A 115,343-nucleotide genomic window follows, 5' to 3' on the forward strand; every position below is an offset into this window, starting at 1 on the left:
GCGGGCTGCTGCTGGGCGGCACGGCGGGCGTCGATGCACTGGTGTGGACACCTGGAAATATGACTTACGGCAACTCCATGGACAAGTCACCCACAGAGTGGCACAACAGTCAATGACCATACGAAAGCTATAAAAACGGGCAAAGTGGGCAAGGGGTTCGGCGGGCGCGGGCGTGGCATTCGGGTGGCCGACGGGCGCGCGACGCTCCGCACCGGTGTGCGGGTCGTGCGCCGACCGCGCGCGAGCTGGGCAAAAGTGCGGCGTGTGCACCGCGATGCGGCTGATCGGTAATGGGTTGGCCACGTACAGTGGTGGAGATGGCCCCGAAGGCCGTAACTCATTCGAGTGACGGTCGTTGGAAGTGCGGAGGCGGTTAGCGGGCGCCGGACGTCGGGAACGATCGCGCGGAAATTCGAGGCGATCAGCACGGAGTCCGTCGCCGATCGGCCGTGTCGGAGAGGTTCGTACCAGCCAGGAGGCTCAACGTGACGCGGATCAGCTGCGGAGGACGACGGTCATGACTTCCGTTCTCGTTTGCGACGATTCCCCGCTCGCCCGCGAGGCGCTTCGCCGCGCGGTCGCGACCGTACCCGGTGTGGACCGGGTCACCACCGCGACGAACGGGGAGGAGGTCCTCCGCCGCTGGGTGGCCGACCGCTCCGATCTCGTTCTGATGGACGTCCGGATGCCCGGCCTCGGCGGGGTCGAGACGGTCCGGCGGCTGCTGTCCGCCGATCCGGGCGCGCGGATCATCATGCTCACCGTCGCCGAGGACCTCGACGGGGTCGCGCTCGCGGTGGCCGCGGGCGCCCGCGGGTACCTGCACAAGGACGCCTCGCGCGCCGAACTGCGGGCCACCGTCACCCAGGCCCTCGCCGACCCGACCTGGCGGCTCGCCCCGCGCCGGCTGCGCAGCCCCGACATGGGCGCGGCGCCCACGTTGACGGCGCGTGAGATCCAGGTGCTGGAGGGCATGAGCCACGGTCGCAGCAACGCCGAGATCGGCCGCGAGCTGTTCCTGTCCGAGGACACCGTCAAGACCCACGCCCGACGGCTGTTCAAGAAGCTCGGGGCCTCCGACCGCGCGCACGCGGTGGCGCTGGGTTTCCGCTGGGGCCTGGTCCGCTGACCGCCGGTGGCGTCGCCGGCTGCGGCGCGCCGCCGGCGGTTCCCGGGACGGACGTCGTCCGGGCGTGTGACGTTACGGTCCCGAGGTTGCACCATGGAGGAGTGGAGCACCTCGGGGACCAGCGGACAGGCACTGCGGCGAACCACACGGCCGCGGGACATTCGGCGGACGGCGCGAAGGACGGGACCACCGACGGCGGCGGGGCGGGAGGCGGCACGGTGCAGGAGGGGCCGGTGGTGCGCGGCGGCACGCCGTACGGCGCCGCAGCGCATAACGTTCCGGTGCACAACTCCGGACGCGGTGCCGCGTTTTCCCGCGCGACCAGGCACCATGGACCGATGCGTGACGACGTCGCCGGTGCGGCCGGCCAGGCGGACCCGGTGGAGGCCGAGCCCTCCGGCCCGGGTGGCGATCCGTCGTACGCCGACCCCGGCGGCCCCGGTGCGGTGCCCGGCCCCGGTCGACCGCCGGTGCTCGGCGCGGGCGGCTCCCCGTTGGTGGGCGAGCTCGTCGCGGCCGCCGTCCGCGGTGAGGGCCCGGCCATCGACGCCCTGCTCGCCTACGTCCATCCGCTGGCGCTGCGCTACTGCCGCGGCCGGCTGGTCCGGCTGCCCGGCGGCGCCCGGCACCACGTGGACGACGTCGCGCAGGAGGTCTGCGTCGCGGTGCTGTGCGCGCTGCCCCGGTACAAGGACCAGGGGCGGCCGTTCGAGGCCTTCGTCTACGGCATCGCCGCGCACAAGATCGCCGATCTGCAGCGGGCCGCGATGCGCGGGCCCGGCTCGACGGTCGTCCCGCAGGACGACCTGCCGGAGGTGCCGGACGAGGCGCTCGGCCCGGAGGAGCAGGCGCTGCTGAGCAGCGACGCGGCCTGGGCCAAGGAACTGCTCTCCAACCTGCCGGCCCGTCAGCGCGAACTGGTGCTGCTGCGGGTGGCCGCCGGGCTCTCGGCGGAGGAGACCGGCGAGGTGCTGGGGATGTCCCCGGGTGCCGTCCGGGTGGCGCAGCACCGGGCGCTCAGCCGGCTGCGGGCACTGGCGGAGGAGTCCTCCTGAAGCCCTGACCGGCCGGAATGAGCCACGGGGGGCCGGTGTTGTCAAGGGCACACGAGGACACATTCGCGGTGCCAGTACCATGGGGTATCGGCGCCTGGGCGGGTTGCCAAAGTTTCGCGGGTGCGCGCGGGGTTCCCCTGGAGGTTCCTCCAAAACCACCCGGCTTCGGCGGTCTGCTGCGAGTGAGCGATGAACGCGCCCCACCCTCAGGGCGTGAGCGGAATAGGCCGGCCACGGAAGGTACCCCCCAAATGTCTTACAACGCCGCAGGCGTACCCGAGAAGTTCGCCATGCTCGGGCTCACGTTCGATGACGTCCTGCTGCTGCCCGGGGCCTCCGCGGTGCTGCCGAACCAGGTCGACACCTCCTCGCGGGTCTCCCGGAACGTGCGCGTCAACATCCCGCTGCTCTCCGCCGCGATGGACAAGGTCACCGAGGCGCGGATGGCGATCTCGATGGCCCGCCAGGGCGGCGTCGGCGTGCTGCACCGCAACCTGTCGGTCGAGGACCAGGCCAACCAGGTCGACCTGGTGAAGCGCTCCGAGTCCGGCATGGTCACCGACCCGATCACGGTCGGCCCGAACACCACGCTGGCCGAGGCCGACGCGCTGTGCGCCAAGTTCCGCATCTCCGGCGTGCCGATCGCGGACGAGGCCGGCAAGCTCCTCGGCATCGTCACCAACCGGGACATGGCCTTCGAGTCGGACCGCAGCCGCCAGGTCCGCGAGATCATGACCCCGATGCCGCTGATCACCGGCAAGGTCGGCATCTCCGGGGTGGACGCGATGGCGCTGCTGCGCCGCCACAAGATCGAGAAGCTGCCGCTGGTCGACGACGAGGGCCGGATCAAGGGCCTGATCACCGTCAAGGACTTCGTCAAGGCCGAGCAGTACCCGAACGCCGCCAAGGACGCCGAGGGCCGTCTGCTGGTCGGTGCCGCCGTCGGTGCCAGCGCCGAGGCGTTCGACCGGGCCCAGGCCCTGGTCGAGGCCGGCGCGGACTTCCTGGTCGTGGACACCTCGCACGGCCACAGCCACAACGCGCTGGCCTGGATCGGCAAGATCAAGTCGGCCGTCGGGATCGACGTGGTCGGCGGCAACGTGGCCACCCGTGACGGCGCCCAGGCGCTGATCGACGCCGGCGTGGACGGCGTCAAGGTCGGCGTCGGCCCCGGCTCCATCTGCACCACCCGCGTGGTCGCCGGCATCGGCGTCCCGCAGATCACCGCCATCTACGAGGCCGCGGTGGCCTGTCAGGCGGCCGGCGTGCCGGTCATCGGCGACGGCGGCCTGCAGTACTCCGGCGACATCGGCAAGGCGCTGGCCGCCGGCGCCGACACCGTGATGCTGGGCTCGCTGCTGGCCGGCTGCGAGGAGTCCCCGGGTGAGCTGATGTTCATCAACGGCAAGCAGTTCAAGTCCTACCGCGGCATGGGCTCGCTGGGCGCGATGCAGTCCCGCGGCCAGGGCCGCTCGTACTCCAAGGACCGCTACTTCCAGGCCGAGGTGGCCTCGGACGACAAGCTCGTCCCCGAGGGCATCGAGGGCCAGGTGCCCTACCGCGGCCCGCTCTCGGCCGTGCTGCACCAGCTGGTCGGCGGCCTGCGCCAGACCATGGGCTACGTCGGCGCCGCCACCATCGCCGAGATGGAGAGCAAGGGCCGCTTCGTCCGGATCACCTCGGCGGGCCTCAAGGAGAGCCACCCGCACGACATCCAGATGACCGTCGAGGCGCCGAACTACTCCAACCGCTGAGTCCGCGGACACCGAGGGCCCGTCGCCGCGGCGGCGGGCCCTTCGGCGCGCCCGGGAGCGGGGGCGGGCCTCCGGAGCGGACCCCGCGCCCCGGAGGCGAGCGCGCGAGGCAACCGGGGTGCGGGATACTGGGGGCGGCCGGGGTGACCCGGCGGGCATGAGCAACAAACCAGAAGGGCTCGAAGTGACTGAGATCGAGATCGGGCGAGGCAAGCGCGGCCGACGGGCGTACTCCTTCGACGACATCGCCGTCGTCCCCAGCCGCCGTACCCGGGACCCGAAGGAGGTCTCGATCGCCTGGCAGATCGACGCCTACCGCTTCGAGCTGCCGTTCCTGGCCGCCCCGATGGACAGCGTGGTCTCGCCGCAGCAGGCCATCGCCATCGGCCGCCTCGGCGGCCTCGGCGTGCTGAACCTGGAAGGCCTCTGGACCCGCTACGAGGACCCGCAGCCGCTGCTCGACGAGATCGCCACGATCACCGACGAGGCCGCCGCGACCCGCCGCCTCCAGGAGATCTACGCCGCGCCGATCCGCGCCGAGCTGATCAAGCAGCGGATCCAGGAGGTCCGCGACTCCGGCGTGGTCACCGCCGCCGCGCTCTCGCCGCAGCGCACCGCCGAGTTCTCCAAGGCCGTCGTGGACGCCGGCGTCGACGTCTTCGTCATCCGCGGCACCACCGTCTCGGCCGAGCACGTGTCCAGCGGCGCCGAGCCGCTCAACCTCAAGCAGTTCATCTACGAGCTGGACGTCCCGGTGATCGTCGGCGGCTGCGCCACGTACACCGCGGCCCTGCACCTGATGCGCACCGGCGCGGCCGGCGTGCTGGTCGGCTTCGGCGGTGGCGCCGCCCACACCACCCGGGGCGTCCTCGGCATCCAGGTGCCGATGGCCACCGCCGTCGCCGACGTGGCCGCCGCCCGCCGGGACTACATGGACGAGTCCGGCGGCCGCTACGTGCACGTGATCGCGGACGGCGGCGTCGGCTACAGCGGCGACATCCCGAAGGCCGTCGCCTGCGGCGCCGACGCGGTGATGATCGGTGCCGCGCTGGCCCGCGCCACCGACGCGCCCGGCAAGGGCTTCCACTGGGGCATGGAGGCCGTCCACGAGGAGCTGCCGCGCGGCAAGCGGGTGGACCTCGGCACGGTCGGCACCACCGAGGAGATCCTGACCGGCCCCTCGCACACCCCCGACGGCACCATGAACCTGTTCGGTGCGCTGCGCCGCGCGATGGCCACCACCGGCTACACCGAGCTCAAGGAGTTCCAGCGGGTCGAGGTGACCGTCAACCCGGCTCTCAACCACCGCTGAGACGCGTCCTGGTGAAGGCCCCCGTCGGTTCCGCCGGCGGGGGCCTCGGGCTGTCCGGGCCGGAGTCAGCCGCGGTTGGCGGTGCGGCGGGTGAGGAGGAAGCCGCCGACCAGGGCGATGCCGTAGAAGGCGAGGTCGAGCGCGCGCAGCTCGGCGCGCCAGTGCGCCAGGGCGTCGTGCGGCAGGCCGCGCGGGCCGGGGCCGGCCGCGTGCACCCGGCGGAGCTGGCCGGTCAGCTGGCCGAGCAGCAGCGCGCAGGCCGCGAGCAGCGCGCCGAGCAGCGGTAGCACCCGGCTGCGGCCGCCGAGCCGGCCGAGCGGTAAGGCGACCAGTGCGGCGAGGGCGATGGCCATCCAGCCGAGGCTGTCCGCGGCCCGGGCCGGCGCGCAGCCGTAGGCCAGGCCGCCGAGCAGCATGGCGAGGACGGCGAGGACGACCGCCAGGGTGGTGCGGCGGCGCGGGCCCGTCCGGTGGGAGCGGACGGCGGGGACGTATCCGGCCACCGGGACACCGGGCATACCGGGCGCGACGTAGCCCTCGGGGGAATCCAGGGTGGGTGTGACCGAGTAGTGCTGGGCGGTGCGCGGCCGGCCCGACTGGCCGTCAGTGCCCGGTGCGGGTGCGGTCATGGGCGTCGGATCCCCCCGGAAAGACGATGAACTGCCGAACGGTAGCAGCGCCCCGGCCGGATCTTGGCGAGTTTTCGATCACAGATCGGGCACGGAGCGCCGAGCCCGATCCGGACCGCCCCGGATCGGGTGCGGGGGCCGGGTGGTCCCGGCCCCCGGGGACAGGGGATGATGGAGACTTGGGCGTTCGGGCCTGAGGCCGGGCCGACACGCCGTCACCACGACCGCCAGCAGCACATGGGGGAACGTTCCGAATGACCCAGGCGCAGGGTTCCACCGGCCGCCTCCTGGCCGGCCGCTACCGGCTGAACGGCGTGCTCGGGCGCGGCGGCATGGGCACCGTCTGGCGCGCCGAGGACGAGATGCTGGGGCGGACCGTCGCGGTCAAGGAACTGCGGATGAACGCCAGCGTCGAGGAGGAGGAGAAGCACCGGCTGATCGTCCGGACGCTGCGCGAGGCCAAGGCCACCGCACGGATCCGGCACAACTCGGCGGTCACCGTCTTCGACGTGGTCGACGAGGACGACCGGCCGTGGATCGTCATGGAGCTGGTCGAGTCCCGCTCGCTGGCCGACGTCGTCCGGGAGGACGGGCCGCTGGCCCCCGCCCGGGCCGCCGAGATCGCGCTCGACGTGCTCGGCGTGCTGAGCGCCGCGCACGCGCTGGGCATCCTGCACCGGGACGTCAAGCCGTCCAACGTGCTGATCGGCGACGACGGCCGGGTCGTGCTCACCGACTTCGGCATCGCCAGCGTGGAGGGCGACGCCTCGGTCACCTCCACCGGCATGCTGGTCGGCGCGCCCTCGTACATATCCCCGGAGCGGGCCCGCGGGCAGAAGCCCGGGCCGCCGGCCGACCTGTGGTCGCTGGGCGGCACGCTGTACGCGATGGTCGAGGGCCGGCCGCCGTACGACCGGGGCTCGGCGCTGGCCACCCTGACCGCGGTGATGACCGAGGAGCTGACCGCCCCGGTGAACGCCGGGGCGCTGCGGCCGGTGATCGAGGGGCTGCTCGCCAAGGACCCGGCCGAGCGGCTGGACGCCTCGCAGACCCGGTCGATGCTGAAGCGGGTCGTCGCGGAGGCCACCTCGAAGGCCGAGTCGACCACCGTGCACGCGCTGCCGGTCGAGCGGCCGGTCGCCGCCGCGGCGGAGCCGGAGGAGGCCCCGGCCGAGGCCGAGGAGGGCCGCAAGCGGTCCATCGGCGGGCTGCTGGGGACGGTCCGGGTGGGCAGCCGGGCCAAGGACGAGAAGCCCGCCGCCCCGGCGGAGCCCGTCGCGGAGCCGGCGTCCGAGCCCGCTTCGCCGTCCTCGGAGGCGGCGTCGGGCCCGACGCCGGGTTCGGCTCCGGCGGCCGATCCGATCCGGCCGGTGACCAGCGAGTGGACCCTGGGCGCCACGCAGGCGGCCGGTGCCGACCCGCGCAACGGACGGCGGCGGCTGGCCGTCGTCACCGTGGTGCTGGTCCTGCTGCTGATCGCCGGGGTGGTCGCGGTGCTCCAGGCCGTCGGCAACGGGGACGACGCCTCGGCGAACGGCGCGGGCACCACCTCGTCGGTCTCGACCGGCCCCGAGGCCGGGCCGAGCGGGACCCAGGCCGCGTCCGTTCCGCCCGCGGAGCCGGAGCCGGGCACCGACAAGCCCGCCCCGGAGAAGCCGGCCACCGACACGCCGGCCCCCGACAAGCCGGCCGACACGCCCGGCCCCTCGGCGGCGAACCCGCCGGCCGCGGGCTCGCCCGCCACCACCCCCGCGCCCTCGTCCCCGACCCCGCCGGCGGCCGCCGTGCCGGCCGGGTACCACGAGTACAAGGACCCGACCGGCTTCTCGGTCGTCCTGCCGGACTGGCTCCAGCCGGCCGGTTCGGAGGGCGTCCGCCGGATCTTCAAGGGCAACGGCAGCACCCTGACCATCGAGTGGACCACCACTCCCGGCCCCAGCGCCGTCGCCGACTGGCAGGAGTCCGAGCCGGGCCTGCGGTCGAAGGTCACCAACTACCAGCGGGTCAACCTGGCCGCGGTCAACTACCGGCAGTGGAGCAACGCGGCCGACTGGGAGTGGATCAGCGGCACGCCGCGCACGCACTCGCTCAACCGGGGCTTCGTGACCGGGAACCCGGCCAAGTACGGCTACGCGATCTACTGGATCACCCCGGACGCGGACTGGAGCGCCCCGGCCAACTCCCAGGCCAGGGACACGGCCTTCGCCACCTTCCAGCCCGCGCCGTAGGTCCTGACCTCGGCCGGAGACCTAGCCGATCAGGCGGGCCTTGGCCCGGGTGAACTCCTCGTCGGTGAGCGCGCCGGAGGTGTGCAGGGCGGCCAACCGCTCCAGCTGGCCGAGGAGTTGGTCGCCCGCGCTGAGGTCGGCGGGGGTGGTGTCGACCGCCGGGCCGGCGGCCGACGCGGCTTTGCGGGCGAGCCGGGCGGCCTCCCGGAGCTGCTCGGCGAAGACGTCGGCCTTGCCCACGTCCTCGAACCGGTGGGAGCCGGTCAGCGCGACGACGGTGAGCACGTCGCCGTTGAGTTTGGTCCGGGCCACGACCGCGTCCGTGATCGCCGTAAGCGGAACCGGGACCGGCGGTTTACCGTCCTTGAGGAAGAGCAGTCGGTGGGTGGTGAGGACGAGCACGCCCTTGCGGAAGTGGTCGGGATGGCGCCCGGCCGTCGAGGCGACCGGATTCTCGCCGTCGATGACGGCCGCCTCCACGGTGCGCACGGCCTCGGCCTGATGGGCTTGGCTGTTGTTTCCCGCCACCTTGAAGGCGGTGTCGATCAGATCGGTCCAGTCCATGGGACCGAGCGTAAAGGAGCCGCTCAGTAGGCTGCTCGGTGAGCGAGAGGAACTGGCATGCGAGGCGGCCCGGGGCAGTTGCTGGCGGGGCGGTACCGGCTGACGGACCGTCCCGAACTCCTGCGGGCCCTGGCGGTGGACGACCGCACCGGGGAGTCCGTGCTGCTGCGCGGCCTGGAGCTGCCGGCGCTGCTGACCACCGGTCAGGACCTGGGCGGCGAGGTGCCCGCGCACGCCGACCGGCTGGTCCGCCGGGTGGCGGCGGTCGGCTCGTCCGCGCCGACCGGGCACCCCCGGCTGCTGCGCGGGCTCGGCGCCTTCGTCGAGGGCGAACTGCTGTGGACGGTGGAGGAGCGGTCGGGCGCCATGACGCTGGCGGACCTGGTGGCGGCCGGACCGGTGCCGCCCTACCGGGCGGCCGAACTGGCGGCGGACCTGGCCGGCGCGCTGCGGGCGCTGCACGAGGACGGGCTCGTGCACGGGAACCTGACCCCCGAGTCCGTGCTGGTCTGCGAGGACGGCGCGGCGATGCTCGGCGGGCTGCTGTCCGGAGTGGCGCAGGAGGCGCTGGCCGAGGACCTCGGCGGCCCGGGCGGGCGCCACCGGTACGACGTGCGGGCCACCCTGGTCGGCCCGGTGGCGGAGCGCTGGCCGCTGGACGGCGGCCCGACGGGCGACTGCTGGGCGCTCGGGGTGCTGGTGCAGCGGCTGGTCACCGGCCGCTCGCCGTTCCCGGACGGCGGCGTGCCGGAGCTGGTGTCGGCGGTCCGGGAGGGGCGGCGGGAGCCCGCAGCGGTCTGCGGGCCGCTGGCGCCGTTGGTCGAGCGGCTGCTGCAGCCCGACCCCTCGCTGCGGCCGACCGCCGAGGAGGTCCGCCGGGAGCTGGCGGCGCTGCTGGCGGGCGCGCCGGAGCCGGTCGACGAGACGGCGCGGGCGCTGGTGCTGAGACCGGAGGCCCCGCTGGTGCGGCGCCGACGCGGGCGGGGTGGTGGACGGGGGCGGCCGGAGGCCGTCGTGGGCGCGAACGTCGAGGTGGGCGCCGGGGTGGGCGCCGGGCGGCCGGACGAGGCGAGGCCGCCGCGGATACCTCCGGCGCTGCTCGGCCCGCTGCTGGTCGGGGGCGTGTTCCTGCTGCTGGTGCTGGGAGTGACCGCGGTGGTGCTGTTCGCAGGCTGACGGCCCCGCAGCGCCCCGGGCCGTCGGTCCGACGGGTGAGCGTGATTACCGGGGCTGGCAAGGTGCGCCTAATGTGTGCGTGGGATTTGTTCGAACAGTGGTCTGCACCAGGCCCTCCGTCGCTGTGACGGCAGACGGATGTGAGGGGGAGTGGTCGCCGATGGGCGTGCAGGACCGGCCGGAGACGGCCGAGACGGAGCGGCTGCTGGCCGGGCGGTACGAGCTGGGCGACCGGCTCGGCCGCGGTGGGATGGGGACCGTCTGGCGGGCCTGGGACCGGATGCTGAACCGCGAGGTCGCGGTCAAGGAACTGACCGTCAACCACCTGCCCGAGGACGAGCTGCAGATCCTGCACGCCCGGATGAAGCGGGAGGCCAGCGCGGCCGCCCGGATCAAGCACCCCGGCGTGATCACGGTGCACGACGTGCTGGAGCAGGACGGCCGGCCGTGGATCGTCATGGAGCTGGTGGACGGCCGCTCGCTGGCCGACGTGATCAGCCAGGACGGCACCCTGCAGCCGCGCGCCGTCGCCGAGGTCGGCAGCCAGGTGCTCGCCGCACTGCACCGCGGCCACCAACTCGGCGTCCTGCACCGCGACGTGAAGCCGGCCAACGTGCTGCTGGAGCGCGGCACCGGGCGGGTGGTGCTGCTGGACTTCGGCATCGCGACGTACGAGGGTTCGGCCGAACTGACCCGGCCGGGCGACCTGGTCGGCTCGCCGGACTACCTGGCGCCGGAGCTCGCCCAGGGCGAGCGGCCCGGGCCGGCCTCCGACCTGTGGGGCCTCGGGGCGACGCTGTACGCCGCGGTGGAGGGCCAGTCGCCGTTCCGCCGGACCTCGCCGATCACCACGCTGGCCGCCGTGGTGGGCGAGCCGCTGCCGGAGCCGCTCCGGGCCGGGCCGCTGGGCCCGGTCCTGGCCGCGCTGATGGCCAAGGACCCGGCCGAGCGACCGAACGCGGACGAGGCCGCCCGGATGCTGGACGAGGTGAAGGCCGGGCACACCATCGGCCTGAAGTCGGTGGCGCCGCTGCGCTCGCCCACCCGGTCGGTGCCGCTGGTGGACCGCAGCGAGCGCCCGGCGACGGAGGAGGACCACGCGGAGGTGGCCGCGCCGGGGACGACGGTGGAGGAGGCCGAGGAGCCGACCGGGGTGCGCCCGGCGGCCGTTCCGGACACCACCGGGGGCGTGGCCGACGAGGCGGCGGCGCTCACCGCCGAGGTCGCGCCGGTGGCGCACCCCGTCACGCCCGCGCGCGGGCCGGCCAAGCGCCGCAGCACCCTGAAGATCGTCGTGATCGCGGTGGCCGTCGGCCTGCTGGCGGCCGGCGCGACCTTTCTCGCCACCCGGAACACCACCACCGGGCACGCCGCCGCCTCCACGGTCGACGAGCCCGTACCGACCGCCTCCACCAGCCCGGACCCCAGCGGTGACGCCAGCCCGGGGCCGGCGGCGCCCAGCGGCTACCACTGGGTCGACGACCCGGCCGGCTTCCGCTTCCCGCTTCCCTCGGGCAGCCCGGCCTGGCAGCGCAGCGCCACGCCCGACAACCAGGTCTACTACAGCCCCGACAACAAGGTGCACTACCTGCAGTTCGCGGTCACCGTCGGCCAGTCGGTCAAGCCGCTGGACCACCTGCGGCAGATGGAGGCCACCGTCTCCAAGAACCTGAAGGACTACAAGCAGCACAAGATGACCGGCGTCGCGGTGAACGGCCACGAGGCGGCCGTCTGGGAGTTCAGCTACCTCGCCAAGGAGGGCGGCCGGCGCCGGGCGGTCGAGGCCGAGTTCATCGACGACGACGGCACCAGCTACGCGATCTACTCGTCCAGCCCGGACCGGGGCAACGAGTGGAACGAGGCGGAGCAGCGCTTCAACGCGGTGCTGCACTACTTCGCGCCGACCCGCTGACCGGGGGGTGCCCGCTCCACCCGGCCGCGGCAGATTCTTGTTACCGACGGGTACCGGACCGGCCGCCGAGCGCCTAGGCTGCGCCGTATGTCGGACCTCACAGCAGGCGCAGCGGCCACCGAACACCCCGCGACCGGGAACCCGCCCGCCCCCGGCGGGGGCCGGACCGTCGCGGCGGCCGTCCCGCCGTCCCTGGTCGCCCGGCTGGCCGCCGGCGTCACCGCCACCGGCGAGCCCAGCCTGGTGGAGACCGTCGCCCCGCTGACCGGCGAGCGGCTGGCGAGCCTGCCGCAGTCCACCCCGGCCGACGTCGAGGTCGCCTTCGAGCTGGCCCGCCGCGCCCAGACGGCCTGGGCCGCGCTGCCGGTGCGCCGCCGCGCGGCCGTCCTGCTGCGCTTCCACGACCTGCTGCTCAAGCGGCAGGACGAGGTGCTGGACCTCGTCCAGGCCGAGACCGGCAAGGCCCGGCTGCACGCCTTCGAGGAGGTGCTGGCCGCCGCCATGGCCGCCCGGCACTACGGGCGGGCCGCGCACGGCTACCTCCGGGACAAGCGGCGCGGCGGGGCGCTGCCGGTGCTCACCCACGCGGTCGAGGCCCGTCGGCCCAAGGGCGTGATCGGCCACATCTCGCCCTGGAACTACCCGCTGGAGCTGTCCGTCGGCGACGTCCTGCCCGCCTTCGCGGCCGGCAACGCCGTGGTCAACAAGCCGGACACGCAGACCGCGCTGACCGCGCTGTGGGCCCGCGAGCTGCTGATCGAGGCCGGGCTGCCCGCCGACCTGTGGCAGGTCGTGATCGGCGACGGCCCGGTGATCGGCCCCGCCGTGGTGGAGCACGCCGACTACGTCTCGTTCACCGGCTCCACCCGCACCGGCCGGGAGGTCGCCCAGCGCGCCGCCGCCCGGCTGGTCGGCGCCTCGCTCGAACTCGGCGGCAAGAACGCCATGCTGGTCCTCTCCGACGCCGACCTCGACCGGGCCGCCGCGGGCGCCGTGCGGGCCTGCTTCTCCTCCGCCGGGCAGCTGTGCATCTCGATCGAGCGGCTGCTGGTGCACCGCTCGGTGGCCGACGACTTCCTGGAGCGCTTCGCCGCCCGCACCCGGGCGCTGCGCCTCGGCGGCGGCCTCGCCTACGGCGCCGACATGGGCTCGCTGGTCTCCGTCCGCCAGCTGGAGACCACCACCCGGCACGTGGAGGAGGCGGTCAAGGCGGGCGCCACCGTGCTGGCCGGCGGCCGGGCCCGGCCCGACCTCGGCCCGTACTTCTTCGAGCCGACCATCCTCGACGGGGTGACCCCGGACATGGCGGTCTGCGGCGAGGAGACCTTCGGCCCGGTCGTCTCCGTCTACCGCTTCGACACCGACGACGAGGCGGTGGCCGCCGCCAACTCCACGCCGTACGGCCTGAACTCCAGCGTCTGGACCAGGGACACCCGGCGCGGCCGGGCGGTCGGGGCCCGGCTGCGCACCGGCACGGTCAACGTCAACGAAGCCTACGCGGCCGCGTACGGCTCGATCGGCTCGCCGATGGGCGGCATGGGCGACTCCGGGCTCGGCCGCCGCCACGGCGCCGAGGGCATCCTGCGCTTCACCGAGGCGCAGACCGTCGCGACCCAGCGGCTGATGCCGATCGCGCCCTCGTTCGGGCTGGACGACCGGCAGTTCGCCGCGGTGATGACCGGCGGGCTGCGGGTGCTGAAGGCGCTGCGGTTCAAGTAGCCGTCCCGGCCCGTCCGATCCGGCTGTCCCGCGGTCGGGTTCCGTCCCGCGGTCGGGTTCCGTCCCGCAGTCAGGTTCGCCCGTCCCGCAGTCAGGTTCGCGTCCCGAAGGAGCAGTGGCAGATGGTGGAGTCCGACGGTGCGGCGGAGTTCGACTACGACGTGGTCGTGGTCGGCTCCGGCTTCGGCGGTTCGGTCGCCGCGCTGCGGCTGACCGAGAAGGGCTACCGGGTCGCCGTCCTGGAGGCCGGCCGGCGCTTCGAGCGGGACGAACTGCCCAGGAACTCCTGGGACCTGCCGAACTACCTGTGGGCGCCGAAGCTCGGCCTCTACGGCATCCAGCGGATCCACCTGCTGGCCAACGTGCTGATCCTGGCCGGCGCCGGGGTCGGCGGCGGCTCGCTGAACTACGCCAACACCCTGTACGTGCCGCCGAAGGCCTTCTTCGAGGACCGCCAGTGGCGCCACATCACCGACTGGCAGGAGGAGTTGGCGCCGTTCTACGACCAGGCGCAGCGGATGCTCGGGGTCCGGCTCAACCCGACCGTCACCCCCTCCGACGTGCACCTCAAGGCCGCCGCCGAGCAGATGGGGGTGGGCGACACCTTCCACATGGCGCCGGTCGGGGTCTTCTTCGGGGACGGCCAGGACGCCGGCGGCAGGGCCGAGGCGGCGCCCGGGGACGAGGTCGCCGACCCGTACTTCGGCGGTGCCGGGCCGGCCCGCAAGGCCTGCGTGGAGTGCGGTGAGTGCATGACCGGCTGCCGGCACGGGGCCAAGAACATGCTCACCGAGAACTACCTGCACCTGGCCGAGCGGGGCGGTGCCGAGATCCACCCGCTCACCACGGTGGCGCGGATTCGGGAGCTCCCCGGCGCCGACGGGAGCCGCGGCTACGCGGTGGACGTGCGCCGGACCGACTCCCGCTCCCGCACCGACCGGGTGAAGGCGGGCGCGCGGACCATCACCGCCGCCCGGGTGGTGGTCGCGGCCGGGACGTACGGCACCCAGTCGCTGCTGCACCGGATGCGTGACGGGGGGCACCTGCCCCGGATCTCCGCCCGGCTCGGCGAGCTGACCCGCACCAACTCCGAGGCGCTGGTGGGCGCGCAGACCACCGACCGGCGCTACGGTAGCCGGGTGGACTTCACCAAGGGCGTGGCGATCACCTCCTCGATCCACCCGGACGCCAGCACCCACATCGAGCCGGTCCGCTACGGCAAGGGCTCCAACGCGATGGGCGCGCTGTCGATAGCCCAGGTCAAGGGCGGCGGACGGGCTCCGCGCTGGCTGCGCTACCTGGGCGGGTCGGTGCGCCACCCGGTGACCTTCGCCCGCTCGATGAACCAGCACCGCTGGTCCGAGAAGACGATCATCGGCCTGGTGATGCAGTCGCTGGACAACTCGATCACCGTCTCGCTGAAGAAGGACCTGCTCGGCAAGAGCCGGCTCACCTCCGCCCAGGGCCACGGCGCCCCCAACCCGACCTGGATCCCGGCCGCCGAGCAGGGCGCCCAGGCGCTGGCCGAGCAGATCAACGGCTTCGCGGGCAGCAGCGCCGGCGAGATCTTCGACATCCCGATGACCGCCCACTTCCTCGGCGGCTGCCCGATCGGCGACGCCCCCGAGACCGGCGTGGTCGACCCCTACCACCGGCTGTACGGCCACCCGGGGATCAGCGTGGTCGACGGCGCGGCCGTCTCCGCCAACCTCGGGGTGAACCCCTCGCTGACCATCACCGCGCAGGCCGAGCGCGCCATGTCGATGTGGCCCAACAAGGGCGAGGCGGACCGCCGCCCGGCCCAGGACGAGGCCTACCGGCGGGTCGCCCCGGTGGCGCCGGCCCGGCCGGCCGTCCCGCAGGACGCGTTCGGCGCGCTCCGGCTTCCGCTGCTGCCCGTCCCGGAGGTCCCGAAGAAGCGGGGCTGAGCAGGCCTCGACGGGCCAACCCGCCCGGCTCGGTACCCGGTTGACATGCGTTCGGATCCGATGGGATAAACGGGCTTTCTGGGGGACCAGGAACTCGTCGAGCGGGGGGAAACCGGTCCATGGCCATCTGCGCATCGTGCGGCGCGGCATCGGTGGAAGGGGCGTCCGCGTGCGTCTCGTGCGGGCGGCCGCTGACGCCGCCCCCGCCGACGGCCGCCATGCCCGCGGTACCTCCCGTCGTACCGCCTGCTGTTCCGCCCGCCGTACCGCCTCCGCCGGCGTACGGTTCGCCGTCCGCCGCGCCCGGGTACCCGCCTCCGCCGCCCGGCTACGGTCCGCCGCCCGGGTACGGCCCGGGCCACCCGCAGCCCGCCGGGCCGCCCACGCTGGGCAGTTGGGGCGCCGGGCGGCCGCACGACCCGCGGGCCGGTCGGCCGTCCGTGCTGAGCCGGCTGCTCGGCGCGGACTGGCGCCCGGCGCTCCTGGTCGCCGCCGCCCCGACCGCCGTGCTGCTGCTGGCGGCGCTGATCGTGGCGGTCCCGAGCGACTACCGGTACGCCTACCTGGTCCGGGCGCCCGGGTTCGGCGAGCGCTTCGGCGCCGCCCTGTCGATGGCGCTGAGCGCGCTCGGCGCGCCGTTCAAGCTCGGGTACACCAGCGCGCTGCGACGCGGCGACGCGCAGGGCATGGACGCGCTGCTCCGGGCGGTGCCGCTGACGGTCACCGTGCTGTGGGCGCTGGCGCTCTGGCTCGGCCTGCGGACCGCGGCGCGCCGCCGCCGGGCCGCCGGCCTCCAGCTCACCCGGGCCCAGGCCGCGGGCGAGGCGCTGCGCACCGCGGTGGTCCTGGCGGCGGTGACCGCGCTGCTCGGGTTGGCCGGCGGGGCGTCCTGGGAGCCGCAGCGCACCGGCCTCGTCGGCCGCGCCCTCGGGGTGACGTACACCGTGGACTCCGGCTGGCCGGAGGCGGTCGGCTGGACCGCCCTGCTCGCCGCGCTGACGGCCTTCGCCGTCCACGGCACCGACGCGCTGCGCTGGGCCGCCTGGCGCAGCCGGGCGGTGCGCGGCTGGGCGGTCGCCGCGCTCACGGCCGGCCGGGCGCTGGCACTGTCACTGGGCCTGGCCTCGGTGACGGGCTTCGTGCTGGTCGCCGTCAACAGCGACGAGGGCTGGCAGACCCCGGTCTCGGCGGCCTTCCTGCCCAACCTCGGCCTGGGCCTGCTCGGCCTGGGCTCGGGGGCGACCTTGCAGGCGTTCAGCGGGGCGAGCGGCGGGGCGAGCGACGCCGCGGTCGCGATCGGCGGCGCCTGGCAGGACACCCCCGACAGCATGGAGCTCTCCTTCTTCGACCTGCACGGCCAGACCGCCGACTGGCGCTGGACCGGCCTGCTGGCCCTCGCCACGGCGGCCGTCCTCGGCTGGTCGGCGTACCGGCGGCGGCTGGACGCGGCCGACCGGCTCCGGCTGGCGGCCGTCCACGCCGTGGCGCTCACCGCGCTGATGGCGGTGGGCGGCGCGCTGATGACGACCTCGACGCCCTCGGCGGTCGCGGGGTGGGACACCTTCGCGAACCGGACCGCGCTGTCCCGGGACACCTCGATCGACCTGGGCTTCGCCAGCGTGCTGGTGGCCGACCTGGTCTGGGCGGCGATCGGCGCGCTGCTGGTGCCGCCGCTGCTGGCGGCCGTCCGCGGCCGGGGCGCGGTGGCCCGCGAGGACGCCTACGGCGCGCCCCCGTACGGTGCGGTGCCGTACGGTGCGGTGCCGTCGCCGGGGGCGCCGTACGAGGCCGGGCCGGAGCCGCAGCCGTACGCCTCCGGGGCGGGGGTGGGCGACGTGGTCGGCTCGGACGACGTGCCGCTGGTGCCTCCGCCCGGGGCGCCGGCCGAGGAGCCGGTCGATCCGAGCGTCTGGCGCAAGCAGCCCTGAGCCGGGCAGCCGTGAGCCGGGCAGCCGTGAGCGGCCCGGACAGGGCAAAGGGCCCCGCGGGGGAACGGGGCCCTTTGTCGCTCAGCACGCGGCGTCAGGGCTGCGCCGGTGCTGGGGGTGACGGCGCCGGGGGAGGGGCGCCGTCGGGTCGGTCGGCTCAGGGGCCGCGCCGTCGCGGGCCGGCGTGGGTGGCCGGTGGCGCGGGGCGCGCACGCTCGCGGTGCGGCGGGTCGGCGCGCAGGTCTGCGCCGGGCCTTCGCTCACGGAGCGTGAGGTGGCGTACGGGGCTGTCGCCCAGTGCAGCGGCAGCGGTCGGGGTCTCCGCGGTGAGCCTTCCGGCCGCCGGGAGAACCGCTTCCACGCAGCATCGTGCTGGACGAAGGGCTTGCTCTGCAACCGATTCGGCATAGTTCGGCCCAGCGCATTTGGTGCGGGTGCCGACTCCCCGGTGTGGGCCGGGCATGGGTGCGGGCCCCGTTCCGCCCCGTCGGGCGGTTGCGGGCAGGTGCCGACGCGAGGCGTCGATGATCACGGTGCGTAGCGGTGTGGGTGGCTGCGGCGCACGGGGACGCGCGTAGCGGCGCGGGACGGGAAAGGGTGTGCGCCCGGGTGTGCCCGGCTCGCGGCGGGGGGTGCGACGACCGGCCCGGGCGTCCCCGGGGACCGGCCGCCCCACCTCTCGGTCCAGTCGCGGCCGGGGTCGCTGTCCCCTGCTGTCCGGCCGCGGCACCCGCGCACGGTCCCACGGCACCGCGCTCCCGGCGGGGCCGGGGCGGCGGTGCCACATGCGCCGGTGGACTGGGATGAAGCTCCACGCGTGGTCCTGCAGTCCGTACGGCGGCGCCCCTGGCCGGGGCGAAGGCGGCGCGTCTGGCGGGCGCGGCGCGGTCGTACGGTCGTCTGAAGCAACGAAAGGCGGCCCCGTCCGGTCACGGTCGTTTGGACGGGCAGACGAGTGAAACCGGACAGCCCGGTAGAATCGGTGTCCAGACACCCCCACCCGTCGCCGCCGCGGCCCCCGCCGGGGAAGCGGTTCGGTGTGACACCTCTCGTACCGCTGCCGGAAGGCCGTCTGTGTCCTCTGCAATTCCCGTCCAGTCCGCGCCGGACAACGACACCGTCCTGGTGGTCGACTTCGGCGCCCAGTACGCCCAGCTCATCGCCCGTCGGGTGCGTGAGGCGCGGGTCTACAGCGAGATCGTGCCGAGCAGCATGCCGGTCGCCGAGATGCTCGCCAAGAACCCGAAGGCGATCATCCTCTCCGGCGGTCCGTCGTCGGTCTACGAAGAGGGTGCGCCGCAGCTCGACCGCGCGATCTTCGAGGCCGGGGTCCCGGTCTTCGGCATGTGCTACGGCTTCCAGCTGATGGCCAAGACCCTCGGTGGCACGGTCGACAACACCGGCGCCCGCGAGTACGGCCGCACCCCGCTGACCGTCAGCCGCACCGGCTCCACCCTGTTCGAGGGCGTTCCGGCGGAGCACTCGGTGTGGATGTCGCACGGCGACGCCTGCTCCGCCGCCCCGGAGGGCTTCACCGTCACCGCGTCCACCGCGGTGGTCCCGGTCGCGGCCTTCGAGAACGACGAGGCCCGCCTCTACGGCGTCCAGTACCACCCCGAGGTGCTGCACTCCGACCACGGCCAGCAGATCCTGGAGCACTTCCTCTACCGCGGCGCCGGCATCGCCCCGACCTGGACCACCGGCAGCGTGGTCGAGGAGCAGGTCGCGCTGATCCGCGCCCAGGTCGGCGAGAAGCGCGCGATCTGCGGCCTCTCCGGCGGCGTGGACTCCGCGGTCGCGGCGGCCCTGGTCAACAAGGCCATCGGCTCCAAGCTGACCTGCGTGTACGTCGACCACGGCCTGATGCGCAAGGGCGAGACCGAGCAGGTCGAGAAGGACTTCGTCGCGGCCACCGGCGTGCAGCTGAAGGTCGTCGACGCCGCGGAGCGCTTCCTGAACGCGCTGAAGGGGGTCACCGACCCCGAGGAGAAGCGCAAGATCATCGGCCGGGAGTTCATCCGGGTCTTCGAGCAGGCCCAGGCCGAGATCGTCGCCGAGGCCGGCGAGCACGGCGAGTCGGTCGACTTCCTGGTCCAGGGCACCCTGTACCCGGACGTGGTGGAGTCCGGCGGCGGCACCGGCACCGCCAACATCAAGTCCCACCACAACGTCGGCGGCCTGCCCGAGGACCTCCAGTTCCAGCTGGTCGAGCCGCTGCGCAAGCTGTTCAAGGACGAGGTCCGGATGGTCGGCCAGGAGCTCGGCCTGCCGGAGGAGATCGTCCAGCGCCAGCCGTTCCCGGGCCCGGGCCTGGGCATCCGGATCGTCGGCGAGGTCACCCAGGAGCGGCTGGACCTGCTCCGCGACGCCGACGCGATCGCCCGCGAGGAGCTGACCGCGGCCGGCCTGGACCGCGAGATCTGGCAGTGCCCGGTCGTGCTGCTCGCCGACGTGCGCAGCGTGGGCGTGCAGGGCGACGGCCGCACCTACGGTCACCCGATCGTGCTGCGCCCGGTCTCGTCCGAGGACGCCATGACCGCGGACTGGTCGCGCCTGCCGTACGACGTGCTGGCCAAGATCTCCACCCGGATCACCAACGAGGTCCGCGATGTGAACCGCGTCGTCGTCGACGTCACCAGCAAGCCGCCGGGCACCATCGAGTGGGAGTGACCCCTCCCGCCGGCCGCTGAGCCGCTGCTGAACGGCCGTGCCGTCGTTCCCGTACCAGGGAGCGGCGGCGCGGCCGTTCGCGGTGGGGCGGTCGCCGCCCGGGTGGGGACCTCCCACCGAAAGCGATCGGGAGCGGGCAGAATGCGGACCGGACCTGTCAGGGAGTGGCGGGCCGCGAGGGAAGGTGTGAGCGATGTCGGAGGCTGGCAACTCCGTGGCGGGTGACGGGGAAGCGGGCGAGGGGGGAGCGGCCGGCCTGGCCGACCGGGCGGCGCAGTGGAGGGCGTCCGCGTCCCGGTACGCGCTGCTGCCGCTGCGGCTCTTCCTCGGCGTCACCTTCGTGTACGCCGCCCTCGACAAACTGTCCGACGCGCACTACCTGGCCGGGGCGGCCGACCCGGCGTCGTTCGTCTCGCAGGCCCAGGCGGCCAGGGGCGGCAGCCCGATCTCCTTCCTGCTCGGCGCCGCCCTGGACGCGCCCACCCTGTTCGCGCTCGCCGTCGCCTTCGGTGAGCTGGCGGTCGGCCTCGGCACCCTGCTCGGCCTCTGGGGCCGGGTCGCGGCGCTCGGCGGCGCGCTGATCAACCTCAGCCTCTGGCTGTCCATCAGCTGGAGCGTCTCGCCCTACTACCTGGGCAACGACCTCGGCTACCTGATGGCCTGGACGCCGCTGCTGCTGGCCGGCACCCCGGACCTGTCGGTGGACGGCTACCTCGCCCGGCGGGCCGGCCGGGACCGGGGGCGCGGACTGGGCGAGGACCGCGTCAGGCGCCGGGCGCTGGTGGACGGCGGGATCGCCGCCGTCGCGATCGGCGGCGCCGGACTGCTCACCGGCTCGCTCACCCGCACCTTCGGCCGGGCCAAGCACTCCGCGCCCCAGCAGTCCGCGGCCCCGGCCACCACCCCGGCGCAGTCCGGACCGGCCCCCTCGGTGGCCGCCGCGAGCGTGCCGGTCGGCGGCTCGGCCCAGGTCAAGGACCCGGCCACCGGGGACGCCGTCTACATCGTGCAGCCCAAGGCGGGCCAGTACTGCGGCCTGTCCGCGGTGTGCACCCACTCCGGCTGCGCGGTCGACGCCCCGAAGAACGGCCAGCTGTACTGCCCCTGCCACGGTTCCCGGTTCGACGCCGCGACCGGCGCGGTGGTCAACGGGCCGGCGGTCAAGCCGCTGCCGAAGTACACCGTCACCCAGGACGGCGACAAGCTGAACCTCGGGCCGCTGCGGAGCTGAGCCCGGTCTCGGGCCAGGGCGGTTTCCGGGGGTCAGTCCCGGTGGTCGGTGCGGCCGCGCCGGGCGACCGCCGCGACCGCGCCGGCCAGGCCGCCGAGGCCGAGCACGATGAAGGTGACCGGGATGACGACCCGGCCGTTCACCGCCTGGTCGTTGAGCGCCGCGACCAGGTAGACCACCGCGATCGTGCTGAACAGCGCCCCCGCGATCAGCGAGAACAGGTCGAGCCGGTGCTTCCTCACTGCTGGACCACCTTGATGTTGCCGATCCCGACCGCGAGTTCGAGATCGAATGTGCCCTTGGACGGATGGCCGCTGCCGGGTGACAGCAGGTAGGTGTGGCGGCCGGTGCCGTTGTTGCGCTCACCGGGGGTGGAGACGTCGCCGAGGCCCACCTGGGCCACCAGGTTCACCGTCACGTCCGGCGGCAGGATGACGGTCAGCTCGCCGGCGCCGAGTTCGACCTTGCTGGTGAGGGTGCTCCCGGCCGGGTCGAGCCTGCTCAGGTCCAGCCGGAGCTGGCCGGCCCCCAGGGAGTACCGGGGGTGGAGCTCGGCCGAGGTGACGACGGTGAAGTCGCGCTGGCCGACGGCGTTGCGCATGGAGTTCGGGGAGTGGCCGACGAAGACCAGCGCCAGGGTGAGCAGCAGGCCCGTCACCGCGAGCTTGCGGGCCCGGCCGAACTTCGCGCCGAGCAGCAGCGTCAGGCCGATCACCAGCAGCGCGGTGGCCAGTACGGTCGCGCTCAGCACGGTGGCGTCGGTGTGGCCGGCCGAGACGGACCAGACCGCGGCACCCGCGCCGATCGCCAGCAGCAGGCCGAAGAAGCCGAGCGCGGACCGCTCCCGGGGGTGCCGGACGGCGGCGGGCCGGGGCCGGCCGGGCGGGCCGTCCTTGCGCAGCGGGTCGCCCGCGGGCAGGTCGGCGCGCTGCCACCAGGGCTGGGCCGGGCCGCCGGCCGGCGGCACCGGGGTGCCGAACGGCGGGGTGGGGCCGGCGCCGTACGGGTTGCGCTCGGGGTGGCGCGGGTCCCACAGGTAGCCGGTCGGGCCCGGGGCGGGGGAGTCGGCGGGCACCGTTCCGGCGGCGCGCTCGGCCGCGTGCCGGGCGCGGGCGGCCTCGTCGTCCTCCGGCCCGGACCACGGGTACGGGCCGTACTGGTCCCCGTCGGGGTAGTGGCGGTCGTACGGGCCGCCGCGGCGCCGGCGCCGCCGGCCGCGGCGGCGGTCCGGGTCGTAGCGCACCGCCAGGAAGACCAGGCCGGCGAGCAGCAGCAGCGGGAACAGCTGGTCGTCCTGGCCCATCGAGGAGAAGAACACCCCGGTGCCGATCACGGCCAGCAGCACCGCGCCGACCGACTGGCCGTCCACCCGGCCGGTGAGCACCCGCTGGAGTTCGGTGCGCCCGTGCCGGGTGCCGCCCCGGCCGTCCGGCACCGGCTCGGTGGGGACGATCAGCCAGGCCAGGCCGTACAGGAACAGCCCGAGGCCGCCGGAGAGGCAGAGCACCACGGTGACCACCCGGAAGACCACCGGGTCGATGTCCAGGTGCCGCCCGAGGCCGCCGCAGACGCCGGCCACCACGCGGTGGTGCTCGGTCCTGGTCAGCGGGGGGCGGTCCGGTTCCGGCGGGGCGGTGGGCCCGGTCTCCTGGATGCGGTGGTCGTCGGTCATGGGCACCATCCTCCCGGCTGCCCCGGGCCGGCCCAACCGGTGCGAGCCCTGCCCGGACCCTGACTTGTCCCTGAGAAGGGGTCAGGGGCACACCCTGATGCGTCCGCGTGCGCGGGCGTGGAACCATCGGTGGCGTGGCAGCACCCGGTTCCGACCCCCGATCCCTCGCCCCCGACGCCGTGCCGGCGGGCGGCACCGACCCGACCGCGCCCGACGGCGGACGGCCGCCGTACCGCCGGCTCTACCGCAGCCCGCAGCGGCGGATGCTCGGCGGCGTCGCGCAGGGGCTCTCGGTGCACCTCGGGCTCCCGGTGCGGTGGGTGCGGCTCGCGTTCGTGCTGCTGTTCTTCGCGCAGGGGATCGGCACCCTGCTGTACGCGGCGTTCTGGTTCGTGGTGCCGATCGGCATCGGCGAGCCCGCGCAGCGCGGCGCCGCCCACTGGGTGTACGTCAACGGCACCTTCGTCCCGACCGGGTCGGGGCAGCAGCCGGGCGGCGCGCTGAGCAAGGGCCGCGGCGGCTGGCTCGGCCGGCTGCGCGAACTGCTCCAGCACGCCCTCCAGGGCGAGCCGGCCGCGGCCCCCGCGGAGGGGGAGGACGACGCGGGCGGCAAGACCGGGCAGGGCGGCCTCGGCCAGCTCGCGGCCCTGGTGATGATGGTGATCGGCATCACCGCCCTGCTCAACGCGCTCGGCCTGCAGACCGCCAAGCCGTACACCTGGCCGCTGCTGGCGATCGGCGTCGGCGTCGCGCTGGTCTGGCGGCAGGCCGACGACTCGCGCTGGCAGCGCTGGTTCGGCCTGGAGGAGGGCGACAAGCGGCGCGGCGCCTACACCCGGGTCGGCGCCGGCGTGCTGCTCGTGGTGGCCGGCACCATCGCCTTCCTCGTCATGCAGGGCAGCGGCTCGACGCTCGGCTCGGTGGTCGAGGCGTCGCTCGCGGTGCTCGCCGGGGTGCTGGTGCTGCTCGGGCCGTACGGGCTGCGCCTGTGGCAGGACCTCGGTGCCGAGCGCACCGCGCGCATCCGCGCCCAGGAGCGGGCCGAGATCGCCGCGCACGTCCACGACTCGGTGCTGCACACCCTGACCCTGATCCAGCGTCGGGCCGAGGACCCCAAGGAGGTGCTGCGGCTGGCCCGGGCCCAGGAGCGCGAGCTGCGGCTGTGGCTGTACCGCCCGGAGGCCGCCGCCGAGGCCGCGCCCGACACCATGGCGGAGAGCCTGCGCGCCGTCGTCGCCGAGGTCGAGGACCGGCACGGCGTCCCGGTCGAGGTCGTGATCGTCGGCGACTGCCCGATGGACGAGCGGATCGCGGCCCAGATGCAGGCTGCGAGGGAGGCGACCGTCAACGCGGCCAAGTACGGTGGCGGGGGACCGGTCCAGGTCTACGCCGAGGTGGAGGGGAAGACGGTGTCGGTGTTCGTCCGCGACCACGGTCCCGGCTTCGACCCCGACACGGTGCCCGAGGACCGGATGGGCGTACGGGAGTCGATCATCGGCCGCATGAAGCGCAACGGCGGCACCGCACGGGTGCGGCCCGCGCCGGACGGCGGGACCGAGGTCGAGCTGGAGATGGAGAGAACGAATGACTGAGGCAGCGCCGGAGCGCACCGCGAGAGTCGTCCTGGTGGACGACCACCGGATGTTCCGCACCGGGGTCCGGGCCGAGATCGGCCGCACCGAGGCGACCGGCATCGACGTGGTCGGCGAGGCCGACGACGTCGAGTCGGCGGTCCGGGTCGTCGCCGAGACCCGGCCGGACGTGGTGCTGCTCGACGTCCACCTGCCCGGCGGCGGCGGTGTCGAGGTGCTGCGCCGCTCGGCCGGCGTGATGGGCGAGCAGGGCGGGGTCAAGTTCCTCGCCCTGTCGGTGTCGGACGCCGCCGACGACGTGATCGGCGTCATCCGCGGCGGCGCGCGCGGCTACGTCACCAAGACCATCACCGGCACCGACCTGGTCAACGCGATCTTCCGGATCGCCGACGGCGACGCGGTGTTCTCGCCCCGGCTGGCCGGCTTCGTCCTGGACGCCTTCGCCGCCACCGACACCCCGCCGGTCGACGAGGACCTGGACCGCCTCACCCAGCGCGAGCGCGAGGTGCTCCGGCTGATCGCGCGCGGCTACGCGTACAAGGAGATCGCCAAGCAGCTCTTCATCTCGGTGAAGACGGTCGAGAGCCACGTCTCCGCCGTCCTGCGCAAGCTCCAGCTGAGCAACCGGCACGAACTGACCCGCTGGGCCACCGCCCGCCGTCTGGTCTGAGCCCCGGTCGCGCGCCCTGGTCGTGCGCCCCGGTCGCGAGCCCGTCCGGTCCGGTTTCTCCGGGCCGGGCGGGCTTGTCGGTGGGTGGCCATAGACTCGGAGTGCCATGAGTAGCCTCTTTGACGACCTCCCGCTCCCCGGTTTCGAGGCACCCGCCGCCGGGTCGAAGCAGCCCGCCGTGCCCCTCGACGAGGAGCCCCCGCCGTACGAGGACGACGCCCCGTACGAGGCCTACGAGGAGGCCATCCCGGAGGGGCTGTTCCAGACCGACCATGCCGCCGAGACCGCGCGGGACGCCTGGTACCGCAACGGCGCCGCCCGCACGGTGGTGGATCCGGCGCAGTTGCTGGAGGGCATGAACGACCCGCAGCGCGAGGCGGTGCTGCACGCGGGCTCGCCGCTGCTCATCGTGGCCGGCGCCGGCTCCGGCAAGACCCGGGTGCTGACCCACCGGATCGCCCACCTGCTGGGCGCCCGCGGCGTGCAGCCGGGCGAGATCCTGGCGATCACCTTCACCAACAAGGCCGCCGGCGAGATGCGCGAGCGCGTCGAGGCGCTGGTCGGTCCGCGGGCCCGGGCGATGTGGGTGTCCACCTTCCACAGCGCGTGCGTGCGGATCCTGCGCCGCGAGTCCAAGGTGCTGGGCTTCACCTCCAGCTTCTCGATCTACGACTCGGCCGACTCGCAGCGGCTGATGTCGCTGGTCTGCCGCGACCTCGACCTGGACCCGAAGCAGTTCCCGCCGAAGTCCTTCACCGCGAAGATCAGCAACCTGAAGAACGAGCTGATCGACGAGGAGACCTTCGCCGACCAGGCCGCCAACCCGATGGAGAAGAAGCTCGCCGAGGCGTACACGCTCTACCAGCGGCGCCTGCGCGAGGCCAACGCGCTCGACTTCGACGACATCATCATGACGACGGTGAACCTGCTCCAGGCCTTCCCCGACGTCGCGGAGCACTACCGGCGCCGGTTCCGGCACATCCTGGTCGACGAGTACCAGGACACCAACCACGCCCAGTACATGCTCGTCCGCGAGCTGAGCGGCGGATCCGTCGCGGCCGCGCCGAAGCGCACCGTGGACGGGGAGTTCGTGAACCCGGCCGCCGGGCGCCTGTCCGAGGTGCCGCCGGCCGAGTTGTGCGTCGTCGGTGACGCGGACCAGTCGATCTACGCCTTCCGAGGCGCGACGATCCGCAACATCCTCCAGTTCGAGGAGGACTACCCGAACGCGACCACGATCCTGCTGGAGCAGAACTACCGCTCCACGCAGACCATCCTGAGCGCCGCCAACGCCGTCATCGAGCGCAACGCCAACCGGCGCGAGAAGAAGCTCTGGACGGCCGGCGAGCACGGCGAGAAGGTCGTCGGCTACGTCGCGGACGACGAGCACGGCGAGGCCCAGTTCATCGCCGACGAGATCGACCGGCTCACCGACGCGGGCGACGCCAAGCCCGGTGACGTCGCGATCTTCTACCGGACGAACGCCCAGTCCCGCGTGTTCGAGGAGGTGTTCATCCGGGTCGGCCTGCCGTACAAGGTGGTCGGCGGGGTGCGCTTCTACGAGCGCAAGGAGGTCCGGGACGTCCTGGCGTACCTGCGGGTGCTCTCCAACCCGGAGGACACCGTGCCGCTGCGCCGGATCCTCAACGTGCCCAAGCGCGGCATCGGCGAGCGGGCCGAGGCGATGGTCGACGCGCTGGCCGCGCGGGAGCGGATCTCCTTCGCCCAGGCGCTGCTGCGCGTCGACGAGGCGTACGGGATGGCCGCGCGCTCGGCCAACGCGGTGAAGAAGTTCAACGTCCTGATGGCCGGGCTGCGGCAGGTCGTCGAGTCGGGCGCGGGCCCGGCCGCGGTGCTGGAGGCCGTCCTGGAGGAGACCGGCTACCTGGCCGAACTCCAGGCCTCCACCGACCCGCAGGACGAGACCCGGGTGGAGAACCTCCAGGAACTCGCCTCCGTCGCCCTGGAGTACGAGCAGGACCCGGGCGAGCGGCCCGACGCCGACGAGGAGGGCACCCCGCCGGTCGGCTCGCTCCCCGACTTCCTGGAGCGGGTCGCGCTCGTCGCCGACTCCGACCAGATCCCGGACGACGAGGAGGGCCGGGGCGTCATCACGATGATGACCCTGCACACCGCCAAGGGCCTGGAGTTCCCGGTGGTCTTCCTGACCGGCATGGAGGACGGGATCTTCCCGCACATGCGGGCGCTCAACCAGGTCAAGGAGCTGGAGGAGGAGCGGCGGCTCGCCTACGTGGGGCTCACCCGGGCGCGGCAGCGGCTCTACCTGACCCGCTCGGTGCTGCGCAGCGCCTGGGGGCAGCCCGCGTACAACCCGGCCTCGCGGTTCCTGGAGGAGATCCCGGAGGACCTGGTGGAGTGGAAGCGGACGGGGGCGGCGCAGGCGCCGGCCGCGCGCGGCTTCTCCTCGGGGTCGTCCTGGGGCAAGTCCTCGTCCGGGGGCGGCGGTTCGCGCTCCTCGTCGGGTTCCTCGGGCTCCTCGGCCTCGTCGAAGCCCAAGGCGGGCTGGGGTCAGTCGGCGCGGCGCGGGGGCCAGGTCGTGGAGCGGGACGCCGTCTCGCTCGCGGTCGGGGACCGGGTCACCCACGACACCTTCGGGCTGGGCACGGTGGTGGGCGTCACCGGCGTCGGCGACCGGGCGCAGGCCACGGTCGACTTCGGTTCGGAGGGCCGCAAGCAACTGCTGCTGCGCTACGCGCCGGTGGAGAAGCTCTAGCGCGCCCTAGCGGGGGTCGAGCCCGTTCGAGAGGAACCACGGCAGCGGGTCGACCGGCCCGCTGCCGGCCGGGCGGATCTCGAAGTGCAGGTGCGGCCCGGTGCTGTTGCCGCTGCTGCCGACGAAGGCGATGACGTCGCCCTGCTTCACCGGCCCCTTGCGGACCTTGTACGCCCGCAGGTGGCAGTACCAGGCCTCGGTGCCGTCGGACATCTTCAGCACCGTCATGTAGCCGTACGACGGGTTCCACTGCGTGCGGATCGTGCCGTCGGTGACGGCCATCACCTCGGAACCGCCGTCCACCGGGAAGTCGATGCCGGTGTGGCGGTTGGCCCAGTGGGTGCCGGCCTCGCCGAACAGCTCGCCGAGGCCGTGCCGGGCGACCGGCATGACCACCTTGGGCTTGACGGGCTCGGCGCTCGGCTGCGCGTCCGGGGTGCCCTGGGCGTCGGCGGGCTGGGCGCCGGCCAGCGGCCGGCGGGCGTCACCGCGGGAGGCCTGGGCCGGGTCGCCGGCCGCGACCGCCTGCCGGGCGGCCGCCTTGGCGGCCTCGGCGCCGCCGTCGGCCGGGTTGTCCGGGCCGTTCGGGCTGTTCTGGGTGCCCGGGGCGTCGACCGCCGACCGTGCCGTCCGGCCGGCCGCCTGGGCGTGCTGATCGGCCTCGCCCTGTACGGTGACGGCCGCCGCGGCGGCGACCCCGAGCGCGGCCACCGACGGCAGCGCGACCCGCAGCAGCGCGGTTCTGGTGGCGGCCTTGGCGGCGCCGCGGCGCTGGGCGCGGGACTGCTCGCGGGCGGCGAGGCGCAGCTCCGCACGGGTCGGGCGGGCGGCTGCGTCGGGAGCCATCGGGGGCTGCCTCCTCGGTGGGCCTGGGGCGCGTCGTCGGGCAGGGGGAGCGGCAGGGGGAGCGGCGGGGAAAGCGGCGGGGAGAAGCGGTACCGGGGAAGCGGGGAGAAAACAGCCGAGACTGTATCCGCAAGGCCGACGCCCCGGAAAAACCTCCGGTTGTCAAGAGGTCGGCCGGGGGTCTGTGCGGTGGACGGGTGGACGGGTATACCCACTGGTAGCAAGGCCGGGGGCTGTGACTTTGCCCTCCTCTTGGGAGGTGGCGCGGCCAACCGGGCCGGGTGGCGCTAACCTCCCCTCAGGTTGGTTATTGACCGTTAACCGCACCCGTGGCCCGCGAGGTCCGGTCGGATGGTGGACGACGAGGTCCAGGAGGCAGTCATGAGTGTGTCGGGGCCGATCCGTGTGGTGGTCGCCAAGCCGGGGCTCGACGGTCACGACCGTGGCGCCAAGGTCATTGCGCGCGCCCTGCGCGACGCCGGTATGGAGGTCATCTACACCGGGCTGCACCAGACGCCCGAGCAGGTCGTCGACACCGCGATCCAGGAGGACGCGGACGGCATCGGGCTGTCGATCCTCTCCGGTGCCCACATGACGCTGTGCGCGCGGGTGCTGGAGCTGTTGAAGGAGCGCGACGCGGCGGACATCAAGGTCTTCTGCGGCGGGATCATCCCGGACGACGACATCGCCGAGCTCAAGGCGATGGGCGTCGCGGACATCTTCACCCCGGGCACGTCCACCCGGGACGTCGTGGCCTGGGTCGCGGCCAACCTGCGGGCGGCCGGCTGAGGTTGACGGCGCGGGACGGGCCGGCCCCAGGCTTCGGCGGGGCCGGCCCGTCCCGTCGTTCCGCCGTCCCGTCGCTTCGGGAGTGGGCGTCAGGCGCCGAGTTCGGCGAGCATCGCGGCCCGGAAGCGCAGCGTCCCGGCCAGCCGGGCGAAGGTCTCCGACCAGGCGGAGTCGGGCGCGGCCCCGGCGGCCAGCTCCTCCACGGCGGCCGCCGTCTCCGGGGCGAGCGCGCGTTCCGTCATCCCGAGCACCCCGCTGTGGCTCCACGGGTACGCGCCGGAGCCGGCGGCGCGGGCCAGGGCCGTCGCCACGGCGGTGGACAGCGGCGGCGTCCACGGTGTGCCGCAGGCGCCGAGCAGTTGGAAGGCCTCGCCCAGGCCGTGCACCTCGATGAACGCGGCCGTCCAGGCGGCCCGTTCCTCGGCGGGGAGGACGGCCAGCAGCTTGGCGGGGGCGCCGGTGACGCGGGGCGCGCGGGCCCGTCCGGCGCCGCGGGTGGGCGGTGCGGGTGCCGGGCCGAGCAGCGCCCGGGCCCAGTCGGCGTCGTGCTGGCGGACGGCGGCGCGCGCCCAGGCCTCGCGCAGGTCGTCGGCCCAGCTGCTGCTGGTCTCGTCGATGCTGTCGCCGACCCGCAGGGCGAGCAGCTGCTCGGGTGTCAGGCCGGTGCTCTCGGGCCAGAGCCGTAGCGGTGCGGCGGCGATCACCTCGCCGAACCACCAGGCCCGTTCGCCGCGCCCGGTGGGGGACTTGAGCGGTATGCCGTCGCGCTGCATGGCCGCGTCGCACTCGGCGGGCGGGGTGACCAGCAGGTGCGTCCCGGCCGCGGCGAGGCGGACGGCGGCCCCTGCCCGCTCGGCCATCCGCCGGGCGAGGGCCGAGCCGGGCAGGGTGGAGAGCAGTTCGGCGGCGGTGGCGCGGACGTTCTTGCTGCGGTCGCCGAGGGCGGCCTCCAGGAAGGGTTCGTCGGCGGCGGAGAGGCCGTCCTGGAGGGAGTCCAGGAAGAGCAGGCGGTCCTCTGCGCGCTCGGTGGACCAGGTACCGCTCAGCAGCTCCAGGCCGGCGGCCGGATCGCGGCGGCGCAGCAGGGTGAGGTGGGTGACCCGTTCGGCGAACAGGCCCTCGTGCCACAGCTGGTGGTCGACGGGCCCGCCGGGCTGCTCGGCCGGATCGGGGGTGGCGGTGCGCAGCACGAAGCGCCAGTCGGGGTTCTGTTCGGCCAGCCAGCGGCCCAGCGGTCCGGCCAGCGCGACGGCGTCGGAGCGCAGTTCGCTGCGGGCGCGGGCGGCGTCGAGCAGGCCGGGTATCAGTGCGCCGGGCGGGCGCAGGCCCCGGGCGCGGGCGGTGGCGAGCCACTGCGGGAGCAGTTCGGCGAGGTTGGCCAGGGCGGCGCCGCCGCTGCCGCCGGACCGGCCGGCCAGCAGGACGGCGAGCCGGCGGGCGGCCGCCGCGGGCAGCTCGGGGCGCCCGTCCTCGGGCGCGGGCGGGCCGGGCGGTCCGGCGGCGGGGACGGGCAGGGCGCCGGCCCGGCGGCGGACGGTGGCGAGGGCGGCCAGCTCCAGCAGCGCGGTGGCCGGGTCGGCCTGGTCGACGGTGTCGGCGAGCGGCAGGGTGGTGGCCGGGAGCGGACGGCGGTCGGTGCCGAGCAGGGCGGTGGTGTGCAGGGTCTCCCACGGGTCCTGGGGGATCGTCATCTTCGATGCTCCTGACTGTGCTGGACGCTAGGCGGTGGTGAGGCCGATCGGGCGGTCGTGGCCGGCCCAGGCCGTGACCGGGGTGAAGCCCTGGTGGCCGTACTCGCCGAAGACCGTCAGCGGGCGGCCGGTGGAGACCGCGGCCAGCCGCCACAGGGCCGCCTCCGGGAGGGCCGAGGTGCGGACGGGCAGGGTGTGGTGGCCGTCCGTCAGGTACCAGCCGTCCGGGGTGCGGACGGGCACGGCGCCGGCGAGGACGGTCGGCCAGCTGTCCAGCCACGGGTCGTCGGCGACGGCGGTGCCGTAGCCGGCCACCGCCTCGGCGACGGTGAGGCCGTCGGGCGGGCCGGCCGGGCCGGGCCCGGGGGCGCCGTAGCGGGTGCCGAGGGCGGCGCGCAGCGGGCGGGCGCCGGGGTGGAAGGCCAGGTCGGCCTCCAGCAGGTGGCCGGTGGGCAGGGCGAGGTCGGGGGCCTGGCCGGGGCGGCCGAAGGCGAGCAGCAGGGCGGGGCGGCCGGTCTTGGCGCCGCGCAGCCAGACCCGGCGGGTGGTGAGCCGCTCGTCGGCGAAGTCGCGGCTGCCGAGCACCTGCCAGCGGTCGCGCACGGTGGGGCCGGCCAGGATCTCGGCGGTGTCGGTGGGGTAGCCGACCCGGGTGCGGACGGTGGCGGCCAGTTCGGCCGGCAGCTCGTCGACGCGGGTGGCGGCGGTGGCGAGCAGGTGCAGCATCGCGTACTCCTCCAGGAGCCGGTCCTGCGGGGCGGCGTCGAGTTCGCGGACCCTGGTGGCCAGGCCGGGGGCCTGGGCGTCGACCATCCGGGCGGCGACCTCCTCCCAGGGCCCGGCGGTGGACTGGTCGGCCAGGCCGTGCCGGATCCGGTCGGCCAGGCGCAGCCGCAGTTCGGCCGCGCCGGCCGCCACCCGGGCGCCGCGCTTCTCGGCCCGGCGGCGGGCGGCGGCCGGGTCGGCCGGGGGCGCGGCGCGCTTCTCGGCGCGCTCCTCGCGGGACGTGAGCCAGTCGGCCGCCCACGCGGCGGGTTCGGCGGTGGGGACGGCCTCCGGGGCGCCGCTCCACAGCAGGAGGAGCCCGAGCGCGTGCTTGCACGGGAACTTCCGGCTGGGGCAGCTGCACTGGTAGGCGGGCGTGGCGAGTTCGATCACGGTGCGGTACGGCGTGCTGCCGCTGCCCTTGCACTCGCCCCAGAGCGCGGCGCCGTCGGTGCCCGCCCCGGACCAGGGCGCGGGCGAGGAGAGCTTGCCGGCCGCCTTCTGCGACGCGGCGTCAGGTGCCAGGGACAGGACGTGTTCGGTGCTCCAGCGTTCCTCCATGCGACCGACGGTAGGCGGTGCCACTGACATCGGCTGACTGCCCGTCGGGAGCGCCCCGGGGTTTGTCAGTGCCGGGGTGCAGGGTGGTTCCCACAGGCCGGGACGCCGGCCCCAGCTCCCCCCGATCACCCTGCCGCCGGGGCACCCGTGTGCCCGGCGGCCGACCCGAAGGAGCCCCCGTGACCGACGTTCTGCGGCAGCATGCCGAGGACGCCTTCGCCGGTGAACTGGCCGCGCTGGCCGCGCAGGACGACCGTCCGCGACCGGAGCGCTGGAAGCTCTCGCCGTGGGCCGTGGCGACGTACCTGCTCGGCGGCGAACTGCCCGACGGCACCCCGATCACCCCCAAGTACATCGGCCCGCGCCGGGTGGTGGAGGTCGCCGTCACGACCCTGGCGACGGACCGCGCGCTGCTGCTGCTCGGCGTGCCCGGAACCGCGAAGACCTGGGTGTCCGAGCACCTGGCCGCGGCGATCAGCGGCGACTCCACCCTGCTGGTGCAGGGCACCGCCGGCACTCCGGAGGAGGCCGTCCGGTACGGCTGGAACTACGCCCGGCTGCTCACCGACGGCCCGAGCCGGGACGCCCTGGTGCCCTCGCCGCTGATGCGGGCGATGGCGGACGGCAAGCTCGCCCGGATCGAGGAGCTGACCCGGATCCCGGCCGACGTGCAGGACAGTCTGATCACCATCCTGTCCGAGAAGACGCTGCCGGTGCCGGAGTTGGGCGGTGAGACGCAGGCGGTGCGCGGCTTCAACGTGATCGCCACCGCGAACGACCGCGACCGCGGCGTCAACGAGCTGTCCAGCGCGCTGCGCCGGCGGTTCAACACCGTCGTGCTGCCGCTGCCGGGCTCGCTGGAGGAGGAGGTCGACATCGTCACCCGCCGGGTGAACCAGCTCGGCCGCTCCCTGGAACTGCCCGAACTGCCCGGTGGCGCCGAGGAGATCAGGCGGGTGGTCACCGTGTTCCGCGAGCTGCGGGCCGGGATCACGACGGACGGGCGGACGAAGGTCAAGAGCCCGAGCGGCACCCTCTCCACGGCGGAGGCGATCTCGGTGGTGGCCAACGGCCTCGCCCTGGCCACCCACTTCGGGGACGGCGTGCTGCGCGCCGGGGACGTGACGGCCGGCATCCTCGGCGCCGTCGTCCGGGACCCGGTGGCGGACCACGCGGTGTGGCGCGAGTACGTCGAAGGGGTGGTGCGCGAGCGCGACGGTTGGAAGGACTTCTACCGGGCCGCCCGCGAGGAGGTGCGATGACCGCGGACGTCGCGCTGCTCGGCATCCGGCACCACGGCCCGGGCTCGGCCCGGGCGGTGGCCGCCGCGCTGGAGCGGTGGCGGCCGGACGCGGTGCTGATCGAGGGCCCGCCGGAGGCCGACGGCATCGTCCACCTCGCGGCCGGGAACGGCCTGGTGCCGCCGGTGGCGCTGCTGGCGCACGCGGTGGACGACCCGGCGAGGGCCGCGTTCTGGCCGTACGCCGAGTTCTCCCCGGAGTGGGTGGCGATCCGCTACGGCGTCGAGCGGGAGCTGCCGGTCCGCTTCATCGACCTGCCCGCCGGGTACGGCCTCGGCCCCACCGCCGAGGCCGGGGAGCCGGGGGAGCCTGGGGATCCGGGGGAGCCCGCAGGGCCGGTCGCCGACCCGCTGGCGCTGCTCGCCGAGGCGGCCGGGTACGACGACCCGGAGCGCTGGTGGGAGGACGTGGTCGAGCACCGCGCGCCCGGCGCGGACGACCCGGACGGACTGGCGCCGTTCGCCGCCGTCGCGGAGGCGATGGCGGCGCTGCGCGCGGAGGGCCTCGGCGAGTCCCGGCGGGACGACCTGCGCGAGGCGTACATGCGCCAGCAGATCCGGGCCGCCCGCCGCGCCGGGCACCGCCGGATCGCCGTGGTGTGCGGGGCCTTCCACGTGCCCGCGCTGGCGGTGCTGCCGACGGTCGCGCACGACCGGGCGCTGCTCGCCGGACTGCCGCGGAAGGTGCGGACGGACATCACCTGGGTGCCGTGGACGCACCGCCGGCTCTCCCAGGCCACCGGCTACGGCGCGGGCGTGCGGTCACCGGGCTGGTACCACCACCTGTTCGGCACCGAGGGCGATCCGGTGCCGAGCTGGCTCACCCGGGCCGCCGAACTGCTGCGCGCCGAGGACCACCCGGTCTCCTCCGCCCACGTCATCGAGGCGGTCCGGCTCGCCCGCACGCTGGCGGTGCTGCGCGGCCGCCCGCTGGCCGGGCTGACCGAGACCCTGGACGCCGTCCGCGCGGTGCTCTGCGAGGGTTCGGACGTCGCCCTGGAGCTCGTCCGGGACCGCCTGGTGGTCGGCGACGCGCTCGGCGAAGTCCCGGACGAGGCACCGGCGGTGCCGCTCCAGCGGGACCTCACCCGCTGGCAGCGCACGCTACGGCTCAAGCCCGAGGCCGCGCCGAAGGACCTCGACCTCGACCTGCGCAAGGACACCGACGCGGCCCGCTCGCGGCTGCTGCACCGGCTGCGGCTGCTGGGCGTCGACTGGGGGGTGCCGGCCCGCTCGGCGGTCAACTCGACCGGGACGTTCCGGGAGAGCTGGCGGCTGTGCTGGCAGCCCGAGTTCGCGGTCCGGATCGCCGAGGCCGCCCAGTGGGGCACCACGGTGGAGGAGGCGGCGACCGGCAAGGCCGTCGGCACCGCCCGCGCCGCCGTCGAACTCGCCGAGCTGACCGGCCTGGTGGAGACCTGCCTGCTGGCCGGGCTGGCCGGCGCGCTGCCCGCCGTGATGCGGGTGCTCGCCGACTGCGCCGCGCTGGACACCGATGTCGCGCACCTGGCCGGGGCGCTGCCCGCGCTGGTCCGGGCGCTGCGCTACGGCGACGTGCGCGGCACCGACCACGGCGCGCTCGGCGAGGTCGCCACCGGCCTGGCCGACCGGATCTGCGTCGGGCTGCCGCCCGCCTGCGTCGGGTTGGACGCCGAGGGGGCGGCGGCGATGCGCGGCCGGCTCGACGAGGTGCACGGCGCGATCGGCCTGCTCGGCCCGGCCGCCCGTCCGGAGCCGGACGCCCAGGAAGGTCCGGACGCCCCGGCAGCCTCCCCGGGCCCGGACGGCTCCGATGGCCCGGCCGTTTCCGAGGGCCTGGCCGACCGCTGGGCCGCCGCCCTGCGCTCGCTGGCCCGCCGAGAGCCGGCCGGCGGCCCGGCCACCGGAGCCCCCGGCCTGCTGCGCGGGCGCGCCGTCCGGCTGCTGCTGGACGACGGCCGGCTCGACTCCGAGGAGGCCGCCGGCCGGCTGCGGCTGGTCCTGTCCACCGCCAACGCCCCGGCGGACGCGGCCGGCTGGATCGAGGGCTTCCTCACCGGCGGCGGCGCCCTGCTGCTGCACGACCCGCGCCTGCTCGCCCTGCTCGACGACTGGCTGACCGGCGTGCCCGGCGAGGTCTTCACCGATGTCCTGCCGCTGCTGCGCCGCACCTTCGCCGGGCTGGAGGCGGGCGTCCGCGGCACCATCGGCGGCCGGGTCGCGGCCGGCCCGCTCGGCGAGGCCCCGGCGGCCCGGACCCCGGGCGGCACCCTCGACCGGGCCCGGGCCGACGCCGCCGTCCCGGTGGTGGCCCTGCTGCTCGGCGCCCGCCCCCGGATCCCCCGGCAGGCCGCCGGCCGCAACACCTGACACCCGTGAAGGAGGACCTGATGGCGACCACGACCGACGAACGGCTGCGCCGCTGGCGGCTGGTGCTCGGCGGCGAGGCCGACGGCACCGGCTGCGCCCTGCGCGGCCGGGACGCCGCGATGGACGGCGCCCTGGCCGCGCTCTACCGCGGCGCGCCCGAGGAGGGCGGCCGGGCGGCCCGCGGCGGTCGGCGCAGCGCCGGGCTGGGCGGCTCGGCCCCGCAGGTGGCGCGCTGGCTGGGCGACATCCGCGAGTACTTCCCGTCCACCGTCGTCCAGCTGATGCAGCAGGACGCGATCGCCCGGCTCGGCCTGGATCGGCTGCTGCTGGAGCCCGAGATGCTGGAGGCCGTCGAACCGGACGTGCACCTGGTCGGCACCCTGCTGTCGCTCAAGCACGCGCTGCCCGAGACCACCCGGGAGACCGCCCGGGCCGTGGTCGGCAAGGTGGTCGCCGATCTGGAGCGCCGGCTCGCCGACCGCACCAGGGCCACCCTGGGCGGCGCCCTCGACCGCAGCGCCAAGGTCAACCGGCCCCGCCACCGCGACATCGACTGGGACCGCACCATCCGGGCCAACCTGAAGAACTACCTGCCCGAGCACGGCACCGTCGTGCCCGAGCGGCTGGTCGGCTACGCCCGCGCCCAGCGTGCGGTGAAGAAGGACGTCATCCTCTGCATCGACCAGTCCGGCTCGATGGCCCCGTCGGTGGTGCACTCGGCGGTGTTCGGCGCGGTGCTCGCCTCGATGCGCACGCTGGACACCCGGCTGGTCGTCTTCGACACCTCGGTGGTCGACCTCACCGAACAGCTCACCGACCCGGTCGACGTCCTGTTCGCCACCCAGCTCGGCGGCGGTACCGACATCAACCGCGCGCTCGCCTACTGCCAGTCGAGGATCACCCGGCCGTCCGAGACCGTGGTGGTGCTGATCAGCGACCTCTACGAGGGCGGCATCCGGGACGGCATGCTCAGGCGCGTCGCCGCGATGAAGGCGGCCGGCGTCCAGTTCATCGCCCTGCTGGCGCTCTCCGACGAAGGCGCGCCCGCCTACGACCACGCCCACGCCGCCGCCCTGGCCGCCCTGGGAGCCCCGGCCTTCGCCTGCACCCCGGACGCCTTTCCGGAGATCATGGCCGCGGCGATCGAGAAGCGCCCGCTGCCGGTGCCTGACCAGGGAGTGTGAGGATTCACCCGGTCGTGCGAACCGGCCGACCGGCGGACGGGGGGTGCGCCGACCGCCCCCGTAGGCTGTCTGTGACGGTTCTCACCACGGACGGGCAGGCCCCGGGCGAAACAGTCCCGTCGTACGGGGATAACCTGCCAGACGGACGTGACGCGCGTGTTGATTGACGTGTGCGCCCGTGGCTGTGTGGGCCGCAAGGCCGTACCTCTGCGTACCCGCACCGCCCCGACGACCCGCAGCGAAGATCCTGCCGTGGCACGCTCGTAGAGACACAATCCGCGACCACGAACAAGGACAAACACGTGGACCTGTTCGAGTACCAGGCGAGGGACCTCTTCGCCAAGCACGGTGTGCCCGTGCTTGACGGTGATGTGATCGAGACCGCCGCAGACGCTGCCGCCATCGCGGAGCGCTTCGGCGGCCGCGCCGTCGTCAAGGCTCAGGTGAAGGTGGGTGGCCGAGGCAAGGCCGGTGGCGTGAAGCTCGCCTCCGACCCGGCTGACGCCGTCGCCAAGGCCGAGGCGATCCTCGGCATGGACATCAAGGGCCACACCGTCCACAAGGTGATGCTGGCCCAGACCGCGGACATCAAGGACGAGTACTACGTCTCGTTCCTGCTGGACCGCACCAACCGCACCTTCCTGGCGATGGCCAGCGTCGAGGGCGGCGTGGAGATCGAGGTCGTCGCCGAGGAGAACCCCGACGCGCTCGCCAAGATCCCGGTCGACGCCAACGAGGGCTGCACCCCGGAGAAGGCCGCCGAGATCGTCGCCGCGGCGAAGTTCCCGGCCGAGATCGCCGACCAGGTCGCCGACGTCCTGCAGAAGCTGTGGAAGGTCTTCATCGCCGAGGACGCGCTCCTCGTCGAGGTCAACCCGCTGATCAAGTCCGGCGAGGGCAAGATCATCGCGCTTGACGGCAAGGTCTCGCTGGACGAGAACGCCGAGTTCCGCCAGCCCGAGCACGAGGCCCTGGAGGACAAGGCCGCGGCCAACCCGCTGGAGGCCGCCGCCAAGGCCAAGGGCCTGAACTACGTCAAGCTCGACGGCCAGGTCGGCATCATCGGCAACGGCGCGGGCCTCGTGATGAGCACCCTCGACGTGGTCGCCTACGCCGGTGAGAACCACGGCGGCGTCAAGCCCGCCAACTTCCTCGACATCGGCGGCGGCGCCTCCGCCGAGGTCATGGCGAACGGCCTGGAGATCATCCTGGGCGACCCCGACGTCAAGTCGGTGTTCGTCAACGTCTTCGGCGGCATCACCGCCTGCGACGCGGTCGCCAACGGCATCGTGCAGGCCCTCGCGCTCCTGGAGAGCAAGGGCGAGAACGTCACCAAGCCGCTGGTCGTCCGTCTGGACGGCAACAACGCGGAGCTGGGTCGCAAGATCCTCGACGACGCCAACCACCCGCTGGTCCAGCGCGTGGACACCATGGACGGCGCCGCTGACCGCGCCGCCGAGCTGGCCAACAAGTAAGGAAGGGGACTTTCACACCATGGCTATCTTCCTTACCAAGGACAGCAAGGTCATCGTCCAGGGCATGACCGGCTCCGAGGGCATGAAGCACACCCGCCGCATGCTCGCCTCCGGCACCCAGATCGTCGGCGGTGTCAACCCGCGCAAGGCCGGCACCACGGTCGACGTCGACGGCACCGAGGTGCCCGTCTTCGGCGGCGTCGCCGAGGCCATGGAGAAGACCGGTGCCGATGTCACCGTCATCTTCGTGCCGCCGAAGTTCACCAAGGACGCCGTCGTCGAGGCCATCGACGCCGAGATCGGCCTGGCCGTCGTCATCACCGAGGGCGTCCCGGTGCACGACACCGCCGCCTTCTGGGCGTACGCCGGTTCGAAGGGCAACAAGACCCGGATCATCGGCCCGAACTGCCCCGGTCTGATCAGCCCCGGACAGTCGAACGCGGGCATCATCCCGGCCGACATCACCACCTCCGGCAAGATCGGCCTGGTCTCGAAGTCCGGCACCCTGACCTACCAGCTCATGTACGAGCTGCGGGACATCGGCTTCTCCTCGGCCGTGGGCATCGGCGGTGACCCGGTCATCGGCACCACCCACATCGACGCCCTCAAGGCGTTCCAGGAGGACCCGGAGACCGAGCTCATCGTCATGATCGGTGAGATCGGTGGCGACGCCGAGGAGCGTGCCGCGGCCTACATCGCCGAGCACGTCACCAAGCCGGTCGTCGGCTACGTCGCGGGCTTCACCGCTCCCGAGGGCAAGACCATGGGCCACGCCGGCGCCATCGTCTCCGGCTCCTCGGGCACCGCCCAGGCGAAGAAGGAGGCCCTTGAGGCCGCCGGTGTCAAGGTCGGCAAGACGCCGTCCGAGACCGCCCGCCTGGCGCGCGAGATCATCGCCGGCTGACGTCGGTCGACCGCGCAGCGAGCGCCCCTGCCCGTGAAGGGCAGGGGCGCTCGCGCGTCCGCGGGCGCCGTCAGTGCGGTGTCGGCCCGGTCGTGCACGGCAGCGGTGACCACAGCGGGCAGACCTCCGGGCCCTGCGGCGGCGGGGCGCCCGCCCCCCGGGCGACCGCCGGCAGCTCCCACCGCGCGGCGGCCTGCGGCGCCGACTCCAGCACCACCGCCTCCACCCCCGGCGTGGGGCTGCACCACAGGCTGCGGACGACGTTCGGCGGCCCGCCCGGCAGCGCCGGCACACCCGGCTCGCCCGCGCCCGCCGCCGACAGGCACATCGCCGGCTCCGGCGGCTCCGGGGACCGGAACAGCGTCACCGGCCGGATCCCCACCAGCGTCGCCAGCGCCGCCCCGCCCACCGCCGCCGTCAGCAGCGCCGCCGCCCCCGTCCGGCTCGCGGTCCACAGCCGGTGCCGGGCCTGCAGCACCGGCACCGGCGGCCGGTGCGGCTGCGGGCAGCCCCGGACCGCCGCCCGGTGCAGCAGCCCGCTCAGGCCGTCCACGAACCCCGGCGCCGCCGGATCCGGCCCCAGCAGCTCCGGCACCCACCGGGCCAGCGCCACCCGGGCCGCCCACACCCGCCCCTCGGCCGCCGCGAGCGTCGACTCCACCTCCACCGAGACCGCCGCCGCCGGCAGGCCCAGCCCGTCGTGCAGCACCAGCGCCCGGCGCTGCGGCCGGGACAGCCGCCGCAGCGCCTTCAGCAGCGCCCGGTCCCGGTCGGTCAGCCGGTCGTGATCGGGCAGCACCGCCTGCGACTCGTCCGCCGGCCGCACCCGGATCCGCCGGTGCGGCAGCTTCCAGGCGTGCATCCGCCGGGGCCCGCCCCGGTGCCACGGGGACAGCGCCAGCTCGCACGCCCGTACCCGCACCCACCCTTCCGGAGCCCCCGTCGCGGCCACCTCCGCCCAGCCCCGGCGCGCCGCCCCGAACGCCAGCCGGACGCAGTGCGCCGCCCGGTGCCGGCAGGCGGTCAGCAGGAACACCTGCTGCACCAGCCGGGTGTGCGCCTGCTCGTACAGCTCCTCGAAGCTCCCGGCCGGCTCTCCGTCGGCCGGCGTGGCCGCGTGGGCGGGCCGCCCGGTGTCGGGGGCCGGGCCGTCGGGGCGGTCCTGCGCCGCGGGCGGGGTGTCGCGGATGCCGGGCGGTGTCGTGGTGGCGGTGGGCGTGCTGATGCTCCCTCCCGGGGCGTTCGGGGCCGCCTGGGCGTGGGCGGTGGCGTGGGCGTGGGCGGGGTTGTGGGTGGTGGGGTGCGCGGGGGCGGGCCCGGGGTGCTCTCCTCCGGTGCCGGGGACGGGCGGTCGCGGCGGCGCGGGGTCGGGGGTGCGGGGGCCGGCGGCAGGGTCCGCCTGGGCGTCGCCCGGCGCGTCGGGGCCGGATGGTGCGGGGCCGGATGGTGCGGGGCTGGGCGGTGCGGGGTCGGATGGTGCGGGGCCGGGCGGTGCGGGGTCGGGGCTCTTCGGACGGGCGGTGGTGAGGGCGACGGCCTCGGCCTCGGTGGCCGCGCCGAGTTTGCGCATGGCCCGCTGGACGTAACTGCGGGCGGTGGCCGGGGCGACGCCGAGGGCGGCGGCCGCCTGCGGGAGGTCGCGGCCGGCGGCGAGGTGGGCGAGCACCTGGGCCTCACGGGGCGTCAGTTTCCTGAGGAGGCGGGCCGCGTCCTGGTCGGGGTGGGTGGTCCGGGGCTTGCGGGCGCGGTTCCCGGGGGTGGGGGAGTCGGCGCCGGCGGGGTGTTCGGCGGTGGGTGGCGTGGTCATCAGACGCTCCGGGCCGGTCCGCCGGCGGCTTGGGGATCGGGTCTGAAAATGCGCATAAGCCAATAATCTGGGACACGGCGGCGGTTTGCCGCTTCACGAAGCATGGCGAGTCGCCTTGGCACCATGAGGCGCATGACGCAGCTGATGGGCCGTCCGATCCTGGAACTGCCGGGCGAACTGGGCGGACGCCCGTTGCCGGCCGACCTGTTGGCGGGGGTGCGGACGGCGCTGGTCGGCCTGGCGGTGGTCGGGGTGCCAGTGCTCGGGCTCTGGGTGGCGACGCCGTACGCGGACAACGGGGCGACCGGCGCCACCCGGTTGGCGGGGGCGCTGTGGCTGCTCGGGCACGGCGCGCCGGTGCTGCGGGGGGACGCGGGCGCGCCGCTGACCGTCACCCCGCTGCTGCTGGGCGTGCTGGCGGTGGCTCAGTTGTACCGGGCTGCCGCCCGGGTGGCGTCTCGGCGCGGGCCCCGGCCGCGCTGGGGCGGCCCGGTCGCGGTCTGGGCGGGCTACTGCGCGGTCGCGGCGGCGGTGGTGCTGCACTGCACGGGCGCCGGGCTGTTCCAGGCCAGGGCGCTGCCGGACGTGCTGGTGGTGGGGTTGCTGGCCGGGCTGGCGACGGCGGCGGGCGCGCGTTCGGCGCGGCACGCCGGCCCCGACGCCCCGCTCCGCAGGCCGGCGTGGCGGCTGCTGGACCGGCTGCCCGCGCCGCTCCGACCGGCCGGCGGCGCGGCGGCGGTGCGCGGCTCGGTGCTGGCGGCCGCGGCGGGCCTGGTGGCGGCCGGCGGGGTGCTGGTGGCGGTGGCGGCGGTGCTGGACGCGGCGACCGGGGGCGGGCGTGGGATGGCGGTGCTCGGGCGCGGACCGGCGGCCCTGGTCGGGCTGCTGCTGCTCGGGCTGGTGCTGCTGCCGAACGCGGTGCTCTGGGGGGCGGCGTACGCCCTGGGCCCGGGGTTCGCGGTGGGCTCCGGGACGGTGGTGGCGCCGGGTGGCACCGTGCTGGGCCCCGTCCCGGAGTTCCCGATGTTCGCCCTGCTGCCGGCGGAGGGCCCGGGCGGCTGGCGGCTGGCGGCACTGCTGCTGCCGGTGCTGGCGGGGGTGGTGCCGGCGGTGCTGCTGGGCCGGGCGGCGGCCGGCCCGCGCGCGGCGGCCGGGGCCGACGGCGGCGATGGGGGTGGCGACGGACCGTGGCCGCTCGCGGCGACGGTGGTGGCGGTGCTGGCGGCGGCGCTGCTGACGGGCGTCGCGGTGGCGGCGGCGGGCTGGCTGTCCGGTGGCGCGCTGGCGGGCGGCCGGATGGCCCGGCTGGGGCCGACGCTCTGGTGGACGGGGCCGGCGGCGGCGGGCTGGTTCGCGCTGGTGGCCGTGCCGGGCGCGTTGCTGGTGCGCCATCGGGCACTGTGCCCCGCGACCGTCCCGGAGGCCGACGAAGAGGCCGACGGAGAGATCGCGGGAAAGGCTGACGGGCGGGCCGTCGAGGAGCCCGACGCGGACGCCGACGAGGCGGCCCCGCCCGCGGCCCGGGCCGCCGAGCGGCTGCGCCGGGGGGTGCTGCTGCTGCGGGCCCGCGGGTACGCCGCGGTGCTGCGTCTGGGCGGGCGGGGCCCGGGCAGGGACTAGCCCGCGTTCCCGGTGAAGTCGACGTACCACTTGGGCGCGAACCGGTCGCAGTTGTCGGCGCCGACGGAGGTCAGCGAGTCCTGGACGCAGGTGACGTAGTCGTTGTAGTACATCCCGAGGCCGATCACCAGGGTCGCGACCACGACGGTCATCGCGCCGGTGAGGATGCCGGCGAGCGCGGCCGGGGTGAGCGGGTTCGGGGCGGCGGGCTGGTGGGCGGCGGGCTGGTGGGCGGCGCCGGTGGCGGCGGCCGGGGCGGGCTTGGGGGTCCGCAGCGCGCTGATGCCCCACACGATGCCGAGCGCGCCGACGAACAGGGCGGCCCAGTGGAAGCCGGCGAACAGGCAGACCAGCGCGAGCGGCCCGGCCAGCGCGGCGTTGCGGGCCCGGCGCTGGGCGGGGTCGGCGGGGTCGAGCTTGGGCGGCTGTGGGGCCGGGGGGTTGGGGCGGCCGTCCTCGGGCCGGCCGAGGCCCCAGGGGTGCGGCGGCGGGAGCTGCGGGCGTTCGCCGGTGCCCTGGTCGCCGGTGCCGTCCCGGCCCTCGCCGGGCCAGGGGTTGCGCGGCTGCCACGGCTGGTCCGGGGCATCCGCCGGCGGCGGCGCGAAGGGGTTGCGCTCGCCGGTGTCGTCACCGCTGCTCATGGTTCAGCCATTCCTTCTCGGTCGGAGGGGCGGTCTCCCGCCTCCCCTATGATCCCGCAGCCGTTCGCCGGTCCTCCGGCGGCCTGCCCGCTGCGGGGGTGCCGGGCGGGCCCGTGCCCGGGGCGACTGCGCCGCGCGGGACGGAGGAGATCCCCGTCTCAACTACGCGCGTAGCGCCGCCGGGAGGGTGCGGAGGCCGTCCGACCAGCCGTTATCGTGGTGACGGTCAGCAGCTCGCAGAGGTTCCCGGGTGCCCGCGTCGCGGTGGGTTCTCCCGGTGTTCCCCCTCGCTCGACCTGCCGTTCGTAGTGGCCCCACCACCGGTGGACGTACCAGCGGGCGGCGCCCGACCTACGGAGAATCGCGCAGTGGCCGCCGCCCCCGCTCAGCTCTTCCCGCCCCGTACGCCCGGACCGGCCCGCCTGGTGGTGCTGGTCTCCGGTTCCGGCACCAATCTGCAGGCGCTGCTCGACGCCGCAGCCGATCCGGCGTACGGCGCCGAGATCCTCGCCGTGGGTGCGGACCGCGACGGCATCGCGGGCCTGGAGCGGGCCGAGAAGGCGGGCCTGCCGGTCTTCGTCCACCGGGTGAAGGACTTCGCCGACCGGGCCGACTGGGACCGCGCGCTGACCGCCGCCGTCGCCGCCCACGAACCGGACCTGGTGGTCACGGCCGGTTTCATGAAGATCCTCGGCCCCGCGTTCATCGCGGCCTTCGCCGGGCGGATCGTCAACACCCACCCCGCGCTGCTGCCCTCCTTCCCCGGCGCCCACGGCGTCACCGACGCGCTCGCGTACGGGGTGAGGGTCACCGGCTGCACCGTCCACCTGGTCGACGCCGGGGTGGACACCGGGCCGATCATCGCGCAGGGCGTCGTCGAGGTCGTCGACGCCGACCACGCCGATGGCGGCGAAGCGCTGCACGAGCGCATCAAGACTGTCGAGCGCAAGCTGCTCGTCGACGTCGTGGGCCGGCTGGCCCGCGAGGGTCACCGTATCGAGGACCGAAAGGTATGGATTCCGGCACATGAGTGAGCGGAGCGAGCGAATCATCGAGAATGGTGCCTGGCGCGCAGCGCCCGCCGAGCGCAGCGAGGTGGGAGCATGAGTGCCAGCTCCACCACGCCCCCCGTTTCGGAGAACATCCGTCCGATCCGTCGCGCGCTGATCAGTGTGTACGACAAGACCGGTCTGGAGGAGCTGGCCCAGGGCCTGCACGCCGCCGGGGTCGCGATCGTCTCCACCGGCTCCACCGCCGGCCGGATCGCCGCCGCCGGCGTCCCGGTGACCGAGGTCTCCGAGCTGACCGGCTTCCCGGAGTGCCTGGACGGGCGCGTGAAGACGCTGCACCCCCGCGTGCACGCCGGCGTGCTCGCCGACCTGCGGCTGGAGTCGCACCGCGCGCAGCTGGCCGAGCTGGGCGTCGAGCCCTTCGACCTGGTCGTGGTGAACCTCTACCCGTTCAAGGCCACCGTCGCCTCGGGCGCCACCCCGGACGAGTGCGTCGAGCAGATCGACATCGGCGGCCCGAGCATGGTCCGCGCCGCCGCCAAGAACCACCCGTCGGTGGCCGTGGTGGTCGACCCGGCCCGTTACGGCGACGTGCTGCGCGCCGTCCAGGAGGGCGGCTTCGACCTGGCCACCCGCAAGCGCCTGGCCGGTGCGGCGTTCGCGCACACCGCCGCGTACGACGTCGCGGTCGCCTCCTGGTTCGAAGCCGGCTACGCGCCGAGCGACGAGCGGTTCCCGGAGTTCCTGGGGGCCACCTGGGAGCGGCAGAACGTGCTGCGCTACGGCGAGAACCCGCACCAGGGCGCCGCGCTGTACAGCGACGGCAGCGGCGGCCTGGCCGGCGCGGAGCAGCTGCACGGCAAGGAGATGTCGTACAACAACTACGTCGACACCGACGCCGCCCGCCGCGCCGCGTACGACCACGCCGAGCCGGCCGTCGCGATCATCAAGCACGCCAACCCGTGCGGCATCGCGACCGGCGCGGACGTCGCCGAGGCGCACCGCAAGGCGCACGAGTGCGACCCGGTCTCGGCGTACGGCGGCGTGATCGCGGTCAACCGCCCGGTCACCGTCGAGCTGGCCGAGCAGATCGCCCCGATCTTCACCGAGGTCGTGGTGGCCCCCGGCTACGAGGACGGCGCCGTCGAGGTGCTGGCCCGGAAGAAGAACCTGCGGGTGTTGCTGGCCCCCGAGGCGCCGGCCAACCGCCAGGAGCTGCGCCCGGTCTCCGGCGGCGTGCTGCTCCAGGACGCCGACCGGGTGCAGGCCGAGGGTGACGACCCGGCGAACTGGCGGCTGGCCACCGGTGAGGCGCTGTCCGAGGCCGAGCTGGCCGAGCTGGCCTTCGCCTGGCGGGCCTGTCGGGCCGTCAAGTCCAACGCGATCCTGCTGGCCAAGGGCGGTGCCTCGGTGGGCGTCGGCATGGGCCAGGTCAACCGGGTCGACTCCTGCAAGCTCGCGGTCGAGCGGGCCGGGGAGCGGGCCAAGGGCGCGTACGCGGCCTCGGACGCGTTCTTCCCGTTCGCGGACGGCCCTGCGATCCTGATCGCGGCCGGCGTCAAGGCGATCGTCCAGCCGGGCGGTTCGATCCGGGACGAGGAGGTCGTCGCGGCGGCCGCCGAGGCCGGGGTGACGATGTACTTCACCGGTGCCCGGCACTTCTTCCACTGATCGCGTTCCACCGCTCGCCCGACGCACCGCCCGGGTGACGGCATGACAGAGCGGCCCGGCTCCTCCGGAAGGGGAGCCGGGCCGCTCGTCGTCCGATCGGCTCGGACGGGGCCGGTCAGTGACGCGGCCGGTCAGTAGCGCGGCCGGGCGAACCAGGCGACGCCGTCCTTGACGCTCATCCCGACGATCATCGTGATCGAGACCGCGAGCCACATCAGCGTGAAGACGATGCCGACCGGGTTGGCGTTGCTGGCGAACGAGCCGGCCAGCCCCAGCAGGCCGAGCAGCGCGCCGAACGAGCCGTACACCAGGGTGGTGATGCGGACCGCGGGCCCGCCCTTGCCGAACTTCACGCCCAGCGTGATGGAGAAGGCCGCGAACAGCGCGCACACGATGCCGACGACCACCAGCACGCCGGCCGCCGCGTTGCCGAAGCCGTTGAACGGGTCGCTCCCGTCGATCTCCTGGGCCCGGTTGGTGACCTCCTTGGCCGCCGCGGCGGCTATCAGGTAGATGCCCCCACCGATGATCTGCACGGCGCCGATGATGAACAGCAGCACCCGGGCGGTGACCACCAGGCCCGGCATGTTCTGCGGGACGGCCGGCGGGTAGCCGTAGCCCGGTCCGCCGTAGCCCGGCGCGGGCGGCGGGTAGCCGTACCCGGCCGGCGGGGCCTGCTGCGGGTAGCCGTAGCCGGGAGCCTGCGGCGGCTGGCCGTACGGGTTGTTCGGGTTGTTCGGGTCGGGCGGGTAACTCATCGATGCCTCCGGGCAGTTGCGGGGACGTGGGGACGGGACGGAGGGCCCGGTTCCGGTTTGGCGCGTCGGGTCGCCGGTGGAACGGGACGCTAACGGAGGGGAGTGACAGCCCGGAGCGGAGCCGGGCGCGGCCGGCTCAGACGCGCGGTGAGAGCGCTGAGAACGGTGAGAGCGGAGTCGTCGACGGGCCCGCCGCGGGCAGGACGGCGCCGCAGCGGTCGGGCGGCTCGGTCTGAAGTGGTCGGCTCACGTGCTCTTTCCCCCGGGTACGCCCCCGCCGGGTGTCCGTCGGCCCGTCACCGGGCCGGGTCGCGGCAGGGAGTGCCCGCATATCGTCAACCGGACGGCGGGGCCGTGTCCAGCCGGTTCCGCGCGCCGGACCGAGACTGTGGCGCAACCGCAACGTGGTCCAGGCCTTCCGTACCCGTCCGACCGGAGGGCGGGCCCTGGTACGGCGGCTTGCCTCGATCCGGGAGAATGGGGTCATGACTGCCCAGATTCTCGATGGCAAGGCCACCGCCGCCGCGATCAAGTCCGAACTCGCCGCCCGCGTGGCGGTCCTCAAGGCGAAGGGCGTCACGCCCGGCCTCGGCACCGTCCTGGTCGGCGACGACCCGGGCAGCCGCTGGTACGTCAACGGGAAGCACAAGGACTGCGCCGAGGTCGGCATCGCCTCGATCCAGCGCGAGCTGCCCGCCACCGCCACCCAGGAGGACGTCGAGAACGTCGTCCGCGAGCTCAACGCCGACCCCTCCTGCACCGGCTACATCGTCCAGCTGCCGCTGCCCAAGGGCCTGGACCAGAACCCGGTCCTGGAGCTGATGGACCCGGACAAGGACGCCGACGGCCTGCACCCGACCTCGCTCGGCCGGCTCGCCCTGGGCATCGAGGGGCCGCTGCCGTGCACCCCGCTGGGCATCGTCGAGCTGCTGCGCCGGCACGACGTCGAGATCAACGGCGCCGAGGTGGTCGTGATCGGCCGCGGCGTCACCGTCGGCCGCTCGATCGGCCTGCTGCTGACCCGCCGCAGCGAGAACGCCACCGTGACCCTGTGCCACACCGGCACCCGGGACCTCGGCTACCACCTGCGCAAGGCCGACATCATCGTGGCCGCCGCGGGCGTGCCGCACCTGGTCAAGCCGGAGGACGTCAAGCCGGGCGCGGCGGTGCTGGACGTGGGCGTCAGCCGCAGCGAGGGCAAGATCGTCGGCGACGTGCACCCGGGCGTGGCCGAGGTGGCCGCCTGGATCTCCCCGAACCCCGGCGGCGTGGGCCCGATGACCCGCGCGATGCTGCTCAACAACATCGTCGTGGCGGCCGAGTGCCGCGCCGGCGTCTGACCCCACGACCGACACCACCACGAGGGACGGCGAGCATGACGGAACCGCGACCGGCGCGGACCCCGCGCAGGCCGGTCAAGACCACCGGCACCCTGCCGCCCGAGGGCGCGGCCGCAGCCCTCGGGCGCGACCACACCCTGCCGGTCCGGCAGTGGCCGATAACGCTGGTCCTGCTGGTGGTCGGGGCCGGCCTCGCGGTGACCTGGTTCGCCGACTTCAAGGACGGCTTCAAGTACGGGCTGCTGATCCTCGGCTGCGGGGTGCTGCTCGGGGCCGTCCTGCGGCTGGTGCTGCCCGAGGTCGGGATGCTGGCGGTGCGCAGCCGCTTCACCGACGTGATCGTGCTGACCTTCCTGGGAGCGTCGATCGTGCTGCTGACCCTGGTGGCGCAGCCGAACCCGTGGCTGGAGATCCCGCTGCTCGACAACATCGGCAAGTTGATCGGCCGGCCCAAGCACTGACGCCGGGGTGACCGTGACGGCCCCCGCCCTGCGAGTCAGGGCGGGGGCCGCCGTCCGTTGTGACGCATCAGCCAGGCCCGCACCCGCGGCGTACGCTTCCCTTTGCGATAACCTGACGCCGGTCTCTCGATGTCGAGAGACCATCCTCGGCTCCAGCGCGCCGGTGTGCCTGGGGCACCTGGCGATCTGCTGGAGAAGGTAGAAATGACCCGCACCCCCGTCAACGTCACCATCACCGGAGCGGCCGGCCAGATCGGCTACGCGCTGCTCTTCCGCATCGCCTCGGGCCACCTGCTCGGTGCCGACGTCCCGGTGAACCTGCGCCTCCTGGAGATCCCGCAGGGCCTCAAGGCCGCCGAGGGCACCGCCATGGAGCTCGTCGACTGCGCGTTCCCGCTGCTGCGTGACATCACGATCACCGACAACCCGAACGAGGCCTTCGACGGCGCCAACGTCGCGCTGCTGGTCGGCGCCCGTCCGCGCACCGCCGGCATGGAGCGCGGCGACCTGCTGCAGGCCAACGGCGGCATCTTCGGCCCGCAGGGCAAGGCCATCAACGACCACGCCGCGGACGACATCAAGGTCCTGGTCGTCGGCAACCCGGCCAACACCAACGCCCTGATCGCCCAGCGCAACGCCCCGGACGTCCCGGCCGAGCGCTTCACCGCGATGACCCGCCTGGACCACAACCGCGCGGTCGGCCAGCTCTCCATCAAGACCGGTGCGCCCGTCTCCGACATCAAGCGCGTCACCATCTGGGGCAACCACTCCGCCACCCAGTACCCGGACGTCTTCCAGGCCGAGATCGCCGGCAAGCCGGCCTTCGAGGCCATCGGCAGCGACCAGGCCTGGCTGGACGAGACCTTCATCCCGACTGTCGCCAAGCGCGGCGCGGCCATCATCGAGGCCCGTGGCGCCTCCTCGGCCGCCTCGGCCGCCAACGCCGCGATCGACCACGTGTACACCTGGGTCAACGGCACCGCCGAGGGCGACTGGACCTCCATGGGCGTCGTCTCGGACGGCTCCTACGGCGTTCCGCAGGGTCTGATCTCCTCCTTCCCGGTCACCACCAAGGCCGGCAAGTTCGAGATCGTCCAGGGCCTGGAGATCTCCGACTTCTCGCGTGCCCGCATCGACGCCTCGGTCAAGGAGCTGACCGAGGAGCGCGACGCGGTCCAGGAGCTGGGCCTCATCTGAGCCCCGCGGCACCGCTTTCCCGACGGCCCGCCGTCTCCTTCCCGGAGGCGGCGGGCCGTCGTGTGACCGGCCGTCGCCCGTTCTTCCGCTCCCCGGGCGCCGGTCGGTCCTACACTGACCCGCTGTGAACGAAACCCTCGGGGACGCCCTGCTCGTCCTCGTCTTCATCCTGCTGGGCGGGCTGTTCAACGTCGCCGAGATCTCGCTGATCTCGCTGCGCGAGGGCCAGATCCGGACACTGGAGGCGCTCGGCACCCGGCGGTCCGCCCGGGCCGCGCACCTGGCCGCCGACCCCAACCGCTTCCTGGCCGCCGTCCAGGTCGGCGTGACCTGCATGGGCTTCCTGTCCGCCGCCTTCGGCGCGGACACCCTGGCCGGCAAGGTCGCCCCGCTGTTCGTCCGGGCCGGGCTCACCCAGGGCGTCGCCGACGCGGTCGCCCTGGTCGGCCTCACCCTGGTGATCAGCTACGTCTCGCTGGTGCTCGGCGAACTCACCCCCAAGCGGATCGGCCTGCAGCGGGCCGAGTCGATCGCGGTGATCGCGGCCCCGGTGGTGGACGTGATGTCGGTGGCCCTGCGCCCGGTGATCTGGCTGCTCGGCCACTCCACCAACCTGATGGTCCGCCTGCTGGGCGGCGACCCGGCCGCCGGCCGTGGCTCGATGAGCTCCGAGGAACTGCGCGGCCTGGTCGCCGCCAACACCGAACTCGGCAGCGACGAACGGGCGTTGATCGCGGACGTGTTCTCCGCCGGGGAGCGGCAGCTGCGCGAGGTGATGGTCCCGCGCACCGAGGTGACCTTCCTGGACGCCGAGCGCCCGCTGGCCGCCGTCCGGCACCAGGCGGACACCTCGCCGCACTCGCGCTACCCGGTGGTCGAGGGCAGCGCCGACGCCGTGGTCGGCTTCGTGCACGTCCGCGACCTGTACGGCGCGCGCGGCGAGCAGGCCGCCAAGGTCCGCGACCTGGCCCGCCCGGTGAAGCTGCTGCCCGGCACCAAGCGGGTGCTGGAGGCGATGGGCGAGATGCGCCGCGAGGGTCACCACCTGGCCATCGTGGTGGACGAGTACGGCGGCACCGCCGGGATCGTCACCCTGGAGGACCTGGTCGAGGAGGTGATCGGCGAGATCCGGGACGAGTACGACCGGCCGGAGACGGCCGCCACCCGCCGGCTGGTCGGCGGCGGCATGGAGCTGGACGGCCTGCTCAACCTCGGCGACTTCACCGAGGAGACCGGCGCCACCCTGCCCGAGGGCCCGTACGAGACGGTGGCGGGCTGTCTGGTCGCCTCGCTCGGCCGGCTGCCCCGGGACGGCGACCAGGTGCGCGTCCCGGTCGAGGGCGGTGGCGGGGTGCTGCTGACGGTGGCCAAGCTGGAGGGCCGGCGGATCGCCCGGGTGAGGGTGAGTGCGGTCACACTGACGGAACCTCCTGGGGCGGACGTTTCCTGAGCGCCCGGTGGAACTGGAACAATGGCCCGCATGGTCAACGCAGCGGTCACTGGTCCGGTCAAGGACCGTCCCCGGGTTCTCTCCGGCATCCAGCCCACCTCCGGCTCGTTCCACCTCGGCAACTACCTGGGCGCGGTGCGTCAGTGGGTGGACCTGCAGAAGGAGAACGACGCCTTCTACATGGTCGTCGACCTGCACGCGATCACCGTCTCGCAGGACCCGAAGGAGCTGCGCGAGAACACCCGGGTCTCCGCCGCCCAGCTGCTCGGCGCCGGCCTGGACCCGGAGCACTGCACCCTGTTCGTCCAGTCGCACGTGCCCGAGCACGCGCAGCTCGCCTGGGTGATGAACTGCCTCACCGGCTTCGGCGAGGCCTCCCGGATGACCCAGTTCAAGGACAAGTCCGTCCGGCACGGCGCGGACAGCACCACGGTGGGCCTGTTCACCTACCCGGTGCTGATGGTCGCGGACGTCCTGCTCTACCAGGCGGACGCCGTCCCGGTCGGCGAGGACCAGCGCCAGCACCTGGAGCTCACCCGCGACCTCGCCGAGCGCTTCAACACCCGCTACAGCCCGACCTTCACGGTGCCGAAGCCGTACATCCTCAAGGAGACGGCGAAGATCCAGGACCTCCAGGACCCGGGCGCCAAGATGAGCAAGTCCGCCTCCTCGGACAAGGGCCTGGTCAACCTGCTGGACGAGGCGAAGGTCAGCGCCAAGAAGTTCAAGAGCGCCGTCACCGACACCGGCACCGTCGTCTCCTACGACGAGGACGGCAAGCCCGGCGTCTCCAACCTGCTGCGCATCCACTCCGCGCTCAGCGGCCAGTCGATCGACCAGCTGGTCGCGCACTTCGAGGGCAAGATGTACGGCGCCCTGAAGACCGAGCTGGCCGAGCTGTTCACCGAGTGGGTCACCCCCTTCCAGGAGCGCACCCGCTCCTTCCTCGACGACCCGGCCGAGCTGGACCGGGTGCTGGCGATCGGCGCCGAGAAGGCCCGAGAGGTGGCCGCGCGGACGCTGGAGACGGTGTACGACCGGGTCGGCTTCCTCCCGGCCGCCAAGCGGTGACTCCTCTCACACGCCTGCCCGATGGTGACGGTCTCCCCGAGACCGTCACCATCGGCGTGTCCGTGAGCGTTCCCGATCCGTACGGCGCGCGGATCCAGGACGCCCGGGCCGGGCACGGCGATCCGCTGGCCCGGTCGATACCGACGCACGTCACCCTGCTGCCGCCGACCGAGGTGCCGGCCGGGGCGCTGCCGAAGATCGAGGAGCACCTGGCGGCGGTGGCGGCCGCGCACCGGCCGTTCCGGATGCTGCTGCGCGGCGCCGGCACCTTCCGCCCGGTCTCCCCGGTGGTGTTCGTCCGGGTCGAGGAGGGCGCGCAGGAGTGCCGGCTGCTGGAGGCGGACGTCCGCTCCGGCCCGCTGGCCCGCGAGCTGGCGTTCCCGTACCACCCGCACGTGACGGTCGCGCACGGCCTGTCGGACGACGCGCTGGACCAGGCGTACGCGCAGGCGCGCGGCTTCCGGGCGGCCTTCCCGGTGCCGGGCTTCGGCCTCTCCCGCTTCGACGCGGACGAGGTCTGGCGGCCCTGGCGGAGCTACCTGTTCTCCTGAACCGTCGGGCCGGCCTTCGACTACCGTACCGACCTGCCGAGTTCGAGCATCCGGTCGACCACCCGGCGGGACGCGCCGCCGTCGTCCAGGACGCAGTGCTCGGCCCGGAAGCGCCGGTGGCGCTCCGCGTACCCGGGCGGCAGATCCGCGCCGGAGTCGGCGAGTTCGCGCAGCGCGCCGAGCAGCCCGGCCGAGGTGGGGACGAGCGGGCCGGGGGCCTGCGGCTCGAAGTCGAAGTAGAAGCCGCGCAGGGTGTCGCGGTAGTGCTCCAGGTCGTAGGTGAAGAAGAGCACCGGGCGGCCGGTGACGGCGAAGTCGAACATGATCGACGAGTAGTCGGTCACCAGGACGTCCGCGACCAGCAGCAGTTCCTGCGGGTCGGGGTAGTCCCCGCAGTCGTACAGGAAGCCGTCCCCGGCGCCCGGCAGCGGCTCGCGGACGTGCGAGTGCGGGCGGATCAGCAGCACGTGGTCCCGGCCGAGCAGGCGCCGGGCGTGGTCGAGGTCCAGCCGCAGGCCGAGCCGGAAGCCGTCGCCGTCACCGCGCTGCTGGTCCTCGCGCCAGGTCGGCGCGTACAGCACGATCCGCTTGCCGTCGGGGATGCCGAGCCGGCGGCGGACGGCCGCGGCGGCGGCCTCGTCGGGGCGGGCGAGCACGTCGTTGCGTGGGTAGCCGGCCTCCAGGATCTCGCCGTCGTAGCGGAACGCGCGGCGCAGGATCGGGGTGGCGAACGGGCTGGGGGAGAGCAGCAGGCTCCACTGCGGGGTCTCCCGGTCGAGCGCCTCCAGGTAGCCGTGGTCGGCCAGCCAGGGGTTGTCGACGTCGTGGGCGATCCGCTTCAGCAGCGAGCCGTGCCAGGTCTGGAGCACCACCTGGCCGGGGCGGCGCTCCAGGAAGTCCGGGAAGTGCGTGTTGCCGACCAGGTACCGGCAGGTGGCCAGCGCGCGGTACCACTCCGGGCTCCAGATCCGGACGGCCCGGACCCCGGGCGGCAGTTCGGCCTGGGCGTCGTCGACCACCCAGAGGTGCTCCAACGGCGCTCCGCGGCGGGCCAGTTCGGCGTGCACCGCGCGCGGCGAGTCGGCGTAGCCGCGGCCGCCGAACACGTCGTACAGCACGGCCTCGCGCAGCGGTTCGCGGCGGGCGGCGGGGTAGTGGACGGCGCGCTGGCGGCTCTGCGTCCAGGCGCTGCGCTCGGTGGGGGTGAGCACCGGGGTGGAGTCCACCAGCAGGGTGTCGTGCCAGCGGCGCTGGAGCAGGATTCGCTTGCCGCCGGCCGTGGTGGCGGCGGGCAGTGCGGGCAGGGCGGCGGGTGCGGCGAGCAGCGGGCGGCTCGGGCCGGGCCGCCCGGCGGGCGCCAGCGTGGCCTCCCAGATGCCCTTGCGCAGGGGCAGCGCGGTGCCGTCGGCGGCGGTGCGGGTGGCGGGCAGCAGGACCTTGAAGCGGCCGTCCTGGTCGGCCTCGACGGGGGAGCGGACCTCGCTCGCGGTGCCGGTGTGCCGCAGGACGAGTTCCAGCCGGTCCGCGGCGCGGTCCGGGCAGCGGCCGGTGAGTTCGAAGCCGCCGGGCCGGACGGCGATCCGCTCGACGAGGCCGGCCGCGGGCTGGACGCACACCTGGAGCCGGCCGTCGGCGAGGTGCTTGAGGTAGAGGGCGCGGTCCGGGGTGTCGGGCAGCCGGTGCTGGCCGGCCACCGGGCCGCCGCGCTCGTCCAGGCAGAGCTGCTCGGTGCTGCCGTCGGGGTGCAGGAACTCGGTGTCCCAGTGCTCCAGTTCGCCGCTGCCGCGGCCGTCGGCGGTGAACGGCCGGTACGGCAGGTGGACGGCGAAGGTGTTGCCGGTGCGGGCGACGGGCCGTTCGATCACGGCGTCGCTCTGCCGGTGGCGCAGCCGCAGCACGGTGCCGGACGGGCAGGTGTCCGCGCTGCCGCGCAGGTCGAGCCCGTCGGCGGTGGGGGTGGCGTGGGTGAGCCGGATGCCGGGGCGTTCGAGCAGCAGCCGCAGTCGTCCGTCGGCGAAGTGCGGCTGGAGGCGGACGTCGTGGTCCACCCAGTGGGCCGGCGGGTACTCGCCGGAGCCGCACCAGTGCGGGGCGAGCGCGCCGTACCGGCGGCGCAGCCGGGTGGGGCGCGGGCGGGTGAACAGGGTGGTCTCGATCTGCCAGTCGCCGAGCAGCCAGTCGGTGCCGTGGCGCAGCCGGCCGGGCTCGATCAGGGCGGTGAAGCCGGACCAGTCGTGGTTGAACTCGGGCTGGGCGCTGTCGTCGGTGACCTCGGGCAGCCGGCGGGGCCGGGAGCGCAGGTGGACGGGCGGCCTGCTCCCGTCGGCGTGGCGCAGGGTCAGCCAGGTCCAGGCGGAGCCGGGGCGGCCGGTGTCGAGGTCGTCCGGGCGGGCGAAGCCGGTGAGCTCCAGGCCGCGGCCGGTCCAGCGGGCGCGCAGCAGGCCGAAGGTGACGTCCTCGTCGGCGGCGGGTTGGTCGGTGCTCACGCGGGGGTCGGCGTGCGGAAGGACGAACCGTGTGAGCGCAGGCATGACGAGGGTCCTTCGGGACGGGGGCCGGGCCATGGGCGGTGGACCGGGGCCGCCGGACCGATGCCGAGAGGAAACCGGGGCCGAATTCATATCCCATACCGGGACGCCGCCCGGGGTCAACAGTGTGGACCAGAGAATTTCCTATGAAATTCACCGACAAAACACTAGTTCGAGTGCAATGCACAGGCAAAGGCCGTGGATATTGTCAGGGAATTCCCAGGAAAGCACGGAGGCGCCCGACGCGGTTCGCGTCGGGCGCCTCTGCGGGGCTCCCGGGGATGCCTCTGGCCACCCCCGTGCTACTCGGTTCTACTCCACGCGGAGCATCGCGTCGACCACCCGGGCGGAGGCCTTGCCGTCGTCCAGGTCGCAGTACGCCGTGCGGAACGCGGCGGCCTTGTCGGCGTACTCGGCCGCGACCTCGCCGACCCGGCCGAGCGCGTCGACCAGCTCCTCGGAGGTGGCCAGCAGCGGGCCGGGCGCCTCCGCCTCGAAGTTCAGGCTGAAGCCGCGCAGGTTGTCGCGGTAGTGCTCCAGGTCGTAGGTGAAGAACAGGATCGGCTTGCCGGTCGCGGCGAAGTCGAACACGCTCGCGGAGTAGTCGGTGATCAGCACGTCGGCGATCAGCAGCAGCTCCGCCATGTCGGGGTAGCTGCCGACGTCCCAGATGTAGCCGTTGCCGGCGCCCGGGATCTGACCGCACATCATGCTGTGCCGACGCACCAGCAGCACCTGGTCGTCGCCGAGCGCGGCCTTGGCCGCCGCCAGGTCGAGCCGCAGGTCCAGCTGGTACCCGCCGTTCGGCCGGCGCCGGTCCTCGCGCCAGGTCGGCGCGTAGAGCACGACCTTCTTGCCCTCGGGCAGGCCGAGCCTTTCGCGCACCTGTTCGGCGGTCTTCTCCCGGTCGGCCGCGAAGAGCAGGTCGTTCTTCGGCGAACCGCTTTCGAGGATCTCGCCCTTGTAGTCGAACGCGCGTCGCAGGATCGGGGCCGACCAGCTGTTGCCGGCCGCCAGCAGACTCCAGCTCGGCACCTCCCGGGCGAGGCCCTTCAGGTAGTTCGCATCCGTGAACCAGACCTTCTCGAAATCGAGGCCGATCTGCTTCAGCGGGCTGCCGTGCCAGGTCTGCAGGACCACCTGGCCGGGGCGGCGGACGAAGAAGTCGGGCAGGTGGGTGCTGGTGACGATGTACTTGGCGGTCGCCAGCGCCTCGAACCACTCCGGGCTCCACAGCCGGATCGCGCTCGCCGACTGCGGCAGATCGGCCTGGAGGTCGTCACTGCCCCACAGGTGCTCCAGCGGCAGGCCGCGGCGGACCAGCTCCTCGTGGACCGCCCGCGGCGAGTCGGCGTACAGGCCGCCGAGGCCGACGTTGTACAGCACGGTGTCGCGCACCGGGTGCCGGCGGGCGTTCGGGTAGTCGACGAACCGCAGCTGGCGCAGCCGGTAGCCGCTGCGCTCCTCCGGCAGCAGCGCCGAGTGCGACTCCAGGGAGAGGCCGTCGTGGTGGCGGCGCTCCAGCACGATGCGCTTGCCCCGGGACTCCACCTCCAGCGGCATCGCGCCGAAGCAGTCCGGCGAGATCAGCGCGTACGAGCTCGGAAGCTCCTCGGCCACGGCGCCGACCGGGCGGAAGAAGACGTTCCAGGTGCCCTGGGCGAGCGGCACCCGGCCGGCGAAGGAGGCCGTCGGCACCGCGGGCAGCGCGGTCCGGAACCGTCCGTCCGCGATCTCCACCGGGTAGACGTGCTCCTCCTCGCGCCAGTCGTGGCGGACCACCAGCTCCCAGCGGTGCGCACCGGACAGCGGGAACGAACCGCTGAGCAGGAAGCCGTCCGCGCCGCGGGCGGAGACCTCGTCCACCACCGGCTGCAGCAGCTGGTCGGAGAACTGCAGGTACCCGCTGGGGGAGGGCTTGGAGTAGAGCGCCCGGCGCCGGTCGGCCGGGGCGTCCGGGTTGAGCGGCAGGTGCAGCTGCGCCGGGGCGTTGCGGTCGTCCCAGGTCACCGGGACGGTGCTGCCGTCGGCCAGCAGCAGCGCGGTGTCCCAGCGGTCACGGCCGCGCTCGGCGGCCACCGGGTCCAGCTCGGCCCAGGCCTCGCGGACGGCGGTCAGCTCGGCCACCGGGAAGGACACGCTGAACGGCTGCAGGCTGCCGACCGGCGCGCCCAGCTCCAGCGGGAAGGCCAGCTCGCGGTCGGACTCGACGTGGGTGAGCCGCAGCCGGGCCCCGGCGAAGCTGGAGCCGGAGCGGGCCGCGCCCGACACCTCGACCCGGCCGCCGTGCGAAGCCAGGCCGGTCACCCGGGCCTTGACCGTCTCCACCCGCAGGTAGACGGAGCCGTCCCGGACCCACGGCACGATCCGCACGTCCGGCTCGACCCAGTGCGCCGGGATGTACTGCGCGGTGTCGCTCCAGCCGGCCCAGACCCGGCCCTTGTAGACGCCGCCCTTGCCCGCGCCGGCCACCAGGACGCGCCAGTTGCCGTCCTTCCACTGGCCGCGGTGCTTGAGCTTCTTCGGGTCGATGCCGACGGTGAAGCCGGCCCAGTCGCAGCTGTACAGGTCGTGGTGGCAGCTGGCGGTGGCCTCGGGGCTGTACTGGGTCTTCATCGGCACCGCGATCACCCGGCGGCCCTTGGCCTCGCGCAGCACCAGGGTGCGGACCATGTCGTGCTTGCCGGCCGCGCCCAGCTGCTCCGGGTACGCGTGCCCGGTCAGCTGCAGCCGCCCGCCGACCCAGGCCGTCTCGTACAGCCGGCTGCGCATGACCAGCGAGTTGTCCAGCTTGAGCACGCCGGACGGCACGCTCTTGCGACCGCCGCGCAGGAACGGGTAGTCGGCGTACGGGCGCAGCAGACCGCGGGCCTGGACACCGCCGTTGCTCTCGCCCTCGTACTTGATCTGCTCGACGAACTCGTCGATCCGGCCCTGGAGGGTCAGGTGGTACTTGAGCCGCAGCGGCGCCCGCAGCTTGCGGACCTGCTCGGGGCCGATCGCCCGCAGCAGCCGGCTGACGTTCTTGATGTAGGCGTCCCGGTACTCCTTGTCGCCGTCCACGACGGACCAGAAGAACATCGGGATCTCCTCGACGAGGGTGTTCTCGTCGTAGGAGCGCAGGTACTGGGCGAAGCGCGGGTCGGTCTGCTTGCGCAGCCAGCCGCGGACCAGCTCGACCGAGGTGACGCGGTCGACCAGGCCCTTGGGGTTGGTGCGCATCTGGGTGATCGACATCTCGCCGACCTCGCGCTCGCGCCAGTGGTAGATCGGCTCGCAGAGCACGTCCACGCTCTTGGCGAGGTAGTGGTGCGGCACGCTGACCGGCGCGTCCTCGTACAGGATGCCCTCGGGGTAGAGGATGCCGGCCGCGTCGAAGAAGGAGCGGCGGTACACCTTGTTCCACGCGGTGCGGTCGGTGACCAGCGCCGGGATCTCGGTGATGTGCGTCTTGAGCTTGGTCTCCCTGAACGGCCTCGAGTGCCCGCCGGACTGGTAGTAGCCCACCGCGCGGAACCGCAGCACGTTGCCGGTGGCGAAGTCCGAGCCGGTCTCGTCCAGGGTGTTGATCATCAGCTCGTACGCGCTCGGCGGCATCGAGTCGTCACTGTCGACGAAGCACAGGAACTCGGCGTCCGGGTCGATGTGCCGGATGCCGGTGTTGCGGGCCGCGCCGAGGCCCTTGTTCACCTGGCGGACCAGCCGGAACCGCGAGTCCTTGGCCGCGTACGCCTCGGCGAGGGCCGCGCTGTCGTCCTTCGAACCGTCGTCGACCATGACGCACTCGAAGTCCGTGAAGGTCTGGGCGGCGATCGAGTCGAGGCATTCGACCAGGTAACGCTCGACGTTGTAGATCGGAACGACGATGGAGAGGCGGGGAGCCATCGGCTACGCAGGCCTTTCTCGGGAAGGAGCGTGGCAGCCCGGTGAGGGCCTGACCGCACTTTGGATCGGTGCGTACGTGCGCACCGATCCTACCTCCGGGCCATGGGGCCCTTCGGGGCCACTACGCTGGGCCCGTGCCCCGCTTCAGCGTGATCGTCCCCGTGTACCAGGTTGAGGACTACCTCGCCGAGTGTCTCGACTCGGTGCTCGGCCAGGGCGGCCCCGACCTCGAACTGATCGCGGTGGACGACCGCTCCCCGGACGGCTGCGGCCCGATGCTCGACGAGGCCGCCGCCGCCGACCCGCGGATCCGGGTGCTGCACCTGCCTGAGAACGTCGGCCTCGGCCGGGCCCGCAACGCCGGCCTGGAGGTCGCCACCGGGGACTACGTGATCTTCCTCGACAGCGACGACACGCTCACCCCCCAGCTGCTCAAGAGCGTCGACGACCGGCTCGCCGCCACCGGCGACCCGGACGTCCTGGTCTACGACTACGCCCGCACCTACGCCGACGGCCGGATCACCCGGGCCGCCTCCGCCCACGTGTTCGGCGCCGCCTCCCCGGACGTCTTCGACCTCGCCGCCCGCCCCGACCTGCTCGACCTGCTCCAGGTGGTCTGGAACAAGGCCTACCGCCGCGACTTCGTCACCGCCCAGCAGCTGGTCTTCCCGGCCGGCTACTACGAGGACACCCCCTGGACGTACCCGGCGCTGCTCGCCGCGGCCCGGATCACCCTGCTCGACGAGGTCGGCGTGCACTACCGCCAGCGCCAGGAGGGCGGCAACATCCTGGCCACCGCCAGCCGCAAGCACTTCGACGTCTTCGCCCAGTACGACCTGGTCTTCGCCTTCCTGGACCGCCGCCCCGACCTCGACCACTGGCGCCCGGTCGTCTACGGCCGGATGCTGCACCACCTCAACACCGTCGTCTCCAAGCCTGGCCGGGTCCCGCCCGGCGACCGCCGCGAGTACTTCCGCCGCGCCGCCGCCCACTGCGCCCGGCTCCGGCCGGCCGGCTACCGCCCGCCGCCCGGCGTGGACGGCGTGCGCACCGAACTGCTCAGCCACGGCCGCTACGGCGCCTACCAGACCGTCCGCGCCCTCGCCCGGGCCCGCCGCCTGGTGAAACGCTAGAGTCTGCGCCGAGTCTGACGGCCATTCGGAGGAAGGACCGGTATAACCGGTCGGGTGGACTTCCTGACCCGCCTCCCGGTCATCGGCCCGCTCGTCACGTGGGTGCTGCGCAGCCGCCCGTACCGGGTGTACGAGTACTTCTCCGCCGCCCGGGGCAACCGGCTGGCCGGTGCGGTCACCTTCTTCGGCTTCCTCGCCCTGTTCCCGCTGCTCACGGTGGGCCTGGCGATCGCCGTCTCGACGCTCAGCAGCAGCCAGGTGGCGGACCTGCAGAAGCACATCTCCGACCAGCTGCCGGGCATCTCGGAGGCGCTCAACCTGCCGTCCCTGGTGGCCAACGCGGGCGCCGTCGGACTGGTCAGCGGGGCGCTGCTGCTGGTCTCCGGCCTCGGCTGGGTGGACACCATGCGCACCTCGGTCCGGGACGTCTGGCAGCTGCCCGACGACGACACCAACGTGGTGCTGCGCAAGGGCCGGGACTGCGCGGTGCTGGGCGGCCTCGGTGTGGTGTCGCTGATCTCGGTGGGCGCCTCCACCGCCGGGACGACGCTGGCCGGGCGGATCGCCGACTGGACCGGCCTGCGCAGCGGCTACCTGCTGACCGGGGTCGGCGTGCTCATCGCCATAGCGTGCGACACGCTGCTCTTCGCCTACCTGCTGGCGCCGTTCCCCGGGATCCGCGGCCAGCGCCGGCGCGACGTGCTGCAGGGCGCGCTGATCGGCGCGGTCGGCTTCGAGCTGCTGAAGGTCCTGCTCGCCTCCTACCTCGGCTCCGTCGCCGGGAAGAGCCTGTACGGGGCCTTCGGCGTGCCGGTGGCGCTGCTGCTGTGGATCAACTTCGTCTCCCGGCTGCTGATGTACTGCGTGGCCTGGACGGCGATGGCCGATCCGGTGGCCGCCCGGGAGCGCACCCGGGAGCACGCCCGGGCGCTGCTGGCGGCGGCCGACGAGGCGGAGGCGGCCGCGGGCACGACGGCGGCCCGGCCCCAGGAGAAACCCTGAGACCGGGCCGTCCGTCCGGCCGTCCGGCCGACGGTCACCAGCCGGCCGGCCCGCGGCGGCCGCGCCGCAGGACCAGCACCCCGTAGCCGGCCACGGCCGTCACCAGCGCGACGGCCAGCCAGCCGCCGACGCCGAGCCCGTCGTCCTCGGCGGCGGCCGGGGCGGCGGTGGGGGCGGTGCCGGGCCGGGTGGCGGGGGTGGAGTGCGGCGGGGGCGCGCCGGCGGCGCCGCCGGCCTGGCCGGAGGGCTCGCCGTCCGGCGGGAGCTCGTCGACCAGCTTGCCGACCGGCTGCACCTTGCCGGCCGCCGCGAAACCCCAGTCCAGCAGGGCCGCGGTCTCGTCGTAGACCTTCTGGTAGCTGTCCGGGTGCATCACGGTCACCAGCAGGGTGCGGCCGTTGCGCTCGGCGGCACCGACGAAGGTCGAGCCGGCGTTGGTGGTGAAACCGTTCTTCACGCCGATCAGGCCGGGGTACTTGCCCAGCAGGCGGTCCGTGTTGGCGATCCCGAAACTGCCGCGCTGGCCGGTGATCTTGTCCACCGCGCCCGGGAACTGCGCCTCCCGGGTGGCGCAGTACATCCGGAAGTCGGGGTTGCGAAGGCCGGCCCGGGCGAACAGCGACAGGTCGTAGGCCGAGGAGAGCTGCCCGTCCATGTCGTAGCCGTCCGGGGAGATCACCCGGGTGTCCCGGGCCTGGAGGGCGTCGGCGCGGGACTGCATCTCGGTGACGGTCTGCTCCACGCCGCCGTTCATGTGCGCCAGGACGTGCACGGCGTCGTTGCCCGAGCTCAGGAACACCCCGCGCCACAGGTCCTCGACCCGGTAGTCCAGGTTCTCCTTGATGCCGACCAGGCTGCTGCCGTCACCGAGCCCGAGGATCTCCTCGTCGGCGACCTTGTGCACCGTGTTGCGGTCGAACTTGGGCAGCACGGTGTCGGCGAAGAGGATCTTCAGAGTGCTGGCCGGGGCGAGCCGCAGGTGCGGGTTGCTGGCCGCCAGCACGTCGCCCGACGTGGCGTCGGAGACTATCCAGGACTGGCCGGTGAGGTCCCTCGGCAGGGCCGGGGCTCCGGCCAGCGGGGAGACCTGGACGCCGGAGCGCCCGAGCCGCTCGCCGCCGACCGAGGGGGCGGCCGGCGGCGGCTCCTGCGGGGCTGCGACCGCCCCGGGGGCGGCGAGCAGGGCCGGGAGGACCGCGGCGGTCGCGACGAACAGATGCGCGAATTTCTGACGACGTGTGGACACGCGCAGACCGTACCCACTTCGCGGCATCCGCTGTGCGCCACACCGGGCCGGTCCTCCGTATGAGGGGCCCGCCCTACGCCGATCGGCGGTCCGCGCATACTGGGGGACGCACCCCGCCACCACACCCCCGACGAGGACCCCCATGAAGCTCAGCCGCCGCACCTCCTGGTTCCTGACCGCCTTCGGCGTCTGGTCGATCATCATCTGGACCACCTTCGTCAAGAACCTCTGGAAGGACTCCGGCGGCCAGGCCTTCACCAACGGCGACCACTCCCAGCCCACCGCCTTCTTCTGGATCCACCTCCTCCTCGCCGTCACCTCCTTCCTCCTCGGCATCGCCGTCGGCGCCATCGGCCTGCGCGGCCTCCGCGCCACCCGCCGCACCCCGGCCACCGACTGAATCTCCGTTGCCGCTGTCGGTCCCCACTGGAAAGATCCTCACCGCTCGTACACGTAACGGGATCTCTCGATCAAAGGGGTGGGGTACTTCCATGACACTTCGGCATGCCCGCAGACTCGGCGGGGTGACGGCGGCCGCGATCGCGGCAGGCCTGCTCACCGCGCCCGGCGCCTTCGCCGCCGACACCGCGCCGGCCGTCCTCGGCACCAGCCAGGGCACCGACTACCGCGCCGACGCCTGCGACTCGACCACCGACCCGAGCTGGGTCGGACGGACCACGAACGGCCCGACGCTCAACGCCAAGGTCACCGGCACCGGTGCCCGGTTCGGCGTCTGGGACGAGACCACGGGCGCCCAGGACCCGGTGTTCACCGGAGCGGTCCAGGCGTACGGCCAGCAGGCCAAGGTCGCCGTCCCCGGCCTGGTGGACGGGCACGGCTACGCGTGGCACGCCTGGGCCGTGCAGGACCAGCAGACCTCCGCCCCGTCGGCGGACTGCCACTTCCGGGTGGACACCACGAGCCCGACCGTCACGGTCTCCTCGCCCGACTTCCCGGCGGGCGGCACCGCCACCAAGTACGCGGGCCAGAAGGGGGCCTTCGTCCTCACGACCGCCGACCCGGCCCCGGCCGGCGGGAAGGCCTCCGGTGTCGCCTGCGTCCGGTACGGCTTCGGCAACCTCGGTGTCGGCGGCTGCGACTCGTCCGATGCCGTCAAGCCGGGCGCCGACGGCACGGTGACGGTCGACCTCAAGGTCCTGAACTGGGGGACCAACATCCTCAACGTCCAGGTGATGGACAAGGCGGGCAACGTCGGCGGGGCGTCCTACACCTTCTACGCCCCCTCGAACCCGAACCCGCCGCAGGCCCTCGGCGACGTCGACGGCGACGGTGTTCCGGACATCCTGCTTCCGGACTCCGCAGGCAACCTCCAGATCATCAGCGGCGGCTCGGCGAGCACCGTCCCGACCGCGACGATCCCGGCCAACTGGTCGCCCAACCGGAATTCCTGGACCAACGTCCAGGTGGTGCACCGGGGCTGGGACGACTCCCACGCGCCGATGGACGACCTGCTGATGCACGAGGGCGGATCCCGGGCGCTGTACTTCTCCAGCAACCAGGACTACGGCTCCTTCACCGGAGGCCTGCGCTCGGTCGCCCGGCCGAAGGCTTGCCAGAACGCCTCCGGTACGGCGACCTCCTGCCCCGGGGGCTACGCATCCGACTGGCGCAAGGCCGATCAGCTGGCCCTGATCGGTTCCTTGAACGACTCGACGGTCTCCTCACTGGTGACCGTCGAGGAGGGTAACCTCTGGCTGTTCGCCGACCCCGGCTTCTCGTACGAGCTGGAGAGCGCCCGTCAGCTCACCACCACCGGCGACTGGGCCGGCTACGACCTGATCGCCCCCGGCCCGGACGCCGCCGGCAACCTCGCCCTGTGGGCGCGCGACCGGGCGACCGGTGACCTGCACGCCTACCCGGTCCCGAAGAAGGCTGACGGCACCTTCGACTTCTCCGCGCTCGCGGACCCGAAGGCGAACGTGGTCGCCACCGGCTTCACCACCGCCGCCTACCCGACCCTCGGCAGCTCGGGTGACGGTGACGGGGACGGCGCGCCGGACCTGTGGGCCGTGACCGCCGACCGGCACCTGGTGACCTTCAGCGGCTGGTCCGCCCCGAAGGACCTCGGCGCGCTGCGCTGAGCCCACGGCGAAGGCCCCCGTCCGATCGGATGATCGGGCGGGGGCCTTCGCGGTGTCAGACGGAGATCAGAAGCGGCGGGTGACCAGCGCCCGCTTCACTTCCTGGATCGCCTTGGTGACCTCGATGCCACGCGGGCAGGCCTCGGAGCAGTTGAAGGTGGTGCGGCAGCGCCACACGCCCTCACGGTCGTTGAGGATCTCCAGGCGCTGCTCGGCGCCCTCGTCGCGCGAGTCGAAGATGAAGCGGTGCGCGTTCACGATCGCGGCCGGGCCGAAGTACTGGCCGTCGTTCCAGAACACCGGGCAGGACGACGTGCACGCGGCGCACAGGATGCACTTGGTGGTGTCGTCGAAGCGCTCGCGCTCCTCGGCGGACTGCAGGCGCTCGCGGGTCGGGTCGTTCCCCTCGGTGATGAGGAACGGCATGACGTCCTTGTACGCCTGGAAGAACGGGTCCATGTCCACGACCAGGTCCTTGAGGACCGTGAGGCCCTTGATGGCCTCGATCGTGATCGGCTTCTCCGGGTTGACGTCCTTGATCAGGGTCTTGCACGCCAGCCGGTTGCGGCCGTTGATCCGCATGGCGTCGGAGCCGCAGATGCCGTGCGCGCAGGAACGGCGGTAGGTGAGGGTGCCGTCCTGCTCCCACTTGATCTTGTTGAGCGCGTCCAGGACGCGCTCCTTCGGGTCCAGCGTCAGCTGGTAGTCGACCCACACCGGGTCCGGGTGCTCCTCCGGGTTGAACCGGCGGATCCGGAAGGTGACGGTGATCAGCTCGACGCCGCCCGCCTCGACCGCGTCCAGAGCGGCCGAGTGCTTCTCCACGGTAGGAGTGCTCATCAGTACTTACGCTCCATCGGCTGGTAGCGGGTCGTGACGACCGGCTTGTAGTCGAGGCGGATGGAGGTGCTGCCGTCGGCGGCCACCTCCTGGTACGCCATGGTGTGCTGCATGAACTTCACGTCGTCACGGGTCGGGAAGTCCTCGCGGTAGTGGCCGCCGCGCGACTCCTCGCGGGCCAGCGCGGAGACGGCCAGCACCTCGGCCAGGTCGAGCAGGTTGCCCAGCTCGACGGCCTCCAGGAGGTCCGTGTTGTACCGGAAGCCCTTGTCCTGGATGGAGACGTTCTTGTAGCGCTCCTTCAGCGCGGCGATGTCCTCGACCGCCTGCTTCAGGGTGGCGCCGGTGCGGTACACCATCGCGTTGGCGTCCATGGTCTCCTGCAGCTCCTTGCGGATCTGCGCCACGGACTCGGTGCCGGCGGCCTCGCGCAGGCCGTCGACCAGGGTCTGGACCTTCTCGGCCGGGTTCTCGGGCAGCTCGACGAACTCGTGCACGTTGGCGTAGTCGGCGGCGGCGATGCCCGCGCGACGGCCGAACACGTTGATGTCCAGCAGCGAGTTGGTGCCCAGGCGGTTGGCGCCGTGCACGGACACGCAGGCGACCTCGCCGGCCGCGTACAGGCCCGGGACGACGTCGGTGTTGTTGCGCAGCACCTCACCCTCGACGTTGGTCGGGATGCCGCCCATGGCGTAGTGCGCGGTGGGCTGGATCGGGATCGGGTCCGTGTAGGGCTCGATGCCGAGGTAGGTGCGGGCGAACTCGGTGATGTCCGGGAGCTTGGCGTCCAGCTGCTCCGGCGGCAGGTGGGTCAGGTCCAGGTAGACGTGGTCGCCGTCCGGACCGCAGCCGCGGCCTTCGCGGATCTCGGTGTAGATCGCGCGGGAGCAGACGTCACGGGACGCGAGGTCCTTCATGACGGGGGCGTAGCGCTCCATGAAGCGCTCGCCGTCCTTGTTGCGCAGGATGCCGCCCTCGCCGCGGGCGCCCTCGGTGAGCAGGATGCCCATGCGCCAGATGCCGGTCGGGTGGAACTGGAAGAACTCCATGTCCTCCAGCGGCAGGCCGCGGCGGTACACCAGGGCCTGGCCGTCACCGGTGAGGGTGTGGGCGTTGGAGGAGACCTTGAAGAACTTGCCGGTGCCGCCGGAGGCGAACACGACGGACTTGGCCTGGAAGACGTGGATCTCGCCGGTGGCCAGCTCGTAGGCGACGACGCCGGCCGTCTTGCCCTCGTTGATGAGCAGGTCGAGGACGTAGAACTCGTTGAAGAACTCGACGCCGTGCTTGACGCAGTTCTGGAACAGCGTCTGGAGGATCATGTGACCGGTGCGGTCGGCCGCGTAGCAGGAGCGGCGGACGGGGGCCTCACCGTGGTTGCGGGAGTGCCCGCCGAAGCGGCGCTGGTCGATCCGGCCCTGCTCGGTGCGGGAGAAGGGCAGGCCCATCTTCTCCAGGTCGAGGACGGCGTCGATGGCCTCCTTGCACATGATCTCGGCGGCGTCCTGGTCGACCAGGTAGTCACCACCCTTGACCGTGTCGAAGGTGTGCCACTCCCAGTTGTCCTCCTCGACGTTGGCGAGGGCGGCGCACATGCCGCCCTGGGCCGCGCCGGTGTGGGACCGGGTGGGGTAGAGCTTGGTCAGGACGGCGGTGCGGGTGCGCTGCGTCGACTCGATGGCCGCGCGCATGCCGGCGCCGCCGGCGCCGACGATGACGGTGTCGTACTGGTGAATCTGCATGGGGGTTCTAACTCGCCTCTGGCCTCTGCCGATTGCCGATTAGATGCTTTGTCGTCAGATGTTGGGGTCGAAGGTGAAGATCACCAGGGTGCCGAGCAGCACGGTGAAGACCGTGGCGGTACCCATGAGCCCCTTCAGCCAGAGCCGGGTCGAGTCCTTCTCGGCGTAGTCGTTGATGACCTGCCGCATGCCGTTGGCGCCGTGGAGCATGGCGAGCCAGAGCATCGTGAGGTCCCAGACCTGCCAGAACGGCGAGGCCCAGCGGCCGGCCACGAAGGCGAAGCCGATCTTGGAGACGCCGCCGTCGAGCACCAGCATGATCAGCAGGTGGCCGAGGATCAGGACCACGAGGACGATGCCGGACAGGCGCATGAAGAGCCAGGCCAGCATCTCGAAGTTGGTGCGGGTGCGGCGCGGGGTCTTCGGGGTCCGCTTGCGCGGCGGCTCGATGACGAACGCGTCGGCCGGGTTGCCGGTGCCGAGGCCCTTGCCGGTGTGCGCCTGCGCGGAGGGGACGACCAGCGCGTCGGAGTATTCCGTGGACATGTGTCAGCTCACTTCCCGAACCAGGAGATCAGCGTGTGCTGCAGGATCCCGTAGAAGGAGCCGGCCATCAGCACGACCCAGACCGCCACGACGGTCCAGAGCATCTGCTTCTGGTACTTCGGGCCCTTGGACCAGAAGTCCACGGCGACGACCCGCAGGCCGTTGAGGGCGTGGAACAGGATGGCGGCCACCAGGCCGTACTCCATCAGGTTCACGAGAGGAGTCTTGTACGTCTGAATGACGGTGTCGTACGCCTCGGGCGACACTCGCACCAGAGCGGTGTCCAGGACATGGGCGAACAGGAAGAAAAAGATGAGGACGCCGGTGACTCGATGAGCCACCCAGCTCCACATGCCTTCCCGGCCGCGGTACAGCGTTCCAGCCGGCACGGAAAAACCCTCCGGAAGCGATTGGGGGCTCGGCCGGCTTCGGTGTCGGTCAGCCCGGCCAGGTACGGTCCACCGGCCGCCAGCATCCTATCGACGCCGCGTCGCGAACCGCCTCCGGGGGTCTCAGGTGTGATCAATCAGGCACGACTGGCCTAGCCGGACGGGAACCAGCGGCACTTTGGTCGCTCTGGGTGACGGCTCGACTGCGTTACGGTGGCGGCCCGCTCCGCCGCCGACACCCTTCCGAGGCCCCCGTGCCGCTTCGCCCCGTCCGACCGTCCGCCGCCGCCGCCCTCGTGGCCCTGCTGCTGCTCGCCACGGGCTGCGCCACGGTCGGCGGCTCCTCCGCGGACCGGGCCGGGCCCGGCCGCGAGCTGTCCGCGGCCGAGCTGCGGGCGGCCGCGGTGGTCGACGCCGACCTCGGGGCGGGCTACACGGTGACGGTGATGACGCCCGGCCACGGCGACACCGGGGCGGGCGCGGGGCGGGAGGTCGCCGACGTCCCGGCCCGCCAGCCGCTGCTGGACACGGTGACCCCGGCCACCCCGGCCGCCTCGGCCTCGCCGGCCCCGGGCTACCCGTACGCGGAGACGGACCTGAGCGTGGCCCGGGCCGCCGACCCCAGGGGCGGCGTGTACGGCGGGCTGCTCGGCTACCGGACGGGGCGGGCGGCCGTGCTCCAGGCGGAGCTGGAGAAGCTGTTCGGCCCGTGCGCCGCGTTCACCTCGATGGCCCCGGCGCCGCCGGCCGAGAAGCCGGGGAAGAAGGCGCCGATCCGGACCGGGCACCGGCTGAACCGCGAGGACACGCCCACCCCCGGGGGAGCGGACGCCGCGCTCGGATTCACCCTGACGAATGAATCGGGGAGCGCGGTGCTCTCGCGGCGTGCGGTGCTGGCCCGGATCGGGCCGGCGCTCGCGGTGTTCACCACCTTCGGGGTCGCCGCCGAGCCGGCCGCCGCGCCGGACGAGGTGATCGTCCGGCAGCAGGTGGCCAAGCTGCGGGCCGCGCAGGCGAAGAAGAAGTAGCGGGCGGGATGGGGGAGGAGGCTCAGCGGGCCCCGGCCTCCGAATGGGTGGCGACCAGGTGCTCCAGCCGGGTGAGGGCGATCCGGCGGAGCTCGTCCGCCGCGATCAGTCGCTCCTCGTCCGGGTCGTTGGCCAGCCGGGTGCGGATCGAGGAGAGCACGGTGTCGAGCATCTCCTCCGGGGCTACGCCCTCCAGGCAGACCACGAAGACGTGGCCGAACCTGGCCTCGTACGCGGCGTGGGCGGCCCGCAGCGCGGTGTGCGCGGCCTGGCTGCCCGGCGCCCGCATGCCGAGCAGCGGTTGTGGCATCCAGCTCTCGTCGGCGAGCGCCTCGGCCAGGTCGGCCGGGCGGAGGTCGTAGGAGGCCTCGCTGGCGGCGGCCAGCAGGGACTCTATGTCGGGGTAGGGCCGGTGCGCGGTGAGCCGCAGGGCCCAGCGGTGGCTGCCGCAGCAGGCCAGGAGGGCCTCCTCGGCGGCGCCGGCATCGGCTTCGTTGAAGCGGTGCAGCCCGAGGAGGGTCGGCTCGGAGCTCGGATCGAGCCGCTGTGGCGGGACGTCGCTGGCCAGCGGGTCCTCCTCGTGAGGGCGGGAAGGTGCCGGTGAAGTGGGTGGGGTGGAGCAGCTGAAGTATGGGGGCTGCGGGCGGCGTCACGGCGCCGGTCGGGCAGCTCCTCAAAGGTAGTTGAGCGGTCATCAGTTGGGGAGGGCGCGCGCGGAATTCATCCGGACGAGCTATCAAGTTGTGACGTTGACATCTTTGTGTCAGCGCCCTCCCCGCATTCATCTGTTAATCCGGCATCTGCTGGCCCGGCCCCTGCCTCAGGAGCAGCGGGTTCCGTCGGCCGGCATCGTCCCCTCGGTCAGGTAGGCCTCCAGGGCCCGGTCGATGCAGACGTTGCCCTTGCCGAAGGCCCCGTGCCCCTCGCCGACCCGGGTGAGCAGGGTGGCACTGGCGAAGCCCTTGGCCAGCGCCTCGGCCGAGGCGTACGGGGTGGCCGGGTCGCCGGTGGAGCCGACCACCAGGATCGGGGCGGCGCCCTCCGCCCGGATGGTGTGCGGCTTCTCCGTGGTCTTGAACGGCCAGTAGGCGCAGCCGGCCTCGCTGTAGTCGTCCACGGTGGTGCCCTTGGACAGCAGTGGTGCCTCGGCGGTCAGCCGGTCCACCGCCTGCTTGGCGTGCTCCGGCGTCGGTGCCGGGCGGGCCGCGTCGGCGCAGCTGATCGCGCCGTTGGACTCCTGCATCGGGCTGTAGTGGCCGTTCTCGTCGCGGCCGTTGTAGCCGTCGGCGGAGTTCATCAGGTAGTCGCCCTTGCCGCGCACCATGGCCCAGCCCAGGGCGGCGCGCAGGTACTTCCAGGAGGTCTTCTCGTCGCCGTAGAGCGTCTGGATGGTGCCGGTCCAGGCCAGGTCGCGGCCCAGCTTGCGGCCGTCCTTGACGGTCAGCGGGTGGTCGTACAGCCCGTCCAGGAAGTCGGCGGCCTTCTTGGCGGCCTTGGCCGGGTCCTTGCCGAGCGGGCACTCGTCGGCGTGGTTCTCCACGCAGTCGGCGGCGAAGCGCTCGAAGGACTTCTCGAAGCCGACCTGCTGGTCGACGCCGTGGTCCATGGTGTCCTGGGAGGGGTCGACGGCACCGTCCAGGACGAGCCGGCCGGTGTTCTTCGGGAACTCCTCGGCGTACAGCGAACCGAGGTAGGTGCCGTAGGAGATGCCGAGGTAGTTGAGCTTCTTGTCGCCGCTGACGGCGCGCAGCACGTCCAGGTCGCGAGCGGTGTTGCGGGTGCCGACGAACGGCAGCAGCCTGCCGGACTTGGCCTGGCAGGCGGCGGCGTGCTCGGTGGCCTGCTTGACGTGCTCGGCCTTGCGGGTCGCCAGGTCGAGCGGGGCGTCCTGCTGGTCGGCGGCGTCGCGCTGCTTGTCGTCGTAGCAGACGACAGGTGAGCTGTCCCCGGTGCCGCGCGGGTCGAAGCCGATGACGTCGAAGCGGTTGTGCAGGGTGCCGGTGTAGTCCTTGGCGCCGTACTTGACCATCCCGACGCCGGACTCGCCCGGGCCGCCCGGGTTGACCATCAGCGAGCCGATGCGCTGGTCCGGCTTGGCGGCCGGGTACTTGACCAGGGCGAGGTCGATCGCGTCGGTGCCGGGGTTGGCGTAGTCGAGCGGGACGTGCAGCTTGCCGCACTGCATCCCGGATACGTCGATCTTGAGCTTCTCGGCCGTGGGGTCGGCCGGGCAGTCGGCCCAGGCGATCTGCTGGCCGTAGAAGGGCTGGAGGGCCGGGTCGGCCTCGCCGGTGGGCTTGGGCGTCGGGGTCGGCGTCGGGGTGGCCGTGGGGCTCGTGGTGCCGGGCGCGGAGGCGCCGGCGGCCTGGTCCTGGGACGGCTTGGCGGTGTCGTTGCACGCGGAGGTGAGGAGCAGGGTGCCTGCCGCCAGGGCGGTCAGCAGGACCCGTGGGCGGGCGGCCCGGAAGGTTCTCATCGCACGTGTGTACCACTGGCGGGTGACACGTTTGATCATGACCCCCGGGCTGCCCGCCGGGGGGGGGGGGCGGGTCAGCCGCGGTGGACCTTGTGGTTGGCGGCCTGGGCGCGGGGGCGGACGACCAGGAGGTCGATGTTGACGTGCGGGGGGCGGGTGACGGCCCAGGCGACGGTGTCGGCGATGTCGTCCGAGGTCAGCGGCTCGGCCACGCCGGCGTACACGGCCGCGGCCTTCTCCTCGTCGCCGCGGAAGCGGGTGACCGCGAAGCCCTCGGACTTCACCATGCCGGGGGCGATCTCGATCACCCGGATCGGCTCCCCGCACAGCTCCAGGCGCAGCGTCGCCGCGATGGTGTGCGCGGCGTGCTTGGCCGCGACGTACCCGCCGCCGCCCTCGTACGCGGCCAGCGCGGCGGTCGAGGAGAGCACCAGCACGGTGCCGTCGCCGGTGGCCCGCAGGGCGGGCAGCAGCGCCTGCGTCACGTGCAGCACGCCGAGCACGTTGACCTCGTACATGGCCCGCCAGTCGGCCGGGTCGCCGTGCTCGACCGTCTCGGCGCCGATCGCCCCGCCGGCGTTGTTCACCAGGACGTCGACCCGGCCGACCTCGGCGGCGAAGGCGTCCACGGCGGCCCGGTCGGTGACGTCGAGCGTGACCGCCCTGGCCGAACCGCCCCCGTCGCCGATCTCCTTGGCCAGCGCCTCGATCCGCTCGGTCCGCCGGGCGGTCAGCACCACGTCGAAGCCCTCGGCCGCCAGCCGGCGGGCGGTCGCCGCGCCGATTCCGCTGCTGGCACCGGTGACCACGGCCACCTTCTGCTCGGTCATTGCCACTCCCTGGGGCTCATCCGGTCGTTCACCCGATCATCTCAACCGCGTCCGCGCCCGCGCCGACCGGTCCCGCTCCGGGTCCTGTCCTACATTGCGAGGACCGACCGATGCCCCCGCCGATCCCGTGGAGGGACCTCATGGCAGCCGAGCCGCGCCGCGCCGAGTCAGGCTTCCCGATCGAGCCGCTGTACGGCCCGGAGGCGCTGGCCGACTGGGATCCGGCGAGCAGGCTCGGCCGGCCGGGGGAGTACCCGTACACCCGGGGCGTCTACCCGACGATGTACACCGGCCGGCCGTGGACGATGCGCCAGTACGCGGGCTTCGGCACCGCCGCCGAGTCCAACGCCCGCTACCGGCAGCTGATCGCGGGCGGCGGCACCGGCCTGTCGGTGGCCTTCGACCTGCCCACCCAGATGGGCTACGACTCGGACGCGCCGCTCGCCGCCGGGGAGGTGGGCAAGGTGGGCGTGGCCGTCGACAGCGTCGAGGACCTGGCCGTGCTGTTCGACGGCATCCCGCTGGGCGAGGTGTCCACCTCGATGACCATCAACGCGCCCGCCGCCCTGCTCCTGCTGCTCTACCAACTGGTCGGCGAGGCCCAGGGGGTGGCGCCGGCCCGGCTGACCGGCACGGTCCAGAACGACGTGCTGAAGGAGTACATCGCCCGGGGCACGTACATCTTCCCGCCGCAGCCCTCGCTGCGGCTGGCCGCGGACGTCTTCCGGTACTGCCGGGCGGAGATCCCGCGCTGGAACACCATCTCCGTCTCCGGCTACCACATGGCCGAGGCCGGGGCGGATCCGGCGCAGGAGATCGCCTTCACGCTGGCCAACGGCATCGCCTACGTCCGTACCGCGATCGCCGCCGGGATGGCGGTGGACGACTTCGCCCCCCGGCTCTCGTTCTTCTTCGTGGCCAGGGTCACGCTGCTGGAGGAGGTGGCCAAGTTCCGTGCCGCCCGCCGGATCTGGGCCAGGGTGATGCGGGAGGAGTTCGGCGCGGAGGACCCGCGCTCGTGGATGCTGCGCTTCCACACCCAGACCGCCGGGGTGCAGCTCACCGCCCAGCAGCCCGAGCTGAACCTGGTCCGGGTCTCGGTGCAGGCGCTCGCCGCGGTGTTCGGCGGCACCCAGTCGCTGCACACCAACGGCTTCGACGAGGCGATCGCGCTGCCCACCGAGAAGGCCGCCCGGCTCGCCCTGCGCACCCAGCAGGTGCTCGCCCACGAGACAGACGTGACCGCCACCGTCGACCCGTTCGCCGGCTCGTACGCGGTCGAGTCGCTGACCGACGAGGTGGAGGCCGCCGCGCTGGCGCTGATGGCCCGGGTCGAGGAACTGGGCGGCGCGGTGGCCGCGATCGAGCAGGGCTTCCAGAAGGCCGCGATCGAGCGCACCGCCTACCGGCTCCAGCAGGAGACCGACTCCGGCGAGCGGACGGTGGTCGGCGTCAACCGCTTCCGGCTGGACGCCGAGGAGCCGTACCGGCCATTGCGGGTGGATCCGGCGGTCGAGCGGCAGCAGGCCGAGCGGCTGTCCCGGCTGCGCGCCGGGCGGGACCGCGCGGCCGTCGGCCGGGCGCTGGACGGGCTGCGCCGCACCGCGGAGGGGACGGGGAACGTGCTCTACCCGATGAAGGAGGCGCTGGCCGCGCGGGCCACCGTCGGCGAGGTCTGTGACGCCCTGCGGGAGGTGTGGGGCGTGTACGCCCCGGTGGAGCGCTTCTGACGCAACGTCAGGAGCGGGGCGGCCGTGACCGCCGCTCCGGGTGATCGTTGCACAGGGCAAGCAATCGGGGAAGGCGGCTGAAACGAGATGTCATACCCACCTGTTCGGCCGGTATGCGCCCATCCGGAGACTAGTTTTCCGGAAGTCGGGCCAAATCCCCCCAACAGGCCTACCCTTGTTGAGATGAACCGTCCTGAGCCCGCTCAGCCGGGCGCCACTCTGGCCACCGCACGCCCCGCCGCCGAACTGCGCGCCCGGGTCCGGGGGCTGGAGTCCGAGCTGATCGCCTTCCGCCGTGACCTGCACCGGCACCCGGAGCTCGGCCGCCAGGAGTTCCGCACCACCGGCCTGCTCCGGGACCGGCTGGTGGCGGCCGGCCTGAGCCCCCGGGTGCTGCCCGGCGGCACCGGCCTGATCGTCGACGTCGTCCCGGCCGGCACCGCCCCCGGCACCGAGTTCCTGGCCTTCCGCGCCGACATCGACGCGCTGCCGATCGACGACGCCAAGACCGACGTGCCGTACCGCTCGACCGTCCCCGGCCGGGCCCACGCCTGCGGCCACGACGTGCACACCGCGGTGGTGCTCGGCACCGCCCTGGTGCTGGCCGAGGCCGTCCGCACCGGTGAACTGCGCCGTCCCGTCCGGCTGGTGTTCCAGCCGGCCGAGGAGGTCCTGCCGGGCGGTGCGCTGGACGTGATCAAGGCCGGTGGCATGGACGGCGTCGGCCGGATCTTCGCGGTGCACTGCGACCCCAAGGTGGAGGTGGGCCGGATCGCCCTGCGCACCGGGGCGATCACCTCGGCCTGCGACCGTCTGGTGCTGCACCTGGACGGCCCCGGCGGGCACACCGCCCGCCCGCACCTGACCACCGATCTGGTGACCGCGGTCGCCCGGATGGCCGCCGATCTGCCGGGTGCGCTGGCCCGCCGGATGGATCCGCGCTGGGGCGTCAGCCTGGTCTGGGGGCGGATCGCCTCCGGCTCCGCGCCCAACGTCATCCCGCAGCACGCCGAACTGGAGGGCACCGTCCGCTGCCTGGAGCTGGACGGCTGGCGCGAGGCGCCCGACCTGCTGCACGAGCTGATCGCCAAGTTCGCCGAGACCTACCGGGCGAAGTGGACGCTGGACTACCACCGGGGGGTGCCGCCGGTGGTCAACGAGGCGGTCTCGGTCGCCCTGCTGGACGCGGCGATGACCGACCGGTTCGGCCGGGAGGGCGCGCAGGTGGTGGAGAGCACCGAGCAGAGCCTGGGCGGCGAGGACTTCTCCTGGTACCTGGAGCACGCCCCGGGCGCGCTGGCCCGGCTCGGCGTCCGCGCCCCTGGTGACACCACCATCCGTGACCTGCACCAGGGCCGCTTCGACGCCGACGAGCGCGCGATCGGGATCGGCGTGGAGCTGTTCGCGGCGCTCGCCCTGGACGAGCCGCAGGACTGAGCTGCGGAAATCGAACGGCGGAGCTGAACGGCAGGACCGAGCCGCGGAAACCGAACAGCAGTACTGAGCCGCGGGATTGAGCGGCGCACGCCGTCCCCGGACATCTCCCCGGGTGCCGCGTGAACACCCTCCCGGGCGACCGGCCGGCACCCCATCGCGGTGACCGGCCGGTTTACCGCGATCCGGGGTTATCGAACGGTTCCGTAGACTGAGCCGCAAAACCAGCTTTGGATCACCGTCCGCGCACGGGAATAGGGCCTTGGGAAGACCGTGAGACCACGGTTTGATAACAACCCGAATGGTCCGGCACCCCGTAACCCAACCGTGTTCTACGCGCGTTACGGTGGCGTCCGACCACGCTAATCAGGTGCGTGTGAGAAGGAGATACTCCCTTGCGCCGTTCAATGAAGCTCGCTGCGGTTGTGCTCTCGGGTTCCCTGGGCATGGCCTCGCTCGCCGCTTGCGGCGCAAAGAGCACTGACAGCAACACCTCCTCCGGCTCGGGCGACGGCTCGATCAAGGTCGGTATGGCCTACGACATCGGCGGCCGTGGCGACCAGTCGTTCAACGACTCCGCCGCCCGTGGTCTCGACAAGGCCAAGGCCGATCTCGGCGTCGCGGTCACCGAGGCCGACGCCAAGACCGGTGAGGCCGAGGCTGACAAGGAGACCCGCCTCAAGAACCTGATCGACGGCGGTTACAAGACGATCATCGCGGTCGGCTTCGTCTACCAGCAGGCGGTCGACAAGGTCGCCAAGGACAACCCGAACGTCAAGTTCGCGATCATCGACTCGAACGACAAGGACCAGCCGTCCAACGTCACTTCGCTGGTCTTCGCCGAGCAGGAGGGTTCGTACCTCGCCGGCGTCGCCGCCGCGAACAAGTCGAAGTCCAAGCACGTCGGCTTCATCGGCGGTGTGCAGACCGAGCTGATCAAGAAGTTCGAGGCCGGTTACAAGGCGGGTGTGAAGTCCGTCGACCCGAACATCCAGGTCGAGACCACGTACCTGACCACGCCTCCGGACTTCACCGGCTTCAACTCGCCCGACAAGGGCAAGGAGGCCGCGCAGGGCCAGCTCGACAAGGGCGCGGACGTCATCTACGCCGCCGCCGGCTCCTCCGGCAACGGCGCCATCGAGGCCGTCGCCAACAAGCCGGGCGCCCTGGCCATCGGCGTCGACTCCGACCAGGCCGCCCAGCCGGCCCTGGCGAAGTACAAGAACAGCATCCTCACCTCGATGGTGAAGAACGTCGACAACGCCGTCTTCTCTTACATCGAGTCGGTCAAGAAGGGCCAGCCGTTCACCGGCATCAAGCTCTTCGACCTGAAGGCCGAGGGCGTCTCGCTCGCCACCACCGGCGGCAAGCTCGACGACATCCAGGACAAGCTGAAGGCCGCCGCCACGACGATCACCTCCGGCGCCACCACCGTCCCGACCACGCCGGCCCAGTAAGGCCCGCGCGTCCCGGACGCACCAGCGACTGCCGCCTGCCCGGCAGCGCGATGAACGGCAAAGCATCACGGGAGGGGCCCGGCAGGGTGCGCTCAACGCGTACCCCCGGGCCCCGTCCCGTCCCCCCGTCTTCCCCTTGGCCCTCCCAGCGCAACGACGCGCCTCCAGACCACCAGGAGATCGCCATCACCGCATCCGACCCCGTCCCCCCGCGCGAGGACGGTACCCCCAGCGCGGGGACGGCGACATCGGCCGTCGAACTGCGCGGCATCACCAAGCGCTTCCCCGGTGTCGTGGCCAACCACGACATCAACCTCACCGTCCGCAGCGGTACCGTGCACGCCCTGATGGGCGAGAACGGCGCCGGCAAGTCGACGCTGATGAAGATCCTCTACGGCATGCAGAAGCCGGACGAGGGCACCATCGCGATCAACGGCGAGCCGTGCGAGTTCAACACCCCGGGCGACGCCATCTCCCGCGGCATCGGCATGGTCCACCAGCACTTCATGCTGGCCGACAACCTCACCGTGTGGGAGAACGTCGTCCTCGGCGGCGAGAAGCTCCACGGCATCGGCGCCAAGGCGAAGGCGAAGATCAAGGAGATCTCCGACCAGTACGGCCTGGGCGTGCGCCCGGACGCCCTGGTCGAGGACCTCGGCGTCGCCGACCGCCAGCGCGTCGAGATCCTCAAGGTGCTCTACCGCGGCGCCAAGATCCTGATCCTCGACGAGCCGACGGCCGTGCTCGTCCCGCAGGAGGTCGACGCGCTGTTCGACAACCTGCGCGAGCTCAAGTCCGAGGGCGTCACCGTCATCTTCATCTCGCACAAGCTGCACGAGGTGCTGGCGGTGGCCGACGCGATCAGCGTGATCCGGCGCGGCACCACGGTCGGCGACGCCGACCCGAAGGCCGTCACCGCCCGTCAGCTGGCCGAGATGATGGTCGGCGCCGAGCTGCCCTCCCCGGAGAGCCGCGAGTCGACCGTCACCACGACGGAGATGCTCGACGTCAAGGACCTGCGGATCGCCAAGACCGACGCCGAGGGCATCGAGCGCGTCGTCCTCGACGACATCTCGCTGCGCATCCACAAGGGCGAGATCCTCGGCATCGCCGGTGTCGAGGGCAACGGCCAGGCCGAACTGGTCGAGGCCATCATGGGCATGCTGCCGCTGGACGGCGGCACCGTCACCCTGGACGGCAAGGACCTCTCCGGTTCGCTCACCCGGGCCCGCCGCGAGGCCGGCATCGGCTACATCCCCGAGGACCGCCACAAGCACGGCCTGCTGCTGGAGGCCCCGCTCTGGGAGAACCGGATCCTCGGTCACGTCACCGAGGCGCCCAACTCCAAGGGCGTCCTGCTCGACCCGGGCGCCGCCCGCAAGGACACCTGGCGGATCGTCGAGGCCTACGACGTCCGCACCCCGGGCATCGAGGTCACCGCGGCCTCCCTCTCCGGCGGCAACCAGCAGAAGCTGATCATCGGCCGCGAGATGAGCCACCAGCCCAAGCTGCTGATCGCCGCGCACCCCACCCGCGGTGTGGACGTCGGCGCGCAGGCGCAGATCTGGGAGCACATCCGGGTCGCCCAGCGGGCCGGCCTGGCCGTCCTGCTGATCTCCGCCGACCTGGACGAGCTGATCGGCCTGTCCGACACCATCCGGGTCATCTACCGCGGGCGCCTGGTCGCCGACGCCGACCCGGCCACCGTCACCGCCGAGGACCTCGGTACCGCCATGACGGGTGCCGCCAGCGGCCACCTCGAGTCCGATGCGGAGGCCGTCGAGCAGTTCCACGAGATCCTCGTGGAGGGCACCGAGGCCGAGTCCGACGCCGGCCCCACCGACACCGCCGACGACCCGCAGGCGGGGGAGTAACCCACATGACCAGTCCCAACACCGCCGCCAAGCGCAGCCTGGCGCAGCGGATCAGCGGTGAGCGGATCGTGCTCGCACTGGCGGCGCCGGTGCTCGCGGTCGTGCTCTCCATCGTGATCTGCTCCGTCCTGCTGGCGACTTCGGGCAAGAACCCGTTCGACGCGTGGAACGTGATGCTCACGTACGCCGGCAAGTCGGACGGCCAAGTGGGGATCCTCAACCGGTCCACCACGTACTACCTGGCCGCCGCGGCCGCCGCCTTCGGGTTCCGGATGAACCTGTTCAACATCGGCGTCGAGGGCCAGTACAAGGTCGCGGCGCTGTTCGCGGCCTTCGTCGGTGCCAAGGTCGACCTGCCGGCGATCATCCAGATCCCGCTGCTGCTGGTCACCGCCATGCTGGTCGGCGGCCTGTACGCGAGCATCGCCGGTCTGCTGAAGGTCTACCGCGGGGTCAGCGAGGTCATCTCGACCATCATGCTGAACTCGATCTCGATCGCGGTCGTCGGCCTGCTGCTCGTCCCCGGCATCTTCGCGCCGAAGACGAGCAGCACCAGCAACTCGATCCAGACCGACCCGATCTCGCAGTCCAGCCACTTCTTCACGATGGAGACGGCGGGTGGCCCGCTCTGGGGCTTCATCTTCATCGCCGCCCTGGTCGGCGTGGTGTTCCAGTTCGCGCTGACCCGCACCCGCTTCGGCTTCGACCTGCGCGCCACCGGCCGCTCGGAGTCGGCCGCGACCGCGTCCGGCGTGAACGTCAAGCGCATGGTGATCATCTCGATGGCGGTCTCCGGCGCGATCGCCGGTCTGATCGGCATGCCCGAGCTGGTGCAGAACTCGTTCTACTACGGCCAGAGCTTCCAGCCCGGTCTGGGCTTCCTCGGCATCTCGATCGCCCTGCTGGGCCGCAACAGCCCGATCGGCATGGCCTTCGCGGCCCTGCTGTTCGCCTTCCTGGACACCACCGGCTCCCAGCTGCCGCTCCAGGGCGGTTTCCCCTTCGAGATCGTCGACGTCATGAAGGGCACCATCGTCATCTGCGTCGTCGTCGCCTACGAGCTGGTGCGCCGCTACGGCCTGAAGCGCCAGCAGCAGAAGGTCGGCGCCCAGCTCGCCGCCCAGCTCGCGGCTCAGCTCGCGGCCACTGAGAAGAAGGAGGTGTCCGCATGAGCACGGCTACCGCCGCGCGTCCGAAGGCGCCGGGCGCGCCCACCAAGAAGCGCAAGATGTCCTGGCCGGTGGTGCTGCTGCTGATCGCGGGCGCCCTGGTCCTGTTCTCCGCCGTGGGCATGGCCACCGGCAACCACGCGCTGACCTCCTCCGGTCAGATCACCGCCGCGCTCAGCGCCGCCGTGCCGATCGGCATGGCCGGTCTGGGCGGTCTGTGGTCCGAGCGGGCCGGCGTGGTCAACATCGGCCTCGAAGGCATGATGGTCGCCGGCACCTTCTGCGGTGCCTGGGCCGGCTACCTGGTCAACCCGTGGGTCGGCCTGCTGGCCGGCATGCTCGGCGGGGCGCTCGGCGGTCTGCTGCACGCGCTCGTGACCGTCACCTTCGGCGTCGACCACATCGTCTCCGGCGTCGGCATCAACCTGCTGATCCCCGGCATCTGCGCGTACGTCAACCGGATCTACTACAAGGACTACATCGCGGTCGGCGCGGGTGCGAACCAGTCGCCGCCGGCGGATCCGCTGCCGTACATCACCGTCCCCGGGCTGTCCTCGTGGCTGTCCGACATCGAGAAGCACCACTGGTTCCTGGTCTCGGACGTCGCCGGCGTGGTCGGCGGCCTGGTCACCAATATCTCGGTGGTCGTGCTGGTGGCCGGCGCGATGATCGTGGTCAGCTACTTCGTGCTCTGGCGCACGGTGTTCGGCCTGCGGCTGCGCTCCTGCGGTGAGAACCCGACCGCCGCCGAGTCGCTGGGCGTCAACGTCTACAAGTACAAGTACCTCGCGGTCATCGCCTCCGGCGCGTTCGCCGGTCTCGGCGGTGCGTACCTCTCGCTGGTCGCGGCGCACTTCTACAAGGACGGCCAGACCCTCGGCCGCGGCTTCATCGGCCTCGCCGCGATGATCTTCGGCAACTGGATGCCGGGCGGCCTCGCCATGGGCGCCGGCCTGTTCGGCTTCACCGACAGCCTGCAGCTGCGCGACCCGGAGTCGGTGCACGTGCTGATCCTGACCGTCGCCATCGCGATGGCGCTGCTCGCGCTCTGGCAGCTGTACCGGCGCAAGTTCACCGGTGCGGCGATCTCCTTCGTGGTCGCCGGCGGTCTCGGCGCCTGGTACGCGCTCACCGACGAGGTGCAGCGCCCGCTGATCGTCGCCACGCCGTACGTGATCACCCTGGTGGTGCTCTCGCTGGCGTCGCAGCGGCTGCGGATGCCGAAGGCCGACGGCCAGATCTACCGCAAGGGCCAGGGCAAGTGACGGCGTCTGCGGCGTCGGCCGCGATCGACTGGGAGCGGCTGCGCGCGGCCGCGCGCGAGGCGATGACCCACGCGTACGCCCCGTACAGCAAGTTCCCGGTCGGCGCGGCCGCGCTGGTGGACGACGGGCGGCTGGTCACCGGCTGCAACGTCGAGAACGCCTCGTACGGGCTCGGGCTGTGCGCCGAGTGCGGGCTGGTGTCCGCGCTGCACGCCACCGGCGGCGGCCGGCTGACGGCCTTCACCTGCGTCGACGGCGCGGGCGAACTGCTGATGCCGTGCGGGCGCTGCCGCCAGCTGCTCTACGAGCACGGCGGGCCGGAACTGCTGATCGAGCTGCCCTCCGGGATCCGCCCGATGAGTGAGGTCCTGCCCGACGCGTTCGGGCCGGAACGGCTCTAGCTTCGACAATTGTTACGCGCGTAGAGTGTCGCGAGTGGGCCGGAACCCGGTCATCTCGCGACACTCTTCGCTTTTGAAACCCCTCTTGGAGCACGCATGGACGCCATCTCCGTCATCAGGACCAAGCGCGACAGCGGAGAGCTGAGCGACGCTCAGATCGACTGGGTCATCGACGCCTACACCCGCGGCGAGGTCGCCGACGAGCAGATGTCCGCCCTGGCCATGGCGATCCTGCTGAACGGCATGAAGCCGCACGAGATCAGCCGCTGGACCGACGCGATGATCCGCTCCGGCGTCCGGATGGACTTCTCCTCGCTGCCGCTGCCCACCAGTGACAAGCACTCCACCGGCGGCGTCGGCGACAAGATCACCCTCCCGCTCGCCCCGCTCGTCGCCGCCTGCGGCGCCGCCGTCCCGCAGCTCTCCGGCCGCGGCCTCGGCCACACCGGCGGCACCCTCGACAAGCTGGAGTCCATCCCCGGCTGGCGCGCCCTGCTCTCCAACGAGGAGATGCTCGACGTCCTGCGCACCACCGGCGCGGTCATCTGCGCCGCCGGTGACGGCCTCGCGCCCGCCGACAAGAAGCTCTACGCGCTGCGCGACGTCACCGGCACCGTCGAGGCCATCCCGCTGATCGCCTCCTCGATCATGTCCAAGAAGATCGCCGAAGGCACCGGCGCCCTGGTCCTGGACGTCAAGGTCGGCTCCGGCGCCTTCATGAAGAACATCGACAACGCCCGCGAACTCGCCCGCACCATGGTCGGCCTGGGCACCAACGCCGGCGTGAACACCGTCGCCCTGCTCACCGACATGTCCACCCCGCTCGGCCTCACCGCCGGCAACGCGCTGGAGGTCCGCGAGTCGATCGAGGTGCTGGCCGGCGGCGGCCCCGCCGACGTCGTCGAGCTCACCCTCGCCCTCGCGCGCGAGATGCTCGCCGCGGCCGGCGTGCACGGCAAGGACCCGGCCGACGCGCTGCGCGACGGCTCCGCGATGGACCACTGGCGCCGCATGATCGCCGCCCAGGGCGGCGACGTCGACGCCCCGCTCCCGGTCGCCCGCGAGCAGCACGTCATCCCGGCGCCCGCCTCCGGCGTCCTCACCGAGCTCGACGCCTACGCCGTCGGCGTCTGCGCCTGGCGCCTCGGCGCCGGCCGCGCCCGCAAGGAGGACCCGGTCCAGGCCGGCGCCGGCGTCGAGATGCACGCCAAGCCCGGCGACACCGTCGTGGCCGGCCAGCCCCTGCTGACCCTGCACACCAACACCCCCGAGCGCTACGACTACGCCATCGAGGCGCTGGCCGACGGCATCACGGTCTCCCCGGCCGGCACGGCCTTCACCCCGAACCCGATCGTCCTCGACCGCATCGCGTAGTCATGCGATTGCCCTTCATGCGGCAGCGTGCCGGCTGCATGAAGGACCGACGAGGAGCCCGTACCCGGTCTGCCGGGTGCGGGCTCCTTCCGTGTGCTCGGGCCCGGTCGGCCGGTGCCCTGCGGATGCCGGTTCAGGCGTAGGTCCGCAGGACGCTGGTGTCGAGCGTCCAGGGGCCGACGGCGATCTCGTCGCCGAAGACGAAGTCCTTGCGGCGGGTGTAGCCGGGCTCGTCGTGGACGATGCCGGTGCCCTTGCGGGGATCGACCAGGAGGTACAACGGGATGCCCATGGCCGAGTAGTCGCGGACCTTGTCGTGGTAGTCGTTCTCGGGGTTGGACTTGGAGACGACTTCCACGACGAGAAGGATCTCGTGGGGGAGGAAGGCCGGGTCGTCGTCGTCCAGGGCCGCGTCGGGGAACACCATCAGGTCGGGATTCCGGAGCCGACCGAGGCCGACGTCCTCCAGGTCCGCGCCGCCGTGGGCGAGGTAGCCGGGGTGGGTCCGCGGTAGCTGGGCATTGAGCTGCTGTGCCAGGCGGATGACGGCGAGCTCGTGACGTTTCACGGGTGACGTCATCATGACGATCTCGCCCTCGGCGATCTCGATCTTCCCTGTCCCCGGCACCTTCGGCAGCTGATCCGCGATCTCGCGCAACCGGGCGTACACAGCAGGATCGACGCTCATGTCCCGGAGCGTATCGGCGGCGGCTGTCAGGCGTCCGCGACCGCTCGCCGGGCCGTGTGGGCCTGGCGGGTGGCGTAGAGGGTGACGGCGGCGGCGAGGGTCATGGCGGTGAGGCCGACGGTGGCGGCGCCGGGCCAGCCGGTGGCGTGGTAGGCGTCGGCGCCCAGGGTGCCGCCGAGGCTGTTGCCGAGGTAGTAGGCGATCAGGTAGAGGGCGGAGGCCTGGGCGCGGCCCTCGGTGGCGGTGCGGCCGACCGCGGAGGAGGCGGTGGCGTGGCCGGCGAAGAAACCGGCGGTGATCAGGACCAGGCCGAGCAGGGCGCAGACCAGGGACTCGGTGAGGGAGAGCAGCAGCCCGGCGGCGGTCACGCCGATGGAGACGTAGAGCGCGCCGCGGCGGCCGAGCCGGGCGGCGAGTCGGCCGGCGGCCGCGGAGGTGCCGGTGCCGACCAGGTAGACGACGAAGATCGAGGCGGCGACGGACTCGGGCAGGTGGAACGGCGCCGAGATCAGCCGGTAGCCGACGGTGTTGTAGACCGCGCCGAACACGGCCATGAACAGCAGTCCGAGCGTGTACAGCCGCACCAGTAGCGGGTTTCGCAGGTGCCGGCCGACGGTGCGGGCGAGGGCGCGGGCGTCCACCGGGGCGGGGGTGAAGTGCCGGGCGGCGGGGATCAGCAGCCGGAAGGCGAGCGCGGCGAGCAGGGCGAGGGCGGCGGAGGCGGCGAGGCCCCAGCGCCAGCCGAAGGCGGCGGCGGTCCAGCCGGAGAGCAGCCGGCCGCCCATGCCGCCGATGCTGTTGCCGGCCACGTACAGGCCCATCGCGGAGGCCAGGGCGCTGGGGTGGACCTCTTCGGCGAGGTAGGCCATGGCGGTGGCGGGCAGCCCGGCCAGCGCGGCGCCCTGGAGGACGCGCAGCACGACGAGGGTGGTGAGGTCGGGCGCGAACGGCAGGGCGAGGGCGAGGGTGGCGGCGGCGAGGGTGGAGGCCGTCATCACGGCGGTGCGGCCGTACCGGTCGGACAGGGCGCTGGCGGGGAGCAGGGCGAGAGCGAGTCCGAGGGTGGCGGCGGAGGCCGTCCAGCTGGCCTGGCCGGGGGTGAGGTCGAGGTCGGTTGAGAGGATCGGCAGCAGGCCCTGGGTGGAGTAGAGCAGGACGAAGGTCGCGACTCCGGCGGCGAACAGGGCGAGGTTGGCGCGGCGGAAGGCGCGCTGGCCGGGGCGGTGGCGGTCGTCGTGCGAGGGGGCGGGGGCGGGGGCATCCGGGGTGGTCACGGATGCCCTGGTATCGGCGGGCTGCATGTCGTCGACGGTAGGCGCGCCGCGGTTGATGCGTCCAATGCATGAACGGTGGATGATCGATGCGTTGTCGTATGAGTCGAGGTGGTGGCGGGATGGCCGGGGCGGACCGGGCGGACGTGACGGACGGCACGGAGCCGCGGTACCGGGTGGCGGAGTTGGGGCCGGACGAGCCGGCGGTGCTGCTGGCGCCCCGGCTGGCCCAGTTCGCGGCGGTGGCCCGGCTGGAGCACGTGACGCGGGCGGCCGCGCTGCTCGGGGTGCCGCAGCCGACGCTGTCGCGGGCGGTGGCCCGGCTGGAGGAGGAGCTGGGCGTGGACCTGCTGGCCCGTCAGGGGCGGACGGTCCGGCTGACCAGGGCGGGCCGGCTGCTGCTGGCCTCGGTGGAGCGGGCGCTGGCGGAGGTCGAGCGGGGGGCGGAGGCGGCCCGGGCGGAGGCCGATCCGGCGGCCGGGCGGGTGGCGTTCGGCTTCCTGCACACGATGGGGACGGACGCGGTGCCGGCGCTGCTGCGCGGGTTCCGGGCGGGGCATCCGCAGGTCCGGTTCCAGCTGGTGCAGGACTACGTCGGGGCGATGCTGGAGCGGTTGCGGGCGGGGGAGTTGGACCTCTGCCTGGTCGCGCCGCTGCCGGACGATCCGGCCTTCACGGCCCGCCCGCTGGACGAGCAGCGGTTGCACCTGGTCGTCCCGGCGGACCACCGGCTGGCGGGCCGGCGGCGGATCCGGCTGGCGGAGGTGGCGGAGGAGCCGTTCGTCGGACTGGAGGAGGGGTACGGGCTGCGCGCGATCACGGACGGCTTCTGCGCCCAGGCCGGGTTCGTGCCGCGGCTGGCCTTCGAGGGGGAGGAGGCGGAGACGCTGCGCGGGCTGGTCGCGGCCGGGCTGGGGGTGGCGCTGCTGCCGCCGGCGCTGGTGCCGCGGCCGGGGGTGGTGGAGCTGGAGGTGACGGCGCCGCGCACCCGGCGGGCGATCGGACTGGCCTGGGCGGCGGGGCGGCCGCTGACCCCGCCGGTGGCGGCGTTCCGGGACTTCGTGCTGTCCCGGCGGGGCCGGTTGCTGCAGCACGACTGAGCCGCGACCGGGCCGCACCTGAGTCGCGATCGGGCCGCGACCGGGCCGCACCGGGGCCGCACCTGAGCCGCGATCGGGCCGGAACCGGGCCGAAGATGCCGCGGATGACCCGGGCGGTGGAATTCCCGGTGGACTTTCGTCGAACCGGCCGTGTTAACAGTGGTGGGTCTACGCGCGTAGGGGCTATATTTCCGCAATGGAGAAGCAGATCCCTGTCACCGCCGCGGGCGCCGGCCCGCGCATCCCCACCCCCGACCAGATCCGCCGCGCGCCGAAGGTGCTGCTGCACGACCACCTCGACGGCGGGCTGCGCCCGGAGACGGTCGTCGAGCTGGCCGCCGCGGTCGGCTACGAGGGCCTTCCGACCACCGACGCCAAGGAGCTCGGCGAGTGGTTCCGCGAGGCCGCCGACTCCGGCTCGCTGGTCCGCTACCTGGAGACCTTCGCGCACACCTGCGCCGTGATGCAGACCCGCGAGGCACTGATCAAGGTCGCCGCCGACTGCGCCGAGGACCTGGCCGCCGACGGCGTCGTGTACGCCGAGGTCCGCTACGCCCCCGAGCAGCACCTGGAGGCCGGCCTGTCCCTGGACGAGGTCGTCCAGGCCGTGAACGAGGGCTTCCGCCTCGGCGAGGCCAACGCCCGCGCGGCCGGCCACCGGATCCGGGTCGGCACCCTGCTGACCGCGATGCGGCACGCCGCCCGCTCCACCGAGATCGCCGAACTGGCCAACCGCCACCGCGACCAGGGCGTCGTCGGCTTCGACATCGCCGGTGCCGAGGCGGGCCACCCGCCCACCCGCCACCAGGCCGCCTTCGACTACCTCAAGGGCGAGAACAACCACTTCACCATCCACGCGGGCGAGGCCTTCGGCCTGCCGTCGATCTGGGAGGCCCTGCAGTGCTGCGGCGCCGACCGGCTCGGCCACGGCGTGCGGATCGTCGACGACATCACGGTGGCCGAGGACGGCAGCGTCGAGCTCGGCCGGCTGGCCGCGTACGTGCGCGACAAGCGCATCCCGCTGGAGATGTGTCCGACCTCCAACCTCCAGACCGCGGCGGCCACTTCGTACGCCGAGCACCCGATCGGGCTGCTCAGCCGGCTGAAGTTCCGGGTCACCGTGAACACCGACAACCGGCTGATGAGCGGCACCAGCATGAGCCGCGAGTTCGGGCACCTGGTGGAGGCCTTCGGCTACACGCTGGGGGACATGGAGTGGTTCACGGTGAACGCGATGAAGTCCGCGTTCCTGCCGTTCGACGAGCGGCTGGCGATGATCAACGACGTGATCAAGCCGGGGTACGCCGAACTGAAGGCGGAGTGGCTGTTCAGCTCGGGCACCGGCGACAGCTGAGCGGCCCGGCCCGTTCGAATGGTCGGGTGAACGCCCATGTCCCGAAGGGGAGTTGGCGTTCATCCGACTACTCACTCGGGTGAGTGAACGCCCTTTGGTCCTCGCGTGGCCCACTCATTACCGTGTGCCCGTCCATGCTGACAGGCCGTGGCGGCGGTAGCCCGTCCGCCCCGTCCCGATGTCGGCCACCGACGACGACCCAAGGGACGAACCATGAAGCAGGCTCTCAAGGCCGCCGGCACCGCGGCGCTCGGCATCGCCATCGCGGCGGTGGGCGCCGGTACCGCCTCCGCCGCCGCCCCCGGCGGCCTCGGGCTGCCCACCGGCGCGGTCACGAACCCCGCGGTGACCGGCGCGGTCACCGACACCGCCGCCAAGCTGCCCGGCGGCGACAAGGTCACCGGCACGCTCGGCACCCTCACCCCGGCCGCCGGCCAGGCGGCGCCCGCCCCGGCCGCCGAGGCCGGTGCCGCCACGCGTGGCGCCATCCCGACCATCCCGGGCGTCGACAAGACCCCCATCGGTGGGCTGACCCACACCCTGCCGCTGCCGGGCCTGACCGGCTGACCTGGCCGCCGGCACGGCGACGGGCCGTCCACCCCGGTGATCCCGGGAGCGGGCGGCCCGCCGTCGTACCGGGCCCGGCGCGACGGCGTCGGGCGTTCGGTTCCGGGCGTGCGGCTACGGGCTTACGGCTCCTGGGGGAGCAGCACCCAGAGGGCCAGGTAGACCAGGCACTGGAGTCCGGGCAGGATGATCGAGATCAGGAAGATCAGTCGCACGGTCCACGGCGTCACGCCGTAGCGCTCGGCAAGCCCGGCGCAGACGCCGGCGATGACGCGGTTGTGACGGGGACGGGCGAGACGGGCGCTCATGGGTCAACTCCGTGTCGTGGCACCCGATCCGGGCGATCCGGCGGGCTTAATTTCCACTCTCCGCCACCGCGCTCCCGGAAACGTCCACCTGACAGTCGATTCGCCACCCCGCCGACTCGCCGGTGAGTCGTAGCCGGGTGTCGGGGTCCGTCTCAGGGTCGCCCGGAGTGAGGACGCCCCAGGTGGTGCCCGCCCGGTGGCGGGAAAGCCCGTTGCGGTCCGGCGGCGGGCCGGTCTAGCCTCTCCGGCAACACGTCGAGGGGGACGAGTACCTCCGGGCCCCGTGGGCCGAGAGAGCCGCCGGCAGCTGTGAAGGCGGCCCCGCGCCCCGGAGCGAAGACACTCCCGAGTGCGGGGAGGAAATGCCCCGCCGGCCGGCCCCCGTCAACGGGCCGCAATGAGGCCGCCGCCCGCGCGGGCGACGGCGAAAGTGCGGTGGTACCGCGAGTTGCCCTTCTCGCCCGCACTCCGAAGGGATCACCACGACGCCCCTGGAGGGCCGCGATGATCCACCCGACGAACCGTGTCCTGGCCGCCGAACTACCCGGCCACGTCGGCGAATCCGTAGAGATCAGCGGCTGGCTGCACCGCCGCCGCGCACTCAAGTCCGTCACCTTCCTGGTGATCCGGGACCGCTCCGGACCGGCCCAGGTGGTCGCCACCGGTGCGGGCCCCGACCTGCCGGAGGAGACCGTCCTGCGGATCCGCGGCACCGTCACCGCCAACCCGCAGGCGCCGGCCGGCGTCGAGCTGACCTCGCCCACCGTCGAGGTCCTGTCCAGCCTCGCCGAGGCGCCCCCGTCCAGCCTGTTCCGGCCGACCGTCGAGGCCACCCTCCCGGTGATCCTCGACGGCGCCCCCGTCACCCTCCGCCACCCGCGCCTGTCCGCCCCGCACCGGATCACGGCGGCCTCGGTGGGCGGGTTCCGGGCCACCCTCGACGGCCTGGGCTTCACCGAGATCCAGACCCCGAAGGTGGTCTCCTCGGCCACCGAGTCCGGGGCGAACGTCTTCGCGCTGGACTGGTTCGGCCGCCCCGCCTACCTCGCGCAGTCGCCGCAGTTCTTCAAGCAGGCGATGGTCGGGGTGTTCGAGCGGGTCTACGAGACCGGACCGGTGTTCCGGGCCGAACCGCACGACACCGCACGGCACTTGGCGCAGTACACCAGCCTCGACGCGGAACTCGGCTTCATCACCGACCACCGCGAGGTGATGGCCGTGCTGCGCGAGGTGGTCGCCGGGATGGTCGCCTCGGTGGCCGAGCGGGCCGGTGCCGCCGTCGACCTGCTGGAGGTGAAGCTGCCCGAGGTCCCGGCGGAGATCCCGCAGCTCCACTTCGCCGAGGCGATGCGGCTGTTGGGCGTCGACGAGCCGGACCTCGCCCCGGCGCACGAGCGGTGGCTCAGCGAGTGGGCGCTGCGCGAGCACGGCAGCGAGTTCCTGTTCGTGGTCGGCTACCCGATGCGCAAGCGGCCCTTCTACACCCACCCGGAACCGGGCCGCCCGGAGTACTCCAACAGCTTCGACCTGCTCTTCCGCGGGCTCGAACTGGTCACCGGAGGCCAGCGGCTGCACCGGCACGAGGACTACCTGGCCGCGCTGGCGGCCCGGGGCGAGCCGCTCCAGCCGTACGAGGGCTACCTGCGCTCCTTCGCGCACGGGATGCCGCCGCACGGCGGGTTCGCGTTGGGGCTGGAACGCTGGACGGCGCGACTCACCGGCGCCGACAACATCCGCCGGACCACACTCTTCCCGCGCGACCTCCACCGCCTGACGCCCTGACCCCTGACGCCCTGACCCCTGACGCTCCGACTCCTGACGCTCTGACACCGACGGGCGGGGGGCCGGACGAACCGGAGCCCCCCGCCCGTCGGCGGCGGATCGACAGGTGGCTACTGCGCCTGCCCGGGCTGCCCGGCCGGCGGCACCGGCTGCGCGTACGGGTTGTCCGGCACGGGCTGCGCCGACGGAGCGTACGGCGCGGCACCCTGCGGCGCGGCGCCCTGCGGCGGGACGGGCTGGCCGTACGGCGCCTGCGGGGCGTTGGGGTCGTACGGCGCCGCCTGCGGGGCCGGCTGCTGGTTCTTGGCGTTGCCGCGTTCGACGATCGCCTTCACGGAGTTGGCGATCAGCGCGATCGGCAGGATGAACGCCTTGAAGAAGATCTCGTACCGGCCGCCTTCGAAGACGAACGCGAGGTAGTAGGCGTACCCCAGGAATCCGAGGCCGGCGAGGACGTTGATGATTCGCCAGCCGACCTTCAGGCCGCTACCGGGATTGACCGCTCCGAGGACCAGCATGGCGGCACCGCTGATCGCCAGCGCGACGACGTACCAGGAGAAAAGCGGATAGGCGCTGAAATCGAGATTGTTCAAGGGGGATTCCTGTGGGACGGGGGGATAAGACCGCGAGGCCTGTGGGGCGACAGCGCAGATTACCGGAGGCGGCCGACATTCGGCGCCGCCTTTTCAGCACGGAGTCGTCGCACCCCGACGGAACGGCAATTGACGAGGTGGGAAATGACTGACTATGAGGTGTCGCGGGTCTTTTGCGGCCCCGGCGGCAGGTGGGGGAACACACTCGCCGTGGTGCGGGAGGACGGGCCTCAGCGGGCGGGGGGCGTGGGCTCGGCGTAGGCGCGGGCGCGTGCGACCGGCGGGCCGACCAGGGCGGTCACCTTCGGCGCGGGCACGGGCGCAGGTGCGGCCTCGGGGGAGGGCGCCGGCACCTGGAGCCGCGGCCGCCGGTCGCGCAGCAGCCGCCGCAGGCCGGGGACGAGGGCCAGGTGGGTGATGGCCACGCCGATCACGGCGAGCAGTATGTGGTCGACGTTGAGGACGTGCCCGGGCGTCCAGGAGGAGAGGAACTCCAGGCCGGTCGCCAGCAGGGCGGAGGCGCCGGTGGTGCGCAGGAAGGACGGCAGCCAGGGGGCCCGCAGGCGGCCGCCGGCCAGCGGGAGCAGCACGCCGAGGGGGGCCAGCAGGAGGAACTCGCCGACCACCTGCCAGCCGGTGGAGGAGCGGAGGGAGGCCAGCGGCGTCAGGTTGGTGTCGTACACCCAGGGAACCGGTAGCGGCCTCAGCACCACCAGCCAGAGGACGAGGGCCAGGTGACAGGTCAGGCCCGCCAGTCCGGCTGTTCGAAGGGGACGGTGGACGGCCGTCGCCGGCCGGTTCCTGGTCCGTGCGCCGGAACGCTCGTCGCGTGTCCTGGTGCCATCTCGCTGCACGGGGGGAAGGACGTGGGCCGGTGGCGCGGTGGTTCCACCCCGGGCGTGAACATTCCGGGGCGCGCCCCCGGCCGCCCGTCACCCCGACGCCGAACGGCGGAACGGCGGGGCGACGGGCAGGCAGCAGGCGGGCAGGCGGGCAGGCGGACGAGGGACAGCCGGGACTACCGGCAGGGTGCAGCCGTCGGCACCGCGCCGAACACGTTGTCGGCCGGCGGGGTGGCGGGCACCACCGTGGGCGACGGGCTCGGGCTCACCCCGGCCTTGGCGGCGCCGCGGGCCGGCGGGGCCGGCGTGGGCGCCGAGGGCGTGGCCAGGGCGGTCGGTATGTGCGGGGCGGTCGGGCAGGCCGTCCGGCTGGCCGGGGCGCCGGCGTCCACCGGGACGGCGGTCGGCCGGATGCCGCAGCCGGAGGCGAGCGCGAGCAGCAGCAGGGCGCCGGCGGTGCGGCGCAGGGCGGTGCGGGTGGGGGCGGTCACGTGGCGTCCTTGTCCTGGGCGGCGTCGCCGACGGGGCCGTCACCGGTGTCGCCCTCGTTCGGCGGAGGCGGTGGGGCCAGCGGCAGCGTCAGCGTGAACACCGCCCCGACCTCCCCGTTCGCCGCCGTGATCGTGCCCCCGTGGATCTGTGCGTTGGCCATCGCGATCGACAGCCCCAGGCCGCTGCCCTCCGAGCGGGCCCGCCCCCGGTCCGCCTTGTAGAACCGGTCGAAGACGTGCGGCAGCACGTCCTCGGGGATGCCCGGGCCGCTGTCGGAGACCTCGATGACGACGGAGCCCGCGGTCTGCCGGACCTTGACCCGCACCGGGGAGCCGCCGTGCTTGAGCGCGTTGCCGATCAGGTTGGCGAAGACCACGTCGAGCCGGCGCGGGTCGACCACGGCCAGGATGCCGCGCGGGGCGTCCAGTTCGACGGCGTCGTACCAGGCCCGGCCGTCGATGCAGGACATGATCAGGTCGGCCATGTCCACCTCGTCGGCGACCAGCTTGGCGGTGCCGGCGTCGAAGCGGGTCACCTCCATCAGGTTCTCCACCAGGTCGGACAGCCGCCGCGTCTCGCTGACCACGAGCCGTACGGCCGGTGCGATCATCGGGTCCAGCGACTCGGCCTCGTCCTCCAGGATGTCGGTGACGGCGGTCATCGCGGTCAGCGGCGTGCGCAGCTCGTGCGACATGTCGGCGACGAACCGCCGGCTCTGCGCCTCGCGCGCGCTCAACTCCTCGACCTGCTCGTGCAGCGACTCCGCGGCCCGGTTGAACGTCCTCGCCAGGTCCGCGAGTTCGTCCCCGCCCTCGACCTCCAGCCGGGTGTCCAGGTGCCCCTGGCCGAGCCGTCGGGCGGCCTCGCCGAGCCGCTTGACCGGCCGCAGCACGGTCGACGAGGCGGCCTGGGCGAGCAGCGCCGAGCCGATCAGCGCGAGCAGCGTGGCGATGGCCAGCGACCAGCCCAGCGTGTTGAGGTCCTTGCGTTCGTTCTCCAGCGACTTGAACATGTACGCCGTCGGGCCGGTCGGCACCACCTTGGTGCCGCCGATCAGGAACGGCTGGCCCGCCAGGTTCTGCCGCTGCCAGTACAGGTGGTACGGGTACGGGTTGTTCTCGGTGACCTCGCGCTGCCTGGCGACGGTGGACTGCAGCGCCGCCGGGACGTCGGCCAGCGTGAACTGCCCCGGGTCGGAGGAGGCCGTGCACTCCGGGTGCGCCGGGTCGGCCACCACCACGTCGTAACTCAGCCCGGAGCTGGCGACGGTGGACGCGAGCGTGGTCAGGTCCGGGCAGCTCGCGTTCAGCGGCAGCTCGGAGACGTTGCGGCTGAGCGACACCCGGAAGTCGTTGAGCGCGGTGTCCTGGGCGCGCTTGAGCACCGCGTCGCGGTTGAGCCAGTAGGCGATGCCGGAGGCCGAGACGGCGGCGAGCAGCGCGACCGCCGCGAACACCGCGATCAGCCGTACCCGCAGGGAACGCAGCCTGCGCCACGGACCCGCGGCGAAGCGGCGGGCCGTCGTCTGATGATCAGTCACAAGAGCCTGTCGTCGTACGGAAGTTCAGGGAGTTCAGGGAGTTCAGGAATTTCGGGCAGCCCAGGCGGATCAGGAGGGCGGCAACCAGGAGGACGGGAAGCAGGAGGACGGGAAGCAAGGGGACGGGAAGCAGGAGGACGGGAGAGGCACTCAGGCCGGCGGGTCCAGCCGGTAGCCCACGCCGCGGACGGTGCGGATCAGGGTCGGCGCGGACGGGACGTCCTCGACCTTCGCCCGCAGCCGCTGCACGCAGGCGTCCACCAGGCGGGAGTCACCCAGGTAGTCGTGCTCCCAGACCAGCCGCAGCAGCTGCTGGCGGGAGAGCGCCTGGCCGGGGCGGCGGCTGAGCTCCAGGAGCAGCCGCAGCTCGGTCGGGGTGAGCTGGAGGTCCTGCCCGTCCTTGGTGACGGTCATCGCCGCCCGGTCGATCACCACGGTGCCGTACGCGGAGGAGTCGGAGCTCTCCCGCTCGCCGCGCCGCAGCACGGCCCGGATCCGGGCGTCCAGCACCCGTGGCTGCACCGGCTTGACCACGTAGTCGTCGGCGCCGGACTCCAGGCCGACCACCACGTCGATGTCATCCGAACGGGCGGTCAGCAGGATGATCGGCAGCTGGTCGGTGCGGCGGATGCGGCGGCAGACCTCGAAGCCGTCGATTCCGGGCAGCATGACGTCCAGCACGATCAGGTCGGGCCGCTGCTCCTTGAAGAGCCTCAGACCGTCCTCGCCGGAGGCGGCGGTGGCCACGCGGTGGCCCTGGCGGGTGAGGGCGAGTTCGAGGCCGGTCCGGATGGCGTCGTCGTCCTCGATCAGAAGGAGGAATGGCACGGCCCCATTTTGGCCCACGCGAAGCGCCGAATCACCCCCAGGATCGCTCACCGCCCGTACGGGAACCGGAAGGAGCCCTACCGGCGTCCGGTACGGAGGGAGGCGGACCGGGACGAAAGGCCCGCCCCTGTGACACCCCTGTGACAGTCGGCGGACAGCGCCATCACAACCGGCGGGCAAGATTTTCCATGTCGCCGCAGGACAGCGGGCCAACCCGGCCGGCTGGAAGGCGGCAACAGGAACCGCTCGTACCGACCCAGGGGGCGCACGATGAACGCCATGCTTCAGACCCGGACCAACCCGGCTGTCCGCACCGCGCGTTCGTCAGCCACCGCCCCGCGGACCCGGTACGAGGTCAGGACCGACGAGAACTCCGGTGCCGTGACCGTACGGGGGTGCGCGCACAGCACCGGTGGAAACCCTGTCGCCCGCCGGGTGAGCGGCGGCGCCAGGACGGGGGAGCTGTACGGGATCGGCCGGGTGGGGAACGCGGCCGACTCCGGCAACACCCTCACGCTGCGGGGGATCCTCCCCGTCCGCGTCGAGGGCAAGGACGCTCCGGCGGGGAACCGGGGCGTCGGCGGGAACGGCCTGCGGACGGTCGGCTCGGGGGAGTCGGCCGGCCGCGAGGCCGCCGGTGCGACGCTGCTGCAGCTGAACCCGGCGGCGGCCCGCACCACCGAGGCGGGACGGGCGGACGCGCAGGCGGAGCACCCGGCCGTCGCGGAGGACCACATCACGGAGTTCACCGCGTACGTGCGTGAGCGCCGCGCCTCCCTGTACGCCACGGCGTACCACCTGACCGGTGACCGCTACGAGGCCGAGGACCTGCTGCAGAGCGCGCTCTTCAGCACCTACCGGGCCTGGGGCCGGATCACCGACAAGGCCGCGGTCGGCGGGTACCTCCGCCGCACCATGACCAACCTGCACATCTCCGCCTGGCGGCGCCGCAAGGTCAACGAGTACCCGACCGAGGAGCTGCCGGAGACAGCCGGCGACACCGACGCGATGGGCGGCACCGAGCTGCGCACCGTGCTCTGGCAGGCGCTGGCGAAGCTTCCGGAGAACCAGCGCACCATGCTGGTGCTGCGGTACTACGAGGGCAAGACCGACCCGGAGATCGCCGACGTGCTGGGGATCAGCGTCGGCACGGTCAAGAGCAGCATCTGGCGGGCGCTGCGCCGGCTGCGCGAGGACGAGCACCTGAACAAGTCGGGCGACACCGTCCGGGCGTTCGGCGAGCTGGTCGCCTGACGCGGACGCGGGTGACGCGAAGGAGTGGAGCTCCCGTCGGGGGACGGGTAGCGGATGGTCGCGGTGCGTGGACGCCGGCTCGGGGGAGCGGCGAACACGGGGAGCCCGACGGCCGTTCGGGAAGGCGACGGGCCCGGTGCGGGGGAGACGCACCGGGCCCGTCGTTCTTCGTGTCTTCGTTCCGCGTCGAGCCCCCGTCCGGAGACGGCCCGCCCGAACGGAGGACGGCCCCGACGGAGGACAGCTCAGACGGAGGACAGCTCCCGCCGCCCGGCCGCGGCGCGGATCCGGCGCTCGGCCTCGGCCCCGGCGCACGGGTGGGAGCCCAGGGTGACCTGCCGCCCGACGATGGACCGCTCGGCGCGCATCAGCCGCCAGCCGCGCCGCAGCAGCACCGGCAGCGACTTGCGGCCCTCCCGGACGTCCCGGCGCAGCCGGCGCCAGGCCGTGGTGAGCGCGCCGTTGCGCAGGCACAGGGCATCGCCGAGCAGGCCCTCGGCGGCGCACTCGGCGGTGATCTCGGCGGCGAAGATGCCCTCGGCGATGAACGCGGGGGCGCCGTCCAGCTCCAGGGCGCGGGTGGCGATCCGGCCGTTGTCCGGGATCGAGTACACCGGGACGTCGGCGCGGCCGGTCTCGTAGAGGCCGCGGATCGCGGCGACCGCCTGGTCGCGGTGCCAGGCGAGCGGGGAGTCCCAGTCGACCGCGCCGTCGGGCAGCAGCGGCAGGGTGGGGTCGTCCCCGTCCTTGTAGAAGTCGTCCAGTTGCAGGACCGGTAGCCCGCTGCGCTCGGCGAGCGAGGACTTCCCGGAGCCGGAGGGGCCGGACAGCAGGACGACCCGGGCGTGGGTCGTCGGCACAGGATTCAGCGGGTCGTCACTCACGGGACACCAGTCTGACGCATCCGGGCCCGATGCCGAAACCCGCTGGATCACACCTTCTGCGAGCTCCGGGGGCCGGCGAGCCGGAGGACGGCGCCGGGGCGGTGTCGAGACGGCGGGGAAAGGCGACGGACCCGCGCCAGGGGGGGAGAGGCGCGGGTCCGTCCAATGACCGTCCGGGCCCTGGGGGGGAGAGGGCACTGGGGACGGCCAGTCTGTGGAGTTGTTACTCGGTGGTCGACGGGGCGGTCAGATCCCCATCGGGTGCCAGACCGTCTTCGTCTCCAGGAACGAGAGTAGCCGGTCGGTACCGGGCGCATTGGTCCAGTCCTGGGCGAACGGGTCCAGCTCCGGACGGACCACCCTCTTCAGGGTATCCGCGGCGGCCGCTTCCAGCGCCTGCGCCGCGCCGGGGCCGTCGGCGGCGATCGCGCCGGTGAGGTCCACCGCGTTGACGTCCTGGTGCGAGGCCAGGGTGGGCGCGATGTCGGCGGTCCTGCCCGAGATGATGTTGACCACGCCGCCGGGGACGTCCGAGGTGGCGAGCACCTCGCCCAGCGACAGGGCCGGCAGCGGGGCGTCCGCGGCGGCCGCGACCACGACCGTGTTGCCGGTGGCGATCGCCGGGGCGATCACCGAGACCAGGCCGAGCAGCGAGTGCCCGTACCCGGCCTGCGGGGCGACGATCCCGACCACGCCGGTCGGCTCCGGGGTGGAGAGGTTGAAGAAGGGGCCGGCGACCGGGTTGGCGCCGCCCGCGATCTGGGCGACCTTGTCCGTCCAGCCCGCGTACCAGATCCAGCGGTCGATCGCGGCGTCCACCAGGGCGGCGGCCTTCTTCGGGCCGATGCCCTCGGCGGCGGAGACCTCGGCGGCGAACTGCTCGCGGCGGCCCTGCAGCATCTCGGCGACCCGGTACAGCACCTGGCCGCGGTTGTACGCGGTGGTGCCGGCCCAGCCCTTGACCGCCGCGCGGGCGGCCAGGACGGCGTCGCGGGCGTCCTTGCGGGTGCCCAGCGGAGCGTTGGCGAGCCACTGGCCCTTGGCGTCCGTCACCTCGTACACCCGCCCGCTCTCGGAGCGCGGGAACTTCCCGCCGACGTACAGCTTGTAGGTCTTGAAGACGTCAAGACGCGTCGCGACATCAGACATCGAGGTAGGCCTCCAGACCGTGGCGGCCACCCTCGCGGCCGTGGCCCGACTCCTTGTAGCCGCCGAACGGCGAGGTCGGGTCGAACTTGTTGAAGGTGTTGGCCCAGACCACGCCGGCCTTGAGCCGGCTCGCCGTCCAGAGGATGCGCGAGCCCTTCTCCGTCCAGATGCCGGCGGAGAGGCCGTACGGGGTGTTGTTGGCCTTCGCGACCGCCTCGTCGGGGGTGCGGAAGGTCAGCACCGACAGGACCGGGCCGAAGATCTCCTCCTGGGCGATCCGGTGGGCCTGGCTGACGCCGGTGAACAGGGTCGGCTTGAACCAGAAGCCGGTGCCCGGGAGTTCGCACTCGGGCGACCAGCGGTCCGCGCCCTCGGCCTCGCCGGCGTCGGTCAGCTCGGTGATCCGGGCCAGCTGGGCGGCCGAGTTGATGGCGCCGATGTCGGTGTTCTTGTCCAGCGGGTCGCCGACGCGCAGGGTGGACATCCGGCGCTTCAGGGCGTCCAGCAGCTCGTCCTGGATCGACTCCTGGACCAGCAGGCGCGAGCCCGCGCAGCAGACGTGGCCCTGGTTGAAGAAGATGCCGTTGACGATGCCCTCGACCGCCTGGTCGATCGGTGCGTCGTCGAAGACGATGTTCGCGGCCTTGCCGCCCAGCTCCAGCGACAGCTTCTTGCGGCTGCCGGCCAGCTGCCGGGCGATCGCCTTGCCGACCGGGGTGGAGCCGGTGAAGGCGACCTTGTTGACGTCCGGGTGCGCGGTGAGCGCGGCGCCGGTGCGGCCGTCGCCGGTGACGATGTTGACGACGCCCTTCGGCAGACCGGCCTGGCGGCAGATCTCGGCGAAGCGCAGGGCCGTCAGCGGGGTGGTCTCGGCCGGCTTGAGGACGACGGTGTTGCCGGTTGCCAGGGCGGGCGCGATCTTCCACGCCAGCATCATCAGCGGGAAGTTCCACGGGATGACCTGGCCGGCCACGCCCAGCGGGCGCGGGTTCGGGCCGAAGCCCGCGTAGTCCAGCTTGTCCGCCCAGCCGGCGTAGTAGAAGAACCACGCGGCGACGGTCGGGATGTCGAAGTCGCGGGTCTCGCGGATCGGCTTGCCGTTGTCGATCGACTCCAGCACGGCCAGCTCGCGGCTGCGCTCCTGGATGATCCGGGCGATCCGGAACAGGTACTTGCCGCGCTCGCTGCCCGGCAGTGCCGACCAGTCGGCGAAGGCCTTGCGGGCGGCGGCGACCGCGCGGTCCACGTCCTCGTCGGTGCCCTGGGCGAACTCGGCGAGCACCTGCTCGGTGGCCGGGTTGACCGTCTTCAGGGCCTCGCTGCCGGAGGAGTCGACGAACTCGCCGCCGATGAAGTGGCCGTAGGAGGTGGCGATGTCGCCCGCGGCGGCGGGGGACTCGGGGGCCGGGGCGTAGGCGAAGAGGCCGGAGGCCTTCGCGGGCTCCTCGATGTTCTTCTTCTTGGCCATGGTGATCAGTCCACCGTCACGTAGTCGGGGCCGGAGTAGCGTCCGGTGGTGAGCTTCTGGCGCTGCATCAGCAGGTCGTTGAGCAGGCTGGAGGCACCGAAGCGGAACCAGTGCGGGCTCAGCCAGTCGTCGCCGAGGGTCTCGTTGACCATCACCAGGTACTTCATCGCGTCCTTGGTGGTCTTGATCCCACCGGCGGGCTTCACGCCGACCTGGACGCCGGTCTGCGCCTTGAAGTCGCGGACCGCCTCCAGCATCAGCAGGGTGACCGGCGGGGTCGCGTTGACGGCGACCTTGCCGGTGGAGGTCTTGATGAAGTCGGCGCCGGCCAGCATCGCCAGCCAGGAGACGCGGCGCACGTTGTCGTACGTCTGCAGCTCGCCGGTCTCGAAGATCACCTTGAGGTGGGCGCTGGTGCCGTCCGGGCGCTTGCACGCCTCCTTGACGGCGACGATCTCGTTGAAGACGTCGTAGTAGCGGCCGGAGAGGAAGGCTCCCCGGTCGATCACCATGTCGATCTCGTCGGCGCCCGCGGCGACCGCGTCGGCGGTGTCGGCGAGCTTCACCGGGAGGGCGGCGCGGCCGGCCGGGAAGGCGGTGGCCACCGAGGCGACCTGGATGTCGGTGCCCCGCAGGGCGTCCTTCGCGGTGGCGACCATGTCCGGGTAGACGCAGATGGCGGCGACGCGGGGGGTGGTCGGATCGGTCGGGTCGGGGGTCCTGCCCTTGGCGCACAGGGCGCGCACCTTGCCGACCGTGTCCGCGCCTTCCAGCGTGGTCAGGTCGATCATCGAGATCGCCAGGTCGATGGCGTAGGCCTTCGCCGTGGTCTTGATCGAGCGGGTACCGAGGGTGGCGGCACGCGCCTCAAGGCCGACCTGGTCGACGCCGGGCAGGCCGTGCAGGAAGCGGCGGAGCGAGGCCTCGGACGCCGCAACGTCCTGAAGGCCGCTGCCCGCAACGCCGAGGGCATTGGCTGCAACAGTGGACATAGTCACCAGAGCAGCATATCTACGCGCGTAGTCGACCGCTAGGGGCCCTGCCTTTCGTGGCCGGACCGAGACCTCCACGGAGCCGGACGGGCGGCCGGGGGCGTGTACGGCCGGGGCGCGCGGCGACCGGCGACCGGGTGGCCCGGGGGCGGCATTCGATGCCGGACCGAGACCTCTCGGTGGGGGGCATGGGGCAGAATCGACGGCATGACCGATTCCGACGGCAAGCCCCGCCAGGGTTCCGCCGCCCCCGACGGGGATCCCGCGTACGCGGACCGCGTGTACCGCTCTGTCCCCGGTGTGATCTCCGGAGTGCTGCTGCTGGCCGTCGCCGGCTGGCTGATCGGCGACGCGATGCTGAACGGGACGGGGAAGACGCCGTACGTCTCGCTCGCGGCGGTACCGGTGTTCGCCTTCCCGGTGATCGCCTACACGCTGCGCCCGGCGGTGCTGGCGGACCGCAGCCGACTGCTGGTGCGCAACCCGTGGCGGACCATCACCGCGCCGTGGGCCTCGGTGGACGCGCTGCGCGCGGGGTACTCGGTCGAGCTGCTGGCCGGCGGCAAGAAGTACCAGGTGTGGGCGGTGCCGGTGTCGCTGCGGCAGCGCAAGCGGGCGACCCGGGCCCAGCAGCGCGGCGGCGCCGAGCACGCCTCCCGGATGGGGATGGTGTTCGGCCGCCAGACCAACCCGGTGGTGCAGGGCTCGCCCGACCCGACCCGCGCCTGGTCCGACCAGGTGACCAACGTGCTCCAGGAGATGGCCGAGCGCAACGCCCGCCGCCCCGACGCGGCCGGCCCGGTCGAGGTGGCGTGGTGCTGGTGGGTGATCGCGCCGACGCTGGCCGGCCTGGCCGCGCTGATCACGGTGATCGCGGTCTGAGCCGAAGCACGCGAGGGGCCCGCCGGTACGCGACCGGCGGGCCCCTTCTCGTACGGGCGGGCGTCAGACGGCGATGCCCGCGGCCTCGGCCAGGTCGCGCTTGACGGCTTCGAGCAGCTCGGCGGCCCGCTCGCGGGTGGCGGCGAGGTCGGCGGCGGTGGCGACCGGGAGGACGACCTCCAGGTAGCACTTGAGCTTGGGCTCGGTGCCGGACGGGCGGACCACGATGCGGGCCGAGCGGACGGCCTCGCCGGCCAGGTAGTAGCGCAGGCCGTCGGTGGGCGGCAGCTCGGCGGAGCCGGCCGACAGGTCGTCCGCGCGGGTGACCCGCAGGCCGGCCAGGACGGTCGGCGGCTGCTCGCGCAGCCGGCGCATGGCGTCGGCGATCAGCGAGAGGTCCTGCACGCGGACGGACAGCTGGTCGGTGGCGTGCAGGCCGTGCTCCAGCGCCAGGTCGTCCAGCAGGTCGGTCAGGGTGCGGCCGGACGTCTTGAGGGTGGCGGCCAGTTCGGCGACCAGCAGGGCGGCGGTGATGCCGTCCTTGTCCCGGACGCCCTGCGGGTCGACGCAGTAGCCGAGCGCCTCCTCGTAGCCGTAGCGCAGGCCCTCGGCGCGGGAGAGCCACTTGAAGCCGGTCAGCGTCTCGGCGTAGCCCAGGCCGGCGGCCTCGGCGATCCGGCCCAGCAGGGTGGCGGAGACGATGGTGGTGGCGAAGACGCCCTCGGCCTTCTTGGCGACCAGGGCCGCGCCGAGCAGCGCGCCGACCTCGTCGCCGCGCAGCATCCGCCAGCCGGAGGTGCCGTTGCCGCTGCCGGCCGCGTTGGCGAGGGCCGGGACGGCCACCGCGCAGCGGTCGGCGTCCGGGTCGTTGGCGATCACGATGTCGGGGCCGACCGCGGCGGCGGTGCGGAAGGCGAGGTCCATCGCCCCCGGCTCCTCCGGGTTGGGGAAGGCCACGGTCGGGAAGTCCGGGTTGGGCTCGGCCTGCTCGGCGACGACGGTGGGCCCGGGGAAGCCGGCCCGGCGGAAGGCGGCGACCAGGGTGTCGCGGCCGACGCCGTGCATCGGGGTGTAGACGACGTCGAGGTTGCGCGGGCTGTGCTCGTCGACGATCGAGACGGCCCGGGCCAGGTAGGCCTCGATGACGTCCTCGCCGAGAACCTCCCAGCCGCCGTCGGCGCGCGGGACGTCGTGGAGCGAGGCGATGGCGTCGATCTCGGCGGCGATCCCGGCGTCGGCCGGCGGGACGATCTGCGAGCCGTCGCCCAGGTAGACCTTGTAGCCGTTGTCCTGCGGCGGGTTGTGGCTGGCGGTCACGGTGACGCCGGCGGCCGCACCCAGGTGGCGGACGGCGAAGGCGAGCACCGGGGTCGGCAGCGGGCGCGGCAGCAGCGCGGCGCGCAGGCCGGCGCCGACCACCACGGCGGCGGTGTCCCGGGCGAAGTCGTAGGACTTGTGGCGGGCGTCGTAGCCGATCACGACCAGGTCGCCCAGGTTCTGCTGCTTGACGTAGGCGACCAGGCCGGCGGCGGCCCGGATCACCACGGCCCGGTTCATCCGCATCGGGCCCGCGCCCAGTTCGCCGCGCAGGCCGGCGGTGCCGAACTGGAGCCGGTCGGCGAAGCGCTCGGCGAGGTCCGCCCAGGCGAGCTTGCCGTCCGTCTCGGCCGCCGGGTCCTCGGCCCGGGCGAGCAGGGCCGTCAGCTCCTCGCGGGTCTGCGGGTCGGGGTCCTCGGCCAGCCAGGTTCGGGCCCGGGCGAGGAGGTCGGTGGTGGTTGCCTGCGTCATGGCTGCCTGCTCCATCGGGAAGTGCGTCGGGTGGTCGGCCGGAGGGTTCCGCAAAGAAGGGGGGTGCACATGCGGACGGGGCCCGCGGGGCGTGATCAACGGATCACGGCCGCCCGAGGGCCCCGTCGCTCATGATTGTGCGCCCAAGCCCTGTCAGATCCGCTCAAGGACCTTCGCGAGCAGCTCGCCCATGCGCTCGGCGGAGGCCTTGCCGGCCTCCAGCACCTCGGCGTGGTTGAGCGGCTCGCCGGTGATGCCGGCGGCCAGGTTGGTGACCAGCGAGATGCCGAGCACCTCGGAGCCGGCCTCGCGGGCGGCGATGGCCTCCAGGGTGGTGGACATGCCGACCAGCTCGCCGCCGATCACCCGGGCCATGTTGACCTCGGCCGGGGTCTCGTAGTGCGGGCCGCGGAACTGGACGTAGACGGCCTCGTCCAGGCTCGGGTCCACCTCGCGGCAGAGCGCGCGCAGGCGCTTGGAGTACAGGTCGGTGAGGTCGACGAAGTTGGCGCCGACGATCGGGGAGTCCGCGGTCAGGTTGATGTGGTCGCTGATCAGGACCGGCTGGCCGGGGACCCAGCCCTCGCGCAGACCGCCGCAGCCGTTGGTCAGCACGATGATGCCGCAGCCGGCCGCGGCGGCGGTGCGCACGCCGTGGACGACGGTGGCCACGCCGTGGCCCTCGTAGTAGTGGTTGCGGCCGAGGAAGATCAGGGCGCGCTTGTCGCCGATCTTCACCGAGCGGATCGTGCCGGCGTGGCCGGCGACGGCGGGGGCGGGGAAGCCCGGGAGCTCGGTGACCGGGAACTCGGCCACGGTCTCGCCCAGGGCGTCGGCGGCCGGCACCCAGCCGGAGCCCATCACCAGGGCGACGTCGTGCCGCTCGGCACCGGTCAGCTCGCGCAGGCGCTCGGCGGCGGCCTGGGCGGCGGCGTAGGGGTCGGCGGAGACGACCGACTGAGGAGATGCGTTCACGGCTCCGAGGATAGACGGGTTTCGACTACGCGCGTAGAAAATCCGGTGCGGCATGCCGGATCGTTACCCGGTTGACCCGAAAGCACAGCTCGGTGGCGCCTTTCGGGTGACGCCGCTCGTCGGTACGTACAAGTCGGTGCGAGGCCGGTGCGAGGTGCCGGGCCCGGGTTCAGAGCCGTTTCGCGCTGCGCAGCCCCTTCGCGTACAGGCCGTTGTCGTCCAGTCGCGCGGTGCCGCCCTTGTCGCCGAAGGTCGGGCCGTCCGCCTCCTCCCGGCTGGAGATGTACCGGGGGTGGCCGTCGGTGTCCAGGCCCAGGTAGATGCCGGTGTGGTCGAGCCGGGCGCCGGTGCGGGCGTCGATCTCGAAGAACACCAGGTCACCGGGCTGGAGCGGGTCGATCGAGGCCGGCCGCAGGGTGGTGTCCGAGCCCGGCGCGGTGGTCAGCGGCAGCACCGGGACGCCCGGGCCGACCCGGGCCAGGCCGTTGGCGCTGCGCGGCAGGCCGGGACCGGCCACGTCCTTGGAGAGCAGCGGGTAGCCGGAGCGGTAGCCGTAGACCATCCGGACGTACCCGGAGCAGTCGAAGGCGCCGTAGCGCGTCCTGTCCGGCTGCTTGGCCACCTTGTCGGCGAACGTGTACGGGACGCCGAGGTAGTCGAGGAAGTCGGTCTGCTCCAGCCGCAGGTCGTTGCCCACCGAACCGTTCGGGTTGAGCGGGCCGAAGGAGGCGTCGCCCTTGAACCGCACGCCCTTGGCGTCCTTCTCCGGCGCCGCGCCGGCCAGGTACTGGGTGGCCACCGCCAGCACGTCGTCCGCGGTGGACCCGAGCGACTGCTGGAACCAGGTGCGGAACCAGCCCTCCTGCTCGGCGCCCGGCCGCCACGGCTGCGGCATCAGCCGGACCCAGGTGTCCGTCACCACGGTGGCCGTGGTGGTGCCCGGCTCGGCGAAGGTGCGGCTCGGGCCGGCCAGGACGGCGGTGCGGGCGCTGTCGGTCAGGGTGGCGACCACGCCGCCGCGGGCGTCCCGGACCACCGTGCGGTCCGGGCCGCCCAGCCGTTCGTAGCGGTACTCGGCGGTGGTGCCCTGGGTCTGGCCCGGCACGGCGGTGGTGGTGATCAGCGGCGCGCCGCCGCCCGGGTCCGACGGCCGGTCGCGGTCGCGGTCGCGCAGTTGGACGGTGAGGTAGCCGCTGGCGGCCAGCAGGGCCACGGCGAGGCCGCCGCTGAGCAGGGACTTGCGGGTGACGGGCATCGGGGGTCTTCCTGGGGGTTCCTGCGGGGATTCCTGACGGGGGTTCCTGAACGGGGGGATCAGGTGCCGGGCAGGGCGCCGAGCAGGACGCCCGCGGTGAGCACCACGTAGTTGGCGAGCGTCACCGTGCTGGTGGCCATCAGGGTGGCCGCCCGGGGCTGGCGGACCAGCTGGTAGGCGATCAGGCCGGGGACGATGAACCCGAGCGTCTGGTTGGCGTACAGGGTGGGCAGTTCGCGCTGGAGGACCAGCATCACGGTGGCCTGCAGCAGCACGCCGATCAGCACCACGGCGGCGAACAGCCGCTTGCCGTACAGGATCACCAGCTTCTGGACGACCCGGGTGGCGAGGTAGGTCAGCACCGTCACGCCGATCACGATGGCCACCCGCTGGAGGTCCTCGACCAGGGTGAGGGCCAGCCAGCCGGGGGTGATCATGCCGCCGGGGGAGAGGTTGGTGGTCAGGTAGCAGACGAGCGAGAAGACCAGGCCGAGCGCGATGCCGATGGCGGCGATCTCGGGGGTGAGCTCGGTGGGGATCACTGCTGGTCTCCGTGGTGGGGGGTGTGGGGGTGGGGCTCGAACCAGGAGTCGGGGAGCGGTTCGGGGTGGTGGACGGGCCGGTACGCGGAGTCGTACACCGGCTCGGGGTAGAGCGGTTCGGGCTCGTGGTACGGGAGTTCGGGGGCGTCGGGCGCGTCCGGGGCCTCGTCGGGGGCGAGCCGGGCCAGCTCCTCCAGGAACAGTTCGCCCTGGCCGTGGATGTTGCCGACGGCCACCAGCGAGGAGTCCGGCCCGAGTTCGGCCAGCAGTTCGGCGGTGAGCCGGGCCGGGTCGCGCTTGTCGCCGCCGAGGTCGACCACCCGGCCGGACCACCCGGCCGGGATGCCGTCCCGGGCGCTCCTGGTGGGGTGGCCGATCAGGAACACGGCGTCCGGGTCGAGGTCGGGCACGATCTGGCCCATCTGGCCGTTGCGCTCCACCCGGTCCGGGCGGCAGTTGATCACCACGTTGAGCGGGCGGTGGATCGCGCCCAGGCCCTCCAGCTGGCGGACGTTCATCAGCGTGGACTCGGGGTCGTTGGCGGCGAAGACGTTGGCGAAGCGCAGCCGCTTGCCGTCCTCGGTGCGGTAGCGCTCGACCGACAGCACGCCCGGGTCCGGCGGGGCCGCCCACATGCCCCGCAGCGCGGTCCGCCGCTCCACGCCGAGGAGTTCGGCGACGGCCAGGGCGATCGCCACGTTCTCCTTGAAGGTGAACCAGCTGAACCCGCGCAGTTCCTCGTCGGTGACCGACTCCGGGTCCACCACGATCAGTTCGCAGTCGCGTCGGGCCGCCTCCGCGCGCAGGATGTGCGCGCGCTCCTGCTCGGCGGTGACGCACACCCCGCCGACCGGCATCGAGCGGGACAGCGAGCGGGCGACGTCGTCCAGGGTCGGGCCCATCTCGGCGAGGTGGTCCTCGCGGACGTTGCACAGCACGCCGATGGTGGAGCGGATCAGCTTGGTCTGGTTGACCTCCTGGAGCGCCGGCATGACGGCCATGCACTCGATCACCAGGGCGTCCGGCCGGTAGGTGGCGGCGCGGCGGACGATGCCGATCTGCTCGACCACGTTGGCGATGCCGAACTTGCGGTAGACCGGTTCCTCGGTGGCGTCCGGGTGGATGAACCGGGCCGCCGTGCCGGTGGTCTTGGCGACCGTCACCAGCCCGCCGCCGCGCAGCGCGCCCGCGCAGAGCCGGGTGATCGAGCTCTTGCCGCGGATGCCGTTGACCAGCACCCGGGTCGGGATCTGTTCCAGCGCGGCGAAGTGCCGGCGCTGCTCGACGATGCCGGCCACCAGCAGCACGGCGCAGCACACCAGCAGCACGACGTAGAGGAAGAGCACGGGAGATCCTTCGGGCGGGGCTCAGCGGGCGTGCGCGGGCACGGGGGCGGACTCGGGGGCGGCGGTGCGGCGGGGGCGGGCCGGCTCCTGACGGACGAGCTCCTGGCGGATCAGCTCCAGGCTGCGGGCGACGGCGCCGACCTCGTCGTGGTGGACGGGGTAGAGCACCGTCCGGCGGTCCCCGGCGGCCAGCGCCTCGGCGCTCGCCGCGAGCCGGCGCAGCGGCAGGCCGACCGCGATGAACAGCCAGCCGAGGCAGAGCGCGGCCGCGGCCAGGCCGAGCATGCCGGCCAGCACGGCCCGCCGGTCGGCCCGGTTCTCGTCCAGGTGCAGCCAGGCCACCGGGTGGGCGGTGACCACCGACCAGCCCAGCTTGGCCACGCTGCCGTTGCCGCCGAGCGGGGCGGCGGCGAACAGCGCCGGGTCGCCGCCGCCGCGCAGCACCTCGGCGGCGGCCGACTTCTTCGCCTGGGCCAGCAGGGCCCTGGCACGGCCCTCGGGCAGCTCGCCGAAGGAGCTGTAGCCCTCGTTGGCGGCGAGCACCCGCTGCCGGTCGTCGACCAGCCAGACCCGGCCGAGGCCGGGGCGGACCAGCAGCCCGCTGAGGAAGTCCGTCTTGAACTCGCCGATCAGCACGGGCCCCGGCGGCTCGGCGGCGCCCTCCGCCTCCGCGTCGGCGGGGGCGGCGGTGAGGGCCGCGCGGGCGGCGATCCGGGGCTCCCGGCCGGAACTGTTGAGCAGCAGCACGCCGCTCGCGCCGAGGGCCTGCGGGCCGGTGCGGTGCGGGGTGTCGCCGGCGCGCGCGAGGACCTCGCCGTTCGCGCCGAGGACGTACAGCGCGCGGTAGCGGTCGTGCTCGGCGAGGGTGGCGCGCAGCAGGGCGTCGGCCCTGCCGACGGAGGCGCCGGCGAGTTCGGGGGCGAGCGAACGCAGGTCCGCGTAGCCCTCGTTGAGCGCCTGGCGGATCCGGTCGGCGGCGGTGTCGGTGCGGTCGCGCTGGCCCGCCACCACCTGGGTGGGGACCCGTACGGTCGGGTCGTTGCCGCCCAGGAACAGCAGCGGGCCGGACCAGCCGAGCACCAGGACGGCGCACAGCGCCAGCGGCAGCGCGGTGCCGGGGCGGCGCTTCGGCGCGGCGGGGGCCGGCGGGCGGGCCGGGTCGAGGAGTTGCAGCCGCAGCTCCTCCAGGGCGCGGGCGATCCGGCCGGCCTCCCTCCGTTTCGGGCCGCGGACCGGCACGTCGAGCCGTTCGCCGCGGGTGAGCCGGCGGGACTCCAGGAACAGCCGCAGCAGCGGCCGCTGGAGGCTGCGGCTCAGGTACCACGCGAGCAGCAGGGCCAGGGCGAGCAGCGCGCCGGCGGCGGTCAGGCCGAGCGCGGGGTGGCGCAGGCTGCCGGGCTTGCCGTCGACGGTGCTGGTGGAGACCACGGTCAGGCCGAGCGGGGCGGCCAGGTCGTGCCCGCCCGCGGTGCCGACGGCGGCGTAGCCGGCGACCCGCCGCACGCCCTTGGCGTCCGGGCTGCCGGACAGGCTGCCGGCGGCCGTCCCGCCGGGGGCCGGGCGTTCGCGGGCGGCGCGCTCGCGGGCACCGGTGATCACGGCGCGGTCGGCCTCGGCGCCGAGTTCGGCGCCGGTGCTGTCCAGGACGGCGCCGGTGGCGTCGAGGACCTGGATGGTCTGTTCCTTGCGGGTCGCGATGCCGGGCAGCCGCAGGTTGTCGGAGGCGACCAGCAGGGCGCGGCCGTCGGCCTTGGTGGTGACCAGGGCGAAGGTGAGCAGCCGGGTGCCGGTGGTGGACGGCACCAGGACGGGCGCGGGCGCGGTGTCGGTGACCCGGCTGAGGTCGAGGCCGGCCAGCGGCACGGTCTCGCCGCGGGCGGCGAGCAGCCGGCCGGTGTCGGGGCGGACCACCGCCGTGCCGCGCCACTTGTGGTACGCCTGGCCGAGCGCGGACAGCACCGCGGCCGGCTCGGCGGGCGCGGCGTCGTAGCGGGCGGCGGCCCGGCGCAGGTCGGTGGCGCTCTCGTGCAGCCCGGCGCGCAGCGAGGCCGCGGTGTCCTCGGCGGCGTACTGGTGGGACTCCCGGACGGCCTGCGGGGTGTCGTCGACGCGCAGCCCGCCGACGGCGAGCGCGGTGATGGCGGCGACGGCGAGCAGCAGCACCAGCAGCAGCGCGATGGGCGGGCGGATGCCTCCCAGCAGCGGCATGTCGGCCCGGCGGCGATAGCGGTGCTGTCGCGGCGGGTTGGGTGCCGTGCTCACGGGGCCTCGTTCTTCTCGGGGCTCGGCGTACCTGTCCCCTGGAGGTCCGCCGGCCTTCTCGTCGGTCAAACGCTGATCAAGAGTTGGTCAAGCCGGAACAGCGTACGAAGGAGATTTCGAAAAGTTGTCACGTTCCGGTGTCGATCGGGTGCCGCTTCGGGATCTCTTTTCGCGAACCGGGCGTGGTGGGCGGCTCCCGGCGGCCCCCGGTGGTTCGCGGCGGGTGGCACGGTAGGTTCGACGGCCATGGAGACTCGGGGTTCGCGGCGCCCGTTGCCGCTGGCGGCGGCGGTGCTGCTGGTGCTGGCGTCGCTCGCGGCGGTGCTGACGCTGGCCGTGCGTGGCTCGGCCGAACGGCCGTCGGCGGAGGGCGTCGCGGCGGGCCGGAGCGGACCGACCGGGCCCGCCCCGGTGGACCTGGCGGCGCTGGTCGACGGGTACACCGCCGGGTTCACCCCGGGCGGCCCGTACACCGTGCCGGACGCCGGGCAGCGCCGGGCGATCGCCGACGGCGTGCTCGGCGCGCTGGACGGGCAGACCGAGCAGGCCGGGCGCTCGCTGGCGCGGGTCGGCTACCGGCTCACCGAGTTCACCGAGGCGGCGACCGGCCGCCGGGTGGCGGAGATCGCCGACGGCACGGACGCCGGGAGCCGCGGCTGGGGCCGGGTCTACCTGGACCTCTCGGCCCGGGCGGGCTGGTCCGTGCAGGTGCCCCACCCGGTCTCGGACGCCCGGACCGAGGCGCTCGGGGTGGATCTCTTCCGGGCCGAGCCGGGCGGGGTGCTGGTGCTCGCCGGGGCGCACCGCCGGGCCGGGGCGGACGGCGCCTCGGACGTCGCGCACCGCGCGGACACGGTCTTCGCGGCGGTGGTCGAGGCGCTCACCGGGCGCGGCCTGCCCGGGATCCAGGTGCACGGCTTCGACGAGGGCAGCCTGCCCGGGCAGGACGCGGTGGTCTCCAGCGGCGCCGGCCAGCCGGGCCCGGCCGCCGAGCTGACCGCCGGCGGGCTGGGCCGGGCCGGGTACGCGGCCTGCCGGGCCTGGCGGGAGAAGTGCGGGCAGCTCGGGGGCACCACCAACGTCGAGGGCCGGTTCGCGGCCGGGCTCGGTGTGCCGTGGCTGCACGTCGAGCTGGGCAACGGGCTGCGCACCGAGCCGGCCCGCCGCGCGGTGGTGGCCGGGGTGCTGGCGCAGACGGCCCGCGGCTGGGCCGCGGGCCAGGGCTAACGCGCCCTAGCAGGGGCGGCGGCGCAGGTCCATCACGTAGTCGTGCGGGGCACCGGCGCTCTCCGCGGCGTCGGCGACCAGGCCGAGGTAGCGGGCCGCGGGCAGGCCGCCCTCGTAGTCGTTGAGCACGTACGTCCAGACCGGGGTGTCGCCGTCCAGGGTCTGCGCGCGCAGCTTGATCTTGCGGTAGATGCCGAGCTGGACGCCCTCCCAGCGGTCCAGGCCCTCCTCGTCCATCGGCGCGACGTCGTACAGCGAGACGAAGACCTGGTCCTTGCCGTCCTCGACGACGGTGGCCAACGAGCCCTCCCAGCCGAGCTGTTCACCGCCGAAGGTGAGCCGCCAGCCGTCCAGCCACCCGGTGCCGCGCAGTGGTGAGTGCGGGGCGCGGCGGGTCATCTGCCGTGCATCGAGGTTGGTGGCATACGCGGCGTAAAGGGGCATGGGGGGAAGACTAGCCCGGTCGACGGACGGTCCGTGGCGACTGGGCGATCGCACAGAAGCCCGGACCCCGGCGTGGCGGCGCTCCCGGCGTGCGGGACAATGGTGCACGTGACTCGGATCGTGATCATCGGTGGCGGACCCGGCGGCTACGAGGCTGCGCTGGTGGCCGCGCAGCTCGGCGCGGAGGTGACCGTCGTCGACCGCGACGGTCTGGGCGGATCGGCGGTGCTCACCGACTGCGTGCCGTCGAAGACCCTGATCGCGACCGCGGAGGTGATGACCACCTTCGACAGCTCGTACGAGGAGCTGGGCATCACCGTCGCGCAGGACGAGGCCGCCGACGCGGCCAAGGTCATCGGCGTGGACCTGGGCAAGGTCAACCGCCGTGTGAAGCGACTGGCGATCGCGCAGTCCCACGACATCACCCAGTCGGTCACCCGGGCCGGGGTCACCGTGCTGCGCGGCCGCGGCCGGCTCGGCGGCGGCGGCCAGGCGGTGGACGGCTCCCGCGAGGTGCTGGTGGACGCGCCGGACGGCACCGTCCAGTCGCTGCGCGCCGACGCGGTGCTGATCGCCACCGGCGCCCACCCCCGCGAGCTGCCGGACGCCCAGCCGGACGGCGAGCGGATCCTCACCTGGACCCAGGTGTACGACCTGGAGGAGCTGCCCCGCGAGCTGATCGTGGTCGGCTCCGGTGTGACCGGCGCCGAGTTCGCGGGCGCCTACCAGGCGCTCGGCTCCAAGGTCACCCTGGTCTCCAGCCGTGACCGGGTGCTGCCGGGCGAGGACCCGGACGCCGCCGAGGTGCTGGAGGACGTCTTCCGCCGCCGTGGCATGAACGTGATGGGCCGCTCGCGCGCCGAGAGCGTCAAGCGGATCGGCGACCGGGTCGAGGTGGCCCTCGCCGACGGCAAGGTGATCGAGGGCACGCACTGCCTGATGGCGGTCGGCTCGATCCCCAACACCGCGGAGATGGGTCTGGAGGAGGCCGGGGTCAAGCTCAACGACTGGGGCCAGATCCAGGTCGACCGGGTCTCCCGCACCAGCGCCCCGGGCGTCTACGCGGCCGGCGACTGCACCGGCGTCTTCATGCTCGCCTCGGTGGCGGCCATGCAGGGCCGGATCGCGATGTACCACGCGCTCGGCGACGCGGTGCAGCCGCTGAACCTGAAGACCGTCGCCTCCAACGTCTTCACCGACCCGGAGATCGCCACCGTCGGCTACACCGCGGCCGATGTGGAGTGCGGCAAGATGGACGCGGTCGTGGTCAAGCTGCCGCTGCGCGGCAACCCGCGGGCGAAGATGCAGGGCATCCGGGACGGCTTCGTGAAGCTGTTCTGCCGCCCGGGCACCGGCATCGTGGTGGGCGGCGTGGTCGTCGCCCCGCGGGCCAGCGAGCTCATCCACCCGATCGCGCTCGCGGTGGACGCCAATCTGACCGTCGAACAGGTGGCCAGCGCCTTCACCGTCTACCCGTCGGTCTCCGGCTCGACCGCCGAGGCCGCCCGGCAACTGCACATCCGCAAGCGGGTCGAGGGCGAATCCTGAACCTCCGGCGCACAGTTGAGGGCGGCTGCCGATCGGTGGCCGCCCTTTGCGCAGGAGTGATCGTCACCCGGACGGCGGGCGCGGCCCCGGGCTGCTGACGGCGCGTATTGTACGGTCACGCGCCGCTCTTGCGCGAGCAATTCCAGCTACTAGCTGCAAACGCCTGAAAGCAGACGGTCACGCACGTTACCGTCGGTTCTGTGTTTGCAGCAGAACGTCGCCAGTTGATCCTCGAAATGGTGCGCGCCAACGGAGCGGTCTCGCTCCGGGAGTTGGCCCGCGTCGTCCAGACCTCCGAAGTGACCGTACGCCGCGACGTACGGGCACTGGAGGCAGAAGGGCTCCTCGACCGCCGGCACGGCGGCGCGGTGCTCCCCGGCGGCTTCAGCCGCGAACCCGGCTACCCGCAGAAGACCCACCTCTCCGCGGCGGAGAAGAGCGCCATCGCGGACCTCGCCGCCGGCCTGGTGGAGGAGGGGGACGCGGTGGTGGTCGGCGCCGGCACCACCACCCAGGAGCTGGCCCGCAGGCTGGCCAGGGTGCCCGGCCTCACCGTGGTCACCAACTCGCTGCTGGTCGCCCAGGCGCTGGCGCACGCCAACCGGGTGGAGGTGGTGATGACCGGCGGCACCCTGCGGGGTTCCAACTACGCGCTGGTCGGCAGCGGTGCCGAGCAGTCCCTGCACGGGCTGAGGGTCTCCAAGGCCTTCATCTCCGGCAGCGGGCTGACCGCGGAGCGGGGCCTGTCCACCGCCAACATGCTGTCCGCGAGCGTGGACCGGGCGCTGGTGCAGTCGGCCAACGAGGTCATCGTCCTCGCCGACCACACCAAGCTCGGCGCGGACTCCATGTTCCAGACCGTGCCCACCGAGAACATCACCCGGCTGGTCACGGACGAGCAGGCGACCGCCGACGACGGCACCGCCCGGCAACTCGACGCGATCGCCGACTGCGGGGTGCAGATCGACCTGGCGCCGCTCGGCGTCGCCCCCGCCGGGGACGCCCCGGTGCACGGCACCGGCAGCGGGCCCGTCCACCAGACCCAGCCCGGCCCGCTGGCGCGCCGGCCCGCCCCGCCCCCTGGCGGCGCCCCGCTGCCCGGCCAGCGCCGGCCGGGCGCGCACGGTGGTCCGGGCGGGCCGGGCGGCATGCCGGCCCGACTGGCCGAGCTGGGCCTCCCACGCGGGCGCTGAGGGCCCGTACAGCCGCGCGAACGCGGCCGGCCCGCACCCCCGAGGGGGTACGGGCCGGCCGGTGCTCCAGGGAGCGCGTCAGTCCTTGATCTCGCACAGCGCGGCGCCGCTGCTGACGCTCGCGCCCACCTCGGCCTTGAGGCCGACGACGGTGCCCGCCTTGTGCGCGTTCAGCGGCTGCTCCATCTTCATCGCCTCCAGGACCACGATCAGCTCGCCCTCGGCGACGACCTGGCCCTCCTCGACGGCGACCTTGACGATGGTGCCCTGCATCGGCGAGGCCAGGGTGTCACCGCTGACGGCCGAACCGGCCTTCTTGGCACCCACCCGGCGCTTGGCCTTCGCGGCACCCGCGGCACCGGCCGCCGGGGCCGCCGAGACGCCCAGCGAGGACGGCAGCGAGACCTCGATCCGCTTGCCGCCGACCTCGACCACGACGGTCTCGCGGCCCTCGGCCTCCTCGCCGTCGCCGGCCGCGCCCGCGAACGGCGGGATGGTGTTGTCGAACTCGGTCTCGATCCACCGGGTGTAGATCGTGAACGGGCCCTCGCCGCCGTGCACCTCGGGCGCGAACGCCGGGTCGGTGACGACCGCCTGGTGGAACGGGATGGCGGTGGCCATGCCCTCCACCTTGAACTCGTTCAGCGCGCGGCGGGCCCGCTCCAGGGCCTGCTTGCGGTCCCGGCCGGAGACGACCAGCTTGGCCAGCAGGGAGTCCCAGGCCGGGCCGATGACCGAGCCGCTCTCCACGCCGGAGTCCAGCCGGACGCCCGGGCCGGACGGCGGCGCGAACAGCGTCACGGTGCCGGGCGCGGGCAGGAAGCCCCGGCCCGGGTCCTCGCCGTTGATGCGGAACTCGAACGAGTGGCCGCGCACCTCGGGGTCGCCGTAGCCCAGTTCCTCGCCGTCGGCGATCCGGAACATCTCGCGGACCAGGTCGAGTCCGGTGACCTCCTCGGTGACCGGGTGCTCGA

The 115,343-nt window shown here is 73.4% G+C and carries 92 protein-coding genes and 1 pseudogene (1 of these 93 only partly in view); 53 read left to right on the forward strand and 40 right to left on the reverse strand.

Features of this window, described 5'->3' with window-relative positions:
* Nucleotides 1–517 precede the first annotated feature (517 nt).
* The 4 genes from ABT015_RS05910 to ABT015_RS05925 all read left to right on the forward strand — a co-directional run bounded on the left by ABT015_RS05910 (nucleotide 518) and on the right by ABT015_RS05925 (nucleotide 5,250).
* On the forward strand, nucleotides 518–1,129 hold the full coding sequence (locus tag ABT015_RS05910) for a response regulator transcription factor (RefSeq protein WP_014136228.1): 612 nt from the start codon (nucleotides 518–520) through the stop codon (nucleotides 1,127–1,129).
* A 338-nt stretch (nucleotides 1,130–1,467) separates the two neighbouring features.
* On the forward strand, nucleotides 1,468–2,184 hold the full coding sequence (gene shbA / locus ABT015_RS05915; protein ID WP_079135824.1) for an RNA polymerase sigma factor ShbA: 717 nt from the start codon (nucleotides 1,468–1,470) through the stop codon (nucleotides 2,182–2,184).
* Nucleotides 2,185–2,435: 251 nt separating this feature from the next.
* Nucleotides 2,436–3,938 (forward strand): IMP dehydrogenase, encoded by a 1,503-nt coding sequence (gene guaB / locus ABT015_RS05920; RefSeq protein ID WP_063348998.1) that lies wholly within the window; start codon nucleotides 2,436–2,438, stop codon nucleotides 3,936–3,938.
* Nucleotides 3,939–4,122: 184 nt separating this feature from the next.
* On the forward strand, nucleotides 4,123–5,250 hold the full coding sequence (locus tag ABT015_RS05925; protein ID WP_063348999.1) for a GuaB3 family IMP dehydrogenase-related protein: 1,128 nt from the start codon (nucleotides 4,123–4,125) through the stop codon (nucleotides 5,248–5,250).
* Nucleotides 5,251–5,315: 65 nt separating this feature from the next.
* On the opposite strand, the gene ABT015_RS05930 is transcribed toward ABT015_RS05925, so the two are convergent.
* Nucleotides 5,316–5,879: a hypothetical protein gene (locus tag ABT015_RS05930; protein WP_350877165.1), complete on the reverse strand. Its 564-nt coding sequence runs from the start codon at nucleotides 5,877–5,879 to the stop codon at nucleotides 5,316–5,318.
* Nucleotides 5,880–6,133: 254 nt separating this feature from the next.
* Here ABT015_RS05930 and ABT015_RS05935 point away from each other — a divergent pair, with 254 nt between their 5' ends.
* Nucleotides 6,134–8,107: a serine/threonine-protein kinase gene (locus ABT015_RS05935; protein WP_350877167.1), complete on the forward strand. Its 1,974-nt coding sequence runs from the start codon at nucleotides 6,134–6,136 to the stop codon at nucleotides 8,105–8,107.
* A 21-nt stretch (nucleotides 8,108–8,128) separates the two neighbouring features.
* Here ABT015_RS05935 and ABT015_RS05940 read toward each other — a convergent pair whose 3' ends face one another.
* Entirely contained in the window at nucleotides 8,129–8,671 is a 543-nt protein-coding gene (locus ABT015_RS05940; RefSeq protein ID WP_350877169.1) for an SHOCT domain-containing protein, read from the reverse strand.
* A 57-nt stretch (nucleotides 8,672–8,728) separates the two neighbouring features.
* Between ABT015_RS05940 and ABT015_RS05945 the strand changes: the two genes are divergently transcribed.
* The 8 genes and pseudogenes from ABT015_RS05945 (at nucleotide 8,729) to ABT015_RS05980 (ending at nucleotide 21,235) form a co-directional block, all read left to right on the forward strand.
* Complete coding sequence (locus tag ABT015_RS05945; protein ID WP_350877171.1) at nucleotides 8,729–9,847, forward strand: protein kinase domain-containing protein; 1,119 nt, start codon at nucleotides 8,729–8,731, stop codon at nucleotides 9,845–9,847.
* 160 nt (nucleotides 9,848–10,007) lie between these two features.
* Nucleotides 10,008–11,759: a protein kinase domain-containing protein gene (locus ABT015_RS05950; RefSeq protein ID WP_350877173.1), complete on the forward strand. Its 1,752-nt coding sequence runs from the start codon at nucleotides 10,008–10,010 to the stop codon at nucleotides 11,757–11,759.
* 87 nt (nucleotides 11,760–11,846) lie between these two features.
* On the forward strand, nucleotides 11,847–13,478 hold the full coding sequence (locus ABT015_RS05955) for a succinic semialdehyde dehydrogenase (RefSeq protein WP_350877175.1): 1,632 nt from the start codon (nucleotides 11,847–11,849) through the stop codon (nucleotides 13,476–13,478).
* Between the two features lie 122 nt (nucleotides 13,479–13,600).
* Nucleotides 13,601–15,406 (forward strand): GMC oxidoreductase, encoded by a 1,806-nt coding sequence (locus tag ABT015_RS05960; RefSeq protein WP_350877177.1) that lies wholly within the window; start codon nucleotides 13,601–13,603, stop codon nucleotides 15,404–15,406.
* 440 nt (nucleotides 15,407–15,846) lie between these two features.
* A complete protein-coding gene (locus ABT015_RS05965) occupies nucleotides 15,847–17,334 on the forward strand; it encodes a hypothetical protein (protein WP_350877179.1) in 1,488 nt (495 codons plus the stop codon).
* Nucleotides 17,335–18,408: 1,074 nt separating this feature from the next.
* Nucleotides 18,409–20,004, forward strand: coding sequence for a glutamine-hydrolyzing GMP synthase (gene guaA / locus ABT015_RS05970; RefSeq protein ID WP_350877181.1), 1,596 nt, complete (start codon nucleotides 18,409–18,411; stop codon nucleotides 20,002–20,004).
* A gap of 193 nt (nucleotides 20,005–20,197) precedes the next feature.
* Nucleotides 20,198–20,737, forward strand: a pseudogene (locus tag ABT015_RS05975) (DoxX family membrane protein); the annotation flags it as partial.
* A 213-nt stretch (nucleotides 20,738–20,950) separates the two neighbouring features.
* Nucleotides 20,951–21,235 carry a Rieske (2Fe-2S) protein gene (locus tag ABT015_RS05980; protein WP_350877402.1) on the forward strand — a complete coding sequence of 95 codons (285 nt, stop codon included), beginning with the start codon at nucleotides 20,951–20,953 and terminating at the stop codon, nucleotides 21,233–21,235.
* 32 nt (nucleotides 21,236–21,267) lie between these two features.
* On the opposite strand, the gene ABT015_RS05985 is transcribed toward ABT015_RS05980, so the two are convergent.
* Nucleotides 21,268–21,477 carry a hypothetical protein gene (locus tag ABT015_RS05985; RefSeq protein ID WP_350877183.1) on the reverse strand — a complete coding sequence of 70 codons (210 nt, stop codon included), beginning with the start codon at nucleotides 21,475–21,477 and terminating at the stop codon, nucleotides 21,268–21,270.
* Nucleotides 21,474–22,907 (reverse strand): PspC domain-containing protein, encoded by a 1,434-nt coding sequence (locus ABT015_RS05990; protein WP_350877185.1) that lies wholly within the window; start codon nucleotides 22,905–22,907, stop codon nucleotides 21,474–21,476. Before ABT015_RS05990 ends, ABT015_RS05985 begins: the two co-directional genes overlap by 4 nt.
* A 134-nt stretch (nucleotides 22,908–23,041) precedes the next feature.
* On the opposite strand from ABT015_RS05990, the gene ABT015_RS05995 reads away from it, so the two are divergent.
* The 3 genes from ABT015_RS05995 (at nucleotide 23,042) to pcrA (ending at nucleotide 27,903) form a co-directional block, all read left to right on the forward strand.
* Nucleotides 23,042–24,499, forward strand: a complete 1,458-nt coding sequence (locus ABT015_RS05995) for a PspC domain-containing protein (protein WP_502897265.1) — start codon at nucleotides 23,042–23,044, stop codon at nucleotides 24,497–24,499.
* Entirely contained in the window at nucleotides 24,492–25,169 is a 678-nt protein-coding gene (locus tag ABT015_RS06000; protein WP_350877187.1) for a LuxR C-terminal-related transcriptional regulator, read from the forward strand. Before ABT015_RS05995 ends, ABT015_RS06000 begins: the two co-directional genes overlap by 8 nt.
* Nucleotides 25,170–25,275: 106 nt before the next feature.
* Entirely contained in the window at nucleotides 25,276–27,903 is a 2,628-nt protein-coding gene (gene pcrA / locus ABT015_RS06005; protein WP_350877189.1) for a DNA helicase PcrA, read from the forward strand.
* A gap of 6 nt (nucleotides 27,904–27,909) precedes the next feature.
* Here pcrA and ABT015_RS06010 read toward each other — a convergent pair whose 3' ends face one another.
* A complete protein-coding gene (locus ABT015_RS06010) occupies nucleotides 27,910–28,749 on the reverse strand; it encodes a M23 family metallopeptidase (RefSeq protein WP_350877191.1) in 840 nt (279 codons plus the stop codon).
* Nucleotides 28,750–29,130: 381 nt separating this feature from the next.
* Here ABT015_RS06010 and icmB point away from each other — a divergent pair, with 381 nt between their 5' ends.
* A complete protein-coding gene (gene icmB / locus ABT015_RS06015; RefSeq protein WP_063351339.1) occupies nucleotides 29,131–29,538 on the forward strand; it encodes a coenzyme B12-dependent isobutyryl CoA mutase small subunit in 408 nt (135 codons plus the stop codon).
* Nucleotides 29,539–29,627: 89 nt separating this feature from the next.
* Here the strand turns inward: icmB and ABT015_RS06020 are convergent, their stop codons facing one another.
* Nucleotides 29,628–31,229 carry a DUF5691 domain-containing protein gene (locus ABT015_RS06020; RefSeq protein ID WP_350877194.1) on the reverse strand — a complete coding sequence of 534 codons (1,602 nt, stop codon included), beginning with the start codon at nucleotides 31,227–31,229 and terminating at the stop codon, nucleotides 29,628–29,630.
* Nucleotides 31,230–31,256: 27 nt separating this feature from the next.
* Entirely contained in the window at nucleotides 31,257–32,555 is a 1,299-nt protein-coding gene (locus ABT015_RS06025; RefSeq protein ID WP_350877196.1) for an SWIM zinc finger family protein, read from the reverse strand.
* Nucleotides 32,556–32,704: 149 nt separating this feature from the next.
* On the opposite strand from ABT015_RS06025, the gene ABT015_RS06030 reads away from it, so the two are divergent.
* The 5 genes from ABT015_RS06030 (at nucleotide 32,705) to sucD (ending at nucleotide 39,767) form a co-directional block, all read left to right on the forward strand.
* Nucleotides 32,705–33,817, forward strand: a complete 1,113-nt coding sequence (locus ABT015_RS06030; protein WP_063349017.1) for an ATP-binding protein — start codon at nucleotides 32,705–32,707, stop codon at nucleotides 33,815–33,817.
* Nucleotides 33,814–36,204: a DUF5682 family protein gene (locus ABT015_RS06035; protein ID WP_350877200.1), complete on the forward strand. Its 2,391-nt coding sequence runs from the start codon at nucleotides 33,814–33,816 to the stop codon at nucleotides 36,202–36,204. Before ABT015_RS06030 ends, ABT015_RS06035 begins: the two co-directional genes overlap by 4 nt.
* Before the next feature lie 20 nt (nucleotides 36,205–36,224).
* Nucleotides 36,225–37,388: a VWA domain-containing protein gene (locus tag ABT015_RS06040; RefSeq protein WP_350877202.1), complete on the forward strand. Its 1,164-nt coding sequence runs from the start codon at nucleotides 36,225–36,227 to the stop codon at nucleotides 37,386–37,388.
* A 302-nt stretch (nucleotides 37,389–37,690) separates the two neighbouring features.
* Nucleotides 37,691–38,863 (forward strand): ADP-forming succinate--CoA ligase subunit beta, encoded by a 1,173-nt coding sequence (gene sucC / locus ABT015_RS06045; protein WP_063349020.1) that lies wholly within the window; start codon nucleotides 37,691–37,693, stop codon nucleotides 38,861–38,863.
* A 19-nt stretch (nucleotides 38,864–38,882) separates the two neighbouring features.
* Nucleotides 38,883–39,767 carry a succinate--CoA ligase subunit alpha gene (sucD, locus tag ABT015_RS06050; RefSeq protein ID WP_063349021.1) on the forward strand — a complete coding sequence of 295 codons (885 nt, stop codon included), beginning with the start codon at nucleotides 38,883–38,885 and terminating at the stop codon, nucleotides 39,765–39,767.
* Nucleotides 39,768–39,837: 70 nt separating this feature from the next.
* Here sucD and ABT015_RS06055 read toward each other — a convergent pair whose 3' ends face one another.
* Nucleotides 39,838–41,574 carry a sigma factor-like helix-turn-helix DNA-binding protein gene (locus ABT015_RS06055; protein ID WP_350877205.1) on the reverse strand — a complete coding sequence of 579 codons (1,737 nt, stop codon included), beginning with the start codon at nucleotides 41,572–41,574 and terminating at the stop codon, nucleotides 39,838–39,840.
* A gap of 132 nt (nucleotides 41,575–41,706) precedes the next feature.
* On the opposite strand from ABT015_RS06055, the gene ABT015_RS06060 reads away from it, so the two are divergent.
* The gene (locus tag ABT015_RS06060; RefSeq protein WP_350877207.1) at nucleotides 41,707–43,194 is read left to right on the forward strand and encodes a cell division protein PerM; all 1,488 of its coding nucleotides are present in this window, start codon (nucleotides 41,707–41,709) and stop codon (nucleotides 43,192–43,194) included.
* Here ABT015_RS06060 and ABT015_RS06065 read toward each other — a convergent pair.
* On the reverse strand, nucleotides 43,191–43,835 hold the full coding sequence (locus ABT015_RS06065) for a hypothetical protein (protein ID WP_350877209.1): 645 nt from the start codon (nucleotides 43,833–43,835) through the stop codon (nucleotides 43,191–43,193). The genes ABT015_RS06060 and ABT015_RS06065 overlap by 4 nt on opposite strands.
* 368 nt (nucleotides 43,836–44,203) lie before the next feature.
* Here ABT015_RS06065 and purN point away from each other — a divergent pair, with 368 nt between their 5' ends.
* Together purN and purH are read left to right on the forward strand one after the other, a co-directional pair.
* Nucleotides 44,204–44,869, forward strand: coding sequence for a phosphoribosylglycinamide formyltransferase (purN, locus tag ABT015_RS06070; protein WP_350877211.1), 666 nt, complete (start codon nucleotides 44,204–44,206; stop codon nucleotides 44,867–44,869).
* Between the two features lie 69 nt (nucleotides 44,870–44,938).
* Nucleotides 44,939–46,516, forward strand: a complete 1,578-nt coding sequence (gene purH, locus ABT015_RS06075) for a bifunctional phosphoribosylaminoimidazolecarboxamide formyltransferase/IMP cyclohydrolase (protein ID WP_350877213.1) — start codon at nucleotides 44,939–44,941, stop codon at nucleotides 46,514–46,516.
* A gap of 131 nt (nucleotides 46,517–46,647) precedes the next feature.
* Here purH and ABT015_RS06080 read toward each other — a convergent pair whose 3' ends face one another.
* Nucleotides 46,648–47,274, reverse strand: a complete 627-nt coding sequence (locus tag ABT015_RS06080) for a hypothetical protein (protein WP_350877215.1) — start codon at nucleotides 47,272–47,274, stop codon at nucleotides 46,648–46,650.
* Nucleotides 47,275–47,759: 485 nt separating this feature from the next.
* On the opposite strand from ABT015_RS06080, the gene ABT015_RS06085 reads away from it, so the two are divergent.
* The 6 genes from ABT015_RS06085 to ABT015_RS06110 all read left to right on the forward strand — a co-directional run bounded on the left by ABT015_RS06085 (nucleotide 47,760) and on the right by ABT015_RS06110 (nucleotide 53,344).
* Complete coding sequence (locus ABT015_RS06085; RefSeq protein ID WP_350877217.1) at nucleotides 47,760–48,614, forward strand: bifunctional methylenetetrahydrofolate dehydrogenase/methenyltetrahydrofolate cyclohydrolase; 855 nt, start codon at nucleotides 47,760–47,762, stop codon at nucleotides 48,612–48,614.
* 35 nt (nucleotides 48,615–48,649) lie between these two features.
* Nucleotides 48,650–49,075 (forward strand): DUF3017 domain-containing protein, encoded by a 426-nt coding sequence (locus tag ABT015_RS06090; RefSeq protein ID WP_063349030.1) that lies wholly within the window; start codon nucleotides 48,650–48,652, stop codon nucleotides 49,073–49,075.
* A 204-nt stretch (nucleotides 49,076–49,279) separates the two neighbouring features.
* Nucleotides 49,280–50,272 (forward strand): malate dehydrogenase, encoded by a 993-nt coding sequence (locus ABT015_RS06095; protein WP_350877220.1) that lies wholly within the window; start codon nucleotides 49,280–49,282, stop codon nucleotides 50,270–50,272.
* Nucleotides 50,273–50,396: 124 nt separating this feature from the next.
* Entirely contained in the window at nucleotides 50,397–51,722 is a 1,326-nt protein-coding gene (locus ABT015_RS06100) for a hemolysin family protein (RefSeq protein ID WP_350877222.1), read from the forward strand.
* Nucleotides 51,723–51,752: 30 nt separating this feature from the next.
* A complete protein-coding gene (trpS, locus tag ABT015_RS06105) occupies nucleotides 51,753–52,793 on the forward strand; it encodes a tryptophan--tRNA ligase (RefSeq protein ID WP_350877224.1) in 1,041 nt (346 codons plus the stop codon).
* Between the two features lie 62 nt (nucleotides 52,794–52,855).
* Complete coding sequence (locus ABT015_RS06110) at nucleotides 52,856–53,344, forward strand: 2'-5' RNA ligase family protein (RefSeq protein WP_350877226.1); 489 nt, start codon at nucleotides 52,856–52,858, stop codon at nucleotides 53,342–53,344.
* 20 nt (nucleotides 53,345–53,364) lie between these two features.
* Here the strand turns inward: ABT015_RS06110 and ABT015_RS06115 are convergent, their stop codons facing one another.
* Entirely contained in the window at nucleotides 53,365–55,875 is a 2,511-nt protein-coding gene (locus tag ABT015_RS06115; RefSeq protein ID WP_350877228.1) for a CDP-glycerol glycerophosphotransferase family protein, read from the reverse strand.
* 309 nt (nucleotides 55,876–56,184) lie between these two features.
* Nucleotides 56,185–59,757 carry a bifunctional glycosyltransferase/CDP-glycerol:glycerophosphate glycerophosphotransferase gene (locus tag ABT015_RS06120; protein ID WP_350877230.1) on the reverse strand — a complete coding sequence of 1,191 codons (3,573 nt, stop codon included), beginning with the start codon at nucleotides 59,755–59,757 and terminating at the stop codon, nucleotides 56,185–56,187.
* Nucleotides 59,758–59,891: 134 nt separating this feature from the next.
* Here ABT015_RS06120 and ABT015_RS06125 point away from each other — a divergent pair, with 134 nt between their 5' ends.
* A complete protein-coding gene (locus tag ABT015_RS06125) occupies nucleotides 59,892–60,890 on the forward strand; it encodes a glycosyltransferase family 2 protein (protein WP_350877232.1) in 999 nt (332 codons plus the stop codon).
* A 54-nt stretch (nucleotides 60,891–60,944) separates the two neighbouring features.
* Nucleotides 60,945–61,892, forward strand: coding sequence for a YihY/virulence factor BrkB family protein (locus ABT015_RS06130; protein WP_350877234.1), 948 nt, complete (start codon nucleotides 60,945–60,947; stop codon nucleotides 61,890–61,892).
* A 34-nt stretch (nucleotides 61,893–61,926) separates the two neighbouring features.
* On the opposite strand, the gene ABT015_RS06135 is transcribed toward ABT015_RS06130, so the two are convergent.
* Nucleotides 61,927–63,138, reverse strand: a complete 1,212-nt coding sequence (locus tag ABT015_RS06135; protein ID WP_350877236.1) for a D-alanyl-D-alanine carboxypeptidase family protein — start codon at nucleotides 63,136–63,138, stop codon at nucleotides 61,927–61,929.
* A 142-nt stretch (nucleotides 63,139–63,280) separates the two neighbouring features.
* On the opposite strand from ABT015_RS06135, the gene ABT015_RS06140 reads away from it, so the two are divergent.
* The gene (locus tag ABT015_RS06140) at nucleotides 63,281–63,538 is read left to right on the forward strand and encodes an SCO4848 family membrane protein (protein WP_063349038.1); all 258 of its coding nucleotides are present in this window, start codon (nucleotides 63,281–63,283) and stop codon (nucleotides 63,536–63,538) included.
* A gap of 91 nt (nucleotides 63,539–63,629) precedes the next feature.
* Entirely contained in the window at nucleotides 63,630–65,240 is a 1,611-nt protein-coding gene (locus tag ABT015_RS06145; protein ID WP_350877238.1) for a hypothetical protein, read from the forward strand.
* 66 nt (nucleotides 65,241–65,306) lie between these two features.
* Here the strand turns inward: ABT015_RS06145 and ABT015_RS06150 are convergent, their stop codons facing one another.
* The 4 genes from ABT015_RS06150 to sdhC are packed head-to-tail and all read right to left on the reverse strand — an operon-like array spanning nucleotide 65,307 to nucleotide 68,757.
* On the reverse strand, nucleotides 65,307–66,080 hold the full coding sequence (locus ABT015_RS06150; RefSeq protein ID WP_350877240.1) for a succinate dehydrogenase iron-sulfur subunit: 774 nt from the start codon (nucleotides 66,078–66,080) through the stop codon (nucleotides 65,307–65,309).
* Nucleotides 66,080–67,822, reverse strand: a complete 1,743-nt coding sequence (gene sdhA / locus ABT015_RS06155; protein ID WP_350877242.1) for a succinate dehydrogenase flavoprotein subunit — start codon at nucleotides 67,820–67,822, stop codon at nucleotides 66,080–66,082. Before sdhA ends, ABT015_RS06150 begins: the two co-directional genes overlap by 1 nt.
* A 54-nt stretch (nucleotides 67,823–67,876) precedes the next feature.
* Complete coding sequence (locus ABT015_RS06160; protein ID WP_350877244.1) at nucleotides 67,877–68,368, reverse strand: succinate dehydrogenase hydrophobic membrane anchor subunit; 492 nt, start codon at nucleotides 68,366–68,368, stop codon at nucleotides 67,877–67,879.
* 8 nt (nucleotides 68,369–68,376) lie between these two features.
* Entirely contained in the window at nucleotides 68,377–68,757 is a 381-nt protein-coding gene (gene sdhC / locus ABT015_RS06165) for a succinate dehydrogenase, cytochrome b556 subunit (RefSeq protein ID WP_063349043.1), read from the reverse strand.
* Nucleotides 68,758–69,011: 254 nt separating this feature from the next.
* Between sdhC and ABT015_RS06170 the strand changes: the two genes are divergently transcribed.
* Nucleotides 69,012–69,785: a hypothetical protein gene (locus ABT015_RS06170; protein WP_350877247.1), complete on the forward strand. Its 774-nt coding sequence runs from the start codon at nucleotides 69,012–69,014 to the stop codon at nucleotides 69,783–69,785.
* A 22-nt stretch (nucleotides 69,786–69,807) separates the two neighbouring features.
* Here ABT015_RS06170 and ABT015_RS06175 read toward each other — a convergent pair whose 3' ends face one another.
* The 3 genes from ABT015_RS06175 to ABT015_RS06185 all read right to left on the reverse strand — a co-directional run bounded on the left by ABT015_RS06175 (nucleotide 69,808) and on the right by ABT015_RS06185 (nucleotide 73,091).
* Nucleotides 69,808–70,353 carry a 2-oxo-4-hydroxy-4-carboxy-5-ureidoimidazoline decarboxylase gene (locus ABT015_RS06175; protein WP_502897268.1) on the reverse strand — a complete coding sequence of 182 codons (546 nt, stop codon included), beginning with the start codon at nucleotides 70,351–70,353 and terminating at the stop codon, nucleotides 69,808–69,810.
* A gap of 252 nt (nucleotides 70,354–70,605) precedes the next feature.
* Nucleotides 70,606–72,261, reverse strand: a complete 1,656-nt coding sequence (locus ABT015_RS06180; RefSeq protein ID WP_350877249.1) for an alpha/beta hydrolase — start codon at nucleotides 72,259–72,261, stop codon at nucleotides 70,606–70,608.
* Between the two features lie 74 nt (nucleotides 72,262–72,335).
* Nucleotides 72,336–73,091 (reverse strand): SDR family oxidoreductase, encoded by a 756-nt coding sequence (locus ABT015_RS06185; protein WP_350877251.1) that lies wholly within the window; start codon nucleotides 73,089–73,091, stop codon nucleotides 72,336–72,338.
* A gap of 140 nt (nucleotides 73,092–73,231) precedes the next feature.
* On the opposite strand from ABT015_RS06185, the gene ABT015_RS06190 reads away from it, so the two are divergent.
* The 8 genes from ABT015_RS06190 (at nucleotide 73,232) to ABT015_RS06225 (ending at nucleotide 83,795) form a co-directional block, all read left to right on the forward strand.
* Nucleotides 73,232–74,821, forward strand: coding sequence for an acyl-CoA mutase large subunit family protein (locus tag ABT015_RS06190; protein WP_350877253.1), 1,590 nt, complete (start codon nucleotides 73,232–73,234; stop codon nucleotides 74,819–74,821).
* Nucleotides 74,822–75,004: 183 nt separating this feature from the next.
* Nucleotides 75,005–76,258: an amidohydrolase gene (locus ABT015_RS06195; protein WP_350877255.1), complete on the forward strand. Its 1,254-nt coding sequence runs from the start codon at nucleotides 75,005–75,007 to the stop codon at nucleotides 76,256–76,258.
* Between the two features lie 392 nt (nucleotides 76,259–76,650).
* A complete protein-coding gene (locus ABT015_RS06200; protein ID WP_350877257.1) occupies nucleotides 76,651–77,712 on the forward strand; it encodes a BMP family lipoprotein in 1,062 nt (353 codons plus the stop codon).
* 347 nt (nucleotides 77,713–78,059) lie between these two features.
* Complete coding sequence (locus tag ABT015_RS06205) at nucleotides 78,060–79,586, forward strand: ABC transporter ATP-binding protein (RefSeq protein WP_402450505.1); 1,527 nt, start codon at nucleotides 78,060–78,062, stop codon at nucleotides 79,584–79,586.
* Between the two features lie 5 nt (nucleotides 79,587–79,591).
* Nucleotides 79,592–80,758, forward strand: coding sequence for an ABC transporter permease (locus tag ABT015_RS06210; RefSeq protein WP_350877259.1), 1,167 nt, complete (start codon nucleotides 79,592–79,594; stop codon nucleotides 80,756–80,758).
* Nucleotides 80,755–82,020: an ABC transporter permease gene (locus ABT015_RS06215; RefSeq protein ID WP_350877261.1), complete on the forward strand. Its 1,266-nt coding sequence runs from the start codon at nucleotides 80,755–80,757 to the stop codon at nucleotides 82,018–82,020. The genes ABT015_RS06210 and ABT015_RS06215 overlap by 4 nt, the downstream gene beginning before the upstream one ends.
* Complete coding sequence (locus tag ABT015_RS06220; protein ID WP_350877263.1) at nucleotides 82,017–82,421, forward strand: cytidine deaminase; 405 nt, start codon at nucleotides 82,017–82,019, stop codon at nucleotides 82,419–82,421. The genes ABT015_RS06215 and ABT015_RS06220 overlap by 4 nt, the downstream gene beginning before the upstream one ends.
* Nucleotides 82,422–82,517: 96 nt before the next feature.
* Entirely contained in the window at nucleotides 82,518–83,795 is a 1,278-nt protein-coding gene (locus ABT015_RS06225) for a thymidine phosphorylase (protein ID WP_350877265.1), read from the forward strand.
* Nucleotides 83,796–83,928: 133 nt separating this feature from the next.
* Here ABT015_RS06225 and ABT015_RS06230 read toward each other — a convergent pair whose 3' ends face one another.
* Nucleotides 83,929–84,483, reverse strand: coding sequence for a Uma2 family endonuclease (locus tag ABT015_RS06230; protein WP_350877267.1), 555 nt, complete (start codon nucleotides 84,481–84,483; stop codon nucleotides 83,929–83,931).
* A 26-nt stretch (nucleotides 84,484–84,509) separates the two neighbouring features.
* Nucleotides 84,510–85,784, reverse strand: coding sequence for an MFS transporter (locus ABT015_RS06235; protein WP_350877269.1), 1,275 nt, complete (start codon nucleotides 85,782–85,784; stop codon nucleotides 84,510–84,512).
* Nucleotides 85,785–85,876: 92 nt separating this feature from the next.
* Between ABT015_RS06235 and ABT015_RS06240 the strand changes: the two genes are divergently transcribed.
* The 3 genes from ABT015_RS06240 (at nucleotide 85,877) to ABT015_RS06250 (ending at nucleotide 88,775) form a co-directional block, all read left to right on the forward strand.
* Nucleotides 85,877–86,854 carry a LysR family transcriptional regulator gene (locus ABT015_RS06240; RefSeq protein ID WP_350877271.1) on the forward strand — a complete coding sequence of 326 codons (978 nt, stop codon included), beginning with the start codon at nucleotides 85,877–85,879 and terminating at the stop codon, nucleotides 86,852–86,854.
* A gap of 196 nt (nucleotides 86,855–87,050) precedes the next feature.
* On the forward strand, nucleotides 87,051–88,208 hold the full coding sequence (locus ABT015_RS06245) for an adenosine deaminase (RefSeq protein ID WP_063349058.1): 1,158 nt from the start codon (nucleotides 87,051–87,053) through the stop codon (nucleotides 88,206–88,208).
* Nucleotides 88,209–88,421: 213 nt separating this feature from the next.
* Nucleotides 88,422–88,775: an ATP-binding protein gene (locus ABT015_RS06250; protein ID WP_350877273.1), complete on the forward strand. Its 354-nt coding sequence runs from the start codon at nucleotides 88,422–88,424 to the stop codon at nucleotides 88,773–88,775.
* 122 nt (nucleotides 88,776–88,897) lie between these two features.
* Here the strand turns inward: ABT015_RS06250 and ABT015_RS06255 are convergent, their stop codons facing one another.
* Complete coding sequence (locus ABT015_RS06255) at nucleotides 88,898–89,083, reverse strand: PspC domain-containing protein (protein ID WP_063349060.1); 186 nt, start codon at nucleotides 89,081–89,083, stop codon at nucleotides 88,898–88,900.
* Between the two features lie 504 nt (nucleotides 89,084–89,587).
* Between ABT015_RS06255 and aspS the strand changes: the two genes are divergently transcribed.
* On the forward strand, nucleotides 89,588–90,865 hold the full coding sequence (gene aspS / locus ABT015_RS06260) for an aspartate--tRNA(Asn) ligase (RefSeq protein WP_350877275.1): 1,278 nt from the start codon (nucleotides 89,588–89,590) through the stop codon (nucleotides 90,863–90,865).
* A 110-nt stretch (nucleotides 90,866–90,975) separates the two neighbouring features.
* On the opposite strand, the gene ABT015_RS06265 is transcribed toward aspS, so the two are convergent.
* The 5 genes from ABT015_RS06265 to ABT015_RS06285 form a co-directional block, all read right to left on the reverse strand.
* On the reverse strand, nucleotides 90,976–91,458 hold the full coding sequence (locus ABT015_RS06265; protein ID WP_350877277.1) for a hypothetical protein: 483 nt from the start codon (nucleotides 91,456–91,458) through the stop codon (nucleotides 90,976–90,978).
* Between the two features lie 230 nt (nucleotides 91,459–91,688).
* Nucleotides 91,689–92,213, reverse strand: coding sequence for a VanZ family protein (locus tag ABT015_RS06270; RefSeq protein WP_502897269.1), 525 nt, complete (start codon nucleotides 92,211–92,213; stop codon nucleotides 91,689–91,691).
* Nucleotides 92,214–92,476: 263 nt separating this feature from the next.
* Entirely contained in the window at nucleotides 92,477–92,791 is a 315-nt protein-coding gene (locus ABT015_RS06275) for a hypothetical protein (RefSeq protein WP_350877281.1), read from the reverse strand.
* Nucleotides 92,788–94,332 (reverse strand): ATP-binding protein, encoded by a 1,545-nt coding sequence (locus tag ABT015_RS06280; protein WP_350877283.1) that lies wholly within the window; start codon nucleotides 94,330–94,332, stop codon nucleotides 92,788–92,790. The genes ABT015_RS06275 and ABT015_RS06280 overlap by 4 nt, the downstream gene beginning before the upstream one ends.
* Before the next feature lie 150 nt (nucleotides 94,333–94,482).
* Nucleotides 94,483–95,160 (reverse strand): response regulator, encoded by a 678-nt coding sequence (locus tag ABT015_RS06285; protein WP_063349065.1) that lies wholly within the window; start codon nucleotides 95,158–95,160, stop codon nucleotides 94,483–94,485.
* Nucleotides 95,161–95,439: 279 nt separating this feature from the next.
* Between ABT015_RS06285 and ABT015_RS06290 the strand changes: the two genes are divergently transcribed.
* Entirely contained in the window at nucleotides 95,440–96,414 is a 975-nt protein-coding gene (locus ABT015_RS06290; RefSeq protein WP_402450367.1) for a SigE family RNA polymerase sigma factor, read from the forward strand.
* A 245-nt stretch (nucleotides 96,415–96,659) separates the two neighbouring features.
* On the opposite strand, the gene ABT015_RS06295 is transcribed toward ABT015_RS06290, so the two are convergent.
* The 4 genes from ABT015_RS06295 to deoC form a co-directional block, all read right to left on the reverse strand.
* Nucleotides 96,660–97,298, reverse strand: coding sequence for an ATP-binding protein (locus ABT015_RS06295; RefSeq protein WP_350877285.1), 639 nt, complete (start codon nucleotides 97,296–97,298; stop codon nucleotides 96,660–96,662).
* A 246-nt stretch (nucleotides 97,299–97,544) separates the two neighbouring features.
* The gene (locus tag ABT015_RS06300; RefSeq protein ID WP_350877287.1) at nucleotides 97,545–98,447 is read right to left on the reverse strand and encodes an aldehyde dehydrogenase family protein; all 903 of its coding nucleotides are present in this window, start codon (nucleotides 98,445–98,447) and stop codon (nucleotides 97,545–97,547) included.
* Complete coding sequence (locus tag ABT015_RS06305) at nucleotides 98,440–99,915, reverse strand: aldehyde dehydrogenase family protein (protein WP_350877289.1); 1,476 nt, start codon at nucleotides 99,913–99,915, stop codon at nucleotides 98,440–98,442. Before ABT015_RS06305 ends, ABT015_RS06300 begins: the two co-directional genes overlap by 8 nt.
* 5 nt (nucleotides 99,916–99,920) lie before the next feature.
* Nucleotides 99,921–100,907, reverse strand: coding sequence for a deoxyribose-phosphate aldolase (gene deoC, locus ABT015_RS06310; protein WP_350877291.1), 987 nt, complete (start codon nucleotides 100,905–100,907; stop codon nucleotides 99,921–99,923).
* 207 nt (nucleotides 100,908–101,114) lie between these two features.
* Between deoC and ABT015_RS06315 the strand changes: the two genes are divergently transcribed.
* The gene (locus ABT015_RS06315; protein ID WP_350877293.1) at nucleotides 101,115–101,789 is read left to right on the forward strand and encodes a PH domain-containing protein; all 675 of its coding nucleotides are present in this window, start codon (nucleotides 101,115–101,117) and stop codon (nucleotides 101,787–101,789) included.
* 63 nt (nucleotides 101,790–101,852) lie between these two features.
* On the opposite strand, the gene ABT015_RS06320 is transcribed toward ABT015_RS06315, so the two are convergent.
* The 6 genes from ABT015_RS06320 to ABT015_RS06345 all read right to left on the reverse strand — a co-directional run bounded on the left by ABT015_RS06320 (nucleotide 101,853) and on the right by ABT015_RS06345 (nucleotide 109,957).
* The gene (locus ABT015_RS06320) at nucleotides 101,853–103,577 is read right to left on the reverse strand and encodes a phospho-sugar mutase (protein ID WP_350877295.1); all 1,725 of its coding nucleotides are present in this window, start codon (nucleotides 103,575–103,577) and stop codon (nucleotides 101,853–101,855) included.
* Between the two features lie 153 nt (nucleotides 103,578–103,730).
* Entirely contained in the window at nucleotides 103,731–104,552 is an 822-nt protein-coding gene (locus ABT015_RS06325) for a purine-nucleoside phosphorylase (protein ID WP_350877297.1), read from the reverse strand.
* Nucleotides 104,553–104,721: 169 nt separating this feature from the next.
* Nucleotides 104,722–105,807, reverse strand: coding sequence for an NlpC/P60 family protein (locus ABT015_RS06330; protein WP_350877299.1), 1,086 nt, complete (start codon nucleotides 105,805–105,807; stop codon nucleotides 104,722–104,724).
* 59 nt (nucleotides 105,808–105,866) lie between these two features.
* Nucleotides 105,867–106,349 carry a poly-gamma-glutamate biosynthesis protein PgsC/CapC gene (locus tag ABT015_RS06335; protein ID WP_063349074.1) on the reverse strand — a complete coding sequence of 161 codons (483 nt, stop codon included), beginning with the start codon at nucleotides 106,347–106,349 and terminating at the stop codon, nucleotides 105,867–105,869.
* The gene (gene pgsB, locus ABT015_RS06340) at nucleotides 106,346–107,695 is read right to left on the reverse strand and encodes a poly-gamma-glutamate synthase PgsB (protein ID WP_350877302.1); all 1,350 of its coding nucleotides are present in this window, start codon (nucleotides 107,693–107,695) and stop codon (nucleotides 106,346–106,348) included. Before pgsB ends, ABT015_RS06335 begins: the two co-directional genes overlap by 4 nt.
* A gap of 21 nt (nucleotides 107,696–107,716) precedes the next feature.
* On the reverse strand, nucleotides 107,717–109,957 hold the full coding sequence (locus ABT015_RS06345; RefSeq protein WP_350877304.1) for a HAMP domain-containing protein: 2,241 nt from the start codon (nucleotides 109,955–109,957) through the stop codon (nucleotides 107,717–107,719).
* A 246-nt stretch (nucleotides 109,958–110,203) separates the two neighbouring features.
* On the opposite strand from ABT015_RS06345, the gene ABT015_RS06350 reads away from it, so the two are divergent.
* Nucleotides 110,204–111,184 carry a hypothetical protein gene (locus ABT015_RS06350; protein WP_350877306.1) on the forward strand — a complete coding sequence of 327 codons (981 nt, stop codon included), beginning with the start codon at nucleotides 110,204–110,206 and terminating at the stop codon, nucleotides 111,182–111,184.
* Between the two features lie 6 nt (nucleotides 111,185–111,190).
* On the opposite strand, the gene ABT015_RS06355 is transcribed toward ABT015_RS06350, so the two are convergent.
* The gene (locus tag ABT015_RS06355) at nucleotides 111,191–111,628 is read right to left on the reverse strand and encodes a gamma-glutamylcyclotransferase family protein (protein ID WP_063349076.1); all 438 of its coding nucleotides are present in this window, start codon (nucleotides 111,626–111,628) and stop codon (nucleotides 111,191–111,193) included.
* Nucleotides 111,629–111,727: 99 nt separating this feature from the next.
* Between ABT015_RS06355 and ABT015_RS06360 the strand changes: the two genes are divergently transcribed.
* Both ABT015_RS06360 and ABT015_RS06365 read left to right on the forward strand, forming a co-directional pair.
* A complete protein-coding gene (locus ABT015_RS06360) occupies nucleotides 111,728–113,176 on the forward strand; it encodes an NAD(P)H-quinone dehydrogenase (protein WP_350877308.1) in 1,449 nt (482 codons plus the stop codon).
* A 200-nt stretch (nucleotides 113,177–113,376) separates the two neighbouring features.
* Nucleotides 113,377–114,369: a DeoR/GlpR family DNA-binding transcription regulator gene (locus tag ABT015_RS06365; RefSeq protein ID WP_350877310.1), complete on the forward strand. Its 993-nt coding sequence runs from the start codon at nucleotides 113,377–113,379 to the stop codon at nucleotides 114,367–114,369.
* 78 nt (nucleotides 114,370–114,447) lie between these two features.
* Here the strand turns inward: ABT015_RS06365 and ABT015_RS06370 are convergent, their stop codons facing one another.
* Nucleotides 114,448–115,343: the 3' portion of an acetyl/propionyl/methylcrotonyl-CoA carboxylase subunit alpha gene (locus tag ABT015_RS06370; RefSeq protein WP_350877312.1), read on the reverse strand. Its footprint extends 880 nt past the window's final position; 896 of the gene's 1,776 nt are visible here — the last part of the coding sequence; the start codon falls outside the window, past its right edge — the gene reads right to left on this strand; its stop codon occupies nucleotides 114,448–114,450.

Origin of the sequence: Kitasatospora sp. NPDC094016, assembly GCF_040304045.1 — a bacterium.
Taxonomy (GTDB): Bacteria; Actinomycetota; Actinomycetes; order Streptomycetales; family Streptomycetaceae; genus Kitasatospora.

Coding starts and splice junctions, on each gene's coding strand:
- ABT015_RS05910 (WP_014136228.1), top strand. CDS start 518: ATGACTTCCGTTCTCGTTTGCGACGATTCCCCGCTCGCCCGCGAGGCG.
- shbA (WP_079135824.1), top strand. CDS start 1,468: ATGCGTGACGACGTCGCCGGTGCGGCCGGCCAGGCGGACCCGGTGGAG.
- guaB (WP_063348998.1), top strand. CDS start 2,436: ATGTCTTACAACGCCGCAGGCGTACCCGAGAAGTTCGCCATGCTCGGG.
- ABT015_RS05930 (WP_350877165.1), bottom strand. CDS start 5,879: ATGACCGCACCCGCACCGGGCACTGACGGCCAGTCGGGCCGGCCGCGC.
- ABT015_RS05935 (WP_350877167.1), top strand. CDS start 6,134: ATGACCCAGGCGCAGGGTTCCACCGGCCGCCTCCTGGCCGGCCGCTAC.
- ABT015_RS05940 (WP_350877169.1), bottom strand. CDS start 8,671: ATGGACTGGACCGATCTGATCGACACCGCCTTCAAGGTGGCGGGAAAC.
- ABT015_RS05945 (WP_350877171.1), top strand. CDS start 8,729: ATGCGAGGCGGCCCGGGGCAGTTGCTGGCGGGGCGGTACCGGCTGACG.
- ABT015_RS05950 (WP_350877173.1), top strand. CDS start 10,008: ATGGGCGTGCAGGACCGGCCGGAGACGGCCGAGACGGAGCGGCTGCTG.
- ABT015_RS05955 (WP_350877175.1), top strand. CDS start 11,847: ATGTCGGACCTCACAGCAGGCGCAGCGGCCACCGAACACCCCGCGACC.
- ABT015_RS05960 (WP_350877177.1), top strand. CDS start 13,601: ATGGTGGAGTCCGACGGTGCGGCGGAGTTCGACTACGACGTGGTCGTG.
- ABT015_RS05990 (WP_350877185.1), bottom strand. CDS start 22,907: ATGACCGACGACCACCGCATCCAGGAGACCGGGCCCACCGCCCCGCCG.
- ABT015_RS06000 (WP_350877187.1), top strand. CDS start 24,492: ATGACTGAGGCAGCGCCGGAGCGCACCGCGAGAGTCGTCCTGGTGGAC.
- pcrA (WP_350877189.1), top strand. CDS start 25,276: ATGAGTAGCCTCTTTGACGACCTCCCGCTCCCCGGTTTCGAGGCACCC.
- ABT015_RS06010 (WP_350877191.1), bottom strand. CDS start 28,749: ATGGCTCCCGACGCAGCCGCCCGCCCGACCCGTGCGGAGCTGCGCCTC.
- icmB (WP_063351339.1), top strand. CDS start 29,131: ATGAGTGTGTCGGGGCCGATCCGTGTGGTGGTCGCCAAGCCGGGGCTC.
- ABT015_RS06020 (WP_350877194.1), bottom strand. CDS start 31,229: ATGACGATCCCCCAGGACCCGTGGGAGACCCTGCACACCACCGCCCTG.
- ABT015_RS06025 (WP_350877196.1), bottom strand. CDS start 32,555: ATGGAGGAACGCTGGAGCACCGAACACGTCCTGTCCCTGGCACCTGAC.
- ABT015_RS06035 (WP_350877200.1), top strand. CDS start 33,814: ATGACCGCGGACGTCGCGCTGCTCGGCATCCGGCACCACGGCCCGGGC.
- ABT015_RS06040 (WP_350877202.1), top strand. CDS start 36,225: ATGGCGACCACGACCGACGAACGGCTGCGCCGCTGGCGGCTGGTGCTC.
- sucD (WP_063349021.1), top strand. CDS start 38,883: ATGGCTATCTTCCTTACCAAGGACAGCAAGGTCATCGTCCAGGGCATG.
- ABT015_RS06055 (WP_350877205.1), bottom strand. CDS start 41,574: ATGACCACGCCACCCACCGCCGAACACCCCGCCGGCGCCGACTCCCCC.
- ABT015_RS06060 (WP_350877207.1), top strand. CDS start 41,707: ATGACGCAGCTGATGGGCCGTCCGATCCTGGAACTGCCGGGCGAACTG.
- ABT015_RS06065 (WP_350877209.1), bottom strand. CDS start 43,835: ATGAGCAGCGGTGACGACACCGGCGAGCGCAACCCCTTCGCGCCGCCG.
- purH (WP_350877213.1), top strand. CDS start 44,939: ATGAGTGCCAGCTCCACCACGCCCCCCGTTTCGGAGAACATCCGTCCG.
- ABT015_RS06080 (WP_350877215.1), bottom strand. CDS start 47,274: ATGAGTTACCCGCCCGACCCGAACAACCCGAACAACCCGTACGGCCAG.
- ABT015_RS06085 (WP_350877217.1), top strand. CDS start 47,760: ATGACTGCCCAGATTCTCGATGGCAAGGCCACCGCCGCCGCGATCAAG.
- ABT015_RS06090 (WP_063349030.1), top strand. CDS start 48,650: ATGACGGAACCGCGACCGGCGCGGACCCCGCGCAGGCCGGTCAAGACC.
- ABT015_RS06095 (WP_350877220.1), top strand. CDS start 49,280: ATGACCCGCACCCCCGTCAACGTCACCATCACCGGAGCGGCCGGCCAG.
- trpS (WP_350877224.1), top strand. CDS start 51,753: ATGGTCAACGCAGCGGTCACTGGTCCGGTCAAGGACCGTCCCCGGGTT.
- ABT015_RS06115 (WP_350877228.1), bottom strand. CDS start 55,875: ATGCCTGCGCTCACACGGTTCGTCCTTCCGCACGCCGACCCCCGCGTG.
- ABT015_RS06120 (WP_350877230.1), bottom strand. CDS start 59,757: ATGGCTCCCCGCCTCTCCATCGTCGTTCCGATCTACAACGTCGAGCGT.
- ABT015_RS06140 (WP_063349038.1), top strand. CDS start 63,281: ATGAAGCTCAGCCGCCGCACCTCCTGGTTCCTGACCGCCTTCGGCGTC.
- ABT015_RS06145 (WP_350877238.1), top strand. CDS start 63,630: ATGACACTTCGGCATGCCCGCAGACTCGGCGGGGTGACGGCGGCCGCG.
- ABT015_RS06150 (WP_350877240.1), bottom strand. CDS start 66,080: ATGAGCACTCCTACCGTGGAGAAGCACTCGGCCGCTCTGGACGCGGTC.
- sdhA (WP_350877242.1), bottom strand. CDS start 67,822: ATGCAGATTCACCAGTACGACACCGTCATCGTCGGCGCCGGCGGCGCC.
- ABT015_RS06160 (WP_350877244.1), bottom strand. CDS start 68,368: ATGTCCACGGAATACTCCGACGCGCTGGTCGTCCCCTCCGCGCAGGCG.
- ABT015_RS06180 (WP_350877249.1), bottom strand. CDS start 72,261: ATGAGAACCTTCCGGGCCGCCCGCCCACGGGTCCTGCTGACCGCCCTG.
- ABT015_RS06185 (WP_350877251.1), bottom strand. CDS start 73,091: ATGACCGAGCAGAAGGTGGCCGTGGTCACCGGTGCCAGCAGCGGAATC.
- ABT015_RS06190 (WP_350877253.1), top strand. CDS start 73,232: ATGGCAGCCGAGCCGCGCCGCGCCGAGTCAGGCTTCCCGATCGAGCCG.
- ABT015_RS06195 (WP_350877255.1), top strand. CDS start 75,005: ATGAACCGTCCTGAGCCCGCTCAGCCGGGCGCCACTCTGGCCACCGCA.
- ABT015_RS06205 (WP_402450505.1), top strand. CDS start 78,060: ATGGGCGAGAACGGCGCCGGCAAGTCGACGCTGATGAAGATCCTCTAC.
- ABT015_RS06210 (WP_350877259.1), top strand. CDS start 79,592: ATGACCAGTCCCAACACCGCCGCCAAGCGCAGCCTGGCGCAGCGGATC.
- ABT015_RS06215 (WP_350877261.1), top strand. CDS start 80,755: ATGAGCACGGCTACCGCCGCGCGTCCGAAGGCGCCGGGCGCGCCCACC.
- ABT015_RS06225 (WP_350877265.1), top strand. CDS start 82,518: ATGGACGCCATCTCCGTCATCAGGACCAAGCGCGACAGCGGAGAGCTG.
- ABT015_RS06230 (WP_350877267.1), bottom strand. CDS start 84,483: ATGAGCGTCGATCCTGCTGTGTACGCCCGGTTGCGCGAGATCGCGGAT.
- ABT015_RS06235 (WP_350877269.1), bottom strand. CDS start 85,784: ATGCAGCCCGCCGATACCAGGGCATCCGTGACCACCCCGGATGCCCCC.
- ABT015_RS06240 (WP_350877271.1), top strand. CDS start 85,877: ATGGCCGGGGCGGACCGGGCGGACGTGACGGACGGCACGGAGCCGCGG.
- ABT015_RS06245 (WP_063349058.1), top strand. CDS start 87,051: ATGGAGAAGCAGATCCCTGTCACCGCCGCGGGCGCCGGCCCGCGCATC.
- ABT015_RS06250 (WP_350877273.1), top strand. CDS start 88,422: ATGAAGCAGGCTCTCAAGGCCGCCGGCACCGCGGCGCTCGGCATCGCC.
- ABT015_RS06255 (WP_063349060.1), bottom strand. CDS start 89,083: ATGAGCGCCCGTCTCGCCCGTCCCCGTCACAACCGCGTCATCGCCGGC.
- aspS (WP_350877275.1), top strand. CDS start 89,588: ATGATCCACCCGACGAACCGTGTCCTGGCCGCCGAACTACCCGGCCAC.
- ABT015_RS06290 (WP_402450367.1), top strand. CDS start 95,440: ATGCTTCAGACCCGGACCAACCCGGCTGTCCGCACCGCGCGTTCGTCA.
- ABT015_RS06300 (WP_350877287.1), bottom strand. CDS start 98,447: ATGTCTGATGTCGCGACGCGTCTTGACGTCTTCAAGACCTACAAGCTG.
- ABT015_RS06305 (WP_350877289.1), bottom strand. CDS start 99,915: ATGGCCAAGAAGAAGAACATCGAGGAGCCCGCGAAGGCCTCCGGCCTC.
- deoC (WP_350877291.1), bottom strand. CDS start 100,907: ATGTCCACTGTTGCAGCCAATGCCCTCGGCGTTGCGGGCAGCGGCCTT.
- ABT015_RS06315 (WP_350877293.1), top strand. CDS start 101,115: ATGACCGATTCCGACGGCAAGCCCCGCCAGGGTTCCGCCGCCCCCGAC.
- ABT015_RS06320 (WP_350877295.1), bottom strand. CDS start 103,577: ATGACGCAGGCAACCACCACCGACCTCCTCGCCCGGGCCCGAACCTGG.
- ABT015_RS06330 (WP_350877299.1), bottom strand. CDS start 105,807: ATGCCCGTCACCCGCAAGTCCCTGCTCAGCGGCGGCCTCGCCGTGGCC.
- ABT015_RS06350 (WP_350877306.1), top strand. CDS start 110,204: ATGGAGACTCGGGGTTCGCGGCGCCCGTTGCCGCTGGCGGCGGCGGTG.
- ABT015_RS06355 (WP_063349076.1), bottom strand. CDS start 111,628: ATGCCCCTTTACGCCGCGTATGCCACCAACCTCGATGCACGGCAGATG.
- ABT015_RS06360 (WP_350877308.1), top strand. CDS start 111,728: ATGGTGCACGTGACTCGGATCGTGATCATCGGTGGCGGACCCGGCGGC.